This is a genomic window from Rubrilithobacter danxiaensis (assembly GCF_047272945.1).
GTDB classification, from domain to species: domain Bacteria; phylum Bacteroidota; class Bacteroidia; order Sphingobacteriales; family Sphingobacteriaceae; genus Rubrolithibacter; species Rubrolithibacter danxiaensis.
This window is the reverse complement of record NZ_JBKOPS010000007.1, coordinates 172,714-288,056: the sequence shown is the minus strand read 5'-3', so window position 1 is coordinate 288,056 and position 115,343 is coordinate 172,714. Positions and strand designations below refer to the sequence as shown.

109 protein-coding genes and 1 tRNA gene (2 of these 110 only partly in view) are annotated in these 115,343 nt (G+C 40.1%); 62 read left to right on the top strand and 48 right to left on the bottom strand.

Going from position 1 to position 115,343, the window contains the following annotated elements; all coding sequences use genetic code 11:
- Positions 1–1,362 carry the 3' portion of an ammonium transporter gene (locus ACLCDL_RS11565; RefSeq protein ID WP_423148458.1) on the top strand. It extends 48 nt beyond the left edge of the window, so the window shows 1,362 of its 1,410 coding nt (coding positions 49–1,410); its start codon lies off the left edge, out of view; it ends in the stop codon at positions 1,360–1,362.
- A gap of 53 nt (positions 1,363–1,415) precedes the next feature.
- Positions 1,416–2,465, top strand: a complete 1,050-nt coding sequence (locus ACLCDL_RS11560; RefSeq protein ID WP_423148457.1) for a porin — start codon at positions 1,416–1,418, stop codon at positions 2,463–2,465.
- Between the two features lie 67 nt (positions 2,466–2,532).
- Here ACLCDL_RS11560 and ACLCDL_RS11555 read toward each other — a convergent pair whose 3' ends face one another.
- Positions 2,533–3,006 (bottom strand): ribonuclease H-like YkuK family protein, encoded by a 474-nt coding sequence (locus ACLCDL_RS11555; RefSeq protein ID WP_423148456.1) that lies wholly within the window; start codon positions 3,004–3,006, stop codon positions 2,533–2,535.
- 311 nt (positions 3,007–3,317) lie between these two features.
- Positions 3,318–5,000, bottom strand: coding sequence for an energy-dependent translational throttle protein EttA (gene ettA / locus ACLCDL_RS11550; protein WP_423148455.1), 1,683 nt, complete (start codon positions 4,998–5,000; stop codon positions 3,318–3,320).
- Positions 5,001–5,190: 190 nt separating this feature from the next.
- On the opposite strand from ettA, the gene ACLCDL_RS11545 reads away from it, so the two are divergent.
- Entirely contained in the window at positions 5,191–7,743 is a 2,553-nt protein-coding gene (locus ACLCDL_RS11545; protein ID WP_423148454.1) for an ATP-dependent Clp protease ATP-binding subunit, read from the top strand.
- A gap of 86 nt (positions 7,744–7,829) precedes the next feature.
- Positions 7,830–8,222 (top strand): hypothetical protein, encoded by a 393-nt coding sequence (locus ACLCDL_RS11540; RefSeq protein WP_423148453.1) that lies wholly within the window; start codon positions 7,830–7,832, stop codon positions 8,220–8,222.
- Here ACLCDL_RS11540 and ACLCDL_RS11535 read toward each other — a convergent pair.
- From ACLCDL_RS11535 to ACLCDL_RS11505, 7 genes are all read right to left on the bottom strand, one after another.
- Entirely contained in the window at positions 8,219–9,307 is a 1,089-nt protein-coding gene (locus tag ACLCDL_RS11535; RefSeq protein ID WP_423148452.1) for a carboxypeptidase-like regulatory domain-containing protein, read from the bottom strand. The genes ACLCDL_RS11540 and ACLCDL_RS11535 overlap by 4 nt on opposite strands.
- A gap of 78 nt (positions 9,308–9,385) precedes the next feature.
- A complete protein-coding gene (locus ACLCDL_RS11530) occupies positions 9,386–10,204 on the bottom strand; it encodes an enoyl-ACP reductase FabI (RefSeq protein ID WP_423148451.1) in 819 nt (272 codons plus the stop codon).
- Between the two features lie 66 nt (positions 10,205–10,270).
- Entirely contained in the window at positions 10,271–11,932 is a 1,662-nt protein-coding gene (gene recN / locus ACLCDL_RS11525) for a DNA repair protein RecN (RefSeq protein ID WP_423148450.1), read from the bottom strand.
- Between the two features lie 16 nt (positions 11,933–11,948).
- Positions 11,949–12,851, bottom strand: coding sequence for a type IX secretion system protein PorD (gene porD, locus ACLCDL_RS11520; protein ID WP_423148449.1), 903 nt, complete (start codon positions 12,849–12,851; stop codon positions 11,949–11,951).
- Entirely contained in the window at positions 12,848–14,041 is a 1,194-nt protein-coding gene (gene coaBC / locus ACLCDL_RS11515; RefSeq protein WP_423148448.1) for a bifunctional phosphopantothenoylcysteine decarboxylase/phosphopantothenate--cysteine ligase CoaBC, read from the bottom strand. The genes porD and coaBC overlap by 4 nt, the downstream gene beginning before the upstream one ends.
- Positions 14,042–14,067: 26 nt before the next feature.
- Positions 14,068–14,397, bottom strand: coding sequence for a DNA-directed RNA polymerase subunit omega (locus ACLCDL_RS11510; RefSeq protein WP_423148447.1), 330 nt, complete (start codon positions 14,395–14,397; stop codon positions 14,068–14,070).
- Positions 14,387–15,283 carry an outer membrane protein assembly factor BamD gene (locus tag ACLCDL_RS11505; protein WP_423148446.1) on the bottom strand — a complete coding sequence of 299 codons (897 nt, stop codon included), beginning with the start codon at positions 15,281–15,283 and terminating at the stop codon, positions 14,387–14,389. Before ACLCDL_RS11505 ends, ACLCDL_RS11510 begins: the two co-directional genes overlap by 11 nt.
- Before the next feature lie 169 nt (positions 15,284–15,452).
- Here ACLCDL_RS11505 and ACLCDL_RS11500 point away from each other — a divergent pair, with 169 nt between their 5' ends.
- On the top strand, positions 15,453–16,397 hold the full coding sequence (locus ACLCDL_RS11500; RefSeq protein ID WP_423148445.1) for a helix-turn-helix transcriptional regulator: 945 nt from the start codon (positions 15,453–15,455) through the stop codon (positions 16,395–16,397).
- A gap of 11 nt (positions 16,398–16,408) precedes the next feature.
- Here ACLCDL_RS11500 and ACLCDL_RS11495 read toward each other — a convergent pair whose 3' ends face one another.
- Positions 16,409–17,275: an alpha/beta hydrolase gene (locus tag ACLCDL_RS11495; RefSeq protein WP_423148444.1), complete on the bottom strand. Its 867-nt coding sequence runs from the start codon at positions 17,273–17,275 to the stop codon at positions 16,409–16,411.
- A gap of 28 nt (positions 17,276–17,303) precedes the next feature.
- Positions 17,304–19,310 carry a sialate O-acetylesterase gene (locus tag ACLCDL_RS11490; protein ID WP_423148443.1) on the bottom strand — a complete coding sequence of 669 codons (2,007 nt, stop codon included), beginning with the start codon at positions 19,308–19,310 and terminating at the stop codon, positions 17,304–17,306.
- Between the two features lie 166 nt (positions 19,311–19,476).
- On the opposite strand from ACLCDL_RS11490, the gene ACLCDL_RS11485 reads away from it, so the two are divergent.
- Both ACLCDL_RS11485 and ACLCDL_RS11480 read left to right on the top strand, forming a co-directional pair.
- Positions 19,477–20,478, top strand: a complete 1,002-nt coding sequence (locus ACLCDL_RS11485) for an SDR family oxidoreductase (RefSeq protein WP_423148442.1) — start codon at positions 19,477–19,479, stop codon at positions 20,476–20,478.
- Positions 20,479–20,532: 54 nt separating this feature from the next.
- Positions 20,533–21,141, top strand: coding sequence for a hypothetical protein (locus ACLCDL_RS11480; RefSeq protein ID WP_423148441.1), 609 nt, complete (start codon positions 20,533–20,535; stop codon positions 21,139–21,141).
- An 88-nt stretch (positions 21,142–21,229) separates the two neighbouring features.
- On the opposite strand, the gene ACLCDL_RS11475 is transcribed toward ACLCDL_RS11480, so the two are convergent.
- Positions 21,230–21,559 (bottom strand): YgaP family membrane protein, encoded by a 330-nt coding sequence (locus ACLCDL_RS11475; RefSeq protein WP_423148440.1) that lies wholly within the window; start codon positions 21,557–21,559, stop codon positions 21,230–21,232.
- 127 nt (positions 21,560–21,686) lie between these two features.
- Between ACLCDL_RS11475 and ACLCDL_RS11470 the strand changes: the two genes are divergently transcribed.
- Positions 21,687–22,088 carry a hypothetical protein gene (locus tag ACLCDL_RS11470; RefSeq protein ID WP_423148439.1) on the top strand — a complete coding sequence of 134 codons (402 nt, stop codon included), beginning with the start codon at positions 21,687–21,689 and terminating at the stop codon, positions 22,086–22,088.
- Positions 22,089–22,093: 5 nt separating this feature from the next.
- On the opposite strand, the gene ACLCDL_RS11465 is transcribed toward ACLCDL_RS11470, so the two are convergent.
- The gene (locus ACLCDL_RS11465) at positions 22,094–22,306 is read right to left on the bottom strand and encodes a hypothetical protein (protein WP_423148438.1); all 213 of its coding nucleotides are present in this window, start codon (positions 22,304–22,306) and stop codon (positions 22,094–22,096) included.
- A gap of 271 nt (positions 22,307–22,577) precedes the next feature.
- Here ACLCDL_RS11465 and ACLCDL_RS11460 point away from each other — a divergent pair, with 271 nt between their 5' ends.
- The gene (locus ACLCDL_RS11460) at positions 22,578–22,775 is read left to right on the top strand and encodes a hypothetical protein (RefSeq protein ID WP_423148437.1); all 198 of its coding nucleotides are present in this window, start codon (positions 22,578–22,580) and stop codon (positions 22,773–22,775) included.
- Positions 22,776–22,819: 44 nt separating this feature from the next.
- Here the strand turns inward: ACLCDL_RS11460 and ACLCDL_RS11455 are convergent, their stop codons facing one another.
- Together ACLCDL_RS11455 and ACLCDL_RS11450 are read right to left on the bottom strand one after the other, a co-directional pair.
- Positions 22,820–23,968, bottom strand: a complete 1,149-nt coding sequence (locus ACLCDL_RS11455; protein ID WP_423148436.1) for a lytic transglycosylase domain-containing protein — start codon at positions 23,966–23,968, stop codon at positions 22,820–22,822.
- Positions 23,969–24,054: 86 nt separating this feature from the next.
- On the bottom strand, positions 24,055–24,621 hold the full coding sequence (locus tag ACLCDL_RS11450; RefSeq protein ID WP_423148435.1) for a YdbT family protein: 567 nt from the start codon (positions 24,619–24,621) through the stop codon (positions 24,055–24,057).
- Between the two features lie 203 nt (positions 24,622–24,824).
- On the opposite strand from ACLCDL_RS11450, the gene ACLCDL_RS11445 reads away from it, so the two are divergent.
- The gene (locus ACLCDL_RS11445) at positions 24,825–26,351 is read left to right on the top strand and encodes a malate:quinone oxidoreductase (RefSeq protein ID WP_423148434.1); all 1,527 of its coding nucleotides are present in this window, start codon (positions 24,825–24,827) and stop codon (positions 26,349–26,351) included.
- 166 nt (positions 26,352–26,517) lie between these two features.
- On the opposite strand, the gene ACLCDL_RS11440 is transcribed toward ACLCDL_RS11445, so the two are convergent.
- Positions 26,518–27,726, bottom strand: coding sequence for a DEAD/DEAH box helicase (locus ACLCDL_RS11440; RefSeq protein WP_423148433.1), 1,209 nt, complete (start codon positions 27,724–27,726; stop codon positions 26,518–26,520).
- A 154-nt stretch (positions 27,727–27,880) separates the two neighbouring features.
- Between ACLCDL_RS11440 and ACLCDL_RS11435 the strand changes: the two genes are divergently transcribed.
- Entirely contained in the window at positions 27,881–28,093 is a 213-nt protein-coding gene (locus ACLCDL_RS11435; RefSeq protein WP_423148432.1) for a hypothetical protein, read from the top strand.
- A 30-nt stretch (positions 28,094–28,123) separates the two neighbouring features.
- Positions 28,124–29,284 carry a PRC-barrel domain-containing protein gene (locus ACLCDL_RS11430; protein ID WP_423148431.1) on the top strand — a complete coding sequence of 387 codons (1,161 nt, stop codon included), beginning with the start codon at positions 28,124–28,126 and terminating at the stop codon, positions 29,282–29,284.
- Positions 29,285–29,625: 341 nt separating this feature from the next.
- Here the strand turns inward: ACLCDL_RS11430 and ACLCDL_RS11425 are convergent, their stop codons facing one another.
- Positions 29,626–30,192 carry an arylesterase gene (locus ACLCDL_RS11425; RefSeq protein WP_423148430.1) on the bottom strand — a complete coding sequence of 189 codons (567 nt, stop codon included), beginning with the start codon at positions 30,190–30,192 and terminating at the stop codon, positions 29,626–29,628.
- Between the two features lie 213 nt (positions 30,193–30,405).
- Between ACLCDL_RS11425 and ACLCDL_RS11420 the strand changes: the two genes are divergently transcribed.
- From ACLCDL_RS11420 to ACLCDL_RS11395, 6 genes are all read left to right on the top strand, one after another.
- Positions 30,406–31,095 carry an ABC transporter ATP-binding protein gene (locus ACLCDL_RS11420; protein ID WP_479725325.1) on the top strand — a complete coding sequence of 230 codons (690 nt, stop codon included), beginning with the start codon at positions 30,406–30,408 and terminating at the stop codon, positions 31,093–31,095.
- Positions 31,095–33,638: an ABC transporter permease gene (locus ACLCDL_RS11415; protein ID WP_423148429.1), complete on the top strand. Its 2,544-nt coding sequence runs from the start codon at positions 31,095–31,097 to the stop codon at positions 33,636–33,638. Before ACLCDL_RS11420 ends, ACLCDL_RS11415 begins: the two co-directional genes overlap by 1 nt.
- Before the next feature lie 129 nt (positions 33,639–33,767).
- Positions 33,768–36,518 carry a family 78 glycoside hydrolase catalytic domain gene (locus tag ACLCDL_RS11410; protein WP_423148428.1) on the top strand — a complete coding sequence of 917 codons (2,751 nt, stop codon included), beginning with the start codon at positions 33,768–33,770 and terminating at the stop codon, positions 36,516–36,518.
- A gap of 148 nt (positions 36,519–36,666) precedes the next feature.
- On the top strand, positions 36,667–37,233 hold the full coding sequence (locus ACLCDL_RS11405; protein ID WP_423148427.1) for a carboxypeptidase regulatory-like domain-containing protein: 567 nt from the start codon (positions 36,667–36,669) through the stop codon (positions 37,231–37,233).
- A gap of 20 nt (positions 37,234–37,253) precedes the next feature.
- Positions 37,254–38,879 (top strand): outer membrane beta-barrel protein, encoded by a 1,626-nt coding sequence (locus ACLCDL_RS11400; protein WP_423148426.1) that lies wholly within the window; start codon positions 37,254–37,256, stop codon positions 38,877–38,879.
- Positions 38,864–39,475, top strand: a complete 612-nt coding sequence (locus tag ACLCDL_RS11395) for an outer membrane beta-barrel protein (protein WP_423148425.1) — start codon at positions 38,864–38,866, stop codon at positions 39,473–39,475. Before ACLCDL_RS11400 ends, ACLCDL_RS11395 begins: the two co-directional genes overlap by 16 nt.
- Positions 39,476–39,542: 67 nt before the next feature.
- Here ACLCDL_RS11395 and ACLCDL_RS11390 read toward each other — a convergent pair whose 3' ends face one another.
- Together ACLCDL_RS11390 and ACLCDL_RS11385 are read right to left on the bottom strand one after the other, a co-directional pair.
- Positions 39,543–40,010, bottom strand: coding sequence for a hypothetical protein (locus tag ACLCDL_RS11390; protein ID WP_423148424.1), 468 nt, complete (start codon positions 40,008–40,010; stop codon positions 39,543–39,545).
- Between the two features lie 62 nt (positions 40,011–40,072).
- A complete protein-coding gene (locus ACLCDL_RS11385) occupies positions 40,073–40,429 on the bottom strand; it encodes a hypothetical protein (RefSeq protein ID WP_423148423.1) in 357 nt (118 codons plus the stop codon).
- A 276-nt stretch (positions 40,430–40,705) separates the two neighbouring features.
- On the opposite strand from ACLCDL_RS11385, the gene ACLCDL_RS11380 reads away from it, so the two are divergent.
- Positions 40,706–43,147: a glycoside hydrolase family 95 protein gene (locus tag ACLCDL_RS11380; RefSeq protein WP_423148422.1), complete on the top strand. Its 2,442-nt coding sequence runs from the start codon at positions 40,706–40,708 to the stop codon at positions 43,145–43,147.
- 162 nt (positions 43,148–43,309) lie between these two features.
- Here the strand turns inward: ACLCDL_RS11380 and ACLCDL_RS11375 are convergent, their stop codons facing one another.
- The 7 genes from ACLCDL_RS11375 to ACLCDL_RS11345 all read right to left on the bottom strand — a co-directional run bounded on the left by ACLCDL_RS11375 (position 43,310) and on the right by ACLCDL_RS11345 (position 53,166).
- Positions 43,310–44,995 carry a TonB-dependent receptor family protein gene (locus tag ACLCDL_RS11375; RefSeq protein ID WP_423148459.1) on the bottom strand — a complete coding sequence of 562 codons (1,686 nt, stop codon included), beginning with the start codon at positions 44,993–44,995 and terminating at the stop codon, positions 43,310–43,312.
- A gap of 891 nt (positions 44,996–45,886) precedes the next feature.
- Positions 45,887–47,662: a hypothetical protein gene (locus ACLCDL_RS11370; RefSeq protein WP_423148421.1), complete on the bottom strand. Its 1,776-nt coding sequence runs from the start codon at positions 47,660–47,662 to the stop codon at positions 45,887–45,889.
- A 304-nt stretch (positions 47,663–47,966) separates the two neighbouring features.
- Positions 47,967–48,962, bottom strand: coding sequence for a sugar phosphate isomerase/epimerase family protein (locus tag ACLCDL_RS11365; protein WP_423148420.1), 996 nt, complete (start codon positions 48,960–48,962; stop codon positions 47,967–47,969).
- Between the two features lie 90 nt (positions 48,963–49,052).
- Positions 49,053–49,847, bottom strand: coding sequence for a HEAT repeat domain-containing protein (locus ACLCDL_RS11360; RefSeq protein WP_423148419.1), 795 nt, complete (start codon positions 49,845–49,847; stop codon positions 49,053–49,055).
- Between the two features lie 51 nt (positions 49,848–49,898).
- Positions 49,899–51,317 carry a DUF7133 domain-containing protein gene (locus ACLCDL_RS11355; RefSeq protein WP_423148418.1) on the bottom strand — a complete coding sequence of 473 codons (1,419 nt, stop codon included), beginning with the start codon at positions 51,315–51,317 and terminating at the stop codon, positions 49,899–49,901.
- Between the two features lie 291 nt (positions 51,318–51,608).
- Positions 51,609–51,908: a helix-turn-helix domain-containing protein gene (locus ACLCDL_RS11350; protein ID WP_423148417.1), complete on the bottom strand. Its 300-nt coding sequence runs from the start codon at positions 51,906–51,908 to the stop codon at positions 51,609–51,611.
- 898 nt (positions 51,909–52,806) lie between these two features.
- Positions 52,807–53,166 carry a hypothetical protein gene (locus ACLCDL_RS11345; protein WP_423148416.1) on the bottom strand — a complete coding sequence of 120 codons (360 nt, stop codon included), beginning with the start codon at positions 53,164–53,166 and terminating at the stop codon, positions 52,807–52,809.
- A 747-nt stretch (positions 53,167–53,913) separates the two neighbouring features.
- Between ACLCDL_RS11345 and ACLCDL_RS11340 the strand changes: the two genes are divergently transcribed.
- Complete coding sequence (locus tag ACLCDL_RS11340; protein WP_423148415.1) at positions 53,914–56,355, top strand: TonB-dependent receptor; 2,442 nt, start codon at positions 53,914–53,916, stop codon at positions 56,353–56,355.
- Positions 56,356–56,441: 86 nt separating this feature from the next.
- Here the strand turns inward: ACLCDL_RS11340 and ACLCDL_RS11335 are convergent, their stop codons facing one another.
- From ACLCDL_RS11335 to ACLCDL_RS11325, 3 genes are all read right to left on the bottom strand, one after another.
- Positions 56,442–56,888 carry a DUF2214 family protein gene (locus ACLCDL_RS11335; protein ID WP_423148414.1) on the bottom strand — a complete coding sequence of 149 codons (447 nt, stop codon included), beginning with the start codon at positions 56,886–56,888 and terminating at the stop codon, positions 56,442–56,444.
- A 298-nt stretch (positions 56,889–57,186) separates the two neighbouring features.
- The gene (locus ACLCDL_RS11330) at positions 57,187–57,711 is read right to left on the bottom strand and encodes a DinB family protein (RefSeq protein ID WP_423148413.1); all 525 of its coding nucleotides are present in this window, start codon (positions 57,709–57,711) and stop codon (positions 57,187–57,189) included.
- Between the two features lie 21 nt (positions 57,712–57,732).
- Positions 57,733–58,182 (bottom strand): SRPBCC family protein, encoded by a 450-nt coding sequence (locus ACLCDL_RS11325; RefSeq protein WP_423148412.1) that lies wholly within the window; start codon positions 58,180–58,182, stop codon positions 57,733–57,735.
- A gap of 269 nt (positions 58,183–58,451) precedes the next feature.
- Between ACLCDL_RS11325 and ACLCDL_RS11320 the strand changes: the two genes are divergently transcribed.
- The 3 genes from ACLCDL_RS11320 (at position 58,452) to ACLCDL_RS11310 (ending at position 61,188) form a co-directional block, all read left to right on the top strand.
- On the top strand, positions 58,452–59,594 hold the full coding sequence (locus ACLCDL_RS11320; protein WP_423148411.1) for a glycoside hydrolase family 43 protein: 1,143 nt from the start codon (positions 58,452–58,454) through the stop codon (positions 59,592–59,594).
- 125 nt (positions 59,595–59,719) lie between these two features.
- Positions 59,720–60,664, top strand: coding sequence for a homoserine O-acetyltransferase MetA (gene metA / locus ACLCDL_RS11315; RefSeq protein WP_423148410.1), 945 nt, complete (start codon positions 59,720–59,722; stop codon positions 60,662–60,664).
- 272 nt (positions 60,665–60,936) lie between these two features.
- Entirely contained in the window at positions 60,937–61,188 is a 252-nt protein-coding gene (locus ACLCDL_RS11310) for a hypothetical protein (protein ID WP_423148409.1), read from the top strand.
- Between the two features lie 146 nt (positions 61,189–61,334).
- On the opposite strand, the gene ACLCDL_RS11305 is transcribed toward ACLCDL_RS11310, so the two are convergent.
- Positions 61,335–62,357, bottom strand: coding sequence for an LLM class flavin-dependent oxidoreductase (locus ACLCDL_RS11305; RefSeq protein WP_423148408.1), 1,023 nt, complete (start codon positions 62,355–62,357; stop codon positions 61,335–61,337).
- Positions 62,358–62,584: 227 nt separating this feature from the next.
- Here ACLCDL_RS11305 and ACLCDL_RS11300 point away from each other — a divergent pair, with 227 nt between their 5' ends.
- The 3 genes from ACLCDL_RS11300 (at position 62,585) to ACLCDL_RS11290 (ending at position 66,290) form a co-directional block, all read left to right on the top strand.
- Positions 62,585–63,619 (top strand): DUF6340 family protein, encoded by a 1,035-nt coding sequence (locus ACLCDL_RS11300; RefSeq protein WP_423148407.1) that lies wholly within the window; start codon positions 62,585–62,587, stop codon positions 63,617–63,619.
- Positions 63,620–63,727: 108 nt separating this feature from the next.
- On the top strand, positions 63,728–64,321 hold the full coding sequence (locus ACLCDL_RS11295; protein ID WP_423148406.1) for a dihydrofolate reductase family protein: 594 nt from the start codon (positions 63,728–63,730) through the stop codon (positions 64,319–64,321).
- A 178-nt stretch (positions 64,322–64,499) separates the two neighbouring features.
- Positions 64,500–66,290 carry an ATP-binding protein gene (locus tag ACLCDL_RS11290; protein ID WP_423148405.1) on the top strand — a complete coding sequence of 597 codons (1,791 nt, stop codon included), beginning with the start codon at positions 64,500–64,502 and terminating at the stop codon, positions 66,288–66,290.
- 66 nt (positions 66,291–66,356) lie between these two features.
- Here the strand turns inward: ACLCDL_RS11290 and ACLCDL_RS11285 are convergent, their stop codons facing one another.
- On the bottom strand, positions 66,357–67,979 hold the full coding sequence (locus tag ACLCDL_RS11285; protein WP_423148404.1) for an alpha/beta hydrolase-fold protein: 1,623 nt from the start codon (positions 67,977–67,979) through the stop codon (positions 66,357–66,359).
- Positions 67,980–68,106: 127 nt separating this feature from the next.
- On the opposite strand from ACLCDL_RS11285, the gene ACLCDL_RS11280 reads away from it, so the two are divergent.
- Positions 68,107–68,469, top strand: a complete 363-nt coding sequence (locus ACLCDL_RS11280; RefSeq protein WP_423148403.1) for a DUF4180 domain-containing protein — start codon at positions 68,107–68,109, stop codon at positions 68,467–68,469.
- Between the two features lie 143 nt (positions 68,470–68,612).
- Positions 68,613–68,696: transfer RNA gene (locus ACLCDL_RS11275), tRNA-Leu, on the top strand.
- 181 nt (positions 68,697–68,877) lie between these two features.
- On the opposite strand, the gene ACLCDL_RS11270 is transcribed toward ACLCDL_RS11275, so the two are convergent.
- The gene (locus tag ACLCDL_RS11270) at positions 68,878–69,597 is read right to left on the bottom strand and encodes a hypothetical protein (protein ID WP_423148402.1); all 720 of its coding nucleotides are present in this window, start codon (positions 69,595–69,597) and stop codon (positions 68,878–68,880) included.
- Positions 69,598–69,758: 161 nt separating this feature from the next.
- Here ACLCDL_RS11270 and ACLCDL_RS11265 point away from each other — a divergent pair, with 161 nt between their 5' ends.
- The 10 genes from ACLCDL_RS11265 to ACLCDL_RS11220 all read left to right on the top strand — a co-directional run bounded on the left by ACLCDL_RS11265 (position 69,759) and on the right by ACLCDL_RS11220 (position 75,900).
- Entirely contained in the window at positions 69,759–70,097 is a 339-nt protein-coding gene (locus ACLCDL_RS11265; RefSeq protein WP_423148401.1) for an ArsR/SmtB family transcription factor, read from the top strand.
- Positions 70,098–70,100: 3 nt separating this feature from the next.
- Positions 70,101–70,565, top strand: coding sequence for an SRPBCC family protein (locus ACLCDL_RS11260; protein ID WP_423148400.1), 465 nt, complete (start codon positions 70,101–70,103; stop codon positions 70,563–70,565).
- A gap of 6 nt (positions 70,566–70,571) precedes the next feature.
- Positions 70,572–70,955, top strand: a complete 384-nt coding sequence (locus ACLCDL_RS11255) for a DoxX family protein (RefSeq protein WP_423148399.1) — start codon at positions 70,572–70,574, stop codon at positions 70,953–70,955.
- Between the two features lie 42 nt (positions 70,956–70,997).
- The gene (locus ACLCDL_RS11250) at positions 70,998–71,579 is read left to right on the top strand and encodes a YdeI/OmpD-associated family protein (protein ID WP_423148398.1); all 582 of its coding nucleotides are present in this window, start codon (positions 70,998–71,000) and stop codon (positions 71,577–71,579) included.
- Between the two features lie 54 nt (positions 71,580–71,633).
- Positions 71,634–72,101, top strand: a complete 468-nt coding sequence (locus ACLCDL_RS11245) for an SRPBCC domain-containing protein (protein ID WP_423148397.1) — start codon at positions 71,634–71,636, stop codon at positions 72,099–72,101.
- Positions 72,088–72,675, top strand: a complete 588-nt coding sequence (locus ACLCDL_RS11240; protein ID WP_423148396.1) for a DUF4256 domain-containing protein — start codon at positions 72,088–72,090, stop codon at positions 72,673–72,675. Before ACLCDL_RS11245 ends, ACLCDL_RS11240 begins: the two co-directional genes overlap by 14 nt.
- Before the next feature lie 167 nt (positions 72,676–72,842).
- The gene (locus ACLCDL_RS11235) at positions 72,843–73,412 is read left to right on the top strand and encodes a DUF1572 domain-containing protein (protein ID WP_423148395.1); all 570 of its coding nucleotides are present in this window, start codon (positions 72,843–72,845) and stop codon (positions 73,410–73,412) included.
- Between the two features lie 41 nt (positions 73,413–73,453).
- Positions 73,454–73,876, top strand: coding sequence for a VOC family protein (locus ACLCDL_RS11230; protein WP_423148394.1), 423 nt, complete (start codon positions 73,454–73,456; stop codon positions 73,874–73,876).
- Positions 73,877–73,880: 4 nt separating this feature from the next.
- Positions 73,881–74,237, top strand: a complete 357-nt coding sequence (locus ACLCDL_RS11225; RefSeq protein ID WP_423148393.1) for a bleomycin resistance protein — start codon at positions 73,881–73,883, stop codon at positions 74,235–74,237.
- A 142-nt stretch (positions 74,238–74,379) separates the two neighbouring features.
- Positions 74,380–75,900, top strand: coding sequence for a glycosyltransferase family 39 protein (locus ACLCDL_RS11220; protein WP_423148392.1), 1,521 nt, complete (start codon positions 74,380–74,382; stop codon positions 75,898–75,900).
- A 58-nt stretch (positions 75,901–75,958) separates the two neighbouring features.
- On the opposite strand, the gene ACLCDL_RS11215 is transcribed toward ACLCDL_RS11220, so the two are convergent.
- A complete protein-coding gene (locus ACLCDL_RS11215) occupies positions 75,959–76,360 on the bottom strand; it encodes a hypothetical protein (protein WP_423148391.1) in 402 nt (133 codons plus the stop codon).
- A 143-nt stretch (positions 76,361–76,503) separates the two neighbouring features.
- On the opposite strand from ACLCDL_RS11215, the gene ACLCDL_RS11210 reads away from it, so the two are divergent.
- A complete protein-coding gene (locus ACLCDL_RS11210; RefSeq protein WP_423148390.1) occupies positions 76,504–77,226 on the top strand; it encodes an SGNH/GDSL hydrolase family protein in 723 nt (240 codons plus the stop codon).
- A 149-nt stretch (positions 77,227–77,375) separates the two neighbouring features.
- Here ACLCDL_RS11210 and ACLCDL_RS11205 read toward each other — a convergent pair whose 3' ends face one another.
- Positions 77,376–78,287, bottom strand: a complete 912-nt coding sequence (locus tag ACLCDL_RS11205) for a pirin family protein (RefSeq protein ID WP_423148389.1) — start codon at positions 78,285–78,287, stop codon at positions 77,376–77,378.
- Between the two features lie 89 nt (positions 78,288–78,376).
- Positions 78,377–78,883, bottom strand: a complete 507-nt coding sequence (locus ACLCDL_RS11200; protein WP_423148388.1) for a DUF6265 family protein — start codon at positions 78,881–78,883, stop codon at positions 78,377–78,379.
- Between the two features lie 302 nt (positions 78,884–79,185).
- Here ACLCDL_RS11200 and ACLCDL_RS11195 point away from each other — a divergent pair, with 302 nt between their 5' ends.
- Positions 79,186–80,160, top strand: coding sequence for a 3-keto-disaccharide hydrolase (locus tag ACLCDL_RS11195; RefSeq protein ID WP_423148387.1), 975 nt, complete (start codon positions 79,186–79,188; stop codon positions 80,158–80,160).
- 108 nt (positions 80,161–80,268) lie between these two features.
- Here ACLCDL_RS11195 and ACLCDL_RS11190 read toward each other — a convergent pair whose 3' ends face one another.
- Both ACLCDL_RS11190 and ACLCDL_RS11185 read right to left on the bottom strand, forming a co-directional pair.
- Positions 80,269–81,360 carry an acyltransferase family protein gene (locus ACLCDL_RS11190; protein ID WP_423148386.1) on the bottom strand — a complete coding sequence of 364 codons (1,092 nt, stop codon included), beginning with the start codon at positions 81,358–81,360 and terminating at the stop codon, positions 80,269–80,271.
- Positions 81,361–81,695: 335 nt separating this feature from the next.
- On the bottom strand, positions 81,696–82,166 hold the full coding sequence (locus ACLCDL_RS11185) for a hypothetical protein (RefSeq protein ID WP_423148385.1): 471 nt from the start codon (positions 82,164–82,166) through the stop codon (positions 81,696–81,698).
- Positions 82,167–82,411: 245 nt separating this feature from the next.
- Here ACLCDL_RS11185 and ACLCDL_RS11180 point away from each other — a divergent pair, with 245 nt between their 5' ends.
- Positions 82,412–82,774, top strand: a complete 363-nt coding sequence (locus tag ACLCDL_RS11180) for an iron chaperone (protein ID WP_423148384.1) — start codon at positions 82,412–82,414, stop codon at positions 82,772–82,774.
- Positions 82,775–82,800: 26 nt separating this feature from the next.
- On the opposite strand, the gene ACLCDL_RS11175 is transcribed toward ACLCDL_RS11180, so the two are convergent.
- Positions 82,801–83,172 (bottom strand): Fur family transcriptional regulator, encoded by a 372-nt coding sequence (locus ACLCDL_RS11175; protein ID WP_423148383.1) that lies wholly within the window; start codon positions 83,170–83,172, stop codon positions 82,801–82,803.
- 78 nt (positions 83,173–83,250) lie between these two features.
- Between ACLCDL_RS11175 and ACLCDL_RS11170 the strand changes: the two genes are divergently transcribed.
- The gene (locus tag ACLCDL_RS11170) at positions 83,251–84,162 is read left to right on the top strand and encodes an NAD(P)/FAD-dependent oxidoreductase (protein ID WP_423148382.1); all 912 of its coding nucleotides are present in this window, start codon (positions 83,251–83,253) and stop codon (positions 84,160–84,162) included.
- A 28-nt stretch (positions 84,163–84,190) separates the two neighbouring features.
- On the opposite strand, the gene ACLCDL_RS11165 is transcribed toward ACLCDL_RS11170, so the two are convergent.
- Positions 84,191–84,721: a DinB family protein gene (locus tag ACLCDL_RS11165; protein ID WP_423148381.1), complete on the bottom strand. Its 531-nt coding sequence runs from the start codon at positions 84,719–84,721 to the stop codon at positions 84,191–84,193.
- A 134-nt stretch (positions 84,722–84,855) separates the two neighbouring features.
- On the opposite strand from ACLCDL_RS11165, the gene ACLCDL_RS11160 reads away from it, so the two are divergent.
- The 3 genes from ACLCDL_RS11160 to rpiA are packed head-to-tail and all read left to right on the top strand — an operon-like array spanning position 84,856 to position 87,407.
- Positions 84,856–85,650, top strand: coding sequence for a hypothetical protein (locus ACLCDL_RS11160; RefSeq protein WP_423148380.1), 795 nt, complete (start codon positions 84,856–84,858; stop codon positions 85,648–85,650).
- 1 nt (position 85,651) lies between these two features.
- Positions 85,652–86,698 carry a S41 family peptidase gene (locus tag ACLCDL_RS11155; protein ID WP_423148379.1) on the top strand — a complete coding sequence of 349 codons (1,047 nt, stop codon included), beginning with the start codon at positions 85,652–85,654 and terminating at the stop codon, positions 86,696–86,698.
- Positions 86,699–86,714: 16 nt separating this feature from the next.
- On the top strand, positions 86,715–87,407 hold the full coding sequence (gene rpiA / locus ACLCDL_RS11150; protein WP_423148378.1) for a ribose 5-phosphate isomerase A: 693 nt from the start codon (positions 86,715–86,717) through the stop codon (positions 87,405–87,407).
- A gap of 111 nt (positions 87,408–87,518) precedes the next feature.
- On the opposite strand, the gene ACLCDL_RS11145 is transcribed toward rpiA, so the two are convergent.
- Together ACLCDL_RS11145 and ACLCDL_RS11140 are read right to left on the bottom strand one after the other, a co-directional pair.
- A complete protein-coding gene (locus ACLCDL_RS11145) occupies positions 87,519–88,715 on the bottom strand; it encodes a neutral zinc metallopeptidase (RefSeq protein ID WP_423148377.1) in 1,197 nt (398 codons plus the stop codon).
- Between the two features lie 297 nt (positions 88,716–89,012).
- Positions 89,013–89,423, bottom strand: a complete 411-nt coding sequence (locus ACLCDL_RS11140) for a hypothetical protein (protein WP_423148376.1) — start codon at positions 89,421–89,423, stop codon at positions 89,013–89,015.
- A 194-nt stretch (positions 89,424–89,617) separates the two neighbouring features.
- Between ACLCDL_RS11140 and ACLCDL_RS11135 the strand changes: the two genes are divergently transcribed.
- The 4 genes from ACLCDL_RS11135 to ACLCDL_RS11120 all read left to right on the top strand — a co-directional run bounded on the left by ACLCDL_RS11135 (position 89,618) and on the right by ACLCDL_RS11120 (position 96,368).
- Entirely contained in the window at positions 89,618–92,035 is a 2,418-nt protein-coding gene (locus ACLCDL_RS11135; RefSeq protein WP_423148375.1) for an outer membrane beta-barrel protein, read from the top strand.
- An 89-nt stretch (positions 92,036–92,124) separates the two neighbouring features.
- Complete coding sequence (locus tag ACLCDL_RS11130) at positions 92,125–93,657, top strand: sensor histidine kinase (protein WP_423148374.1); 1,533 nt, start codon at positions 92,125–92,127, stop codon at positions 93,655–93,657.
- Positions 93,658–94,338 carry a LytR/AlgR family response regulator transcription factor gene (locus ACLCDL_RS11125; RefSeq protein WP_423148373.1) on the top strand — a complete coding sequence of 227 codons (681 nt, stop codon included), beginning with the start codon at positions 93,658–93,660 and terminating at the stop codon, positions 94,336–94,338.
- A gap of 203 nt (positions 94,339–94,541) precedes the next feature.
- Positions 94,542–96,368, top strand: a complete 1,827-nt coding sequence (locus tag ACLCDL_RS11120; protein ID WP_423148372.1) for an ABC transporter ATP-binding protein — start codon at positions 94,542–94,544, stop codon at positions 96,366–96,368.
- 119 nt (positions 96,369–96,487) lie between these two features.
- Here ACLCDL_RS11120 and ACLCDL_RS11115 read toward each other — a convergent pair whose 3' ends face one another.
- On the bottom strand, positions 96,488–97,825 hold the full coding sequence (locus ACLCDL_RS11115; protein ID WP_423148371.1) for a polysaccharide deacetylase family protein: 1,338 nt from the start codon (positions 97,823–97,825) through the stop codon (positions 96,488–96,490).
- A gap of 262 nt (positions 97,826–98,087) precedes the next feature.
- Between ACLCDL_RS11115 and ACLCDL_RS11110 the strand changes: the two genes are divergently transcribed.
- The 3 genes from ACLCDL_RS11110 to ACLCDL_RS11100 all read left to right on the top strand — a co-directional run bounded on the left by ACLCDL_RS11110 (position 98,088) and on the right by ACLCDL_RS11100 (position 102,770).
- Positions 98,088–99,347: an MFS transporter gene (locus ACLCDL_RS11110; protein WP_423148370.1), complete on the top strand. Its 1,260-nt coding sequence runs from the start codon at positions 98,088–98,090 to the stop codon at positions 99,345–99,347.
- Positions 99,348–99,450: 103 nt separating this feature from the next.
- Positions 99,451–101,880: a TonB-dependent receptor domain-containing protein gene (locus ACLCDL_RS11105; RefSeq protein ID WP_423148369.1), complete on the top strand. Its 2,430-nt coding sequence runs from the start codon at positions 99,451–99,453 to the stop codon at positions 101,878–101,880.
- Between the two features lie 128 nt (positions 101,881–102,008).
- Positions 102,009–102,770: a ThuA domain-containing protein gene (locus ACLCDL_RS11100; RefSeq protein ID WP_423148368.1), complete on the top strand. Its 762-nt coding sequence runs from the start codon at positions 102,009–102,011 to the stop codon at positions 102,768–102,770.
- A 75-nt stretch (positions 102,771–102,845) separates the two neighbouring features.
- Here ACLCDL_RS11100 and ACLCDL_RS11095 read toward each other — a convergent pair whose 3' ends face one another.
- Positions 102,846–103,229, bottom strand: coding sequence for a GreA/GreB family elongation factor (locus ACLCDL_RS11095; RefSeq protein WP_423148367.1), 384 nt, complete (start codon positions 103,227–103,229; stop codon positions 102,846–102,848).
- Between the two features lie 51 nt (positions 103,230–103,280).
- Positions 103,281–103,463 (bottom strand): hypothetical protein, encoded by a 183-nt coding sequence (locus ACLCDL_RS11090; RefSeq protein WP_423148366.1) that lies wholly within the window; start codon positions 103,461–103,463, stop codon positions 103,281–103,283.
- Between the two features lie 1,155 nt (positions 103,464–104,618).
- Here ACLCDL_RS11090 and ACLCDL_RS11085 point away from each other — a divergent pair.
- The 7 genes from ACLCDL_RS11085 (at position 104,619) to ACLCDL_RS11055 (ending at position 108,856) form a co-directional block, all read left to right on the top strand.
- Complete coding sequence (locus ACLCDL_RS11085; RefSeq protein ID WP_423148365.1) at positions 104,619–105,173, top strand: protein NO VEIN domain-containing protein; 555 nt, start codon at positions 104,619–104,621, stop codon at positions 105,171–105,173.
- A 336-nt stretch (positions 105,174–105,509) separates the two neighbouring features.
- Complete coding sequence (locus ACLCDL_RS11080) at positions 105,510–105,704, top strand: hypothetical protein (protein ID WP_423148364.1); 195 nt, start codon at positions 105,510–105,512, stop codon at positions 105,702–105,704.
- A gap of 110 nt (positions 105,705–105,814) precedes the next feature.
- Positions 105,815–106,225: a VOC family protein gene (locus tag ACLCDL_RS11075; protein ID WP_423148363.1), complete on the top strand. Its 411-nt coding sequence runs from the start codon at positions 105,815–105,817 to the stop codon at positions 106,223–106,225.
- A 105-nt stretch (positions 106,226–106,330) separates the two neighbouring features.
- Positions 106,331–106,933 carry a class I SAM-dependent DNA methyltransferase gene (locus ACLCDL_RS11070; RefSeq protein ID WP_423148362.1) on the top strand — a complete coding sequence of 201 codons (603 nt, stop codon included), beginning with the start codon at positions 106,331–106,333 and terminating at the stop codon, positions 106,931–106,933.
- A gap of 126 nt (positions 106,934–107,059) precedes the next feature.
- Complete coding sequence (locus ACLCDL_RS11065; RefSeq protein ID WP_423148361.1) at positions 107,060–107,584, top strand: GNAT family N-acetyltransferase; 525 nt, start codon at positions 107,060–107,062, stop codon at positions 107,582–107,584.
- 186 nt (positions 107,585–107,770) lie between these two features.
- Positions 107,771–108,208 (top strand): VOC family protein, encoded by a 438-nt coding sequence (locus tag ACLCDL_RS11060; RefSeq protein ID WP_423148360.1) that lies wholly within the window; start codon positions 107,771–107,773, stop codon positions 108,206–108,208.
- Positions 108,209–108,409: 201 nt separating this feature from the next.
- Complete coding sequence (locus ACLCDL_RS11055) at positions 108,410–108,856, top strand: VOC family protein (protein ID WP_423148359.1); 447 nt, start codon at positions 108,410–108,412, stop codon at positions 108,854–108,856.
- 903 nt (positions 108,857–109,759) lie between these two features.
- Here the strand turns inward: ACLCDL_RS11055 and ACLCDL_RS11050 are convergent.
- Positions 109,760–110,182, bottom strand: a complete 423-nt coding sequence (locus ACLCDL_RS11050) for a hypothetical protein (RefSeq protein ID WP_423148358.1) — start codon at positions 110,180–110,182, stop codon at positions 109,760–109,762.
- Positions 110,183–111,063: 881 nt separating this feature from the next.
- Between ACLCDL_RS11050 and ACLCDL_RS11045 the strand changes: the two genes are divergently transcribed.
- The 3 genes from ACLCDL_RS11045 (at position 111,064) to ACLCDL_RS11035 (ending at position 112,835) form a co-directional block, all read left to right on the top strand.
- Positions 111,064–111,414 (top strand): DUF2200 domain-containing protein, encoded by a 351-nt coding sequence (locus ACLCDL_RS11045; RefSeq protein ID WP_423148357.1) that lies wholly within the window; start codon positions 111,064–111,066, stop codon positions 111,412–111,414.
- Positions 111,415–111,439: 25 nt separating this feature from the next.
- The gene (locus tag ACLCDL_RS11040) at positions 111,440–111,874 is read left to right on the top strand and encodes a putative quinol monooxygenase (protein ID WP_423148356.1); all 435 of its coding nucleotides are present in this window, start codon (positions 111,440–111,442) and stop codon (positions 111,872–111,874) included.
- Between the two features lie 73 nt (positions 111,875–111,947).
- Positions 111,948–112,835 carry a dienelactone hydrolase family protein gene (locus tag ACLCDL_RS11035; RefSeq protein ID WP_423148355.1) on the top strand — a complete coding sequence of 296 codons (888 nt, stop codon included), beginning with the start codon at positions 111,948–111,950 and terminating at the stop codon, positions 112,833–112,835.
- 88 nt (positions 112,836–112,923) lie between these two features.
- On the opposite strand, the gene ACLCDL_RS11030 is transcribed toward ACLCDL_RS11035, so the two are convergent.
- From ACLCDL_RS11030 to ACLCDL_RS11020, 3 genes are all read right to left on the bottom strand, one after another.
- Positions 112,924–113,541 carry a hypothetical protein gene (locus ACLCDL_RS11030; protein ID WP_423148354.1) on the bottom strand — a complete coding sequence of 206 codons (618 nt, stop codon included), beginning with the start codon at positions 113,539–113,541 and terminating at the stop codon, positions 112,924–112,926.
- A gap of 6 nt (positions 113,542–113,547) precedes the next feature.
- Complete coding sequence (locus tag ACLCDL_RS11025; protein WP_423148353.1) at positions 113,548–114,054, bottom strand: hypothetical protein; 507 nt, start codon at positions 114,052–114,054, stop codon at positions 113,548–113,550.
- Positions 114,055–114,261: 207 nt separating this feature from the next.
- On the bottom strand, positions 114,262–115,343 hold the 3' portion of the coding sequence (locus tag ACLCDL_RS11020; RefSeq protein WP_423148352.1) for a tetratricopeptide repeat-containing sensor histidine kinase. Its footprint extends 877 nt past the window's final position; 1,082 of the gene's 1,959 nt are visible here — the last part of the coding sequence; its start codon lies off the right edge, out of view — the gene reads right to left on this strand; it ends in the stop codon at positions 114,262–114,264.

Here is a 115,343-nt window from a genome sequence, read left to right as displayed (position 1 = left end):
GCTGTGGCTCTTACTGCCATTTTTGTTCCTGCTCTTCCTGATTTTAATGGAGGAGAAAAATACAATCCTTCAGATATCGCCTGGATAATTGTTGCTACAGCACTGGTGTTTTTAATGACTCCGGGTCTGGCATTTTTCTATGGAGGAATGGTTCACCGGAAAAATGTTATTTCAACGATGATTAAAAGTGTTGTGGCCGCAGGTGTAGTAAGCGTATTATGGATAGCGGTAGGTTTTAGTCTTAGTTTCGGCAAGTCTGTTGGCGGATTAGGGCTTATAGGTAATCCGTCCACTTTTGCCTTTTTTCAGGGTGTCAATTCGGGAGAACCGTGGAGTCTTGCGCCTACAATTCCCCTTACGTTGTTCGCACTTTTCCAGCTGATGTTTGCAATAATTACACCCGGTTTAGTTGTAGGAGCTGTTGCTGAACGTATACGTTTTACTTCCTACATTTTATTTATCGTTCTTTTCAGCTTGTTTGTATATGCGCCTCTCGCTCATTGGACCTGGTCGCCGGAAGGTTTTTTGTTTAAAATGGGCGTTCTTGATTTTGCCGGAGGAACAGTAGTGCATATTTCTGCCGGTTGTGCAGCTTTGGCAGGGGCGTTGGTGTTGAAGAGAAGAAAAGTTCATATGGAACATCGTGAAATTCCACCCGCCAATATTCCATATGTTTTAATTGGTACTGGCTTATTGTGGTTTGGATGGTTTGGTTTCAATGCAGGTTCGGCCTTAGGAGCAAATTCATTAGCGGTATCTGCTTTTGCAACTACCAATACTGCCGCCGCCGCCGCCGGATTATCCTGGATGTTTTTTGATGTAATCAGGGGTAAAAAACCATCTGTACTTGGTTTTTGTATCGGAGCAGTTGTTGGGTTAGTTGCGATAACTCCTGCTGCAGGCTTTGTAGCTATTCCGCAAAGTATCTTCATCGGTTTTGTCGCTGCAATAATTTCAAACCTCGCTGTTTATTATAAACAAAAATCTACACTTGATGATACGCTTGACGTATTTCCATGTCATGGATTAGGGGGTATGGTAGGTATGATCCTGACCGGAGTTTTTGCCACAAAAGCAGTAAATTCTGCCGGTAATGATGGATTGTTTTACGGCAATATCGAATTCTTTATTACGCAGTTAAAAGGTCTGGTCATTGTAGTTGCATATAGTTTTACGGCCTCATTCGCCATATTCAAATTAATAAATCTTATACAGCCACTCAGAGTAAGTTCAGAAGAAGAAGAACTTGGATTAGACGCCACACAGCACAACGAAAAATATGTTCAGGGAACTCTTCTTGTTAGCGATAACGGAATTATAGTAGAAAAAGAAGTTAAAGTTTTTGAAAGCAATCATGAATAATTAAGATTTAACCCCAAATCAAACCCCTTATTTAATAACCATAATTTATAGCAATGTTAAAAAAACTAACACTATTCATGCTGACGGCCGGAAGTGTATCTCTTGTAAAAGCGCAAGATTCGACTGCAACAACTTCCCCTTTAATGATTTCAGGCTCTGCAGATGCTTATTATAAGTATGATCTTTCAGGCTATATGCCGGGAAATATCGGAACAAGTTTTGCAAATGAAAATAATTCTGTTTCCCTTGGAATGCTTGACATTGCCTTAAAGAAGAATGTAAAAAAAGCATCCTTCGTGGGCGAAGTATCTTTTGGTCCAAGAGGCCAGTTTCAATCTTTACCTAATGGAAGCGGAAACACTGCAAATGCTGACAACAGTTTTCATATTCAGAATTTATACATGACCTATGCTTTTTCAGAAAAATTCTCTTTAACAGCGGGATACATGGGAACTTTTATTGGATATGAAGTAATTTCTCCGGCTGCAAATTTTAATTACTCTACATCTTACCTTTTTACAAACGGCCCTTTTCAAAACGCTGGTATAAAAGCCAGCTTTACATTTTCTCCAAAAGTGAGTTTAATGGTTGGGCTTTTTGATGACTGGAATACCTACCAGGACTTTAATGGTGTATCTGATTTTGGTGCTCAATTAGCATTAGCTCCGGCAGAAGGATGGAGCGCTTACTTAAATGTAATCACCGGAAAACCTTCGGGAACCGAATTTGATCTTACAACTGCTTATCAGATTTCAGAGAAATTTAAATTAGGATTGAATGCTGCAGACTATACCAGACCTGATGAAAGCGATGGCGGCTTCAGCGGAATTGCTTTGTATCCTCAGTTTTCAATTTCTGATAGCTTTGGAATAGGTTTACGGGGCGAGTATTTCAAAACAAAAGATGTAACAATAGCCGGAGCAACAACCGAGGGGTCTTCTGTCACTGCTCTTACTGTTTCAGCTAATATAAAAGCAGGCGGCCTCACTGTGATACCAGAATTCAGATTGGATTCCGGCTCAGATGAAAATTTCTTCAAGAAAAATCTCACAACGACAAAACAAGCCTCTCAATTTTTAATTGCAGTGGTTTATTCTTTCTGATTAATTTTAAGTTCAATATCCTGCAGGATTGGTTTCGTGACCAATTCTGCAGTTTTTGCTACTTACTTTATTGCACCATTTTATTGGCGCAAGCCGAACTTGCAAAAGCTTCGGGTTTAGCCTTAAATACAAATCCCATACTCAAAATGTATCCCATAGCCTCATGCAAAGCCTGGTTGGATTTAAACATAGGATTTGTGTTAATGTCTGCGTGAACCTCCAGGTCAACATCGTATAAGTCGAGCAGGTCACAAAGTGCATATGCAATTTCGATTGATTTTGAAACTTCTGTAAGCATCCGCTCTTTAATGCTCATTTTCTTTGAAGAACGCTCCTGGTGGATGAACATGAACCCGCCTTTTTTCTCTCTTAAAAAAACAATTACCGTTGCAAAATCAATAATTCCGCCTTTTACCTGCGAATCGGTGCCGATGCATACTTTTAATTTGTTGCCAAGCAAAGATTCCTTTTCTATTGCCTGCTCAACTTCTTCCAGGATGGGTCTGTGAATGGGTTCTCCACTAAATTTTTTCCAGGTCATATTTATAATCGGGTTAATGACCGTATTTTTACCAAATGGCTAAAATCTTTGAGGTCTTATAAAGATATAAGAATTTGAATTATAATAAACTCAAAGTCAGGTTATTTAATTGTTAACATTTCAACATTAACCTGAATTTTATTCTTACAGTTTTTAAATTTTATTCCGGGTTTACTTAAGAGAGGAAGAAAATTTTCCGGAAAAAAGAAGAGAGTGTTTTGCTGATAAATACGAAGCCGAAAGGCTTTTCGGCTTCGTATAAGTATGCATCTTTATTTCAAAGCTTTAGAACTAATGAAAGGTCTAAAAAATTATCCGATGAGTTTTTTGTATTTGATTCTTGTTGGGGCAGTCTGGCCAGTACGCTTTTTACGGTTTTCTTCATATTCAGAATAATTTCCTTCAAAAAAATATACCTGCGAATCACCTTCAAATGCTAAAATATGTGTACAGATGCGATCCAGGAACCAACGGTCGTGAGAGATAATCACCGCACATCCGCCAAAATTTTCCAGCGCTTCTTCTAATGCCCGCAGTGTATTCACATCGATATCGTTAGTAGGCTCATCCAGCAATAAAACATTCGAGCCTTTTTTTAATGTAATTGCCAAGTGAGCACGGTTTCGCTCCCCGCCAGAAAGTACACCTACTTTTTTTTGCTGATCAGCACCATTAAAATTAAATTTTGATACATAAGCCCTTGAATTCACAGGGCGGTTTCCTAAAAGGATGGTTTCCTGTCCATCGGTTATGTTTTCCCATACAGATTTTTCAGGATCCAAATCATTATGCAGCTGATCTACATATCCTAAAACAACGGTTTCACCTACACGAAAAGTCCCGGAATCCGGTTTTTCCTGCCCGGTAATCAGTTTAAAAAGTGTAGTTTTCCCTGCACCGTTGGGTCCGATTATTCCTACAATTCCTGCAGGTGGCAAGGAAAAATTCAAATTTTCAAAGAGGATTTTATCACCGTAAGCTTTAGAAACATTTTGAGCTTCAATTACAATATTCCCTAAACGAGGGCCGGGCGGGATGAATAGTTCCAATCTTTCTTCTTTCTCCTTCGATTCTTCCGTAGCAAGTTTTTCATAATTAGATAAACGTGCTTTTGATTTGGCATGACGTGCTTTTGGAGCCATTCTTGCCCATTCCAACTCCCTTTCAAGTGTTTTTTGTCGTTTGCTTTCTGTTTTTTCTTCCTGAGCTAAACGTTTTGCTTTCTGCTCAAGCCAGGAGGAATAATTGCCTTTCCATGGAATACCTTCGCCACGGTCAAGTTCCAGTATCCATCCGGCAACATTATCAAGGAAATAACGGTCGTGTGTTACTGCTATTACGGTTCCCTCATATTGCTGTAAATGCTGCTCAAGCCAGTCAATTGATTCAGCATCCAGGTGGTTGGTAGGCTCGTCAAGCAATAAAACATCCGGTTCCTGAAGTAATAAACGACATAATGCCACTCTTCTGCGTTCGCCGCCTGACAAGGTGGCGATTTTCGAATCAGGATCAGGAGTCCTTAGGGCATCCATCGCTCTTTCTAATTTTGAATCAAGCTCCCAGGCGCCTGTTGAATCAATCTTATCCTGCAATTCACCCTGTCTTGCCAGCAGTTTATCCATTTCATCCGGATTTTCATAAACTTCAGGCAAACCAAATTTTTCGTTGATCTCTTCGTATTCCTTTAAAATAGCGGTAATTTCAGCAACGCCTTCTTCCACAATTTCCCGAACTGTTTTTTCGGGATCCAATTCAGGTTCCTGTGCCAGGTATCCAACACTAAAACCAGGTGAAAACACAACTTCTCCCTGATAGGATTTGTCTAATCCTGCTATTATTTTTAATAAAGATGATTTTCCTGAACCATTTAAACCTATTACGCCGATTTTTGCACCGTAAAAAAATGATAGGTAAATGTTCTTTAAAACCTGTTTTTGAGGAGGGTAAATCTTATTTACCCCAGCCATTGAAAATATTATTTTTTCGTCTGCCATTTTTTCTTGAAGGGTGAAGGGCAAATATCGTTAAATTGGTAAGATTGGAGTAATTTTTGTTACCTTGTTATTGTTAACAACATTTTCCACCCGAATGGCTCAATTGTTGATAATTTGTTATACACATTGCCCATAAATTGATGAAACAAATTAATAGATTAGGGCGTTCAACACGAAGAAAGGTTTATAAATGGAAGCTAAATTTTCACCACGTGTCAAAGACGTAATTTCTTATAGCAGAGAGGAAGCATTACGGTTAGGGCATGACTATATCGGCACCGAGCATTTATTGCTTGGCCTTATCCGCGAAGGAGACGGCATGGCAATCAAAATATTAAAAGCTTTGGGAGTTGATACTGTACGTTTGCGCCGGTCGGTAGAAGATGCTGTAAAAGGCACGTCAAGCACAACAGTTAATCTGGGAAACATCCCATTAACCAAACAAGCAGAAAAGGTTCTTAAAATTACATATCTGGAAGCTAAAATATTTAAAAGCGATGTAATTGGCACCGAACACTTGTTACTGTCCATCCTGCGGGATGATGATAATATTGCATCGCAGATTTTATTGCAGTTCAATATTAATTACGATGTTTTTAAAGCAGAAGTAGAGCAAAACAAAGAAGGATTCCGCGATGAACTTCCGGGTTCGGCAGCCGGCGATGATGATTTCAGGGAAGAAGAGTCTTTCAGCCAGCCTAAAAAAGTATCCGACATTAAATCTAAAACTCCAGTTTTAGATAATTTTGGTCGCGATTTAACAAAGGCAGCCGAAGAAGGAAAACTGGATCCTATTGTTGGGCGGGATAAAGAAATTGAGCGGGTTTCTCAAATTCTGTCACGCCGAAAAAAGAACAATCCTATATTAATAGGAGAGCCCGGAGTAGGTAAATCTGCTATTGCAGAAGGTTTGGCTCTGCGTATTGTTCAAAGAAAAGTATCCCGCGTACTATTTAACAAAAGGGTAGTAACTCTTGATCTGGCTTCATTGGTTGCCGGAACAAAATACCGGGGACAATTTGAGGAGCGAATGAAAGCCGTTATGAACGAGCTGGAAAAATCTCCTGATGTAATTCTTTTTATTGACGAAATTCATACAATTGTAGGAGCAGGCGGAGCTTCAGGTTCACTGGATGCATCTAATATGTTCAAACCTGCTTTAGCAAGGGGCGAAATTCAATGTATTGGTGCTACAACACTTGATGAGTACCGCCAGTATATAGAAAAGGACGGAGCGTTGGATCGCCGTTTCCAAAAAGTAATGGTAGAGCCTGCTTCTCCTGACGAAACAATAGAAATTCTTAACCGGATTAAAGAGAAATACGAGGAACATCACGGTGTTACTTATACAGAGGAAGCCATTAATGCTTGTGTTACTTTAACATCCCGTTATATTACCGACAGATTTTTACCTGATAAGGCGATTGATGCTTTAGACGAAGCAGGCTCAAGAGTGCACTTAACCAACATTCACGTTCCTCAGAATATCATTGAAATTGAGCAGAAGATTGAGGAAATTAAAGTTGAGAAAAATCGGGTAGTTCGCAGTCAGAAGTATGAAGAAGCTGCAAAGTTGAGAGATACAGAAAAACATTTACTGGAAGAACTGGAAAGGGCTAAAGGCGAATGGGAAGCTGAGACTAAAACCAAACGATACACGGTAACGGAAGATAATGTTGCGGAAGTGGTTTCGATGATGACAGGAATCCCTGTTCAGCGGGTAGGACAAACAGACAGCCAGAAATTACTGGCTATGAACGAAACTATCGGCGAAAAGATCATTGGTCAAAGCGAAGCGATAAAAAAACTTACAAAAGCAATTCAGCGTACCCGTGCAGGATTAAAAGATCCTAAAAAACCAATTGGTTCATTCATTTTCTTAGGCCCTACAGGTGTTGGTAAAACAGAACTCGCCAAGGAACTTGCCCGCTTTATGTTTGACAGCGAAGATGCGCTGATACAAATTGATATGAGCGAATATATGGAAAAATTTGCCGTATCCAGATTGGTTGGTGCTCCTCCGGGATATGTTGGATATGAAGAAGGTGGACAATTGACCGAGAAAGTTCGTCGCAAACCGTATTCTGTAGTATTACTGGATGAAATTGAAAAGGCGCACCCGGATGTTTTCAATATCTTATTACAGGTATTGGATGAAGGACAATTAACAGACAGCCTGGGCCGTAAGGTAGACTTCAGGAATACGATTGTAATCATGACTTCTAATATAGGTGCCCGTCAGTTAAAAGACTTTGGACAGGGAGTTGGATTTACAACTTCTGCTAAAGAACTGCAAGCTGATACGCATTCAAGAAGCGTGATTGAAAATGCGCTGAAAAGAGCTTTTGCGCCGGAGTTTTTGAACCGTATTGATGATGTGATTGTATTTAATTCTCTTAGCAGAGAAGATATCTTCAAAATTATTGATATCGAGTTACAAGCTTTATTTACACGCGTTCACAGTTTGGGTTACGATATTGGTCTTACTGATACAGCAAAAGATTTTATTGCTGATAAAGGCTATGATTCTCAATTTGGTGCACGTCCTTTAAAACGTGCTATTCAGAAATACCTCGAAGATCCGATTGCAGAAGAGATACTGAAAGGCGAGCTTGCCGAAGGTGATACCATGGAAGTTGATTACGATAAGGAAAAAGATGAAATCAAAATTTCAGGTAAAGCCAAAGGAAAAAAGAAAAAAGAGGCCCGCTTGCCTGACGGACAGGAAAATAAAGAAGAGTAATAAAAATAAGTTTGAAAAAAGGCCATGGTGTGCAACCATGGCCTTTTATTTTTCGTCTGTATTATATTAGAACTAATATTTCAATTATGAAAAGAACTCTTTACCTGATAATGCTACCTGTTATTTTGTTGGTTGCTTCCTGTCAGAAAACTGAATATGTCGTTCCGAACAGAACAATTTTAACTACAATTCAACCGGGAAGCTGGATTTCCTCTAATAATGGAAGAACTTCAAAAGCTGCAATTTCTGTTCCTGAAATTAATACTGATTTCAACGAATATGGCGGAGTATTGGTATTTATATCTTTCGGAACTGTTGAATATGAAGCTATTCCCCAGGTTTATAATGGTATTTCCTACAGATACACAACAGCTCCTTTACAAATCGTAATTACAATTGAAAATTCTGACGGTTTAGGAACTGTTTTACCTCCCGGTGATCCTATGGATGTTAAAATTATACTGGTAGATTCAAATTAAGGCTGATAATCTATAGGAAGCAATTCCGGTATTTTTCCACGGTCGGCCCAGGAACCTTCAACCACTATGCTTTTCGGATCTGTTATAATTCCGTTAGGGTCAAAAAAAGCATATTTATTTTGTAATGAAATAATAGAAACAGGGTAGTTCGACATTTCAATAGGTCTGTAAACAGAAAGAGAAACTTCTTTTTCTGTTTTATTTATATAAACTATGTACAATAGATGATCGAATGCCAAGGCGAGCAGAGAAGGATTATCAGTTTTTCTTACGAAATCAGAAAGGGGTAAAGGGTCTTTAACAAGATATTGAGCAGCTTTTCCTGTTTGCGGGTCTTTCGATTTTCGGATTAAGGTACGCGTAATAAAACCTTCTGCTGTAAGCCTGTTTTGCCATATTGAACGAAAAAAGTGCATACTGGAACCGTAATAAGCCTCTTTTCTGTTTTTCATCCAGCGTTTGTGTTGCGCATCTGTTCCTTTGAGTTCTTCAAAAAGTGTTGGCCCCTCGTAATATGTATATCCCGCTTTATAGTCTCGTTGAAAATCGTTCAGCAATATTTTCAATCGATAACCTAAAGCCCTGTTTTCTACAATTAAAAATTCAGATGAAGAGGCTTCCAGTTTATTGCTGATTTCAGAATAAGCAACATCAATAATATCAGGATTTATGATTTTGCATTGGGGTGCGAATTTAGAAGTACCTAAAAATTCCCTTTTAAACATCTCAAGGTTTCTTCCACGATTTTTATCGGGGCGAACGATAACTGCCTCAAGTGCAATAGCTTTTGGACTGATTTCAAGCAGAAGTTCTATTTTTTCTTTTGCAACAGTTACTGTTTTACTTAAGGTTTGATATCCGATACATGAAACGACTAAATTATACTGTCCGGCAGCGATTTTTGATAATTTGAATAGTCCCTGTTCGTCTGTTTTTGTTGATAGCGATGCTCCGTTTAAAAATACAGTAGCATTTGATAACGGTTTTTTTGTTTCAGTGTCTGTTACTTTTCCTGATATCAATCCTTGTGCGTATAAAGTAAATGATACGAAAAAGAGGAGAATGTATGAAACAAGAATCTTCATTATAATCAACTAAATATTTAGTTAAATATAGGAAATAAAAAAGAGGTATAAAACCTCTTTTATTTTATAGCTATTATGTTATTGCTCAATTCCAAACTTCTGCATAACTTCTGTGCTTACTCCGGTTGAAGAATATCCGCCATCGTGAAATAAGTTTTGCATAGTAACCATACGGGTTAAATCAGAAAATAAGGTAATGCAATAATCAGCGCAAGATTCAGCGTCAGCATTTCCAAGAGGGGAGATGGCATTTGCGAAATCATAAAAATCACCAAATCCTTTAATACCAGTCCCTGCTGTAGTTTTTGTTGGAGACTGAGAAACAGTGTTGATACGAACTTTCTTTTCTACACCGTAATGATATCCAAAGCTGCGGGCAATGGATTCAAGCATTGCTTTAATATCTGCCATATCTGTATAAAAAGGGTAAGTACGCTGGGCCGCCATGTAGGTAAGTGCAACAACACTTCCTCCTTCGTTAATAGCATCCAGTTTTTTTGCCACACTAAGCATTTTATGAAGAGATAAAGCAGAAACATCAATTCCTTTCATAAAATACTCATAGTTTGACTCGGTATAGGGAACATTTTTACGAATGTTAACACTCATTCCTATTGAATGCAGAACAAAGTCAATCTTTCCTCCTAAAACTTCCTGCGATTGTGTAAATAAATTAGCAAGATCCTCTACGTTAGTTGCATCGGCAGGAATAATCTCAGAATTTGTTTTTTCTGCAAGTTTTTTTATTTCTCCCATTCGCATTGCAATGGGAGCATTGGTTAAAACGAATGTAGCTCCTTCTTCATGTGCTTTTTCGGCTACTTTCCAGGCTATAGAATTTTCATCTAAAGCGCCGGTTATAATGCCGCGTTTCCCTTTTAATAAGTTGTATGCCATATTTAAAATTTAAAGGTTTTGATATTCAAAGGTTGTAAAAAAATCTTATCCGTTGATAATAATTATTTATGCTGTAAGTAATTCCCTTGCATGCTGTAGCGCAAATTCTCCCGGATTTTCTCCGCTCAGCATTTTTGCAATTTCGGTAACACGTTCATTGGTAGTTAATAATTTTATGTTACTTCGGGTTTTTTCATCCTGTTCGTCCTTATACACCTGGTAGTGCGCTTTACCTTTACTTGCAATTTGAGGTAAATGAGTTATTGCTATCACCTGCATGTTTTCAGTAAGTTTTTGCATGATATTACCCACACGCAAAGCTACTTCACCTGAAATTCCCGTATCAATTTCATCAAATATTATGGTAGGAAGAGCGGTATGTTTTGCTATGAGAGATTTAATACTCAGCATGAGCCGCGAAAGTTCACCACCTGATGCAACTTTATTCATAGGTGCAGGTTCCTGACCCTTATTAGCGCTGAATAAGAACCGAATATGATTTCTTCCATTCTGATTTAACTGATCTTCGGGAAGCAGGACGTTTTCAATTTTCAGAATTGCGTTCGGCATTCCAACTTCTTCTAAAAGCTGTTTTACACGTTCTTCAATACCAGGAATTACTTCGTTCCGGCTTGCAGAAAGGGTTTCAGACTGAACAAGCAATTCTGCCAGTAGCTCTTTTACTTCAGCATCCAGGTTTAATATTTCTTCTTCATTGTTTTGTATCAAACCGAGCTTTTCAGAAAGGTCATTATAAATTGTTATCAGATCTGTAACGGTAGTAACACGATGTTTTTTCTGCAGGTTATAAATTACAGTTAAACGTTCATTGATTTCTGTTAATCTTGCTTCGTTAAAATGTATTTGCTGTTCCAGGAGTTCAATTTCAGAACTGATATCTTTAATTTCAATAACAGCACTCTTTAGTCGTTCCGCCAGTTCATTTATGTTTTTCTGAAATTTTTCTGCCTGCTGCAGCTGGTTGAGAGCTTCTTTTAGTTGTAATAAAGCCGACTGATCCTGCTCATTTAAAATAGCGTTTGACGTTAGGAGGCTGCGTTTAATTTCTTCCGCATGAGTTAATACTTCTAATTCCTGTTCTAAAACATCCTGCTCATCTTGAAACAGATTTGCTTTCTCAAGTTCGTCAAACTGAAACTGGTAATAATCCTGATCCAATTTCGCCTGATCTCTTTTTGCAAGTAATTCCTTAAGCTGGGCAGCTGCTTTTTTATACTTCTTATACGTTTCCTGGTATTGCCTTAGTAGTAAATTATGTCCCGCTAAGGTATCTACAACCAATAACTGAAAGTTTTCATCGTTAATTTCTAAGGTAGCATGCTGCGAGTGAATATCTATCAACTGCTCACCCAGTTGTTTCAACGTGCCTAAATTAACAGGAGTATCGTTAATAAAGGCCCGAGATTTTCCTTCCGATGTTATTTCACGCCTCAGTACCGTTTCCTCTTCATAATCCAGTTCATTGTCTTTAAAAAAGTCATGCAGGTTGTATTCTTTTATTTTGAATACACCTTCAATAATGCATTTCTTTTGCTGGTTGAAAAAATATTTACTTTCAGCCCGCTGGCCAAGAATAAGGGACAAAGCACCCAGAATTATAGATTTACCCGCACCGGTTTCTCCTGTTAAGATGTTCAGCTCGTTAGAGAATTCAATATTAAGATTATCAATTAAGGCGTAATTATTAATAATAAGTCTATTGAGCATTTCTGTATAATTTGTACTACCTGCGTTTTTTAAGCGCTTCGTATTTAGAAATATTCGCAGGATCCAGCGAACTGAGTAAGCTGAGTGTTTTTGCTCTTTCTGAAGATTCTGTCTGTTCCAGGATATTGACTAATTCTTCAGCTTTTGCTGTAAAAAATAACTGGCTAAACATAGAGCCCTGCTTTTGTTTATCCACTTTCTGAAGTTTAGGAAGTGCATCAAAAATTTGTTTCCGTGACTTGTCAATATTTTCAGCCATTAGGTCTAAACCATTCCGATGGTATTCATACAGAACTTCTCTAATTGGGATATACGTTTTATTGGTCAAGTTTTCTGTCAGCCAGTACCTGTTCTTTAACCCTTCAAATGCTTTCCAACCGGAAAAACCGCTGTTTTGCGCATTGTTAACAATGGCTTGCGCTTTCCCATAATAAAAAGTTCCCCCATATTTTGAAAATGTATCGTAATCCAATCCAACAATTACATAAGCATAATAAGCTAAAAGCGAACTTAAATTGCTGATAAAGTTTTGATCGGAGAAATCGAGTGGCTGTCCTTCTGCGTAGTTGAAATTAAAGTTATTATCACTCAAATTTAAAATAGTAGTATTGTAGGTGGTATTGAAAACCGGTCGGCTGGATTGAATTTGAGCTTCGGCCTTAAAGTTTGAAGAGCCGTCCCATTCGGTGATGTTGATGATAAAATTACAATCTATACGCTCTTGCGGCTGGAAATTATCTGTACTCCACTTCCGGTTATTTAAATAATCACGAATAGAATTTTCAAGTACATCCAGTACTCTTTTATTGGTATTCTGAATTTGAGGAGATAAGATTTGCACACGTGCGTTCAGGTCTTGCGCTCTTGAACTAAGCGAAAGAAAAATAAACAGAGTTAAAAAAAACGTGCAAATCTTCATTTTATTAAATCTACTATTTTCCCGCAAATATCAGCTGCTACTGCTGTTTTTAATTTTAAAGGATAGCTTTCTTTTTGGAGATATTTGTCAATAATTGTTACCTTATTGTAATCTCCTTTAAAGCCTGCACCTTCATCTTTTAAAGAGTTAAGTACGATAAAATCAAGGTTCTTTTTCTGCAGTTTTTTAATCGCGTTAGCTTCCTCATTTTGAGTTTCGAGCGCAAAACCGACTAAAATCTGATTGTCTTTTTTTGCCTCGCCCAGCCTGGAAAGAATGTCGGTAGTTTTAACCAGTTCAATGCCAAACTCAAAGGCATCTTTTTTGATTTTTTCTTCAGAAAATACTTTGGGTTTGTAATCGGCTACTGCCGCCGCCATTACAGTAATGTTTGTTTGCGGAAAAAGCTCCATCACCTCGCTGTGCATTTCGTCAGAAGAAGTAATACTTATTCTTCGTATAGCTGAATTAGTTAGATGAGGTGTTCCCGGCCCTGCAATCAGTGTTACTTCAGCACCCATTGATGATAGCTGTTCGGCAATGGCAAAACCCATTTTTCCGGAAGAATGGTTGCCAATAAACCGTACCGGATCAATAGCTTCATAAGTAGGGCCTGCTGTTACAAGGGCTTTCATCCCTTTTAAAACTGCTTTCTTTTCAAATTCGTCTTTCAGGAACTGAACAATCTCTTCCGGTTCAGCAAGTCTTCCTTCACCTGTTAAACCGCTGGCAAGCTCGCCATAAGCAGGTTTTATTACTGTATGATATTTTTGAAGACATTCGATATTTTGGCGGGTAGCAGGATGCTGCCACATATCCAGATCCATCGCAGGAGCCAGATAAACAGGGCATCTTGCTGAAAGATAAACAGCTGTGAGCAGATTGTCACAAATTCCTGCAGCAAATTTAGCAAGTGTATTGGCGCTTGCGGGTGCAACAAGCATAAGATCAGCCCAGATTCCAAGCTCTATATGATTGTTCCAATCACCGGAGTCTGACTTGTAATCTACTAATACAGGATTTTGAGAAAGGGTAGAAAGCGTTAAAGGAGTAATGAAACCGGTTGCCTCCTTTGTCATAATAACTTTGACATTTGCGCCAGCTTTTACCAATAAACGGGTTAGAAATGCTGCCTTATAACTGGCAATACTGCCACAAACGCCAAGTATTATCTTTTTTCCTTTAAGCATAAATTATGCTCAAATATAGGACAAAATTACTGTTGTTCTTTAGCCGGATTACGGTGGTAAACTTTATCGTTTAAAAACTCATCAATTGCAATTAGAGTTGGTTTGGGCATACGTTCGTAATGCTTAGAAATCTCTATTTGTTCGCGATTTTCAAAAACCTCCTCCAGATTGTCATTTGAAGATGCAAATTCTGATAGCTTGTTATGAAGTTCTTCTTTCATATTGGCTGCTATTTGATTTGCACGTTTTGAGATAACTACGATAGATTCGTAAATGTTATCAGTTTTTTGATCCAGCTGACGCACATCGCGGGTAACGGTTGTAGTTGGAATCGTATTTTTATTGTTATTGCTCATTTTGAGTGGTTTTATTTTCTGTTTCTTCTTTATTTTCTTTTTCTTGTTTGGTAGAAGCAGGATTAGCTGCAAGGATTTTTTTTACTTCGGCAAGGTCTTCTTCAGATGTTTTCTTAAGATCAACCACATCTTTAAGATACTTGCTTGTCGGATATTTTTCAGTAAAATCATTCGACATCACAATTACCTCACCATACCGTTCCTCCTGTCTTACTTCTAAACTGTTTTTTGCATACTGGTATTGCGATTGAATGGAAAGATATTCCATTTCTTCCGCATATTTTGTATCGGGATAATCTCTTAAAGCGTTTCTGAAAGCTATAACGGCAGATTTATAATCACCGATATCGAAATAAAGCTTGGCGTTATAAAAAGCCTTTTTTTCTAACTTGTCCCTCAAATCATCAATAAGCTTACTTGCTTCAGCAACCCGTTCGCTTTTAGGATATAAGTTGATAAACAACTGTAACGACTCAATCGCCTTTATAGTGTTTTCCTGATCAAGCGAATATTTTGGAGACTCCAGGTAATAGCAGTAAGCAGCCATATACCGGCACTCTTCTGCTTTTGGGCTGCTGGGATAGGTGTCGGCAAAAACTTTAAACTGGTAACGTGCAGTGGTATAATCTTCTAACTTGTAATTAGTATAAGCAAAGTAGTAGGAGAGGTCTTCTGCTTCTGTACGCCCCCTGTAGCGCTGCATCAGATCATCAAAAAGCAATAAAGCTTTGCTGTAACTTTTCTTGTTATATAACCGCAATGCTTCCTGGTATTTTTTACCGGTATCATTACTTAACCTTATTTTTTCGAATTTACTTTTACAGCCGGCTGATATCAATAGAAGTATGGATAATGCGTATGCTGCCAGTTGTTTATTTTTAAACATTTTGCAAAGATAGTTTAAATAGCGTTAATCGTCAATTAATTAAATTACGACCGAAAATATATAATTTGGGCTGAATAGGAGAGGCTTTAACAATCTTTAACAATTAACTGTATTTTTCTTTAAATACCGGGGATGTGAATATCTTTAAGCCCCAATCTGTATCCCCGAAATGAACAGAATAGACCGATTATCAGCGATATTGATTCAATTACAATCTAAGAGAGTAGTGAAAGCCAGAGATATATCTGAACGTTTTGAAATTAGTTTGCGAACTGTTTATCGTGATATTCGGGCGCTTGAAGAAGCCGGTATCCCGCTTATCGGTGAAGCAGGAACAGGATATTCACTTTCGGATGGGTATCGCCTGCCTCCTGTAATGTTTAACAGGGAAGAGGCCCTTGCTTTTCTGACTGCTGAAAAACTTGTTGAAAAACTAACCGATGATGGTTTAAGTGCCACCTTCAAATCAGCGATGTATAAGATTAAAGCCATACTTCGCACCGGAGAAAAAGATCTTTTGGAACAGATTGATTCTCATATTGAAGTATTAAAAAGCAGGCCTCAGGTGCAGCGCAATTTAGACCTGAACTTATTGCAAACCATTTTACAGAGTATTGCAGAAAAGAAAGTAATGTCACTGGATTACTTTACACACTGGCGTCAGGAGAATACAAAAAGGTTTATTGAGCCTGTAGGAACCTTTTATTTAGACAGGTACTGGCATCTGATTGCTTTTTGCCATCTTCGGAATGACTACCGTGATTTCAGATTGGATCGGGTTTCGCGATTAAACTTAACTTCAGATTCTTTCCGGCAAGATCACCCACCTTTAAAAAAGTATCTTCAGGAATTGTACAGGGAGCGTGATTTGCAGGAAGTAGTAATATCGTGCAACAGGCAGATGCACAAATACCTGGATGAGCAGAAATATTACAATGGCTTTGTATCTGAAATTCAAAATGGTGACAAGGTTGATATGACTTTTTTTACCGCCTCCCTCAGTCATTTCGCCCGCTGGTTTTTAATGTTTGGAGACCAGGCATGTATTATAAAACCAGTGGTCTTAAAAGAAAAAGTAAGAGCATTGATCGATAAAATTTCTTCTGATTTATAATTATTCTTCACTTATTCCTTGTGTTTCAAACCCGGAACCAGAATATTGGTATCAGAAAGCCAGTCGGCCATACGTTGTTTCCATGTACTTATGGAATTTAGTTTAGAACGTTCGCCCATATTGAAGCCATGGCTGCCCTGTGCATAAATATGGGCTTCGACCGGAACTTTTGCCTTGTGAAATTTTTCTAAAAGTGTTATTGATGAAATAGCACAGCACGGATCGTTAACGGCGGCAACTAAAAACGCAGGCGGAGCATCTGATGAAACAGAATCCGGAATGCCTAATGGGCCGGGATAAATAAGCATCTGAAAATTTGGCTTTCCGTTTACCCTGTCAACAGGATCTTTCGCTTTCGGATTGCCGTCTCCCCGAGCGTAAGCTACCATTGCTACCACTTCTCCTCCAGCAGAAAATCCAAGCATTCCAATACGTGACGAATCAATGTTCCATTCTTTAGCCCTGCTTCTTACCAAACGCATAGCCCTGTAAGCATCTTCCATCGGATGCTTGTCTAAGGAGTATGGAGAACCCTCTTCACGACTTAAACGGTATTTCAAAACAAAAGCGGCAACACCCAGGCTGTTTAAGTACTTTGCAGGATTTACGCCCTCTGCATTAAAAACCAGTTCACGATGACCTCCTCCCGGGCATATTATTACAGCAGCACCGGTAGCCTTTTCTTTTGGAGGAAGGTAAACAGTAAGCGATGGATTATTGATGTGCTTAACCCAGTAATCTTTTGCCTGTTCGGGTTCGTTTTTTAGATTTTCAAAACCGGGAGCACCATCTTTCCACAAAGGAATTACTGTTTGTGCAAAATCTGGAACCGTAACAGATACTAATATCAGAAATAAGAAAAGTGCCTTTGACTGCATGGTTTAATAGTTGGATAACAGCTTCTGTTTATTTTTTATTAATTGTTAATCCCGGCCAGTTATCCGTTCTGAAAGGAGAGGCGGGAAGATCTGCTCCGTTATAAAGATTAGCATCCGGGTTATCAGCCCACGCATAACGAACAGCAACGGGGCTTTTAACCTGATCACTTGAAACTATTACTTCATTTCCTTTAATTTTTGCATCTGCCCAATAAAACTTATGATCCGCTCCGGCGACAGCAAACCCTTTTAGTTTACCACCTTCTTTGATTTTTAAACCATTGCCTGTATGCGTAAATGATAACCGAATTTTATCACCCACTACTTTCATCGACTGATACATGGGGCCCGAAAAAGGAATTTTTTCTCCATATATTTCTGCCCTTGCAATAAGTGCAAGCCTTCGGCCAACTTCCTGTTTGTTTTTTGGATGAATATCTTTTGCCTCGCCAATATCAATTGCTACAGCCATTCCCGTATTTGACAAAGAGAGTGTTGCTTTCTGCGCTTCCCGCAATTCAGCCCATTCCGATTCTGCTGGTTGTTCTTTTTTATCCATAAAATTAGCCAACTGAACAAAGTAAAAAGGAAAGTTGCCGCGGTTCCAGTTTTTCCGCCAGTCATTAATCATCAGAGGGAAAAGTTCCTTGTACTGGTATGCACGACTGGCATTACTTTCTCCCTGGTACCAGATCACGCCGCGGAAGGCATATGGAATTAAGGGGTGTATCATCGAGTTGTACAAAACCGTTGGCCTGTTAGGCCCGCCTTCTGGAGAATAAGGCATTGCATCGATCTCACTTGCAGCAATGCTTACCTGGTATTTCCAGTCTCCCGTCAGACTAATTTTCTCACCGCTTGAATTTTTTATAAATAGCTGATCCGGTGATCCGTAAATTCCTCCGCCTCCGCTTCCATCAAATACTTGTACCGCAATTGTATTTTCTCCTGCTTTAACTTCGCCGGCCGGAATCGTATATACGCGGGCTTTATCATAGCCTTGCGTGCGGCCAATTTCTTTTCCATTGAAAAAAGTAACATCGTTATCATCTATCGGCCCTAAACTTAAGGTTAGTTCTTTATCTGACCAGCTTTGTGGAATAGTAACCTTTTTTCTGAACCATACCAACCCGTCAAAATCCGTTAGTCCTTCTTTTTCCCACAATTCAGGAAGGTTCATCGTTTTCCAGGCAGAGGCATCAAGATTGGAAGTCGCCCACAACGCTTTTCCATCTTTATACCCCGGATCTTTTGCTGTTAGTTTTTTATTCCATGCTTCTAATTGTACCTCGAATTTCTTTCGAATATTTTTCTCAAAATCAGGGTCGTTCTGCATTTCTTCAACTGCTTGGGCAAACTCAGGCATTTTCTTAAGTGAAGGACCGCTTGTCCAGGCTTCAGCAATAGTTCCTCCCCACGAAGTATGAATCAGGCCGATAGGAACATGTTTACTTTCATAAATGTTTTTTGCAAAGAAATAGGCAACGGAAGAAAAGCCAGGTATTGTTGCCGGCGAGCAAACCTGCCAGCTATCAGCGTCTACCTTTACATTTTTCAAGGGCTTAATACTGGTAGCTTTTTGTACCTGCAATAAACGTATTTCCGGGTAATTTGCAGCAGCAATCTCCTGCTCGTAATTTTTTATTTTACCCCAGCCCGCCAGAGGCATTTCCATGTTTGATTGCCCTGAACACACCCATACTTCACCGATCAGAATATTGGATAAAGTAAGTGCATCCCCATCATCAAACGTAACTGAATAAGGGCCGCCATAAGCAGGAGTGCTGACGGTAACTTTCCAGTTTCCTTTATTGTCTGCCTTTGCTGTGTATTTTTTATTATTCCAGGAGGTGAAAACATTAACTGTTTTGTCAGGTGCTGCACTTCCCCATAAAGGCACCTGGTCTTTTTGTTGTAATACCATGTTATTGGTAAAAAAAGCGGGTAATATAACTTTAGCTTCAGAAGTATCAGCGATTAATGAAGCGCCGAGAAATAACAGGGCGGAAAAAAATCTGGCTTCTTTTTTTTTCATAAATATTTCCTGTGGTTTTTAACGATAAGTATAGTATGCCAATATAAATAATTTCCTAAAAAAAGGATAAACCAAGTTCGCTTTGTTTGAAAGAGCAACAGAAAGCATTTAAAAACAAATAGCAGGAAACAATACTTAAAGATACAGTAGCTGTAAATTTAGTATTATGGACAAAGCGACAGAAAAAAGACTTGTTAAACGACCGCTCAATAAAAAAACTGTTGTTATTACCGGGGCATCCAGCGGAGTGGGACGAGCTGCGGCATTGGAATTTGCACGTAAGGGCTCAAACTTGGTTTTGGCTGCCCGACGGATGGACGCACTTAATGAACTGGTTGAAGAGTGCATCAGTCTTAATTCAAACGCGATAGCAGTTGAAACAGATGTAACAGAAGCTGCGGCATTGAAGGAGTTAGCAAGAGCAGCGGTTAACTTTGGAGGAAGTATTGATGTCTGGATTAACAATGCAGGAGTACTGGCCACAGGGGGCTTTGAAGATACTCCGGTAGAAGTACATGAGCAGGTTCTCAAGACTAACTTATTGGGATACCTGTACGGCGCACATGCGGTAGTTCCCTATTTTAAAAAACAAGGTTATGGTATCCTTATTAATAATATTTCGGTTGGAGGATGGATTCCTACACCTTATGCTGCCGCCTATACAGCAAGTAAATTTGGTTTAAGAGGTTTTTCTGAAGTGCTGAGAAGCGAGCTTGCTAAATCACCTTTCATTTATGTGTGCGATCTTTTTCCGGCTTTCCTGGATACACCAGGGATACAACATGCAGCAAATTATACAGGAAAAGTTATACAGCCAATGCCACCCGTGTTTGATCCGGAGCGTGTTGCAAAAGCAATGGTTCGTTTAGCTGAACACCCAAAAAATTATACAACAACAGACCTGGCAGCGTCCTTTTTTAAATTAGCATATTCCTTATTTCCCGGATTAACACGTAAAATTGCATCGGGTTTAATGGATGGATATTTTAATAATGCAGATAGAATTGCTTCTACCACCGGAAATCTTTTTTCTCCCGTAAAATACGGTTCCAGCATTTACGGCGGATGGAAGCTGAATTTAAAAAGCAAATCTAAACCAGCTGTTTCAATGGCAGCGGCATTTGCAGGAATTGCTGCCGCTTTATTTTTATACAGCAGGATGAAATAATACCATTTAAAAAGTTTGATTTAGCTTCGGCTTAATTAATACGTTATATCAAATATGAAAAAAGCGTTTTTTGCTTTACTTATTATAAGTATATTGATCAGTTGCGGGGTTAATCAGCAGATAAAGCAGTTAAAGGCCTTGGAAAAATGCAAATATACCATTGCCTCTGCCGATAGCGTATACCTTGGCAATATAGCTGTTTCTTCAATAATCACCCCTCAGGGTGTAAATCTATCAAAATCTCCTGTTCTTGCTTTAGCTCTTTTTAAGCAGCACTTGCCTTTTACAGGACGTTTAAACCTGAAAATAGAAAATCCCGGAAATGCGCTTGCCGGAATAAACAGGTTTGAATATATCGTGCTTATTAAAGATTTTGAATTAACAAAAGGTGTAATTGATCAGCCAATACGAATTGAACCTAATGGAGGGTCAACAATTGTTCCGATAAAAATTAGCACTGATATTTATCCCATAATTGAAAATTCAAAAAACAGGGCGGCACTGATAAATTTCTTCAATCTAAGTACAGAAAAGGAAGCTTTAATTACCTTTAAAATTAAACCCTCATTAACCGATAATGTAGAATACCCCGGTTACATTACTTTCGATAAAGGAATTACCAATAAAAAACTGGTTTCTTCTATCAGAGATGCTGTTAAGTAAACATTGAGTATTGAATTAATCATCCTGAACCGTCGCAGATTCCAAGAATCTCAACCGGTTCAGGACGACAGATATAAGCAGCGCTCTCCTAATAGGCATCTGATGGAACTGACATGCCGCTTGCCAGGCTGGTACTTTCCATATATTGGGAGCTTCCCATAAAAGAATTGGAAGCATCATTATTTTCTAACCGATCTGTTATTGCGCAATAGCCTGTTACTCCGCGATAAAGCAGTGCTCCGCCGATGGCTAATTCTCCAAGCGCCAGAAGCGGACTTGAAAATAAGTTGGTAATTCCTTTTAAAGCGATAAAGGCACCGGTTCCGATGGAAACATAGCGTTCAGACTTGCTTATGTTGGCATTTACATTTGGCTGCAACAAAGAATCTTCTAAAGATTCTCCGATTCTATTGATCATTGAGTTTTGCATGTTTTTATAGATGGATGTATAAAAGAATAACCGCAATATTTTAATAGTGTTTACATGATTTTGAAATGTTAAACGATCTCTAAACAAATACTCACAGCATCTGTAATATCTGTTAATGACATTAGCTGCACAGATAACCTGGTTGTTTCTTTTAGCCATTCCGGTGGCTTGTATTGCATGGACAGTAACTCACGAAGAAGTGTTTCGTGAACCGCGTGAGTTTTGTATAAAGCGTTCTCAGGAATGCCGAACGTTATTGGCGAGAAAATTTTTCTATTTATTTACCTGTGAATATTGCTTTAGCCACTATGTAACCATAGCAATATTAATTATCAGCAAATACCAGTTTTTATTTGATGATTGGCGAGGTTACTTTTTTGCTGGATTCTCGCTTGTTTGGATAGCAAATGTATATATGAGCTTATTTGCTTTAATCAGGGTTGACCTCAAAAAAGAAAGAATAATAACAAAGCTGCAGGAAAATAAAGTAGAAAAGGAAAGTAATGGTAAGGGATAAAGAAATTATATAAGTGTAAGCGATGTGTGTTGTATCATTACCGGAATTCCATCCTGAACAACAACATCTAAAGGATTAACTCTGGAATAAGTATCATCCACATTTTTAATATAAAATTCCCCAAATCTTATTTTATCCCTTTTAACTTCGTTCTGCTCTTTTTCGGATAAATGGGTTAAAGCATTCTCTGCTTCTGTTTCAGATAAAATAGTTTCCATAACGTTGCTTTTACCTTTGATAAAATATTAAGATACTGTTTGTACGCTAGTTAAACGTACAGAGTTTCATACAATTACGGCATGAAATAGCAAATAATGTTCCAACCGTTTCTTATAAAAGAATGTAATTATCAAATGTACATAAAAAGAAAGCGGAAAGAGTTAGAAAATATACATCTTTTTAGGGTTTAATTTAACACCTTGCTGCTGAATTTATTTGTTTAAAGTATTCTGGCAGTATTCTTGATTCTGTTTTCTAAATTCTACTAATATGGCGGAAATTGACTCGTCTCCTAAAAGAAGTATGTGGCCCTTATGGGTACTCATTGCAGTAATTGTACTTGCTTCGCTGTTCTTTCTCCTCAGAGGATATAAAAATCAGAATACTTACCAGCATGAGAACCATACTGATACAATGAATCATTCTTCATCTATTAATACAGTTAACCCAACTGATTCAGTACAATAAGGTAAAACAATTAAATATTCCACATATGGGAATACTGTAGGTTATTAACTTTTATATTGTCTTATTTTTAGTATTACTCCCGGTTTAAGGCTCGAGTCAAGCAGGTTGTTTATACCACGGATTTCTTCTTCACTTGTGTCGCTGAATTTATCAGCTATAGAAGAAATAGAATCTCCTTCCTGAACACGGTACATGATGAAGTAGCTTCTACCTGCGGGTTTTACGGCAGCTAACTGAGTATCGGGATTTCGTGTTCCTTTAACACCAAGCAGTTTACATAAAGAACTGTAAGATTCAAACGGTAAAACGGGAAGCACCAGACTTCTGGGAGTTTGCGGGCTTCCGTTAATTATAAGTTTTGAATAAGCTGGGTTCAGGGTACTTAATTCATCCAGGCTTACTCCGGTTTGCTTTGCAACCATTTCCATCGAAACCGGTTTATCAAGTTGCAGCACATCTGTTTCAATGCTGAAGTATGCTTCCTGAGGACGAATTCCGTACTTTTTGTAATTGTTCATTATGTAAACAGTTGCAATGTAAGCAGGTACATAATTTTGAGTCTCAACGGGAAGATATTGTCTTATTGTCCAGTAATCACTTTCTCCGCCGGCTTTTTCCATGGCCCATTTAATATTATTTCGACCACAATTGTAGGAGGCAATGGCAAGCAGCCAGTCGCCATACATGGAATACGAATCAAGAATGTAACTGGCCGCAGCATGGCAGGCTAAAACCGGGTCTTTTCGCTCGTCAATGCTATCATTAACAGCTAATCCGTAAATTCTGCCAATCTGATGAATGAACTGCCAGGGGCCGGTAGCTCCGGCAGAAGAAACAGCCTGCGGATTTAATGACGATTCTACAACCGAAAGGTATTTGATCTCGTCAGGAACATTACATTCTTTGAAAATTTTCTCGTAGATGGGAAAATAATACCTGGAAAGGCCCAGCATTCTTGAAAACCGGCTTTTCTTGCCAGACAAGTATTTAATATAATTTTTAACATACTTGTTGTACGTTAAGGGAACTGTTTTTTGAAGCGATTCTAACGAACGTTGTATTTCCGGGTCATCGTAAGAAGCTGCTCTGCTTTTTAAATAAACGGAAGATGGATTGTCCTTTGCACTGCTCTTTTCTACAGATAAAATGAATAAGGAGGTCGCAACAAACGACAGGATTAAAATTCTTTTCATGAAATATCTTTCTCAGGTAGTAGGTAAACGGAAAAGATTAGCTGATCGTATAAATTTACACATTAAAGAAGGAGATAAGCAAAAAATCAGGCAAGATATTTATGCGTGATAAAGCCCAGTTTCATGATGTTGTATTCATGTTCAGAAATAGCGCCCCTTTCCTTCAACTCGTAAAGTTTATTCAGGTCGTGTACCGGCAATTTTTGAACTAACATATTTACCTGGTTCGCAAAATCCTGTGGGTTAGCAATGTTAATGTGGCTCACGATATCGGTATGATCTTCTCTATTGCGTGCGCTAACCGTTCCGTTATTTAAAAACCTGCCTATTCGATTGATAGAAGCGCTGGTTTTGTAAACATCAAAAAGCGGTATTTCATAATATTTCTTAAACCAGGGCAAAACGCCTGTTTCGATAAATAAATGATCGTGTGTGAGGTGTAGTTTTACACTTGCTTTTCTAAGAATGTATCTTAAACTGAAAAAAATTATCACTAAACCTGTAACTTTGGCGAAAATACTTCCCTGGCTAAGGAACACAAATCCTGAAAAAGTAAATAGTAAAGGGAGTACATAAACAATCCAGTGCTTTTTAGCTGTAACAAGTGGGGTAGTGCTTGCCTGTCTTTTTGATTTCTTGTTGTAAGTTCTCATGTTATTGTAAAAGTGCTTTTCTTGAGAGTATATTATACGCTCTTCTAATAAATTGGATACATTTTTGTGGAATTAATGCCGATGTATCAGCGACAAAAATACTGTCATATCAGGTTACAATACCACAAAAAATAAAATTTTAAATAAAAACACTACTTGTGAAAATTGGTAATCTATAGTAGGAAACGTGATTAAAAAAGAAGATGGTTAAAAGTAAAAGTAATTCAAAGAAAGATCCCGATGTGATTTTAATAGGAGCGGGAATTATGAGCGCAACGCTGGGAATGTTGCTGAAAGAACTGGAGCCGGATATTAAAATAGAGATTTTTGAGCGGCTTGATGTTGCTGCTGCCGAAAGTTCGGATGCCTGGAATAATGCAGGCACAGGCCACTCAGCCTATTGCGAATTAAATTATACACCCGAACTGGAAGACGGTTCGATACAGACAAAAAAAGCGGTTCAGATTGCTGAATCTTTTGAAGTTTCACGCCAGTTCTGGACTTATCTTATTCAAAAAAACATTATCAAATCGCCTGAAAGTTTCATCCGAAGCATTCCTCACATGAGTTTTGTATGGGGCGGGCAGAATGTGGAGTTTTTAAGAAAAAGATACAAAGCATTACAGAAATGCCACTTGTTTAAGGGGATGGAATACTCTGAAGACACAGAACAGCTTCGCGAATGGATGCCACTTGTAATGGAAGGACGTAATGGGGATGAAAAGCTGGCGGCAACCCGTATGGAAAGCGGAACCGACGTTAATTTTGGGTCGCTTACCCGCTGTATCTTCAATCATTTGAAAAACCTGGATGGAGTGTCGCTGTGGTTTAATCATGAAGTAAAGGATCTGGAGCAGGGCGATGATTCTTTATGGAATATTAAGGTAAAGGACATGTCAACCGGAAAAAGGCGGAAAGTTAAAGCGAAGTTTGTATTTATCGGTGCAGGAGGAGGATCGTTACCTTTACTTGAAAAATCCGGCATCCCGGAAGGAAAAGGGTATGGAGGTTTCCCGGTTAGCGGACAATGGCTTAAATGTACAAACGAAGAGATCATTGAAAGGCATAATGCCAAAGTATATGGAAAAGCCGCTGTAGGATCGCCTCCAATGTCTGTACCGCATCTGGATACACGAATGATTAATGGAAAAAAGGCGCTCCTGTTTGGTCCTTATGCCGGATTTTCCACAAAATTCCTTAAAAACGGATCCTTGCTGGATTTGCCCTTATCAATAAAAGCAAATAACATCCTGCCGATGATGTCTGCAGGTCTTAAAAATATTCCCTTGACCAAGTATCTGATTAACCAGGTAATGCAATCTCCCGAGGATCGTTTGGAAGCTTTGAAAGAATATCTTCCCGAGGCAAGAATGGAAGACTGGGAGCTGGAAATTGCAGGTCAGCGGGTGCAGGTAATTAAAAAAGACCCTAAACATGGCGGAATCCTGGAATTCGGGACGGAAATAGTAAGCAAAGCGGACGGCTCTATTGCTGCATTATTAGGAGCCTCTCCGGGCGCTTCTACCGCTGTCTCTATTATGATTAACCTGCTTCAGCTGTGCTTTAAAGAGAAAGTAAATACGGAAGAATGGAAAAATAAGCTGCAGCAGATGATACCTTCTTATGGTAAAAACCTGGCAAAGGATGCAGCCTTATACCGTGAAGTTAAAGAACATACTACGAATGTATTAGGACTTGAAATTCCGGATAAACATTTCGAACATGCTTAACAATTACAGAGCCTCGTCAAAACGGGGCTTTTTTGTTTAAATTGAAATAGTAGTAAGTAATAAGTAGTAAGTATCAAGTAATAAGTATCAAGTAATAAGTAATGGGTATCAAGTAATAAGATTCCTTATACCTAAAGCCTAATACCTCATACCTAAACCAATCGGCCTAATTCATCTTTTTCTTTGTTTTCCACGGTTTTCTTTTACCGCCGGGCTTGTTTGTTCTGAGGGGTTTAAAAACCGGTTCTTCTCCTATTTCGACAGGGAGGGGCATTTTGGGAATGGGCTTACCGATCAGGTGTTCGATATTTGCGAGTTTGCGTTGGTCTTGTTCATTAACAAAAGTAATGGCAGTGCCGGTAGTTTCAGCCCGGGCTGTACGGCCTACTCGGTGGATGTAATCTTCAGGGTCTGCAGGCGCATCAAAATTTATCACTAAACTTATTCCTTCAACATCAATTCCCCGGGAAAGCACATCGGTTCCGATAATAGTCTGTAATTGCCTGTTTTTGAATTTAAGTAAAATTTCTTCCCTTTCCTGCTGTTCCAGATCCGAATGAAAAGCCCTCACCTCCAGGCCTTTTGAGCTTAACGCTTTATAAACTGCTTTTACTTTTTCCTTTCGGGATGCGAAAATAATAGCACTTTTAAAATCACCATTTTCAAACAGATACGATATGAGAGGGATTTTCTGCTCATCAGATACACGATAAATCTGTTGATCGACTCCTGCTGCAGGCTGCGAAACTTCCAGGTTAATTTGCTCCGGATGTTTTAATACCGAACGGGCCAGTGTTCGTATTTTAGGAGGCATGGTGGCAGATAATAAAATAGTTTGCCTGTTTGTGGGTAAATAGCTGATAATTCGTTTAATATCATCGAGAAAACCCATGTCAAGCATGCGGTCGGCTTCATCCAGTATTAGTTGACGGATGTGGCTGGGTTTTAAAAAGCCAGAGGTTAAATGAGCAAGCAGTCTGCCCGGCGTAGCAATAATGATATCGACTTTTTGTTGTATCGCCCGCCGTTGCTGTTCATAGGCCATTCCGTCGCCGCCACCATAAACTGCCACCGAACTCACCCCGGTAAAATAAGCAAGCCCTTCTACCTGCTGATCAATTTGCTGTGCAAGTTCGCGGGTTGGCACCAGAATTAAGACAGTGGTCTGTTTTTCATTCAATGTCAGAACATGCTGTATTGCAGGTAACAGAAAAGAAGCGGTTTTTCCCGTGCCGGTTTGAGCGCAGGCTATTAAATCCTTACCGTTTAAAATTACCGGTATCGCCTGTTGCTGAATAGTAGTAGGTTTTGTATATCCCATGCTCAAAAGGCTTTCGAGCAGGTGTTCGTTAAAGTTAAAATCCTGAAATGTCAATCTGTTAGTAAAAAATATTTGTGAGCAAGTTAAAGAAAATCTCTTAAAGGATTTCTTAATACTAAAAATCTCCTTAATATGTTTCCATTCATTTCAGTAAATAAGAAACTTATAATCAAAAGCTTTGTTAAAATAATACAAAAATGAATGTATTATGGCTGAATTACATGTACAAAAGAAAAGACGCAGTTCCTGGTGGATCTGGCTGCTGATAGTAATTATTATTGCTGCAATAGCCTATTATTTGTATCAGAACAATTACCTGCATCTAGATCAGACTGCCCGGGCAGAAACAAGTACATTAAAATTACAGACCGCAGAAAATGCAACTCCCGGTTTTGTTTTTCTTACTGTTTGCAGAGGCTAATTCATTATAAACCAATAAAAACCTAAAATCATGACTTCTAAAGAAAACTACGAATCTGATCGTTTAAAGGAATTAAGCGGAAGTAATTTTGAAATTACTGAAGGAGAACCTGATATCCGGGGCTGGACAGCGAAGAACGGTCGTGGTAAAATTATCGGTAAGGTTAAGGATCTTTTGTTTGACACCGAATCGGGTAAAGTGCGATATATTATACTCGATCTGAAAGAGAATGAACTCCACCTCGAAAGCCGGAAGGTCCTGGTTCCGATAGGGATAGCAGAACTGCATGATGCCCATGATAATGTGATCTTTCCGGGAGTTATGGCGAACGAGCTGACCTCTCTGCCTACCTATGAAAAAGGAATGATCAGCAGGCAGGTAGAATCGTCCGTAAGAGATGCTTTTGGAAGCAGGGTGGAAGCCGCATCTGATGACAGTAATTTTTACAATCACCGGCATTTTGACCAACATAATTTATATCATCGCAGGCAAAATAAAGACCATTTCAGGGAAGAAAAACCACAAACAGTCATCGGTATTTTCCGTCACACTGAACATGCTGAAGCTGCGGTTAAAAGCCTGAAATATGCTGACTTTAACACAGAACATATAGACATGTCAGACGATACTGATTCGGATAGCGGCATTTCCGGATTCTTTCATTCCTTGTTTAGCAGTGATGAAGATAAAGTTCGCAATTATACCGAAGCAGCGAGGAATGGAATTGTGGTAACAGTGCATGCGCAATCCGCAGAAGAGGCAGAAAGAGCCGCACAAATACTCGATGAAAATGGAGCAATTAGTGCGGATGGTAATTCCTCAGATCATCCCCACACAATTATACAGGAACCAACCGGAAAAAGCAGCAGCTATCATAGTAAAATCATCGATCACCCTTTAGATCAAAATTATCGCTTACGCTCAAAACTGGCTAAACCCGGTACTTCCAGCCAGCCCACCAATAGTGGGGTTACAGGAACTTTTCAGGAAGGTTCTATCGATATAATTGAGCATAAAGAAGTTCCGGTAGTTGGAAAAGAAGCCCGGATGGTTGAACAGGTTTCTCTGAATAAAGAAATTGAAGAAACAGATGAAACAATTAAGGATAAACTCAGAAGTACAGATGTAAAAGTTGAGCGAATTACTCCACGAACCCAGCGAGGTGATGACGATCAAAACTGGCGATTATAATATTGCCAGTTTATATACGAATAAATAACAAGCTGAGAAATTCAGCAAATTGGAAGCGGGTGGTTTAATTGCAGATAATTGAATGCAATAAAGCTGCCCGTTTTATTTTTATTACATTTTAAAGAAGAGGACAACTAGGAAACAGCTATTTAAGATTTGTCGTCATCGTGTAAGGGTGCCTCGTATCCGTAACAAAGAATAAAAATCACAGAAAGGATAATCAGGATAAAAAGTTCCATAATCTTTCTTTTTTATCCTTATACTGAAAGACTTGCTGTAAAGTTTCTTAAATAGAGGAGCTTATAAAAGTTTGTTTTGGCTTCTTTTACTGCTCTATTAATTTACAATAAAGGCTGCAAAACTTCCCAAACGTTATTAGCAACAATTTTATATCCTTTCCCGGTAGGATGAATGCCATCACGTAAATTAAGATCTACATTTCCCGCAACGCCTTCAAGCAGGAACGGCACAAAAGCCATGTTATTCTTTTCAGCGATCTTTCTGAAGATGACCCGAAACTGTGAAGCATAGGTGCCACCCATGTTTGGAGGCACCTCCATGCCAAGCATAACCAGTTGAGCTTCCGGATATTTCGCTTTTACCTTATCAACAATAGATTGCAGGTTATTAGCCGTTTCAGTAACCGGAATACCACGGAGTCCGTCATTAGCTCCAAGTTCTAACACAAAAACATCTACCTTTTGCTTCAGCAGCCAGTCAATTCTGTTTTTACCTCCGGCCGTAGTCTCACCGCTTAGGCCTGCATTGATCGCTTTGTAGGGAAGGTTCAGAGAATCTATCTTTTGCTGGATTACAGCCGGAAATGCTTCTGAAGGATCATCAAGTCCGTAACCGGCTGTAAGGCTGTTGCCAAAAAAAAGAATGTTTTTTATTTCAGTTTTATTCATCTTTAAAGTATCACTATCTGATTTTTGTTTCCCTTCGGCAGTCTCACCGGAGTTGTTATTACAAGACAACAGGGCCAAACACAAGGGAAAACAGAATATTAAGAACGTACGCATAGTAAATTTTTGAATCAAAGTAACAGTATTTTTAAACATGTGTCTAACATTTAAGTTTAGCTTTATGCTGTTTACATAACAAATTCTAACACTAAAATTGTGCAGAGTATTCTGAATATCCAAAATTTAAACAAAACATACCAAAGTGCCGGCAGGACTTTAACGGTATTGAACGATATCAATTTTACCATTGAACCCGGTTCTGCTGTTTCTATTGTTGGTCCCTCAGGCAGCGGTAAAACTACGTTGCTGGGTTTATGCGCCGGCCTTGACCGTTCTACCAGCGGAACAGTTGAACTGAACAGTATACGGATAGACTCGTTAAGCGAGGATGAAAGAGCACAGGTTAGAAACCAGTATGTCGGTTTTATTTTTCAGAATTTCCAGTTGTTGCCCACGTTAACGGCACTTGAAAATGTAATGGTTCCTCTGGAGTTACGGGGAGAAAAAAATATCAGGCAACGTTCTTTAGACCTTCTTGACAAAGTAGGCCTTGCTGACCGAGGCCATCATTATCCGGCCCAGCTTTCTGGCGGAGAGCAGCAGCGTGTTTCTCTGGCAAGGGCTTTTTCCAATAATCCAAGAATTTTATTTGCCGATGAACCAACAGGAAATCTCGATGCAGAAACAAGTGAGAAAGTGGTTAAACTGATTTTTGATCTCAACCGTGAGGCCGGTACTACCTTAGTTCTGGTTACCCACGATATGGACCTTGCCTCTAAAACACAGCGGATTATCCGGATAAAAGGCGGTAAACTGGTTGCTGATGATACTTTGATTAAGGCCTGATGGAGAATAGCAACCCTTTAAACTTTCCCTGGCTGTTACAGATGGCATGGCGGGACAGCCGTCGCAACCGATCCCGTTTATTGCTGTTTATTTCCTCTATTATCATCGGTATTTCAGCATTGGTCGCTATTTATTCTTTTGGCGACAATCTTCGTAAAGATATCGATGAGCAGGCTGCTACCCTTATTGGTGCTGATCTTGTTATTTCAACAAATAAGATTCCCGCCGCTAAAACTGTTCAATTTCTTTATTCTTTAGGTAAAGAGCGGTCTGAGGAACGAAGTTTTGCTTCGATGATCTACTTTCCTAAAAGTAAAGGCACTCGTTTGGTAAATATCCGTGCGCTGCAAGGTAATTTTCCCTACTATGGGAAATTAGAAACAACACCCAAAGAAGCAGGAGCAAATTTCAGGCATGAAAAAGAAGCATTGGTGGAAAAAACCCTCATGCTTCAGTTTAACGCACAGGTTGGCGATTCCATTAAAGTAGGCGAAGTAACCTTTCGTATCGCCGGGATATTAGATAAAGCACCGGGGCAAACAGGATTGTCTACCAGTATTGCTCCGGTTGTTTACATTCCCTTGAAGTATTTGAACCAAACAGGATTGGCCCAGAAGGGAAGCAGGATCAATTATAAATTTTACTATCAGTATAATCAGTCGGTTAATGTAGAGAAGCTGGTTAAACGAATTGAAAAAAGACTGGAAAAGGAAGGTCTGGATCACGACACCATTGAATCTCAGAAAGAGCAGACAGGCCGTTCTTTTGCCGATTTAACCCGCTTTTTATCTTTAGTAAGCTTTATTGCTCTTTTACTGGGGTGTATCGGAGTGGCAAGCGCTATTCATATTTACATGCGTGAAAAGATTGCCACTATTGCAATACTACGTTGCCTGGGTGTAAAGGGAAAGCAGGCTTTTCTCATTTATTTAATACAGATTGCCGGAATTGGGTTGATCGGTTCTCTTCTCGGAGCGATAATAGGAACGATTGTTCAACAAGTATTGCCGCTGGTATTAAAAGACCTGTTACCTGTTGAAATTTCGAATGATATTTCCTGGGTAGCTATTTTACAGGGAGTAGGACTGGGCCTTATTATCTCCATTCTTTTTGCTTTACTCTCGCTGATTTCTATACGAAATATATCACCCCTGAATACGCTGCGTTTATCTTATGAACATCTCAGCTTATTCAAAGATCGTTTAAAAGGGCTCGTTTATCTTCTTATCCTTCTGTTTATTTTTATCTTTAGTTACTTTCAGTTAACAAGCTGGATAAAAGCTGCTTATTTTACTTTAGGAGTAGTCTTTTCATTTGCAGTATTATCCGCATTGGCATGGCTTGTGATCAACCTGGTTAAACGGTTTTTCCCATCTTCGTTCAGCTATGTATGGCGGCAGGGACTTGCAAATTTATTCCGGCCGAATAATCAGACACTGATACTGATTGTCTCTATCGGTCTCGGAACAACCTTTATCTGTACCCTGTTTTTTATCCAGGATATCCTTCTGAAACGAGTTACGCTTTCTGCAAGCGGTAATCAGCCTAACATGGTTCTGTTTGATATTCAACCAAATCAGAAAAAGGATATTGCCAATTTAACGCGGGAGAAGCAGCTGCCTATTATCCAGGAGGTTCCTATCGTTACCATGAGGGTAGAAGAAATCAACGGTTTAACTGCGGCTGATGTAAGAAAGGATTCCACTCTTCAAATTTCTCCAAGAGCTTTTAATTCTGAGCTACGAGTTACTTTTCGCGATTCGCTGACCAGTTCTGAAAAGATCACCGAAGGAAAGTGGAGCGGAAATATTGCGAAGGACGGAACTGTTTACATTTCACTGGAAGAAGGGTACGCAGAACGCACGCATATAAAAATTGGCGATAAGATGGTTTTTAACGTACAGGGAGCACTCATCCCAGCGGTAGTAGGCAGCTTCAGGGAAGTAGACTGGAATCGCATTCAGACCAATTTTCGTGTAGTATTCCCCAAGGGAGTGCTTGAGGATGCACCTCAGTTTCATGTATTGATTACAAGGGTACCTTCTACAGAAGCATCGGTTGCTTTTCAACAGGCTGTTGTTCAGAGATTCCCTAATGTCTCCATTATCGATCTGGATCTGGTATTAAGTGTTTTAGATGAAATTCTTAATAAAATCGGATTTGTTATTCGTTTTATGGCCGCGTTCAGCATTCTTACCGGACTGATAGTACTTGTTGCATCAGTGCTAATCAGCAAATACCAGCGTATACAGGAAAGTGTACTTCTCAGAACCCTGGGTGCAAGTCGAAAGCAGATTCTTTTTATAACCGCGCTCGAGTACTTTTTTTTAGGTGCTTTGGCATCTCTTACTGGTATTTTTCTTTCATTCATAAGCAGCTGGGCGCTTGCTAAATACAGCTTTGAAACTGAATTTCATCCGGAGTTATTGCCGGCTTTCATTATATTCCTGTTGGTGTCTGCATTAACCGTTGCGATCGGTTTAATAAACAGCAGGGGGATTTTGAATAAGCCGCCTTTGGAAGTATTAAGGAGAGATGTGTAGAGTGGCTATCTAAAGTAAATACAGGCTCAGTTTACAAAATTGTGCTAATTCAGGACAGTACAGGATGCGCATAATAAACCTGTTATATATAGTTGTAAATACCAGTAACTAATTATAAACCTTCTGTAAATGAGACAATTTAAAATTTATTGCACTGCATTTTATCTTTTTCTGCTTAGTTGTTCGTTTGTTTTACCTGCCTTTTCTCAAAAACTAAAAGTATATGATTTAACCTGCGAGTATCAGAATAATCCTTTAGGTATTGATGTAGTGAACCCGCGTTTATCATGGAAACTGCAATCCTCAGATAAAAATATACTTCAAAAGGCTTATGAAATACGGGTTGCTAATACTGCGGAAGCAACTGAGAAGGGAGAAGCGCTTTTGTGGAAAACAGGAAAAGTTAATTCAGATAAATCAATACATATACAATACGAAGGGCCGGCTTTGCAGTCGAGGCAAAAATGTTTCTGGCAGGTTCGGGTTTGGGATAATCAGGGAAATGTGTCACCCTGGAGTGAAATCAAATCCTGGGAAATGGGATTATTATCTGCAGATGCATGGTCGGCCAAATGGATTCGGGGAGAAAGAAAAATTGCTGAAGATGGAAAACGCCCGGCATCTTTATTAAGAAAAGGCTTTCGCCTTAAAAGCCCGGTAAAAGCTGCCCGTTTATACATTACTGCACACGGAATATACGAAGCTGAATTTAATGGAAAGAGAGTGGGAGACAGCTACCTTTCACCCGGTTGGACCAGCTACCGCAAGCGTTTGCAATACCAGGTTTATGACGTAACGGATTTAGTAAAGCAAGGAGAAAACGCTGCAGGAGTTTCAATCGGTTCGGGTTGGTATGCAAGTTATATGCCTTTCAGCGACCGTAAAACTAATTTATATGGAGATGATTTATCCCTGCTTTTTCAGCTGGAGGTGCAATATGAAGATGGAACGAAAGACCTGGTAACATCGGACAGCAGCTGGAAAACAACATCCGATGGGCCTGTTCGTGCTTCAGAGATTTACGATGGCGAAATTTACGATGCACGCATGGAAAAAAGTGGCTGGAGTTCTGCGGGTTTTAGTGACAGCAGCTGGAAAATGGTAACGGTAACTGATTTTGATAAAAACAATCTGGTAGCCATGTCCGGTCCTCCGGTAAGAAAACAGGAAACCTTTAAAGCGTTGAAGATATTTAAAACACCCAAAGGGGAAACAGTTGTCGATTTTGGACAAAACCTGGTGGGCTGGGTTCAGTTAAAGGTGTCAGGAAAACCCGGCGAAACCATTACTATTCATCATGCAGAAGTTTTAGATAAAGCCGGAAATTTTTACACAGATAATTTAAGGTCTGCAAAACAGGAAATAAAATATACGCTTAAAGGGGGCAAACCAGAAGTTTATGAGCCTCATTTTACCTTCCAGGGATTCCGTTATATAAAAATTGATGGATTTCCCGGGGAGCCAAAACCTGAAAATTTTACCGCTATTGCCGTTTATTCAGATATGAAGCCTGCAGGTACTTTCAGCAGTTCTAATGCGCTTCTTAATCAGTTGCAGCACAATATACAGTGGGGGCAGAACGGAAATTTTGTTGATGTGCCCACAGATTGTCCTCAGCGGGACGAACGCCTGGGATGGACAGGAGATGCACAGGCGTTCTTCCGTACTGCAACCTTTAATCGCAATGTTGCAGGTTTTTTCAGTAAATGGTTGCAGGATGTAAAGGCGGATCAGCATGAGAACGGAAGCATACCCTGGGTTATTCCGCAGGCTTTTGACGGCGATGGTTCTGCCGGCTGGGCGGATGCAGCTACAATAATTCCCTGGCAGTATTATAAAGCCTATGGTGATAAACGTGTGCTTGAACAGCAGTATGAAAGCATGAAGAACTGGGTGAATTATATCCGGCAGAAAAGTCCCGAAGATTTATGGAATACCGGCTTCCACTTTGGCGACTGGCTATTCTACCGCCCGGATGATGATAACGACGGCCGTGCTGCTTTAACCGACAAATACCTGATTGCACAATGTTTTTATGCCCATTCAACACAGCTTTTAATAAATGCTGCAAAGGTGCTTGATAAAAAGGAAGATGTGCAAACGTACAACGGTTTACTGAACAGGATAAAAAAGGCATTTGTAAATGAATATCTGACTCCAAACGGCCGTTTGGTTTCCGGATCGCAGACAGCTTACGTTTTAGCATTAAACTTTGATATGCTACCGGAGGGATTACGGGCACAGGCAGCAGAAAGATTAGTAAAAAATGTAAAAGATTATAACCATTTAACAACAGGATTTTTAGGAACGCCATACTTATGCCAGGTATTAAGCAGGTTTGGTTACCGGGACGTTGCTTATTCTTTGCTGCTGCGGGAAAGCTATCCTTCCTGGCTGTACCCGGTTAAAATGGGGGCTACTACCATTTGGGAACGCTGGGACGGACAAAAGCCTGACGGAACATTTCAAACTCCAAATATGAACTCGTTTAACCATTACGCATACGGAGCGATAGGCGACTGGATGTATCGGGAAATTGCAGGAATCAGAGAAGACGAGGAAGTTCCGGGGTATAAAAAGATAATTATTGCACCTCATCCCGGTGGAAGTCTCAGCAATGCTTCTGCTGAATACGAAACTTTATATGGAACTGTTAAATCAGCATGGGATATAAAGGACGGTAAATTTATTTTGAATATTACTGTTCCAGCAAATACTACGGCAGGCGTTCATTTACCCGGTGCGTCTTCTGCAAAAGTTGCAATTGATGGTAAAGATATCAGCACAGCGAAAACGATAAATAACGTTTCCAAAAACGCTGATGAGCTGCAGTTTACTGTAGGTTCCGGCTCTTATCAGATTGAGTATAACCGGAAGTAATTTGAAGGTGTTCGATCATTAGGAGAGCTGGCTAGATGAGAGTTTAGCTTACGGTCATTGAAGAGATTCAGGGTGATAATAATTTTACTTTCGTTTTAATCTTTTCTACCAAGATTAAACTCCTTGTGCTTTCTGCCGTCATACCGCCATGAAATCTCTTTTTGCGGCGTTTATTTTTTTATTCGCCTTTGCAAAATTTACCGACGCACAAACAGTAGTAGTAAAAGGGCTTGTAGCAGACAGCAGTAGTCGTGAACCATTGGTTGGAGCCAGGGTGAGTCTTACCGATGTAGCGAAAAGTACTGTATCGAAATCAACTTCTGCAGATGCAAACGGAGGTTTTGTGTTTGCCGATGTTACTCCGGGTTCCTATCAGTTAGAGATAACCTATATCGGGTATGGAAGGTATCAGCGAAATATCACCATAAAAAACGCTGCACTTGATTTAGGCGCTATCTTACTTACGGTAGAATCGTGGCAGCTGCAGCAGGTAACAGTAGTAGGGCAAACACCGCCGGCAACGGTAAATGGTGATACTGTTAGCTATAATGCCCGTTCCTATAAAACCAATCCGAATGCAAATACGGAGGAGCTGGTCAGAAAAATGCCGGGAGTAACGGTAGAAAACGGAACTGTTACATCACAGGGTGAAGATGTTCAACAGGTATTGGTAGACGGAAGGAATTCTTCGGACAGGACGCTACTGCTGCACTAAGAAATCTTCCCGTCGAAGTTGTGGATAGAATTGAAGTCTATAACAGGCAAAGTGATCAGGATCGGTTTTCAGGCTTTAACAGCGGCGAAACCACCAAGACAATCAATATTGTCACCCGTGCTGATCGTAGAAACGGACAGTTCGGTAAAGTGTTGGGCGGGTACGGAAATGATGAACGGTATATTGCAGGAGGTAACATAAACCTTTTTAACCAGGATCAGCGAATCTCCGTTATCGGTTTATCAAACAATATTAATCAGCAGAATTTTTCTATGCAGGATATTGCCGGAGCACTCGGTTCTAATGGTGGACGAAGAGGCGGCGGAAGGGCAGGAGGAAACATGCGAAGGGGCGGTTCGGGAGGAAACAGAATGGGTGGAGGCGGAGCAGCATCCAATTTTCTGGTGGGTCAGCAAAGTGGTATAACCCGTACTAATTCCATAGGAATTAATTACAGTGACTCGTACGGTAAGAATTCAAGTATCATCGGAAGTTATTTCTTCAATAACAGTAATAATACGAATGACCAACTGCTTGAGAGAAGTTATTTTACAAGTGAAGAACAGTTATATAATGAGAGTAATTATTCAGCAAATAACAATTTCAACCATCGTTTCAATTTACGTTTAGAACATAATTTTGATGATAAAAACCAACTGGTTTTTACACCGCGAATAAATTTACAAACAAATCGTTCGGAAAATAATAGTAACGGGAGTACAATGCTTCAAAATACACTTCTCAACCAATCAGGTAATAATTCGAACAATAAAGTTTCAGCTTATACCGTTTCCGGCGAAGCACTTTTCCGGCATGCCTTTGAAAAAAGAGGAAGAACGTTTACCATCAGCCTCAGCACTGATCTTAATTCCAGGGAGGGAAAGAATAATTTAACAGCTTTAAATCAGTTTTATCAAAACGATGCGCCTGCCACAGAACAGATCAATCAATTAACAGATAATAATAGCAATACCAATACTATCACCGGAAAGATCAGTTATACCGAACCGGTAAGCACAACAGGTGTTCTGCGTTTTAGTTACAATGCTTCAACCCGTAATGGTAACTCCGAACGTACCAGCTATACCTATGATCCCGTTACAAATAGTTACTCAGAATATATAGACTCTTTATCAAACGGTTTTAATAACGATTATTTTACCAATCGTTTCAGCACCGAATACCAATTCAGAAAAAACAAGATCCAGTTCAGCGCTGGTATAAATTATCAGAATGCCAACCTTCGCAGCACACAGATTTTTCCTGAAACTGCTCGTTTTAACCGCAGTTTTGATAATATACTTCCATCCCTTCAGTTTAGTTACCGGCCCGGGAGAGGTAAAAATCTACAGATAAACTACAGGACGAATGTTTCTGCACCTTCTATACAGGATCTGCAGAATGTAATTGATAATACCAATCCCTTATTTCTCGATGCAGGAAATCCTGATCTGAAACAGCAGTATAATCATAACATAATTGCCCGGTATAACAGCGTGAACCAGCAAAACAATCAAAACTTTTTTGTTTTTCTCAATGCCCGCTTTACACAGCAGTATATTACCAATGCGACTTTTCTGGCTGCGGCCGATACCACCCTTAATGGAATTTTTTACGGCAGGGCGTACAGTTGTCACAGCCGGTAAACGTAAGCGGTTTCGAATCATACCGCGGAGTAATGGCTTATGGTTTACCCCTTACTTTTATGAAGTCAAACCTTAACCTGAATGCTGACATTGGATATACTATTAATCCCGGAATAATAAATAATAGCGAAAATAAGTCGAGAACCTATTCCGGAGGTGCCGGCTTTGTGCTGTCAAGCAATATTAGCGAAAGAATCGATTTCACCCTTTCTAACAATATTAATATTAACAAGGTGACCAATAGTTTGCAACGCCAGTTGAACGATACCTACCAGATCTACCGCGGATCATTCCGGTTTACATGGACAACAAAAAAAGGATTTATTCTGGATAATGATCTGAATTACCAGCAATATAACGGCTTAGGTAGCGAATTTGATCAGCGGTTTACTTTATGGAATGCCGCCGTCGGCCATACGTTCTTTAAAGATCGAACAGAGATTAAGCTGAATGTGTTCGATATTCTGAATCAGAATAACAGCATCAGCAGGTCGGTAGAAACAAATTATATTCAGGATATGAGAAACACCTCTTTAGGCCGGTACTTTTTATTGTCGTTTACATACTATTTGAAAAACTTCAAAAGCAAATCCTGATGTTATTATTATGGGTTTATTAGTTAAAAAGCGGTATCCGGTGCGAATGCACCAGATACCGTAATAATTAAACAGGCTTAATCAAAGAAGCTATTTCTCTTTGCCAGTTATCTGTTTTATCTGAAATCTGTTTCAGGTGCATTTCGTTGTCGACCCTGCTTTCATAAAAAGGAACGTTTATTTGTTTGTTTTTATCTGTGAGCACCAAACATATTGATTGTACCATTCCTTCATGTTCTTTACGTACGATTTTCACCTCTTTATATGAATCCAGATCTACAACAAGTTCAGGTTCACCTGCGAGTGTGTCTGCAAAGATTAATGTTCTTTTTACTGAATCAAGTGCAATGATCTTATGCCCTAAAAACTCTTCTTTGTAAATGGTTAAATGATATTTGGAAGCAATATGTCCGAGCTTCTGTTTCATTTTCTCTTGTTTTCTCCGTTTAGTCTGACGGTTTATAATTACTATCGGAAGCATAATTACAGCCAAAAAAATAACAAGAGTGAGTATGTTTTTTACTATTTCACTCATTTTATGTGTTTTTTAATATGAAAAATCTGATGTTTAAATAATGTTAAAAGAAATCAGAATTCTCACCAGAACACATGAAAGGGAAATAAGATAAGACGATAAAATTCAGCGCATATGGATTCAGCCAGAAAGACTGAGATCCATAAAACTACAAAGCCAGTTGCGAGCTCGGGTAAGATAGAGGCAACCCTGGTAAAACCGTAATACGCTTTTACTACCCGTTCAGCAATTGAATGCGCATACGCTGCATTACTAAGGAAAAAAGCATAAGGATAGTTAGGTGATGTCTTTACCGTCTCGGCAGCTTCAGTTTTTGCCGCATTCGGCTGCTTATAGCTTGTGTTTTTTAAATTGCTTTCAACAGGTTTGTTTAAGGCAATAAAAAGCAGAAAGAGCTGAAGTAAATTTATAAGCACCATCAAAGATAAGGCTTATTTCAATATGGCCTTGAATGTATTAATGAAAGAAGAGCATACCAGTATTCAATAAACAGTGTTATCTTTTGTAGTTTTCTATTTCTTGAAAAAAAACTTTATGTTCTAAGTCCTGTTTCCTTTAAATTTTCAAACAATACTAAGGTGCATTTGAAAAAAATATTTTCTGTTATCATTCGGTAACTATTTCAATATATGCCTATGTTTAGTAGCAATTTTACCATTTTAGCAAAATAAACTATTTAGTTAAACAGGATAGGTATGACAGATTTTTTGTTATTATTCCAATTTAAAAAGTGCCTTTTTTTTCTTCTGACACTCATAACCGTTTCTGCGTTTGCACAAAACGATCTAAAACTCTGGTACAAAGAACCGGCTAAGGTCTGGACAGACGCGATGCCATTGGGAAATGGCCGCTTGGGTGCCATGGTTTACGGAGGAGTAAATGAGGAACTCATTCATTTAAATGAAGAAACGCTGTGGTCCGGAGGGCCTGCCAACCTCAACCCAAACCCCGAAGCGCCAAAATATTTAGCACAAATCCGGGAAGCATTATTCCGGGGAGATTATGCTAAAGGTGAAGAACTGTGCAAAAAGATGCAGGGCCTGTATACTGAGTCGTACATGCCTTTGGGAAATCTGATCATCAAACAGCACGTTGCCGGTAAGCCTGTATCGTATTACCGGGATCTTGATATTTCCACTGCTGTCAGTTCAACAAGGTTTAAAATAGGAGATACGGAATATACACGGGAAGTTTTGGTATCCGCTCCAGATCAGGTGATCGTGATACGGATAACAGCTGACAAGAAAGCGAAACTGAATTTTGACGTAGTCACCAACAGCCTTTTAAGGTTTACCCACCAGGTGACAGGTAAAGATGAACTGGTAATGAAAGGCAAGGCGCCTTCGCATGCCGATCCAAATTATGTAAACGACAAACCTGAACCGGTTCAATACGAAGAGGCAGGAAGCTGTCGCGGTATGCGTTATGAGCTTCGGGTAAAAGCAAAAAACAAGGGAGGGGAGGTAACAACAGATACTGACAGACTGCATGTTAGAAATGCGACTGAAGTAGTGCTGTATGTTTCGGCGGCTACCAGCTACAACGGCTTCAACAAATGCCCTGATAAAGAAGGGAAGGATGAATCTGCTATAGCTGCATCTTATTTAAATAAAGCATTCAGGAAAAGTTTTGAAGATATTAAAAAAGAACACATTAAAGATTATCAGAAGTATTTTAACCGGGTCACTTTCTCCCTGAATAACAATGCCGGGTCATCGCTTTCTACGCTGGAACGTTTAATGCGCTATGCCGATGGTGCTTCTGATCCCTCTCTTGAATCTTTGTACTTCCAGTACGGCCGTTACCTGCTTATATCCTGTTCCAGGCCGGGAGGAATTCCAGCAAATCTTCAGGGCATCTGGAACCCTATCTTAAGAGCCCCATGGAGCAGTAATTTTACAACAAATATCAATCTGCAGATGAATTACTGGCCTGCAGAGATGCTGAATCTGTCGGAGATGCACCTCCCCTTAATGGAATTTATTAAAGAAACTGCGATAACCGGAAAAGAAACTGCCCAAAACTTTTATAAGGCACGGGGATGGGCCGTTCACCACAATTCAGATATCTGGGCCACCTCAAATCCGGTAGGCGATTTGGGTAAAGGCAGCCCTACCTGGGCTAACTGGACAATGGGAAGCCCCTGGCTCAGTCAGCATTTATGGGAACATTACAGTTTCAGCGGGGATAAAACGTTTCTTAAACAGACAGCGTATCCGCTGATGAAAGAAGCCGCTTTGTTTTGCCTCGACTGGCTAGTAGAAGATGAGAACGGTTACCTTGTTACCGCTCCTGCTTCTTCTCCGGAAAATGTTTTTATTACAGAAAATGGCGAAAAAGGAAGTATATCGGTTGCTACTACAATGGATATGTCGATCATCTGGGATCTGTTTACCAACCTGATAGAAGCCTCGGAACAATTGGGAACAGATGCTGAATTCAGGAAACTGCTGATAGAAAAGCGGAGTAAATTATACCCCTTACAGGTGGGGCGTAAAGGTAACCTGCAGGAATGGTATAAAGACTGGGAAGAGGCCGAACCACACCACCGTCATGTTTCACACCTGTTCGGTTTGCATCCCGGAAGGCAGATATCTCCGCTTACTACTCCGCAATTTGCTGCAGCTGCAAGAAAAACCCTTGAACTGCGTGGGGATGAAGGAACAGGCTGGAGTATTGCCTGGAAAATTAATTTTTGGGCACGGCTTCACGATGGTAATCATGCATACAAACTGTTGAGGAATTTATTACATCTCACAGGCGTTGAGGGGACGAATTATTCCGGTGGCGGTGGTTCTTATACCAATCTTTTTTGTGCTCATCCACCTTTCCAGATCGACGGCAATTTTGGTGGAATTTCCGGAATGGGAGAGATGATGCTGCAAAGCCAGGAAGGGTTTATTCATTTGCTTCCTGCAATTCCTGACAGCTGGAAAGATGGCAAAGTTACAGGTATGCGGGCAAGGGGAGGTTTTGAAGTAGATATGGAATGGAAAGATAATAAACTTCTGGCCGCCACTATTTACAGTATTAACGGAGGAGCATGCAAAGTATACTATGGTGATAAGCTGATCGGGCTTCAGTTAAAACCCGGCCAGTCTCAGAAGTTCGATGCTAACATGGAGTTGATAAAGTAAGGGAAAATATTATAGTTCTTTTATTCTAAACATAAAGCCGTCATTCCCACGACAGGAGGAATCTTTGTGATAGGAGCATGGCTCTTATGGTCTTCCCTGAGGAATAATGCTTTGACTCCACTTAGCAAGACGTATAGTTTTTGTTTGTAAGGGAACTTTATATTACAGTTTAATTCCCAAACCAACATTAAATGTTCTGCCTTCTGCCGGTAAAATACCGGGCCCGGGATACATGTTTATCCGCCTTGTAAAGTATTTGGCATCTGCAATGTTGTTTACATTCGCGGTAATGTGATAGTTTTTCAAAAAACTCCAGGTAAATGCCCAGTCTAATACAGAATAAGCCGGAACGATACCTACAGAACCGATAGCATTCTGAATTGTATTTCCGGCATCGCTATAACTTTTGCTTACATAACTTAATTGCAGCGTAGTGGAAATGTGTTTATTTAAAAACGATACGCCTGTGCGGTTAATCCAGTCAGGAGTTCCTTCCACACGATTCCCTGCAAGGGATTTATTACTGCCAGACTGATTCAGCATACCGGAAGTATAACGGGCGTGTGTGTAAGATAATGAATTAAATACCTTCATGTCGACCATCTGTGTATTCTTAAATAACAGGTTTTTAAGAGACAGCTCTGCATATGCTTCAACTCCTTTAGCAACCGCATTACCAATGTTGGTAGTAAAAAGATGCGCAAGACCATCGCTTCCTGTCTGGGTCAGTAAGCCCACACGATTTCCGTAGTACAGGTAAAAACCGTTAACATCAAACCGGAAGAAGGGAGACAAATGTCCACGATAGCCTAAATCGATATCGTAACCTTTACTATCTTTTAAGTTCGGATCGATCACATCTAACCGGTCGGCAGGGGTTACATTTGCATATATATAAGGCCGGTAAGCCTGAGAAATATTACCGTATAGCTGAGTTTCATTACTTACCTGGTATTGCAGGCCCGTACCAAATAAAGGAAAGTTTCGGTCGCCGGTATAATTAACGGGAACAGATGCATTATTTATTACTCCTTTTAATGAAGTTTTTATTATCTCGTATCTAAAACCGGGAGTTATTGAAAAACGGGAACTGAGCTGGAATATATTCTCAGCAAAAATAGCGTAATTATCGGTGTGGAGGCGAAGGTCAATGCCATAAGCTCCATTCAGACTCAGATCAAAGTCAGTGCCGGCAGTTCCTTGTCCTTTCTGGCGTCTCTTGGTTAGTTCGGTAAAATACCGTATTCCACCGCTTAAGATGCTTGTTAAATTTCCTATCCGGTATTGCTGCAAAATACGAGCTTCGGTAGTAAACCCATTGTAGTAATCCCGATCTACCTGGCGGGGATTGTATGAATTAAGGGTTAAATTGATGGTATCCGCTACATTGGGAGCCGCAATAAACTGAACGCTGCTTCTTTCGCCAAAAAGGCTGTGAGCACTTATCTGCAGTTTGGTTGACTTACTAAGATCGTAATTAAAAATTAAAGCGGGAATATTGATTATTGGCCTGAAATAATTTCTGAAACGGGTGCTTTGTCTTGAATCCTGATTAAATTGTTCGTCCGTTAATCCGCCTGCAATTTGCTGCCGGTAGTTCATTCTTGAAAACTGAAAGCTTAAACTACCTTTCTGATTGAACTGATAGGTTAGATTTGAATAATATGCCTGGTAATTAAAAGCGGCGTTGTCTCGCCAGCCGTCACCATTCCGCTGATCAAAATAGGCGTAATAGATCCAATTTCCGCTTTTACCACCAATAGCATTGAATGAGTTAAAGAATTTGTCAGAACCTGCTGTCTGCTCACTTTCTATGCTGAATTGTCGGGTTGTATCCGCTTCTTTCATCACGTAATTGAACATTCCGCCAAACTGGCTTCCAAATTGCAGTGCTGCTGAACCTCTTACCAGTTGCATCTCGCCAACGCCCTGCATCGGAGGAGTATAATGAGCTTCAGGATAACCAAAAACATCCGAATTGATATTGTAGCCGTTCTGACGCATGTTCATTTCTATGGAGCGATGGGCGTCAGTTCCGCGGGTTCCTATGTTTATCTGTGTTCCCGCTCCATCCATTTCCCATACATTTATTCCCGGAATTTCTGAGACAGTCATCCTGGTATTGTTTACAGCCAGATTTGACTTTCCGGATTCGAGGTAAACAACATTTGTTTTTTTACCCGAGTAAACAGATACTCCTTTTATGTCTGAAAGATGATGCGGACCGGTTCCGCGAACTGTAATACTATCCAGGGTTGTTGTATCCCTGTTTTGTGCTAAACAGAATTGAGCAGATAACATAACAGATACAAATGAAAGAGCGAATACAGGTGAAATTTTCATGAGGTTTATTTTATTCTCAATACCGGCAAAAATAAAAAATACCTGCATTTATTCCTGTATGAATCTGATTCAAGTCTGTCTCATCCTGATGTATCTGCAAGAAATTGTGTTATCAGACTTACAGATTTGCCTTAAGAAAGTTTGAACGAACATAAGCCTCATTCCGGCGATAGGAGGAATCTCAGGGATAGTAGCAGTGCACATATGGTTTTCCGTGAGGAACAATGCTTCGACTCCGCTCAACATGACGTAAGTTTATCAGCAATTAAGCCTGATCTTTTATTCTTTTGTATCAAGACAAAAGGAAAATAGTTATAAATCACTACTCTTACAAACAAGTCCTAAAAACAGAAAAGCCCCGGTTATTACGGGGCTTTTAAGGATGAGTAAGTACCTTTATTTTATTTTTCCTTTATAGGTTCCTGTAATATTTCCGCCGGCACCGTAAACTTTTCCTTTGATCTGCACAGAGCAGTCATCGCCTATAAATTCAATAGTACCGCCGTTGAACGTAAAATCCCTGTCAATTTCAAGATTTCCTCTTACTTTAAGTACTGAACCGGAATTCAAGGTCATGTTTCCTTTAACAACCAGGTCAGCTGAGGTAAGCATCTCTACATTTCCGTTACTGTTAAGCGTTAAAGTTCCCGCTGTTAAATCACCTCCAACTTTTAATGTTTTATTCACATTCAAAGTACCGTTTACCGCAAGTGAGCCATTCACATTTAACTGTCCGTTTGAATTGATATTGGTGGTACTCAAAACAAGCAGCGATCCGCAATAATCAAACACATCGTTTACATTCAATCCTCCCAGCATAGCTGATCCGCGGTAATATTCTTTTGAACCCGAATTGTTATTATACCAGCCTAAAGGATTGGATGCAAGTACAAGGCGGCTTTCACATGAAGGAGTAGTAGCAACCGGAGGCGCAACCGCCTTACTTTCCAATTTGTAAATCTGTAAGCCTCCTTTTCCTGATGCAACAAAAATTAATCCATTGGCAGCTTTTACATAATTGGCCGAACCAGTAACATCCGCAATACCCATGATTTCAAGCCCTGTCTTCTGGCTGTTAACTCTCGACACTACCAGTCCGGCAGCTCCGTTAGCGCCGTACACATAGTTGTCGGCAACAGAAACTGAATTGGTATAAATGTCTTCCTGTGCAATGTTTTCAATAACAGAGGGCAGGTTAATAGCATCCAGCTTTGTACCGGAAGTTGAACTCCACATGGTAATACCGGCAGTTCCGTTAGAAAGCAGAATAGCATTAGCCGTTGCCGCGATGTTTGATTTGGCATCTGAATTAATTCCGGCAGGAACATCCGAAGAACGTTTCAACTGGTAAGTAGTTCTGTCGTAAACTCCCAGGGTTTGTTTCGCAGCACCTGCATAGGCACCCGAAAGAACGGTAAACTCAGAAGAATTAACAGCAATATCCTTTGCTCCGTCAAGAGCAATAGTTTTCTTCACTGTCAGACTGTTTTTGTCAATGACAGAAACACCTCCGTTTGTATTTCCACTGGTAACAAAAACGTCATTATCGCTTATACTTACACTGTTAGCTACATAGCCGCCTAATTTTACATTCGTAATTTGATCGGTTAACAAGCCATTGCTTATGCTGATGCGGCTTACTACTGCGGGAGAAGTAAAATCAGGATTTTGATCAATATTAACAGCACCTGCAATATATAGATTAGTATTGTCTGATGTTACAGAGCTGATATCAATGCCCGGAGTAACTGCGCTTTGCAACAGTTTGGGTGTGGCATTGGTAATGTCAAGTACATCCACAGCGCCTAAATACGTTTCACCCTGGGTATTGTAGGATACGTAGGCACGGTTGCCTGCTATAGCTACTTCGGTAGCCTGTAATGTCTTTCCCTCGTATTTAGGGGCTTCTACTTCCGCAACCAGCTTCAGATTATACCCTGATGAAATATCTGTAGAAGCAATCCTACCCGGATTCTTCAGAGACATTAATCGCTGATCGCCGTAATTAACCACCGGCACAATTTCACCATCAGGATACGTTTTTAACCGGTTATCCGTTTCGGTATTCAGAATTACCTTCCCCGGATTTAACTTAGTCTCTTTTTTACACGACACAATCATTCCCATGGCTGTTACACCAAGGACTGCTGCATAATAGTACACTTTCTTCATCTATTCTTCTTATTAATTGGATTTACTCATCAAAATCCGTTTTCACATACGGTAAATGGGGCGAAAGGTTATAAGATTTGGTGGTTTTTAATTTAAATTTTTATTTGAGGATGGAAGGATCGGGATGTGTTTGGATGGATGTCTGGACAGGACGTTTTTTGTTGGAAATGAACATGCAGCGTCATTCCGACGATAGGGAGGAATCTCAGGGATAGTAATAGTAGCAGTGTCTGGTTATCCTGGTGAATAATGCTCCAACAAGCGCAGGATGGGCAATGACACTCATCGCCCATTCCTACACATTCTAAGCATTTAAGGCTTTTCTTGCATACTCCACACACTTGATGGTTTCTTTAACCGCGTCAGAACCTTCCGGGATCTTGTATTCCAGTTCGATAGTGGCCGGAAAAGTGTATTTATTTTTCTGCATGAGCTGAAGAGCCTGGATGATAGGCGTATCGCCTTCGCCCCAGGGAAGATTTGCACCACCATGCGCTTTGTTCTGCCGGTCCTTTACGTGCATGCTTTTAATATGCTGATGGTATTTTTTAATTTCTGCCAAAGCATCGTAGCCGGCAGCGGTATAATGACCCATGTCCAGGTTCATAGCGTTGTAGTCTGACTGCTGCATTGACTGATCCCAGAACGTAGGAGTCTGCTGTTCGTGCCCGTGATAGGCAACATACACACCGTGTTTTGCAGCCATTTTACCCAGGCGTTGCGTTTGAGCCGGATCTTCCGGCATTTCTACCGTAACATGGCTGGCTCCCAGCGCTTTTGCTGCTCTTAATGCATAATCAATTTCGGCATCCGTGTTATTTACACTCAGGGCATTGGGTTTATAAGCATAAATCATAACCCCCGCATCCTTATACATTTTCCGCAGGGTTTCAAACTTATCCATGGATACGGATGCTCTCCAGTCTGCCGCTTTTTTAGCAGCTTCCGCAAATGCCGCTTTTTGTTCCGGGGTCCGGTCAGCTGGTTTTACCCAGGGGCCATTGGTGCGTGGACTTGCAGGAAGGCCGGCAAAGGATTCGGCAGTGTTGCCCATCAGTTCGATGGCGCTGATATTACAGTTAACCGCATACTTCAGTACACTTTCGGCATCGTCCGGAAGGCTTCTCCAGGAGTATGTTATGGCACCAACTTGTACACCGTTAAACATGGAATTTGGCTTGCCCAGATTTTTAATGTAGGCAGGCATACCGAAGCCGGATTTGGAAGTTAATGCAATACCGGCAGCTGCCAGTACTGCAGTACCCAGAAACTTACGTCTGGATAGGTGCTGATCTTTCATGGTTTTATTGGTTATGGTTTATCCAAGTTAAAAATAATACCCCAAAAGGTTCGGCAGCTATTCGAATTGTTACGCTTGCTGCTTAGCGTTTTAATTTGTTGAAGAAGAAGTAAGCGCTTCTAATTCTGACACTTTCCACGGACTTGTTTTTGATGGAAACTGCTCCCTTACTTTTTTTATGTCTGCCGCCTGTATTATTACGGAAGACGGGTTTCTTCTGCCACGCGTATTTTCAGTAAATTCATGGCGGGCATAGCTTAATACCGAGGCAATCCATTCATCCGTATTATCTTTCAGTGCAGGCATGTCTGCCGAATAAGTTTTACCTTCAACAGGCCCAGTTAAGCCGTGTAAAAGAATACGGATAGCAATCTCTTTATCGCCGGTAAGGTGTTTAGACCCAATCAGGGGAGGCGCCGCCGCACTGGCAAGGCCTTTTCCATCGGCGCCGTGACAGGCAGAGCAGAAACCTTTAAAGATAACGGCACCATCCATCACCAGCTTCCTGTCTGCAGCAGAAAGATTGGCGAGCTTTCTGCCGTATTTTTTAATATCTTCATTTTTATCTACGCTCGCCTTGGCAGCCGCAAGCATTTGGTTATTGGGGTTTTGCGCAAGGATCTCCTGAACGATCTGTATTGCCTTTTCATTTTTACTTGCTGCTAAGGAGAGTACCAGTTGTGTTTTAACGTCAAAGTTTTCGTCAGATACCATACCCGCCAGCAGGCTGATCATTTCCTCATCCTGCTGTTTTATATACGGTTCGCTGATCCAGATCGCTGCTCTTCGTACCTGCGGGTCCGTATCTTTCATCGCCGTATGAAGTATCTCTTTGTCGATGGCATTCAAACCCTCCAGTGTCCACAGGGCGTGAAGCCGGCCCAAGGCTGAAGGTTTTTGTTTGAGCGAGCCCGGAAGGCCCGAAGCAATCTGTTTTTATGCCGGAACAACCGAGCGGTCGCCGAGGATAACAAGCTGCTTCTGCGCATTGTCTCTCCACCAGCCATTGGGATGATCGAGGTAGTTTACCAGCGTACCGGCAGGAACATCCAGCAGGTGGGGCTTCACTGTTTTTTTCTTATACCCTTCATGAACCAGGCGCCAGATGCGCCCCCGCTGGTTAATTTTATCCAGTCCGTACTGCTCAATTTTTCCCCGCAGGTAGCTTCCTTTCGGAGTCCATTGCGATTCCTGTATAATGCCCCTGTTCATGTCCACTACATAAAAGTTGCCGTCAGGCCCTGTATAGGTGTTAACCGGCCTGAAATAAAAGTCGGTGCTGGATATAAACTCTTTGTTGCCGTACATTTTCTCGAGGTAGGTTTTCCCTTCCCGGTTTACAACTTTGGCACGGCGTATAATACGGGCAACAGGCTCAGCAATCAAATAATCTCCCACCAGATCTGCCGGAAGGTTATTCCCACGGAAAATAGACTGGCCGTTAGCGGAAGTAACATGGTTCAGAGTGCTGTCTGCCCGCAGCCTTTTAAGTCCGCCCTGCGCATCCTGGTTCGAAATAGCCGACCAAACCGCTCCAAAACTTTCCTCATTGTACGCATCCGCAAATTCCAAAGCCCCGTAAGCGGGGTTGATCTGGAAGCCCGACCCCGCATTCTCACCACCTGCCCGGCTAAAGAACAGGCGGCCGTAATTATCATGCGTTAATCCCCACTGCCCATTTGATCCGCTGGGGAGAGAATCGGGCTGCAGTATCCCGCCCACGTACCGGAAACGTACCGGGTCAACCGTCTGGTAAATATAGTTATCCAGGTTCCAGTCCAGACCGCTTCGCTGATGTTCAAGGTTTCCCGGAGCCACTTTTCCCGGCGTATATACCGGCTTTACCTGATCGGCAACGCCATCACCATTGGTATCCTTGTAACTGAAAATATCGTAGGTGTCGGTCTCGTTCACCAGCAGCTCGTGGTTTACGCATAAAAGCATCCTCGGCAACAGCAGCTTATCAATAAAGACAGAACTTTTATCCATTTTGCCGTCGTTGTCGGTATCCTCGAGCAACATCACACGGCTTATTTTATTTTTAGTGCCGCTGCCGTCGGCATCCTGGGTATAGGTCTCCATTTGTGCCACATACATTTTCGCATCGCCGTCCCACGCTATAGCTACCGGCTCGTGTATCATCGGCTCGCTGGCCACCAGCTCCATGTGATAGCCTGCGGGAACCCGGAAAGCTTTCTGGCTTTGTTCAGGCGTAAGCGGAACGGTGGAAGGATCTGTTTGTACCGGTTTATTTAAACTTGCCTGCTCATCGGCAAGGGTAGGCATTTTTACCTTGCAGGTATATGCCAGGATCGATACACCCATCAGGCAGTATACCAGGTTCTTACTTTTCATGTTGGTTTATTGGCTGGTTAATCAAGGTTTAATATAAGATAAAAAATTGGATCGGGGAGATTGATAGCAGATGAAAAAGGAAAAGCCTTGACTATACCTTAAAATAGCATATCCTGCAATATCAGTTTTTATAAAGTTAGAAAACGCTGCAATACTGCTTTCTACTTTCCGCAGTCCCGTTTTACGCTCATACGCCACCAGCATTCGGCACGGGCCGGTATCCGCTTCAACCGGGTTTAGTTTCAACTTTGCAGTGCTGTTCTTGTAGCAGTTAAATTCAGCTCGCTCATTTTAAAGCCCTTCGGTTTTGCCATAATTTCTTTTAAGCAAGTCTTTTAAGTCCTTCGACTTGTAGTACGACTTCCCCTTTATCTGTGAATAAACCAGGATCTTTTCCGAACGCCATTTGGTAAGCGTCCGTTCGCTGATATCCAGCAGGAACATTACTTCCTGCGAAGTAAGCCAGGCCTTTTTAAAGAGGTTCCGTTTTTTGTCTTTCGCTTTTTTTTCTTTCTCATTTACTTTCTGAAGCAACTCCATCAACATACGTTCAACGTTGTGAAGCCTGTTTTGCTCTGCAAACTGGTCCATACAAACTACGATTAAGAAGACAGGAATCTAGCGGTTCGGAAAGTAAGCGAGAGCGAATCGACTGTGTCCGGCCTTGAGTTATACTTGGTTAATTAGATTTAAGTTAATGGCAATTTTTTTAATATCCAAATTTTTAATTTTTTAACTACCTAAATGGGCTGTAAAGACATGGCTTCCTGTTCGGGAAAAGGTGTTAAAAAAAGGCCTTTTGTTCGGGGCTTCTTCGGGAACTGTTCGTACCATGTTCGCAAACTCCCGAAGATGGTACGAACAAAGTACGGTTTTGGTAGGGTAATGAGGGCTTTTTTTAGTTTAGAGAAAGGGAACTTGTGAAGGGAGGAATAATACTTCGAAAGGATCAGCTTTCAGTTAAACTTTTAGCTAAAACTGTTAAGCCTTGACTTTTTGGTTCTTTTGTGTAAGACAAACCTGAGCGAAGCGAAAGCATGAACGCCTTCAAAAATTAAATCATATGTGAATAACAACTAGCTTTCGCGGCAATGAGCGAGAAAGTTTACAAACCTATATTCCTGATGTTTTCACCTATATAAGCGCATAATGTGAATAGGTGATTACTTTGTTTATTTGCCCTCATAGCCGGGCAGGCCTAGGAACTTTTTCTTGACAAAAAGTTCCGCAAAAGTCAAGAGACAAACGAAGCTTCAGCCCGCAAGGCTCCACTGGCCCGCCGTTTGTCTCAGGCCGGCGCTCTTCGTACTATGTGAGAGATGTGATTTTTTGTTCGTTTGTCTTTCACAGGCTCCGCACAAGTGTGCACGTTATGCAACGGGAATTCGGCATTACAGTCTTTAGCTAAAACTGTTAAGCCTTGACTTTTTGGTTCTTTTGTGTTAAGACAAAAGAACAAAGGTTTTATTGCCCTCATAGCCGGGCGGGCCTAGATACTTTTACCTTGATACAAAAGTATCCAAACCTGCGAAGCAAGCATGAGCTCCATTGAAAGAAAAACTAAATCTGCGAATAAATCAAGAGACAAACGAAGCTTCAGCCCGCAAGGCTCCACTGGCCCGCGTTTGTCTCCGGCCGGCGCTCTTCGTACTATGTGAAAGATGTGATTTTTTGTTTGTTTGTCTTTCACAGGCTCCGCCTGAGGGTATGTACGTTGTTGCAACGGGAATCCGGCATTACAGTCTTTAGCGTTAAGAAAGTTTGAATGAAGGCTTGCAGAAACATTTGATTTGCAGGAAGGGAAGCAAGACGGAGAAGTGGAGTAGTGGCTTGCATAATGCTCTTCCATTCCACGGCTTGGCTTGCAGATAAGCCTTCAGTTAAACTTTTAGCTAAAACTGTTAAGCCTTGACTTTTTGGTTCTTTTGTGTAAAGACAAAAGAACAAGAATACCTTTATTGCCCTCATAGCCGGGCGGGCTTAGTCCTTTTCTCTTGAAAGAAAAGGACCAAAAGTTCAAGAGACAAACGAAGCTTCAGCCCGCAGGGCTCCACTGGCCCGCCGTTTGTCTCGGGCTGACGCTCTTCGCACTATGAGAGAGATGTGGTTTTTTGTTCGTTTGTCTTTCACAGGCTCCGCACAAGTGTGTACGATGTTGCAACGTATATCCGGCATTACAGTCTTTAGCGTTAAGAAAGTTTAAATGAAAGGCTTGCAGAAACATTCATTCAGCAGGAAGGGAAGCAAGACGGAGAAGTGGTGTAACGGCTTACACTTTGCTCAAACCATTCCCAGGGCTCGGCTTGCAGATAAGCCTTCAGTTAAACTTTTAGCTAAAACTGTTAAGCCTTGACTTTTTGGTTCTTTTGTGTTAAGACAAAAGAACAAGAATAAAGGAAAAGAGATAATTGAAGATTTTAAATCTGCTTTATTAAGTTGTACAGGATGCGCTAAAACTAACATCCCGTACAGCATGACATGAACATCAGTTTATTTACTTGCATTAGATGCCCTTCAGGAATCAATGGCTGCTTTTTGAATATAAAATTTTATTTTCTCTTCAGGAGTGCTTGTTTTGCAATCATAAAATAACGGCATGAAGAAGGTTGCTAAGCTCGTATTTTTTTGTATCTGTTTCCTGTTTTGGATGCTCACTACACTCGCACAACGAAACGGAAATTTAATTGGAACGGTAGAAGACAAAAATACTACGCAAGCGTTGCCGGGTGTGACGATAGCTGTAAATGGGACCTCTTTAAGCACTATAACAGACAGTGCAGGAGCTTTTAAAATTTCACTGCCTGTGGGAAGCTATTCGGTTACGGCCAGTTCTCTGGGCTATGAGTCCAACACTTTGTTTAATATTGAAGTAGGAGCCGGTAATGACCGCATTATCCGGTTCCAAATGATTGCAGAGGCAAAGTCGCTGGAAGGTGTTGTTGTTACTTTTAACAAAAATGTCACGGCCATTGCCACAGATATGATTACACCCCTTTCCGTACAGCAGCTTACTTCACAGGAAATTCAGTCGAACCCGGGTGGAAATTTCGATGTTTCAAAAGTGGTGCAAACATTGCCGGGAGTGGGCTTGAGTAATGGTGTGGGCGAACGAAACGACATTATTATACGGGGTGGTGCGCCGAATGAAAATGTTTACTATCTGGATGGAATTGAAATACCGGTGTTGAATCATTTTCAAACGCAGGGAAGTTCGGGGGGAGCACAAGGTATTTTAAACGTTTCGTTTATTGAAAGCCTGAAGCTGACAACTTCAGCATTTGACGCGAAATATAACGATGCACTGTCGTCAACATTCGTAATCAACCAAAGAAACGGAAATCCTGAACGTATTTCGGGAAATGTGCGGACGAGTCTGACGGAAAGTGCCCTTACCCTGGAAGGCCCGCTTTCGTCAAAGACCACTTTCTTAAGTTCTGCCCGGGCATCTTACCTGGCACTTTTGTTTAAATTAATTGATTTGCCTATCCGCCCAAATTTTTCTGATTTCCAATACAAGGTCAATCACAAATTCAATAACAAGACTACTCTGACCGCCATCGGCCTGGGCGCAATCGATAGATTTCATTTTGCGCCTACAAGAAAATCGTCACCTGAAAATATTTATGTGCTGCGATCCACGCCTTATATCAACCAGTGGACTTATACGGCGGGGTTCAATCTGAACAGAAAAATCAGCAATGGGTTTATTAATTTTACCCTGAGCAGGAATGTGTTCAATACCAAACTTGATAAATTTGAAGATGAAAAGAAGGTTGAACAAAACCGCACCTTATTAGTTAATTCGCGTGAATGGGAAAATAAATTCCGGTTTAATTACAATAAATACCTCAACGGATGGCGATATTCTGCGGGTATGGATGCTCAGTATGCAGGATATTCAGGAGATGTGTATAATAAACTGCTGAATGAAGTAAAAGATGCAGCCGGCAATATCTTTTCACCCGAAAAAGTAATTGAATTCAACAGCGAAGTCAGGTTTTGGAGGTACGGACTGTTTGCACAGGCAGCCAAACGTTTTTTTGACGATAATCTGCTTGTTTCCGGTGGGCTCCGCATGGACATGAACAGCTTTACAAACACAGGCGGCAACCCTTTCAAAACATTTTCTCCACGTCTTTCAGTATCCTATCGTATAAATAATCAGTGGAACCTGAATGCATCTTCAGGCATTTACTTCAAGACACCGGTGTACACCGCACTCGGATACCGGGAGAATGGCGAATTTGTGAATAAAGACATGGACTATACCCGTTCTACACATTTCGTACTCGGAACCGAATATCTGCCAAAAAATTCACTCCGGTTTACACTGGAGGGATTTTATAAAAAATATTCTGACTACCCTGTATCTGCATCAACCGGAGTTTCTATGGTTAACCAGGGAACTCAGTATGGATCTGTTGGAAGTGAGCGGCTGATTACGAATGGTAGGGGTGAAGCTTATGGCATTGAGTTTTTTGTGCAGCAGAAAATGACCCGAAATATATTCTACGTGATCAGCTACTCCTACGTGGTCAGTCGCTTTTCAGGCTTGGACGGTATGCTGAAACCTTCTTCCTGGGATAACAGACACCTGTTGACCGGAACACTGGGGTACAAGTTTAAGAACAACTGGGAGATAGGTGTAAAATATCGGTATGCCGGTGGAAATCCGTATACGTCTTTTGATATAACAGCATCGCAGGCTAACTATATGCTGCTGGGGCAAGGTATACCGGATATGCAGTTGCTCAATGAAAGCAGGCTTTCAGCATATAATCAGCTTGACTTTCGGGTAGATAAGAAATTTAATTTTCGCAAAACTTCACTAACCGCCTATCTGGATATTCAAAATCTGCTCATGCAGGAAAACGAAAGCAACCCGAACTTTACATTTAAACGTAATGCGGATAATACAGGCTTTGAAACTACAAACGATTTACCTGTGGAAATGGATGGAAGTAATGCAATACCGGTTATACTTACAAACAAATCTGGTCGCCCGCTGCCCTCTCTCGGTTTTATACTGGAGTTTTAACAGTGCAAGGAGTTAAAAGAGGCAGGACACAAACAAATTGTCCTGCCAAGCCCGGACATTTTAGTGCGAGGAAAAAATTAAACTTGTTATCCGAAATATCCCACCCCTTTAGCCATTAGCGCTGCCAGTAGGGGAATAATAACAAGCAAAAGTAATTCGATCCGGAGGCATAGAAATACTGTTTTGGGTATTTCAACTGCTTCGTCCTGACTGCCTTTCCGTTGCCGGATGAAGAATACAGTAGGGTAGATAGAAAGCAATCCGACAAGAACAAACAAGGTAATCTTGGTGTGGAAAATCCAGTTAGCGCTATAGAATGCTGCCGGTTTACCTACATCTCCAAACCATAAAGTTAGTCCGGCAACCAAAATGCTTAAAGCTGCAATGCCGTAAATAGCGTCAATTCCTGCAATACGACCTATTTCTTTCCGGGTTAGCGTTTTCTTTAGTAAAATATGCTCGGCAACTAAAGAACTGAATACGGTAAAAATGCTGATGAAGTGCAGGTAACGTAAAAAAATCTCAAGAGTCATTCAAACAGGTTTTGTATTTAAAATTAGTTAATCCTGTAATTTGACGATTTGATATGAAATTTGTTACTCGTTAGATTCGAAGTCTCCACTGAACAAAGGCATGTTGTTAAGACAAAAGGAATTTTTGCTTTTTGGAATGTTCTTAAAAGTATTCCAAATTTTAGATAACGCAGATTCTAAATCTGCATCATTTTTTGTTACCGGATTTAGTGTTAAGAAATTTTGAAGAAAGTGCAAGTACACAGCGGACAAATCCAGCTGCGTACCACACCAACATTTGGATGTAATTTATGAGCAGTTAATAGCCTAAGTTATCATCCACATCGTATCTGACACCGGGGTAATTTAAAATCTTTCGCATCAGGCCTAATTGTCCTAAAAGGTAGCTTTCGCGGTCTATGCACATACCCACCATGTTGAGTTTGTTCTCTTCCACGTACGAAATATTCATCCCGAATTCGTAGGGCTTCAGAAGTTCTGCCTCTTCAATATGTAAGAGCTTTTGATATAAAAGAGGGGATATCTTATGCCACTCCTTCTTTAGCTCTTCAAGCGAGGGGTATATGGCATTTATATCCAGTGCTTTTGCATCCTTAAACAAGTCTTCATGAGGGTCCTTTTCCGGCATACCTAATATGCCTGCCAGCCAGTACCGGGTGTTAACCAGGTTGCCAACCATCCAGGTGAAATGGTTCGTTTTATTTTCGACACGGATTTGCGCATCCGCTTCCTGAATACCGGCGAGCATGTTGTTGAAGGTTTGGCTGCGCATGCGATAGCCGGGGATGATGACTGCCAGAGATCTGGCTGCGGGAGTTTCCATAATCTGATTTTTTAAAGGTGTTTACTGTTCAGAGATTTTCTTTACTATTTCCAGGCCCTTAGTAAAGCCGTTGTTCATCATGTCTGCCCATTCCTCGCCTGTTTGTACGGAAGCTTTAAGAGTGGTAACCCCATTGTTTTCGGACAGGTTATATGCTTCCAGAGACCCTGCCCAACTCTTTACTTTTTCACTCGTTGTATCTTCTTTTCCGTCGATAACTTCGCCTAAATGCTCAAATACAATTTCATACGGCTGATTCATTGTTTTTATGGTACTAACCATCCCGTTGCCCTTCGTATCCATGAAGAATGTTTTTCCGCCTGTTTTCCAATCACTTTGCATAACAGAACCGCCGTTGGGGTCGGGATTAAAAGGGGCTGTCCATTGGGGATATGTGGCTTCGTTCCAGAGTATATCCCAGACTTTTTGAGCAGGTGCATTAATTTCCTGTGTAAATTGCAGTGTTTTCATAAGTACGCTTTTTTAGGTGAATTTGATAGTATAAATTTAAGATATTATATAAGAAGGATGTGAGGCATAGGAAGACAATTTAGGGGGTCGATTGCGGCATTATAGTTCCTTACTATTGGTTAAAGTATTTTACCCTATCGCTCTCCGGAATTACAAATTCGGAAGAGCAGAAATTAACCCAATATTAAGCCGGCATGAATAGTTGGTTTTGCAGATTGCATTGATATTTATTAATTTTTTAGTTTTGCTACCACTGAAATTGGTTCTATATGAGAAAAATAGTATTGCTTTTTATTCTTTTTACTGAAGTGCTGGCGAAGCCTGTAATAGCTCAGACAAATTCAAGCAGTCAGGAGGCCGTTTATACAAATCCGCTAAAAGTTGAGTTAGGTGATCCCTTTGTATTATTTAGTAAAGGCATGTATTACATGTACGGAACAGGGGGAGGAGCAGACCGGGGCTTTTCGGCATATTCATCTAAAGATCTAGTCAATTGGAAGCCGGAAGGACAGGTGTATTTTCATGACAATAAAAATGGCTGGAGCGATCCGAACGCCGGTTGGGGCGGAGCGTATTGGGCTCCTGAAGTTTATGAAGTAAAAGGTAAGTTTTACCTCTTTTACAGTGCACAGTGGAAGGTTAACCCTGCAAAAGAAGCAGAAAATTTCAGGATTGGTGTTGCTGTTTCCGATAAACCTACAGGGCCCTTTGTTGACCTGGCACCGAAACCTCTCTTCGATCCTGGGTATCCCATTATTGATGCAAATGTGTTTTTTGATACAGACGGCAGGTCGTATTTATATTATTCGCGGGCTGCTTATAAACATCCTGTAAAGAGCGAAATAGCAGAGCAGGCAAGGAAAAGCGGTAAGTATAACGAAATTGAAGAAAGCTGGGTTTACGGTGTAGAACTGAAACCCGACTTTTCGGGTGTGATAGGACAACCGGTATTATTGCTTCGGCCTCCTGTAAAGTTAAACGACAAGCAAGCCGAGTGGGAAAGCCTTTCTGTAACTACCGGTGAAGTTAACCGGCGCTGGACAGAAGGTTCGGTGACGTTTAAAAAGGACGGCATTTATTACATTATGTATTCTGCTAATCATTTTGGCGGAGAGCATTACGCAGTGGGTTACGGCACTTCTTCTTCACCTTTAGGCCCTTTTAAAAAGGCAGACAATAATCCGGTGTTGCGTAAGAATACAGATAAAGGTGGCATTGTTTCCGGTACCGGGCATAATAGCATCGCTTACTCTCCGGACGGTAAGGAGATGTTTTGCGTTTATCACGGACGAACAACCAGGACAGGTCCGGAACGAGTAGTGTTTATTGATAGAATGGATGTAAAAAACGGTAAAATTATTGTACATGGCCCTACTACCGAACCTCAAAAAATGCCTTCAGGTTCCAGGTAATAAGGTTAGCGTAATAACTTATTAATGTTTCAGAATTGCCATGAGACAGTCACAGAGCTTCTCTTAGTTTAGAGTTCAGCGTTATTATTCTTATTTTCGCGTTAAATAAGAACAAGGGAGAAGTAATGCCAGTTAAAATTCCGAATAATTTACCTGCTATAGAGCTGTTAAAGAAGGAAAACATATTTGTAATGAGTGATCTGCGGGCAAATACGCAGGATATTCGCCCGATGAAGGTACTCATACTTAACCTGATGCCTCTTAAAATAACAGCCGAGACGGATTTTGTTCGTTTGTTATCCAATAATCCTCTGCAGGTTGAAGTAGAATTTTTAAGGCTTGATTCACACACTTCTAAAAATACATCGGAAGAGCATCTGGAAATGTTCTATAAAAGCTTTCATGAAGTAAAGGAGAACTTCTATGATGGTTTGATCATTACCGGTGCTCCTGTAGAAATGCTGGAGTTTGAGCAGGTAACCTACTGGCAGGAGATCACCGAGATCTTTGATTGGGCCAGAAAACACGTAACCTCAACACTCTATATCTGCTGGGCCTCGCAAGCTGCACTTTATCATTTTTATGGGGTAGAAAAAAAGCCATTGGATGAAAAACTATCCGGGGTGTTTAAACATACTGCAACTGAAAAGGGCCACTCCTTGTTAAGGGGCTTTGACGATGAGTTCTTTATTCCTCATAGCAGGCATACCACCATACTAAAATCGGATTTAGCAGATAAAGAAGATCTTCGAATCCTGTCAGAATCTCCGGATGCAGGAGCCGCCATTATATCTTCCAGGGGCGGGCGTGAATTTTATCTTACCGGTCACTCAGAATACGCTCCGCTAACCCTGCACGAGGAGTATGTCAGGGATGTAAAGAAAGGCCTTGGTGTGCCTGTACCGAAAAACTATTACCGGGATGATAATCCGGAGAATGCTCCATTGGTTTGCTGGACAAGTCATGCGAATTTACTTTTCAATAACTGGCTCAATTACTTCGTTTACCAGGAAACGCCATATAATTTACAGGACGTGGCTAAGTTGGGAGAGATAGTTCAAAACGGCTGATTTTTATATGTAAAGTGAATGCTCTATTACTTGTGTGCTTCAGCGGACATAATCCAAAGGGAGCGCTGAGCAGCGTTAAGAAGGCTTGAATGAGGTGTGCAGAACATTCAAGTTTGCAAACAACGGGTATAAGATTCCGGGCATTCGTCTCCTATATTTATTAGACAATTTAGTCAATACATTTGAACAGGCAAATGGGAAAACAAAAACAAAAATTGGAAATTTAATACCCGTACGATTGCTCTTAATCGTTCACAATAAGCTTAACACTGATGAAAGAACCTTTCGACATAGAAATAGGAGATATAGCATATTCAGTCTTCCCTGAAGAGGATGAAACTTATACGATTTTCAAAGAGGGTATTGAATATTTAAAAATACAAAAAGACGTAGAAGGGGTTTGGCTAAAGCTAGATCCCGATACCGACATTACTGTTTTTACAGAGGATGCGGAAGTCAATCTGATAGGGGCGGAAATAGACAAATTCACTCCGGAGGAAGAGGACGAAGATAGCTTAGAATAAAGGGATTTATAATCCCTAAAGAAATTGTGTTAAGAGATTATAAATCTGCTCCAGTCTATCGTTAAATCTGCTTCAATCTATCGTTTTGACTTTTGGTCAGACAAAAAGGGCTTGATAATTTCAGCCCCTCTGTCTTTTCCCTTATTCTAACGCCAGCCCAGCCCGGGAGCTACATATTCCAAAATGGAGGACAATAGATGCACATTGTAATCTACACCCAAAGTATTGGGTATGGTCAAAAGTATAGTATCTGCTTCCTGTATGGCTTCGTCCTCAGCTAATTCGCTGATGAGTCGATCCGGCTCTGCTGCATAACTCTTTCCGAAAACAGCCCGTTGGCCACGCTCTATATAGCCGAAACTATCGGACGCTTTACCTTGCTGCCCGAAGTAATACCTGTCCTCGTCGGATACCAATGCAAAAATAGAACGGCTAACAGATACCCTTGGCTCACGTTGGTGTCCCGCCTTTTTCCAGGCTTCCTTATACATCCTGATCTGTTCTGCCTGCTGCACATGGAAAGGTTTGCCACTTTCATCGTACTTGAGGGTAGAGCTTTGCAGGTGCATCCCGTTTTCGGCGGCCCAAACAGCTGTCGCGTTTGATGCAGCGCCCCACCAGATACGGTCCCGCAATCCTTCAGAATGGGGCTCCAGGCGTAGCAGGCCCGGGGGATTGGGAAACATGGGGTAGGGATTAGGCTCGGCAAAGCCGATACCTTTGAGTTTATCCAGAAACTCCAGCGCTTTTTTGCGTCCCATATCTGCATCGGTTTCCCCCTCCGCAGGTTGGTATCCGAAATGACGCCAGCCGTCGATCACTTGTTCCGGCGAACCCCTGCTGATCCCTAATTGTAAGCGGCCTCCTGAGATCAGATCGGCGGCACCGGCATCTTCCACCATATACATGGGGTTTTCATAGCGCATGTCAATTACACCGGTTCCGATCTCTATTTTACTTGTTTTAGCCCCGATGGCTGATAGCAGGGGAAACGGCGAGGCTAACTGGGCTGCAAAATGGTGTACGCGAAAATAGGCACCATCTAAACCGAGCTGCTCCGCTGCAACAGCCAGGTCTATGGATTGAAGCAAGGTATCGGCTGCCGTACGGGTTTTATAGGCAGGATGACCGGACCAATGTCCAAACGATAGAAATCCAATTTTTTTCATATAACACAAAGTTAAGGATTGAGGCGGCTAGTTACTCCCTCAAATAATATTTGATATTAGGATGGAAAAGAGGTTGTCTAATAGCCGACACGTTTGATTAGTATTGGTTCGACAAGTGCTTCAGAATTGCAAATTCCGGAATTTCGTTGAAATAAAAAAAATTTCTACTACTTTAGTTCGGTAGTCTTAAGAACTAATTGAACCAAATTAACGCATTCTTAATTTTTATGAGAAATCTGATCTTAGTACTCCTGGTACCTTTTCTTTCAAATTGCCGCTCTACCAATTATGTGACATTGACAGTTACAGAGCCTGCACCCGTAACACTTCCTATGTCTATGAAAAGAATAGGAATTATTAACAGAAGCCTGCCTGGCAGCAAAAAGCCTATTTTGGAGAAAGTCGACGAGGTTTTAACTGCTGAAGGGAAAAACCTGGATAAGGATGGGTCGGTAAAGGCTATGATAGGACTTAACGAAGAACTGGGAAAGAACGAACGCCTTACAGATGTACAGTATCTCGCCGGTGAAAAATGTGAAGCTTCTAATTTCGGGGTATTTCCGGAGCCGCTTTCGTGGGATCGGATTGCAGAAATATGTACTAAATACCAGCTCGACGGACTGTTTTCACTGGAATCCTACGATACGGATTCGAAGATCAACTATAGCACGGCGAATGTACTTCTTAAAAATCCCATAGGATTGAAGGTTCCCACAATCGAGCATCAGGCAGCTGCAAAAACAATCATAAAAACCGGATGGCGCATCTACGACAATAACAGCAGAACCATTATCGACGAGTTCAATATGACGGGAAATGTAAGCATGACAGGCAAGGGCATTAATCCTGTCGCTGCTGCCTCGGCAATTACCGGTAGAAAGGAAGCGGTCAATCAGGAAAGTTATAAACTTGGACAGTCATACGCCTGGAGTATAGAGCCGTATAAAACCAGGGTGAGCAGGATCTATTATGTTAGAGGAAATGATAAATTTAAAACAGCAAAGCGCAGGGCACAAACAGGAAACTGGGACGGAGCAGCGGAAATGTGGACCCGGGAGACAAAGAATCCAAATGCGAAAATAGCGGGAAGGGCACTTTATAACATGGCCATTATACAGGAGATCAGGGGAAATATGGAGGGAGCACAGGACTATGCAAAGCAGGCATATGAAAACTTTGATAATAATCGGGCCTTACAGTATCTGAATGTATTAAAGAATCGGAGCAAAAGGCTGGAGCGATTGGCATATCAGAGGCAGTGAGAATTCTACTTGGGAATTTGTAACTCGTGCTGCGGAATTTGTATCGTAGCAAGGCTGCTATCTGTGAAAGATTTTTACAAAATAAATTATACCAGGAGGTGAAATCGTATGAGAAAATTAATTGTAATATCAATGATTACATTGGATGGGGTAATGCAGGCGCCTGGAGGACCTGAGGAAGATACCTCAGGCGGTTTCGAATATGGCGGCTGGCTTGCACCTTATGATGACGAAGTCTCTGGTAAATTTATGGAAAAACTGATGCAACCAGCAGACGTTCTTCTGGGCAGAAAAACATTTGAAATTTGGGAAAACTATTGGCCACATCATGAAAAAGCATGGCCGGGCATAAATAATGCATCGAAATATGTTTTGTCCACTACAAGGAAAAATTCCGATTGGAAAAATTCAGTTTTCCTTAACAGCCTGTCAGATATCAAAAAGCTTAAGAATTCAGAAGGTTCTGATATTCAAGTCTGGGGCAGTAGTAAGCTTATTCAGCTGCTGCTTAAGAATGACCTGGCAGATGAACTCTGGCTCCTCATTCACCCCTTGACCCTTGGTAAAGGAAAAAAGTTGTTTGACGATGGCCCGATTCCCGCGGCATTTACATTAACAGAAAGTACAGTTACTCCGGGTGGAATTATTATTGCAAATTATAAGCGAGCCGGAAAAGTGGAGACAGGAACTGTTGGAGAATAAGAAGAAATAAATCTGATAATTACAGCATTTTAATTTCTAATAAAAAAATAGGATAGTTTTGGCGTGGTTAATTTATATTATATTAGGTAAATTTTTTCTCTTTTAAGAGAAGATTTACCAGAACCGCTGTCTGTAAATGTAGATACAGATAGAATAACCGATTTAAGACTATTTCCGAATGAATCCGCATCTTTCTGTTTTTAACTGGTCTTTGAAAAAGTTGCTTAGTAGCGAACCGGACACCTTCATACAAGCTAAAATAAAAATTCTGTACACCATCCTGTTGTTCTCGTTACTTAAGGTTATCATCGTACTAACGGTAACGTGGCAGGGAGGGCAGATATATCAACTGGCAAGAGCAGTACTGATGCTCTTTGTATTTACCAGCTTTCTGAAAGTGCTGTTAGCAAACCGAAAATTTGTGCAGCCTCTTACCCATGCAATGGTTTGTACCGGTTTAATGCTTATCTGGTCAAATGCTTTTCTGTATGCACAAATTATTAATGTAATTTCTATACAATTTATCTTTATGCTGGTTGTAAGTGCATTTTATCTCTTACAGCTTCGTTTTGCCTTTCTGTATTCTTTTTTAGCAACTCTTCCTGCAGTAATTCATACAGTTTTTCCGCAGGGATTTTCATTAAACCTGATGCCTTCGGCAGAACTTGTATCCCCGGGGTTTGAGATTCTTGTAGTACTTAATTTTATAACCATACTTATAAGTCACTATTTGTTCAGGCAGGCTTTTTATACGAATCTCGCTGAAAAAGAAGCCTTAAATATACAGCTTCGGCAAGCAGTAAAAGAGGCTAACCTGGCTGTAGAATCAAAATCCGACTTTCTCTCCACCATGTCCCATGAATTGCGTACACCACTCAATTCAGTAATCGGGATTAGTGAATTACTACTGGACAATGCACATAGCAAAGAACAGGAGGAAAATCTTACTATCTTAAAGACTTCTGCACACAGTCTGCATACGCTTATTAATGATATTCTTGATTTTAATAAGTTAGGATCAGGAAAGCTGGAGCTGGAGAAGATACCGGTAGAAATTGAAAGGTTCTTTAACGAGATGAGTATGGGGTTGCGTTTTCAGGCAATACAAAAACAGATTGATTTTGTGCTGGATCTGGATGAAAGAGCAGTGGGATTAAGTGTTATCAGCGACCCCACACGCCTTACTCAGATTATTTATAATCTGGGAGGAAATGCCATCAAATTTACCCAGGCGGGCAGTGTGACTGTTAGTGTTCATTTAGTATCAGCTGATGAGGAGAATATATGTATAAGAGTTTCGGTTAAAGATACAGGAATTGGAATAAGTGCAGAGAAACTGGAAACTATTTTTGAACCTTTTACCCAAGCGAATTCCAGTACTACGCGAAACTTTGGTGGCACAGGATTAGGGCTTGCAATTGTTAAACGCCTTTTGTTGTTATTTAACAGTGCTATCACTGTTGAAAGCAATCCCGGTGTTGGCTCTATATTTTCTTTCGACTTGTCACTTAAAAGGGCTGAGCCAGGAGAAAGAAGTGCTTTTTATGATACAGATAAGGATTATAACCTTTCAGGTCTGCGGATTCTGGTAGCAGAAGATAATCTCATGAACAGAGTATTGCTGGCAAAACTATTTTCTAAATGGAATATTGATCCGGTATTTGCTTTCAATGGAAGTGAGGCGGTAGATAAAGTAATGACAGATAATTACGATTTGGTACTAATGGATCTGCATATGCCGGTTATGGATGGCTACGAGGCTGCAAAAACGATTCGTGCACTGGCGGATCCTCAAAAGTCAACGATTCGGATAATTGCCCTGACAGCTTCTGTTTCCGGAAACCTGAGCGAAAAGATCAGGGCTGTTGGAATAGATGATTATATTCTCAAACCATTTAAGTTAAATGAACTATACGGAAGGCTTAAAGAAGAATCGCTGCGACTATCCATCTATCCTGGAAATAGCTAATCTTAAATTATAATCTAAAAAGGATAACTATAATTATCCTTTGATCCATTTAAACATTCAGTTGGTTTATTTACTCAAAATAAATTCAATTCCATCTTCAAAAGATGGCAGAGCAGTTCCCATATGCTCCATATTTTTATAAACTTTTGGCTGCACGCGGATCAATTGCTTTGCAGTTAGCAGTTGAGAGAACGTACTGATACTGTTCGCTTCGCTATCCTTGATTTCCAGTTCTCCCACCGATAAGTACAGTTTTGTATTCTTTTGATTATTACCTGGGTCAGGCAGTTCTTCGAATTGCTTCATCTGGTAACTGTCGTGATACCATAGGGAAGGACTCGCCGCGATATAATTAGTAAAAATAGCCTCCTCCATTCTGTCGCGTAATAGGCTGTATAATACGAAATATCCGCCAAGTGAATGACCCATGAGGATTCGGCCGGTTTTTTCCGTTCTATAAGAGGAGTCAACCCGTGGTATAACTTTTGTCTTTATAAACTTATAAAAATTGGCGCCTTCGCCACTCACTCCGAAACTATCGGCAGGCAACGCAGTCGGAAAGGTATAATCACGAGCTCTTAAGGAATCCATTACATACGCGTTCTCATAACCTATACCCACAAGTATCGGCTCCCGTTGTATCTTCTTCTTTTTGACCAGCTGCTCTATTGAACTGCTTACAGGATCAAAAAAGGCATTGCCGTCCACCTGGTAAATAACGGGATATGTTTTCCGGCTGTTTTTTGAATAATCTTTAGGTAACCTTACGAAAATACTGAACGGCTCCTTTGAAAAATCGGACTTTAAAATCATTGAAGGAGTAGTTTCAGCATCATCTGGCTCCTCGGGTTTGCTTTTATCGGTTAAAGCCGTGGCATACAAACAGTAGTGATGAGGCGGCCTTACCCATTGCCCTAAACTGCTTCTTCTAAAGAAGCTTTTTGAGCTGCCGCCTATCTTCACTTCATAAAAAATCTTTTCAACATCTTTATTTTCAGGTATAAACTCGATAGCGGCAAATACCTTTCCTTTCAACCAGATATTGGAAGCGGACAAATTAAATTTTAACCACCCTTCCTTGATAGGATGGCGTTGAATAATGCTCTTGTTAACTAATCTTTCCGCAGGTTGATTTTCATCTTCATCGTATCTGTAAAAGTTTATTCTGAAGCTTGCGCTATCACGTCTTGATGAATTAATATGTAGATTCAGCGAAGTGATCTTTGCTATTTTGTTGCCCAGGTTAATAACCTGTCCAATTTCAAAACTATCATCCTTTTTAAAAATACCATCCGTAAAATGAATGATTCCTGTTCTTTTGATTCCGTATTTTTTCTCTGTTAACTTTTCTCCTGTCACCACAACTTCATTCAATAGCGTTATTTTCCTATTGAGGTTTATATCGAGTTCGGTTTCAGGGTTTAATTGGAGTAGTGGCAGCATAAGTTCGTCATACCCGACAAGCGAAAAGGTTAACGTATCCCTGATATGATCTTGCGGGAACTGGATTAAAAAGGAGCCGTCTTCTCTGGAAATAGTTCCTATATTTTTCCCTTTTATCCCAATATTTACATAGCTGAGCGCTTTTCTGCTTTTGGTGTCTGTAATTCTTCCCCTGATATTCATCTGGCAGAAAGCAGGAAAATTAAATCCGATGATCAGGATCAAAGCTATCGTTTTTACTGGCATGCTTAAAAATATAGGAATTGGTGAATTGGGATTAAAAGTTTAACATGCTTTAACATTTTAAGAGATATTTGTCCGGCTGCTGCTTCACATTGTTGCTTTTGTTAACTTTATCTTTAATTTATACGTGATGGAAATAACTGTTTCTGATTTTAATAAAGTAAAGATTGCAGAGCTTGTATCTGATAAGATTGAGATAAATACCGTTGATGATGCGCTGGATTTAATAGGAAACTCTGGTTATCTCGGTGCTGCAAAAGTGATTATTTATGAAAAAAATCTCAATCCCGACTTCTTTGATCTTAAAACGAGGCTTGCCGGCGAAATTCTTCAGAAATTTTCTAATTACAACCTTTCTCTTGCTATCGTTGGTGATTTTAGCAAGTTTAATAGTAAAAGTTTGAAAGACTTTATTTATGAGAGTAACAAAAGGGGTAGGATAGTCTTTGCTAAAGATGTTAATAAGGCGAAGGAACAGTTAGCAAGGGATTAATTCAGATATCTCTTTCCTCCTCTGGCATTGTTATCAAAATGACGAAGAGATAGTTTATTGTCACTTTTAATTTAGTTGAAGAAAGCTTCCTGATTTTTTTATATTTGCAGCCTGTTGGAAAGCAAAAATACTATTTTCTAACTGCCCGGATGGCGAAATTGGTAAACGTTGCGGTCTCAGAAGCCGTTGAGAATTGTCTCTTGAGAGTTCGAGTCTCTCTCCGGGCACATCCCATAAACCGAGTCTTAAATTAATTGTATCTAAAACCAAGGTTTAACCTGAGTTAAGACTGTATTACTGCCTTATAAAGTTTTTTTGCAGATACTTTTTCTTAAGAAATAAGCCCAATCCTGAATAATAGTAGCAATCCGTTTTTTTAAAGAAAATCCTCAATTACTGTCAATTTCTTTAATCCACAATATTCGCAAAGAGTACGAGCACGATGTTTCCGATTATGTAATAATAAAGGATCATGACAAGAATGTAAACTGATAATAAACACAGGTTGGTTTTTAAGCGGCTGTAATGCAACGAGTACGTCAGTATGCTGAAGTTGGTTAGATAAGTTGAAATCAAGACATAACCGAATAAAATAATCGCGAACAGCAGGATGAAGATATCGTAGTCGTTTAAAAGGAAGAAGCTGGTGAACAGAAAGAAACCGGATGCATACGAAATACAAAAAGTATACAAAAAATGGTAAATGTATTTTTTTAAGGAATCGGTAGTTACGGCTTCCTTTTTTAGTATCAGTATTAGCAATGAAAATAAAATGGGGTATATACTGAAGATAACGGAGATAATAAGGAATTTATCTATAAACGGAATTGTAGGATTGGTGGCTACGCTGGAAAAAAAATCGGTTCGGTTAGTGTTTAAAGGGCCTAGATAGGTGCCGTAGTTTAAGGAATAATATATAGGTAGTGTAACGAATAAAATAAACAGCAGTACTGGAGATGTGAAATCTTTAAAACGATCTTCTGTAGGAAGTTCAAACTGGCTCTCTACATAAGCAAATGACCATCTGGGAACAAGCAGCTGAAACAATGTTTTTGGAATTAATACAATAAGCGTTAAAAAGCTGTAGAACAGTTTTTCAATGTCTTCCAGTAGTTTGGATATTTCCATAGTAGAATAGTGTAATTTTCTGAAGACAATAAATTTAAACTATTTATTCGGGGCTTTAAATAATTGAATTAATTCCTGTGAACAGCAACTTCTAAAAAATTAAAGAAAAATTTGTGTAGTTATATAGCTACGTTTATATTTGTAGTCAAATAGCTACAAGAATGAATTTAAGACGAGATGTATTTCAGGCCCTGGCAGACCCCACAAGAAGGGCTATACTGTTGTTATTAGCATCCCAATCGATGACAGCAGGTGCAATAGCTTCAAATTTTGATACAGCAAGGCCTACTGTTTCAAAACATCTGCAAATACTTACGGAGTGCGAATTGCTTGAGCAAGAGCAGAACGGTCGCGAAATTCATTATCACATCAATGCAAAAAAGATGAAAGAAGTAGCCGATTTTATTGAACCGTTCCGCAATATGTGGGACGACCGGTTTAATAAACTGGAAAGTATCATGAAAAATTATAAGTCTAATAATTATCCGGAAAAAGAATAAAGTATGGAACGAAAAACAAAAGTGAATGCCGAAGATGGCAAACAGGAAATAATGATAACAAGGGAGTTTGATTTGCCCCTGGAACTTCTTTTTAAAGCCTATGTAGAGCCGGACCTTGTTGAACAATGGATGGGAACCAGGGTGCTGAAGCTGGAAAATAAAAAACACGGCAGCTGGCAATTTGAAACAACCGACCCGAAAGGGAACAAGTACGGCTTCAATGGAGTGATCCATGAATTTATTCCGAATCAGAAAATCACCCGGACATTTGAAATGGAGAATACGCCCTTTGGTGCCCAGTTGGAGTTCCTGGAATTTGAAAAATGCACTGAAGACACCAGTAAACTTACCATGCATGTAGTTTACAGGTCTGTAAATCTCAGAGACCAGATACTTGCTTTGCCTTTTGCTCAAGGTATAAACATGGCGCATAATCGCTTGCAAAACATCGTAAGCAACTTAAAATAATACATTATGAAAAAAAGAAATAAAATTATTTATTGGATTGCTACGCTCTGGCTGGCATTAGGAATGCTTTCAACCGGAATTGTACAGTTATTAAAATTGAAAGAAGAAACAGCAATGATGTCACATCTGGGCTACCCGCTGTATTTTCTGACAATACTGGGTATCTGGAAAATTCTGGGAGTTGTTGCCATACTTATTCCTAAATTTCCTTTGCTGAAGGAATGGACGTACGCTGGTTTCTTTTTTGCCATGTCTGGTGCTGTCTTTTCTCATTTAGCCCTGGGAGATGGCGCTAAGGAATTTTTCGGTCCGGTATTATTGCTGGTACTTACAATGCTGTCCTGGTATTTCAGGCCTGCAGATAGGAAAATTATCTTAAATAACAATTGAATAGCCCTAAACAGTATATTACCAAACTTTACAAATTAATATATGAATCCAAAAATTGACTGGTACTTCAGTAAAACCGCAAAGTGGCAGAAAGAATTGGAGAAACTAAGAACGATCGTTCTTGAAACCGGACTAAACGAAGAATTGAAGTGGGGATGCCCTTGTTACACGTTTCAGAAAAATAACATCGTTTTAATACATGAGTTTAAAGAATACTGTGCACTTTTATTTTTTAAGGGAGCCTTGTTAAATAATGCCCATGGTATTTTAATCCAGCAGACGGAAAATGTACAGGCGGCCCGGCAGGTGCGGTTTACAAATATTCAGGAAATAATGGAGGTAGAACCTGTTCTGAAAGCTTATATTTATGAAGCCATAGAAGTGGAAAAGGCAGGGTTGAAAGTTAATTTAAAAAAGACTACAGAGTTCACTGTTACTGCCGAATTTCAAAAGAAATTATATGAGATGCCCACATTGAAAACTGCTTTTGACGCACTAACACCTGGCCGGCAAAGAGCGTACCTGCTGCATTTCTCTCAAGCCAAACAATCTAAAACCCGGGAGGCAAGGATTGAGAAATGTATACAGCAAATTCTTAGTGGAAAGGGGTTAAATGATTCGTAAATTCGATAATAAAATAAATTTTATTCATTTTACCACGCTGGCCAACAGATATAAATGAAAAAAGCAACTAACGATACAGCCGACAGAGAACTCAGTATTACAAGAATATTGAAAGCTCCGGTAAATTTAGTTTGGGAAGCATGGACAACTCCAGAACATATTGCGAACTGGTGGGGTCCTAGTGGATTTAGCAACACCATTCATAAAATGGACGTAACAGCTGGTGGTGAGTGGCGGTTGACTATGCATGCCCCTGACGGAAAAAATTATCCTAATAAAAGTGAGTTCGTCGAAATTGTGCCGTTTAAAAAAATTGTGTTCAAACACTTTAACCCTAATTACCTTGCCAACATAGTTTTTGTTCCAAAGGAAAAGGAAACCATGCTGGAATGGACAATGCAGTTTGAAACAGCTGAATTGTTTGAAACAGTAGTTAAAGTTTTTAAAGCCGATGAAGGCTTGAACCAGAACGTAGAAAAACTTGAAAATTACCTGATCCAAAAAATATATGAAGAGCAGTAAAAATTTACTACCGCAACAACGGGAAGAATTATTCGATACTTTAAAACTCCGTTTTGAGAAAAATATGCACCGACATAGAAGTCTGAAATGGGCTGAAATACAGGAAAGGCTCAACTCTGAACATTCTACGGAAAAACTGTGGTCTATCCATGAAATGGAAAGAACCGGAGGAGAACCGGATGTGGTTGTTTTCCCAACAACTATGGGGAATGATAAAAACACAGAAGAGTACATTTTTTGTGATTGTTCCGCAGAAAGTCCTAAAGGTCGGAGAAGTGTTTGTTACGATGAAGAAGCCCGGGAAGCAAGGAAAGAACATAAACCGGCAGACAGCGCCATTGAGATGATGATAGCAATGGGTATTGAGATTTTAACCGAAGAACAATACCGTCGTCTGCAGCAACTCGAAAATTTTGATACAAAAACGTCCAGCTGGGTGAAAACACCGACAAATATCAGGGAACTGGGCGGCGCTCTTTTTTGCGATCGCCGCTATGGCCAGGTGTTTCTGTATCACAACGGCGCGGAATCGTACTATGCGGCCAGAGGATTTCGTGGTTTGTTGAGAATCTGATTTTTGCTGCAGTTGCTCTCGGTAAAAAATCATTCAATGGAAATTGTTGCATAATCAAGATTAAGATGTTTTACTAATTTTAGTTTTAGTAATCCTTACCCTAACTAACACTAGCTGTAAAATCTTAAAGTTTACGGCAATTATAAACCTGAAAAACCAGAAAACCCATGGCCAATGACTATTTAGAAAGTGTGAGAAAGCAGTTTGAGTATTACAAAATGCTCGGCGATAAAACATTTTCCCAACTGCAGGACGAACAATTATTCTGGCAGTATAATGAAGACAGCAATAGTATTGCAACAATAGTAAAACACCTTTGGGGAAACATGCTTTCCCGCTGGACTGATTTTCTAACTTCGGACGGCGAAAAAGAATGGCGTGACAGGGATGCAGAGTTTGAGAATGATATAAAGACCAGACAAGAGCTTTTAGACAAATGGAATGCCGGTTGGGCCTGTTTACTAAATGCGATTGGTTCATTGACAACCAGTGATCTTGAAAAAATTATTTATATAAGGAATCAGGGTCATACAGTAACAGAGGCAATTAACAGGCAACTGGCGCACTATCCGTATCATATTGGACAAATTGTATTTCTGGGGAAAATGCTGGCAGTAAATGGTTGGACTTCGTTATCAATTCCCAAAGGAAACTCACAAACATATAATTCAGAAAAATTCTCTAAGCCTAAACAAAAAGGCCACTTTACTGATGAATTTTTAAACGACAAAAAATAAAGAGGTCTGGAAAATTATATATTTACCTAAAAGAAATATCAATGAATAAACCGATTTATCCTTGCTTATGGTTTGACGGGAAAGCCAAAGCGGCGGCAGATTTTTACTGCTCTGTTTTTAAGGACTCCAGGATAGTTTCAGAAAATCCAATGGTGGTAATTTTTGAACTGAACAATACGAAATTTATGGGTTTAAATGGCGGGCCTCAGTATACTTTTACACCTGCTACTTCTTTTGTTATTGAATGCGAAACGCAGCAGGAGATAGACTATTATTGGGAGGCATTGGGTAAAGAGGGAAACTACAGTAAATGTGGATGGCTTGACGATAAATTCGGTGTTTCCTGGCAAATTGTACCCACTATTTTAGGACAATTAATGGCTGACCAGGAGAAGACACCCCGGGTTATCCAGGCATTTATGCAAATGACAAAATTTGATATTGAAACGTTGAAAAACGCTTAGTAATATGCTTACAACTATTCATCCTAAATTGCCGATGAGAGACAAGCTCAGGACAAAGGAATTTTACCTGGATAAGTTAGGTTTTAAGGAATTTGGAAGCGCAGACTATGATGGATATTTAATGATTGAGATGGACAATATACAAATCCATTTCTTTGAATTTAAGGAACTTAATCCTAAAGAGAACTATGGACAGGTTTATATTCGTACAGACGAAATTGATAAGCTCTATCAGTCCATGCTGGATAAAGGAATAGCCATTCATCCCGCAGGACATTTGCAACTAAAGCATTGGGGGCAAAAAGAATTTTCCTTACTTGATCCGGATAATAGTTTGCTCACTTTCGGGCAAAGTAGTTAAGTTAGAATTAGTATATACCAGTAGAAGCATGTTATTTGAACTTCATCGCGATCTGTTTACTTTTAGTGCAAAAACGAGTGGTAAAGTAAAGCGCTGCTGCTCGAAACCTGTACATGAACTGTAATTTAAAGTAAAGACTTTAATGACAAAAAGAAACAGCATTTTACTCGGCTTTATCGTTCTGAAATTTGCATTGCAGTATATTTTAATAAGTCCTGAATACGATTTGCAAAGGGATGAATATCTTCATCTGGATCAGGCAAATCATTTAGCATGGGGGTATTTGTCAGTTCCTCCGGTTACTTCATGGGTTTCTTTCATTATAAAATTATTGGGGAACTCGGTATTCTGGATTAAATTTTTTCCCGCACTTTTCGGCGCATTGACACTTGTTGTTGTCTGGAAAGTGATCGAAGAACTTAAGGGAAACTTCTTCGCCCTGATTTTGGGTGCTACCTGCGTTTTGTTTTCTGTTCTTTTAAGATTAAATACTCTCTATCAGCCAAATTCCCTGGATGTACTCAGCTGGACCACATTTTATTTTGTACTTATTAAATACTTCAACTCTCAAAACCCAAAATGGCTTTTTATCGGGGCAATCGTCCTTGCCTTTGGATTTCTGAATAAATACAACGTGGTGTTTTTACTTTTAGGTTTTCTACCTGCTGTTTTAATCACCCAACAACGTAACGTATTAACCAGAACTTCATTCTACCTGGCGGTTTTATTGGCGTTATTGTTAGTTCTGCCCAATCTGATCTGGCAGTATCAAAACAGTTTTCCTGTTGTCCACCATCTTAAAGAACTATCTGAAACGCAATTGGTAAATGTTGACCGATGGGAATTCTTAAAATCTCAGTTGCTTTTCTTCATCGGTTCGCTTCCCGTAATCTTGTCGGGATTAGTTGCGTTACTGCTTTATAAACCATTCAAAATATACGAATCGTTCTTTTGGGCATTCTTTTTTACGCTCATTGTATTCATGTATTTTAAGGCGAAGGACTATTATGCTATTGGACTTTATCCTGTTTATATCGCTTTCGGCTCTGTTTTTCTGGAAAATGTTTTGCAAAACGGTTGGAAAAAGTATTTGCGGACTGTTGCTATTGCACTTCCCGTATTGCTTTTTATTCCAATGTATAATTTTGCCTTTCCTAATAAAAGTCCTGAATATATATTAAAAAACCAGAGGAAGTATAAAGATTTGGGCATGCTTCGTTGGGAAGACGGAAAAGACCACGAATTACCCCAGGACTATGCAGATATGCTTGGATGGAAAGAACTGGCCCGCAAAGTAGATCAGGTTTATTCAGATTTGCCCGACCCAGTGCATACACTTGTTCTCTGTGACAATTACGGGCAGGCGGGCGCAATTAATTATTATTCTGAAAAAGGAATTAAAGCCGTTTCCTTCAATGCAGATTATGTTAATTGGTTTGATTTGAATCAACAATATACAAGTGTGCTAAGGGTAATAAGTTATTCTGAAGTAAAGAATGAACTGGAAGAAACGAAACCCTACTTTAAAAGTGTTTTAGTAGCCGATTCCATTACTAATACCTTTGCAAGGGAATACGGCACAACATTAATTTTATTTAAAGAAGCTACGGTTGACATAAATAAAAGAATTAAAAGAGAGATAGAAGAAGTGAAAAATTACTGAAGACAACTATTTTAATGATTCTTGAGCCGGAGCGTTCAAAACCGTTCTCCTAAGCTCTTTATTCAAATGGCCTTTTATTGAGCACAACCTGTCCCATAGATGCTTTTTTATACCTGGCAATACAATGCTTTTGATATTCCTTGCTGATGTGTTCGCCTTCCAGACTTACTTGCGATGGAACAGATGTTCCTTCGAGGAAATAGTAAACCATGGTTGTTCCGTATTTAGTGTGGGGTTTATAATTTCCATATGTTTCCATTTCCTGCCATAAAGTGTCTTTTACTGTAACTACGTAAATGCGTATTATTGGCCCTGTATTTTGTTCGTTTCTCAAAAATACCTTTTCCTTAAATCCTCCGCGTAAATTTTCCGCACTGGGTTGATTGAAAGAATCGATAATCATCCAGGCAAGACCAAGAACTACAACAACGAGCAAAGCAGTTTTTTTATTCAGTTTCACGGGGGCAAAGGTCGAAAAAAAACTTAAAGCCTGTTATAACAATCGCTTAAAGAAATTAGACCGGGTAGCAGAAATGACCGTTTATTGTAAAATCACTTTTATAAACCACCCAATGTTTTAAATTTGCTGCTTAAACTTCAACTATGAAACACCTGTTACTTGCATTTTTGTTTGTTTTGAGTTGCTTTTATGTTAACGCTCAGAACACTGCTTCAGCTGATACTAATAAGGAAGATTATAAGGACGACTGGGCAGATCTGCGTCATTACCGGGAAAAAAACAAGACACTGCCGCTCCCGGCAAAAGGAGAGGAACGGGTAGTTTTTCTGGGCAGTTCGATATTTGAGCGATGGACAGATCTCATGCCGGAGTTTTTTGCAAATAAGAATTACATTAACAGAGGTATCAGCGGACAAATATCGCCGCAGTTATTGATAAGGTTCAGGCAGGACGTTATAGACCTGAAGCCAAAAGCGGTAATTATTCTTGCCGGCAGCAATGACATTGCAGGCAGTACAGGCCATATAACTACAAAAGTTATCATGGATAATATACGGTCGATGACGGAGTTGGCTAAATTTAACGGTATAAAAGTAATTATTTGCGCCTACCTTCCTGTGTACGACTATCCGTGGAGGAAAGGGTTGGAGCCAGCCAATAAGATCATTGCTTTAAATAAGGCAATTAAAGAATATGCTGCTAAAAATGATCTCACCCTGCTTGATTACTTTAGTCCATTTGCTGATGAAAAGAACGGACAAAAGGCAGAATTAACATTAGACGGAGTCCATCCTAATGCTGCTGGTTATCGCATAATGGCTAAAGTAACCGAAGAAGCAATTGCCAGGGCTTTACATAAGAAGTAATTCTGGCGTTTAACGTCAGTTTCATTTTATCTGTATATTAAATGAGGGCAATAAGTTATGGAATATTCAGGATCGGTCCGTAAGCAGGGGCGATCTTGTTTTTAAGGTGCTCCCATTTCTCGTATTTTAAATGATATACAGTTAGCAGTTCAGGAAAGAGCTTCAGGTGGCGGACTGCCTGAAGGCCGTGATTTGTCTTCGGGCAATGGTATAAATTCTTTGTTATCTGTTGGTGGCAATAATATCTTTCCTTCTTTCCAATCGGATTTCGCCTGGTCAATACGTTCTTTTCTTGAAGAAACGAAATTCCACCAGATGTATCTTTCCCCTAGTGGTTCTCCTCCTAAAAGCATGATTGTAGCCGGTTCTTTAGCTATAATTACAGGATCGGCACTTTTTGTAAACACAAGCATCTGACCTTCCTGGTAAGTTCTGCCGGCTATTTCTATACTTCCTTTGGCTATATAAATACCCCGTTCTGCGTGTTCTTTTGGTAGCCCGAAATGAGCTCCGGTGTCTAAGACCACATGAATATAAAATAGGGGAGAATGTGTTTTCACATCATTTGTTACACCGTAAGCATTTCCGGCTATTAATCTCATCCATACTCCAGTATCTGTAAATATGGGCAATTGTTCGGGTTGATAATTGTTGAAGGAAGGAGCTCCTTCTTCATCTTTTTCGGGTAGCGCTACCCATGTTTGTATCATTTCCAGCTTTCCGCCAGCCAGTGCAGAAGGATCTTCAAAACGCTCGGAATGAGCAATGCCTTTTCCCGCAGTCATCCAATTGACTTCTCCCGGACGAATTACCTGCTCAATACCCAGACTATCCCGATGCGTTACCTGTCCGCCAAATAAATAGCTAACAGTTGATAAGCCAATATGTGGATGAGGAAGTACATCCATTGAAGTTGCTAACGGAGGTATGTCAACCGGTCCGGCATGATCCATGAAAATAAAAGGCCCTACCATCCTTCGAAGGCGAAAAGGTAAGATCCGTTTAACCTCCATACCGGGGCCAATAGCTGCTTTTCTGGATTCGATAACGATATCAAGCATAGTAGATAGAGTTTAAACAATAATGATAAATTTTGTGACAGGTACGTTTATATAATGCACCTGATAATAGTTTGTTTACCCAAGTGATTTTATTTAATGCGGTTAAATACAAACAGGTCTTTATATACCCACTTTCCATCCTGCTGGTTACCCCGGGCAATAACAAACTGATCAGGAGAACGTTTTTCATACAAGATACGCAGTGGTTCTCCCTCTTTTTCAAAGATGGCTTTGCCAGTGCTGCTTTCTATAAAGTTATACCTGTCTTGTTTTTCTTTATCCTCCAGGCCTAATAAGCCCGGTTTAAAATGCTTAACCAAAGAAATAAGGCCTTTTTCGGTTTGTTCATAAGCTAAAATTTCATACATCTCGGCATTATCGTCTTTCATCATCCGCATAAATCCCAGAATATTTTCACCCCTTGGTGTCAGCCAAACTCCCTCAACCGTTTTTCCATTGGGCTTTGCAATCCATTCACCTTCAATAAAACGCAGATCGGCTACTGTTCCTTTGTTCGAAGAGCTTTGAGCATAAGCAGTTAATGATCCTACAAATAAGAAGATAAGGAAGTTAAACGTTTTGAGACAATGATTCATGATGTAAATTTTATTGGTTACAGTTACTGTACTAAGTTAAGTAATAGGCAGACTTTATCAATGTTTAAAGTTTTAAATAGTGAATCGTTACATTCTAACAGAAGTCATTATTAAAAGGTGATCGACTAGCAAAAAACAAATTTGCTTTGTTAATACTTTAATGGGTACCATGAATACAAGGGGATAATACTCTTGTTACAACAAATCCAGATAAAGAAATAAACAGTATATTACTCACTGTATTTATCTTCGTATTATCGATATAAAAGTTGACTAATCATTTATAATCTAAATTCACGTATATGAATAAGAAGTGTTTCGTATTAATTTTAAGTGGCCTGCTGACAATTTCAACAGCCGGCAGCCTTTTCGCAGCAACGCATAATGCTACTTTGAAATCTACAGCAGCGGTAGCTGCAAAAGATCTGATAGGACGATGGGATATCACAATGGACGAGAATGGTAAGCCAAAGCCTTCCTGGTTAGAGGTTAAACTTTCAGGTACACGTACCCTGGTGGGTAGTTTTGTAGGTACGGCGGGAAGTGCCCGTCCCGTATCAGAAATCAAATTTGATAATGGTAAATTCAGTTTTACAATACCTCCCCAATGGGAATCCGGAGACCAGGACTTTGTTATTGAAGGCGAATTGAACGGGAATGAAATCAGCGGTACAATAGTTACCAGCGAAGGTAAAAAGTATAACTGGAAGGGGGTAAAAGCACTTTATCTAAAAAGAAATTCTGCTCCCGTTTGGGGCAAGCCGGTTAAATTATTTAATGGAAAAGATCTTACGGGTTGGAAAGCTTTGGGTGAAAACCAGTGGGTGGTTAAAAACGGTGTGCTTACAAGTCCAAAATCAGGTTCTAACTTAATTTCTGAACAAAAATTCAACGATTTTAAGTTGCATGTAGAATTTAAATATCAGAAAGGCAGCAACAGCGGAGTTTACTTAAGGGGCCGATATGAGGTGCAGATCGAAGATAGTCAAAAAGGGGAGCACCCAGCAAGCGGATTATTTAGCGGTGTTTATGGATTTTTAGTGCCAAGTGAAATTGCTGCTTTAGGCCCTGACCAGTGGCAAACTTATGATATTACCCTGATTGGCCGTATGGTTACAGTTGTGGCAAATGGTAAAACAGTAATCTGCAATCAGGAGATTCCCGGCATTACAGGCGGAGCACTTGACAGCAACGAAGGCGAACCCGGCCCTATCTATTTTCAGGGTGATCACGGGCCCATAGAGTTCAGGAACATTGTTATTACCCCGGCTAAGTAGAACGATAATTAAACGAATGAAAACGCCTCATAAGTTATTATGAGGCGTTTTTTATTTTTACCAGCTCTTATAAAATCAGCTAGCTATTTAATTTACCAATTTCAATTGCTAAGATCTTGCACTTTGTTTCCTTTTATTATTTAGATATTTCCGAAGCGGCAGGTCATAAATTACCATGACTAAATAGGCTATAGCAAGCAAAAGTAAGGTGGCTATAACAACGATAAAAGTAAGCTGGAGTGTTCCGGGTTTATTATTGGTGTAATAGTTTCCGAACATCCATATAACTGCATAATGGGTCATGTAAAGCGGATAAGATATTTTACCGGAAAGTATACATAGTTTCTCAAGTCGTGTGGAGAGGGCAGCTCCTGCACCCAGTGAAACAAGTAAAGGAAAATAGAATAGTACGATGACCAGTTCTGCCAGCCAGTTCAATTTAACATGCGGCATTAAAAAGGCAAGTGATAGTAATATCGCCAAACCAATAAAACCAAACTTGTTTTTTATAATCCAATTGAATCTATATAGCAGCAGTCCAACTAAAAAGGAATAAGAAATACGGGCACCGCCATCCCAAAAGTTTTCTCCTGCCCATCCACCAAGCAAATTTCCGGATCGATAGCCGACAAAACAAAGTGATGCCGCAGCAAGCACTGTTAATATAATTAAATAGCGCCGGTTAATTTTAACCAGGATAAAGGCATAAAAAACATTGGCAACATATTCCCAAAACAACGACCATGAAGGGGCGTTGAGGCTAAAGAGATTAAAAGCACGTTCTTCCATTACCGGGAATGGGATAAGAAAAACGGAGCAGATAAATATTAGAATAAGTTTACCCGTATCAAATACCACATTACCTGCAAAAGGATCAAACAGAAAAGCTAACAGGCCCAATACTGATCCCAAAATAACCAAAGGATGTAATCGGATCAGCCTTGATTTAAAAAACTCAATAACTCCCATCTTTCCAATACGGTCATCATAAGCATACCCAATAACAAATCCCGATAAACAGAAGAAAAAGTCAACAGCTAAAAAACCATGTCCGATGAAATTTTTGCTGGAATCGGGATACACCCATTCCATAAAATGAAAGATTACAATAGCTAAAGCAGCTACTCCTCGTAATCCATCCAATATTTCAAAGTGTTTTTTAGTCTCCAGAATCTCCGGGCTTAATGTTTTCGTATTCATTGCTGCTGTTATTACCTATATTGTTAGCATACGATTATGAGATTCCAAGATTAAAGAATAATAACGATTTTTTCTGTAATTTTTTAAAAGGTTAAGTGCCCCACTCGGGGTACTTGTTAAGCATGTTCTGAAGTTAAAATTTGATCAACCTCCATTTGGAAAGTACAGAGGAATTTGTGAACATCTATATTGCAGAATAACACAGATGCTAAACTAATTTTACAATGGAAAAGTGTGGAGGGTAGTTATGAATTGTTAACAGAAGATGGAAGAAATAGTAATAGTTTGATAGCCATTCAAGGCGGCTATCAAACTACAACAGTCTTACAGGAAGTTTATTTTACTTTAACATATTTTTCAATATTTAACCTGTTAATTCCTTTACTTTCAATCTTTTCTACTCCCTGCTGAATCAGGGTATCACCGCTGAAGCTGATTGTAAACGAAAAATCGTTTCCTTCCCATTCCCTGGCGCTGCAATATTCCAGATGTTCTTTATACAATGTGTCTGTAAGAGAATAAGTACCTCCGCCTGCCGAGAAAGCAGCTGATGAATCTTTGCCTTTATTTAAATCATGCTGCAGAAAGGCGAAGTGGGTATCATTAATGATTTTTATAAAAGATACATTCTTTGTGTAATCAGTAACCGTAGTGTCGCCATTTTCTATCAGTGTTCCCTGAAGGAGTTTCCAGGTTCCGGTTAAAGGGTTTGTGCTTGCAGTTCCATTTGCTGAACTCTTTTCAGTATTGGCCCCGCACGACATAAGCAGCGTGCTGATCAGGATAGATCCAATTAGGATTTTCATTTTTATAAAATTTAGGTTTATGCAATAAACATAGAAAATTTTTAACTAATAAAGCACACATTTGTTTAAAGAGTAAAATAGAATGAATATTTAAAATAAACCGCTACACTAACGCAGTAATTAGACGAATAGATTCCCCAACTAAAATAGCCGCATTTACCCCCTGAAAAAGTCTTTTTTGACATCTTTGGTTTAAGTAGGATCGGTTAAATTTGTAGTAACAACAGCTATCTAACCAATAAGTTATGATGAACAAACCTTTGAGCATTGACGAATATATTGCCTCCTTTCCTGAAGACACTCAGCAAGTGCTTGAACAGGTCAGGTCACTGATTAAAAAAGCAGCTCCGGAAGCAGAAGAAACAATCAGTTATGCAATGCCCGCTTTTAAACTTGGCAAGGTAACCTTAGTGTACTTCGCTGCTTTTAAAAACCACATTGGCTTTTATGCTCTGCCTTCGGCAAATGAGACGCTGAAGCAGGAGTTAAGCGCTTACAAAACCGGAAAGGGATCCATTCAGTTTCCCCTGGATAAACCCATGCCCGGCGATCTGATAAGCAAAATTGTAAAACTTCGCGTTCAGGAAAATCTAAGCAAGAAAAAATGACGGTAACTGCTTCTGTCTATACTGATCTATCGGCAGTTTAAACATAAACCTGAAACAATGGCATTGAAAGATTCGGCAAGGTAACCTTCAGGTACTTTAACCTGAATTTCGTTTGCAAGACATTCAACTTTATTGCAACTTCTGCAGCGAAAGTGGAAATGATTGTGTTGGTGTTTGTTTTCTGTGCAATTTGTGCATACAGCAAAATAAAGTTTGCCATCATCTCCAATTATTTTATGTAGTATCCCATCCTCGCTGAACCTGTTAAGCGCCCGGTAAATTGTTGCTCTGTCAACCTCAGCCAATTCCGCCTGTAACATGTCGTGGCTTAAAGCCTTTTTGGACTTTTTAAGTGAATCAAGTATGGCTGATTGTGTATCCGTTTTTCTTCTTTTCATTATTGCGACTTTGTTGCAATAATAATAAAATATTCTACCTTTGTCAAATCAAAATATAAATACCAGGAGAACAAAAAAATGGAATATAAAAAGAAATTTGATGTAATTATTATTGGTGGTAGTTATGCAGGCCTTTCTGCCGCCATGGCTTTAGGCCGTTCTTTACGAACAGTCCTTATTATTGATAGTGGTAAACCTTGCAACAGGCAAACGCCTCACTCACATAATTTTATTACTCAGGACGGCAAAACACCAAAACAGATAACAGAAGCAGCTAAAGAACAGGTTCTTTCTTATCCGACTATTCAGTTGGAAAATGCTCTTGCCGAAAAAGCGGAAAAAACCGATTATGGATTCAAAATAACTACAGATAAAGGATTAACAGTTGAGTCTAAAAAGCTTCTTTTTTCAACAGGAGTTACTGATGAGATGCCTCCGCTTGCCGGTTTTGCTGAGTGCTGGGGGATTTCGGTTTTACATTGTCCTTACTGCCACGGATATGAAGTGAGGGGAGAAACTATCGGCGTATTGGCAAATGGGGATATAGCCTTTGAAATGTGCAAACATATTGGGAACTGGAGCAAGAATATTATTTTGTTTACAAATGGAAAATTGGCATTAACGCAAGATCAAACAGCGAAGTTGTTAAGTAAAGGATTTACGATTGTTGAAAAAACTCTTGCAAAATTAGCCCATGAAAACGGAAATATTCATACACTTTATTTTCAGGATGGTAGCAGTGAGCAGCTAACAGCGCTATTTGCCAGGCCATCTTTTAAGCAACATTGCACTATTCCATTACAGCTTGGATGTACATTGAACGACCAGGGTTATATACAGGTTGATGAACTCCAAAGAACCTCTATTCCGGGGGTTTTTGCAGCGGGAGATAATACAACTCAAGCCCGATCGGTTGCATTTGCTGTAGCTGCCGGAACAAAGGCAGGAATTTCTGTCAACAAAGAACTGATCGACGAAGATTTTGGATAATAAAACATTTATGGACGAACTATTCGGCTTATTCCACAGCTATTTTGATATGAGCCAGGTGATGCTGAAGATGCCATGCCGACATCGCTATAGCCTGCGCCTGGTTTATCATATATTTTCTTACGGGGTGGTAATAAGCAACTTCTAAATCTTTATCAGTTAAGGAGCGGATAAGATAAACATACCTCCTGGTAATTCCCTCGAGCATAATTAATGAATCTGCTACAGGCGCCTGATAACCATCTGCAGTGCTTACCCAGGCATCCATGTTAATCAGGGTTACTTCTGTATAATCGGCTTCCGTCAGCGCTTTCTTCATGCGAAGAAAATGAAGCAACTGGATATCCGCCACATGATGGATCAATTGCTGTACATTCCAGCTTTCAGGGCGGTAAGTTTTCTTAAGGTCTTCCTCAGTTAAATTTTTGGCAATATCCTTATAGCGTTCTGGCGCTCTTTCTATAATTTCAAGAAATGAATCTATTTCATCCCGTAAATACTGGTCTTTCTTTACAAAAGGACCTATTGGGTATTGAAGGCTATAAGTAGTATTTTCCATTGGATAAAGGTAATTGAATTTATTTTTCTAACATATCTGAGCGTTAGTTAAAGTATAAAATTACAGCCTGTAATTGATAAAAGATTTATTTATATACCTTTAATAACGATAAACCTAACCTGACAATACCTTTGATGAAACAAAAGATATCCTACCTTTTATTTCTCGTTCTTATATGCACGAACATACTGGCTCAGGATGATGAATCTCCGGGTTTTATTAAAAATAAAATTGGTATTGAAGCAGGAATAAATGTTGGCTATTTAAAAGACCGGAACTTTTCCCCCTTAAACTATAACGAAACAGGGGCGATATTTTCCCTGAATTATATACATGTAAAACCTGCGATGAAATCTATTTTAACAGCAGATTTGGATTTTACGAATGGCAAATTAAAAGCAGATCCTACCGATTTTTTTAATGCCATCTCACTGTCTGGAAATTTAGAAGTATCTCTTTTATGGAAGGTATCGCAGTCTAAAAATAATAGATTGCTTTTTTTTCTGGGCCCTCAGTATAATTCGTATTTACAGTATATTGACTGGAATGAAAGGGAAACCTGGAGTTACTTAACCACACATGGAATTGATTTAAAGGGTTCTGTACTTTATAAATTATCCGATAAGAAAACTTTTCAATCCTCCTTATCCATTCCAATAGTGCAACTGCTTGTCCGTCCTCCATACAATGGTTTCGATCAGTATATTGTACAGAACCAGGAGAAAGTTTTAAAAATCTTGCTAAGAGGAGAGTTGGCATCTTTCGATAAGTACTACGGTTTTGACTGGAAAACTTTGTATAAATATGCAGCTTCAAATCATTTGGATTTTAATTTAAGCTACATGTTACGATTTCAGCAGGTTAACGGATTTAATAAAATGGTACACTTTCAAAATCAGCTAACCGCCGGGTTTTCAATAAAATTTTAATATGCGTAAAGTAATCTTATGCTTCCTTTTCGTGCTCATACTGTCTTCCTGCAGGAAGCTGTTTTTAGGGGAAGATCAGCCGAATAACCCTGAACAGAATTTTGATTTGTTTTGGAATGATTTCGACAAGCATTATGCTCTTTTTGCAATCAAAGGAACTAACTGGGACTCTCTTTATCAGGTTTACCGCCCACAGGTAAACAGCACTACTACCGACCAGCAGTTATGGAACATCTTATCGCAATTAATAGAACATTTAAATGATAGCCATACAGCTATTTATACTGAAAATTATGGCAGGTATTACGAATCGGGTTTTGAATTAGGGCGTAAAGCGATTGATGAAGAGTTCAGCTTAAATCTAATCCGGTCGAAATTTGTAGAAAACTTTACCAAAACTCCGGGTGAAGCCGATTTAAGCTACGGCAAGCTGCGAAACAGGAACATCGGATACATCTTCTTGAGGGAAGAAGAGGGAGAAAATCCCGAACGTGCAATAGGTGAAATTATCGGCAAGCTGAAAAATATGGATGCCATTATTTTTGATATCCGTACCAATAGCGGCGGCGATGCACGCTATTCAAAAATCATTGCAGGGAGTTTTTCAGATGGCGAGCATCTTATAGCAACAGTTCAGACAAGAAATGGGCCTAACCACACTGACTTTAATCAAAAAGTTAATGAAGTTACACAAAAAACAGGCGCAGTTCAATATGTAAAGCCGGTTGTACTCCTTACAGACCGGGCCACCATGAGCGGGGGAGAGTACCTGACCCTGCACCTGAAGTCGTTTAAGCATGTTACCCATATCGGAGATACGACAGCCGGAGATTTTTCAGCGACAAGCATGAGACGATTTTTACCGAATGGGTGGGTTTACCGCTTTTCCATCCAGCTATTTTTATTACCCGATGGTATCAGTCTGGATGGCAAAGGTATTGCTCCGGATATCTATATTAAAAATAGAAAGGATGATATTGCTGAAGGAAATGACAGGGTTTTGGAAAGAGCTATTCAATATTTAGCAGAAGAAAAAGGAATAAAATAAATTAACTTAGCCGACTATGAATAATTATAAAGCCGAAGCTGCCAAAGCTGCATTGGAATTTATTAAAGCCGGACAAGTTATAGGTTTAGGGGCAGGAGCAACTATTTTTCATCTTGCAGATGGAATTACACAAAAAACAAACTTGTCTTCCTCTGTTGTTTTCACGTCCTCATCATTTAAAACAATACAGTATTTACAAAGCCGTGGACTAAACATACAAGCTCCGGCATTAATAAAAGAACTGGATATTTATTTTGACGGATGTGACCAATTTGATGAAGAATTGAATGCACTAAAAAGTGGTGGCGGAATTCATACTACAGAAAAGATACTGGCATCTGCAGCTAAAGAATTTATTTTAATTGGAGACGAAGGTAAGTTTACATCTCAATTAAATACTACTTATCCGGTTGTAGTTGAAATTCTTCCGCAAGCATTGCAAATTGTGCTTGCAACACTTACATCCTTTTTTCCGGATGCCAAAATAACCCTGCGTATGAGTAATCAGAAGGACGGTGCTGTTATTTCTGACAATGGTAACCTGCTGGCGGATGTTTATTTTTCACATCTTACTGATCTTGAAAAATTAAACAGGCAACTAAAAATGATACCGGGAGTAGTCGAGCATTCGCTGTTTTACAGAATGGCAACCAAAGCTGTTGTTTGCGGGGAGCAGGGCGTTCGAATTATAAACCCGAAAAAGTTATAAAGTATATCTTTTACAAGTACCTGGAGATAAGAACAGCGCTTATGAAAATTTTCATAAGCGCTGTTTGTAATAATGAATGCGACTAAAATTTATAATCACATAACGTATAAATTAAAGCTGCACAATCTGTGGCAACTGCGCTTCAAACAGTTGCGTAAATTCCTGACTGCTTAAAATGTGTCCCTGTTTTTGCGCATTATTAGCAAGATTATAACCCCACTCAGCTGCGGCCATCCGTTGTGCAGGTGTTCCGTGATGCTGGTTACTGGTAAATGAACAATCGCCGATATTAAAAAATACCTGGAGAAATTGTTTTACTCTTTTCCATTGCATAGAAGCGCCTCTTGCATGAGAAAGGTAATATGCCGAATAAGCATCAGCCATCAACTCAGTTCTGCGGGAAGCCTCCGGGCTGTCTTCATCTTCAAAAAGATCCAGCTGATATTGAATGTGATGCCCAAATTCATGGGCGAGGATTGCCTGTGGCGCTACATCACCATAACCAATAGCAGTAAAAGCTTCCATAATTCCATCACCCATTATAATTTTATCAGGTATAACTCCATACGGCGGAAAGTTAAAGGACTGAAGAGCAAAAGCGTTAAAGGTAAAGATAGGATGATCTCCATTTCTTAATTGAGGGAAAGCGTCCAGTATAGCCAAAACAAAATCGGCATAAAATTCAGCATCTGCCGGGGGTAAGCCATATGCTGCTTCGTATGTTCTTATAAGCCTGTCTCTGTCCGCTAGCATGCTTCCGTGCATAGCAGCAAGTACGATTCCATCTGACTCTATATTCCAGAAGCGTTTCAAATCTTTGAAAGTTTTGGTAAGCTGATGTGTGTATTCACCATTTGTTCCAAAATACTGGTTAGCCGAGCTATTCTCAAATAGGAGTGCATCATAGGTAGGTAAATCCAGCATGGCAGTTTCAAGAACGTAATTGATAATCTCACTGTTCCAGTCTGCAAGCTGCTGATCCAGCCATTGGTTTGTAAGGGTATTATCATCGCAGGTACTTTCTTCAATGTTTAAAGCCTTACGTACCTTATCACGGTACTCAGGATGAATTTTTAGTAAAAGAGCCAAATTTTGTTTGAGTTTTTGTTTCGAGTTAGTCGATAAGGAAGACTGAAACTGATTAAGCTTTTTCTTCAGTTCAGCGGAGGTTTGTTTCGCAGCGGTTTTGCTCTTCATTTGCAGCTCCTGATTGCGGAGTTTACTTTCAGTAACAGTGTCTTTTTTACAGCCATTAAACAGGATAACACAGGCCACAATAAGGGCCATCAATTGCCGGATGTTTTTCATAAAAAGATGTTAATAAATTGGTAAATATTAGTTGGATATAAGTAATAAATCAGATTAATAACAGGTTTGTTTTATGATTTTTTGGAAAGATTTTCATCTATAAATGCTCTTAATCGTGCTACTGATAATATAGTTTATAAAAATAAGATAGTGCTAAGTCAGGTAGGAGCGGTCGGAAATCATTAGTAGTATCACTAAACTTAAAGCTGGTAAAAAAAGAAAGGCCGAAGCTTTCCGCTTCGACCTTAACCAGGAATCTTTCCGTCCGTAAGAAATTCCTTTATTCGATTAAAAGGATCAGAAGAGTCCCCCTAAACCACCGCTTAACGATCCCAAAACACTTTCTTTATTTACGCTGGCATCGTTAGGATCATTCGCCTTATGCGCAAATTTTTGTAAAATTCCGGGTAAGGCAGCAGCAATGGCACCGGTTGCTGCAGGAGGTAAACCAAATTTACTGCCTAAAGTTCCCAGTAAGCCCTCTTCAATAGCACTTGTAACGGGGCTGCCGGAAGAAATGCCTCCTGCAAGTTTCGATAACAGGTTTCCTGCCCCTTCCTCTGAGTTCGCCTGACTCTTTAAGCCCTGGGTAATATGCTCGGCGATTTCATGATTAACAGCTTCATGTTGTCCGTTTGGTATGGTGTTAGCAATTTGTGGGTTTCCACCAATATGGTCTTTAACCAATCCTAATATCTGATCAAACATAATGTAAAGATTTTAAAGGTAAATGATGCCTACATGATGCAATCATTATACCATAAATAATCCCTTTTTATAATAAAAGTTAATTGTAATTAATTCATATCTGCAACTCTTCACATTTTTCAGGTGTTTCGTCACATTTATTATACCCGCACAGGAGTACAAGCTATCATTGCTCGTCATTAAATAAAAATTTTATGAGAGTAATCCTATCCATCTTAATTTGTTTGTCAATAACAGCTAAAGCACAGCAGCTCCAAATTAAGGGTAAAATTGCAGATTCAGTTTCTCAACAGGGGCTGGAATATATTACTGTAAGCTTAAAAACAGAAAAAAACGAAGTTGTTAAAACTGTCCTGACCAGGGATAAAGGAACCTTTGCTTTTTCAGGTTTAAAACCCTCTGTTTATCTGGTAAGTACTGCGGCCGTGGGCTATACACCCGCCAATATCAGGGTTAATTTAGGAGATAGTTCAATTACAGTCAAGGATTTAGGAACAGTTTACCTGAATACAGCTTCCACCAGATTAAACGAGGTGGTGGTAACCGCAGAAAAGCCTTTGGTAAAGCAGGAAATTGATCGTCTGAGTTACGACCTGCAGGCTGACCCGGAAAGCAAAGTGAAAAATGTACTCGAAATGATGCGTAAAGTACCGCTGCTATCGGTAGACGCACAGGATAATGTTCAACTGCAGGGGAACTCAAATTATAAGATCCTCGTTAACGGGAAGCCTTCGAGTATGATGGAGAAGAACGCGAAAGATGTTTTAAAAAGTATGCCTGCTTCCAGCATTCAAAAAATCGAAGTAATAACTACTCCGCCTGCAAAATACGATGGCGAAGGTTTGACAGGAATAATTAATATTATCACAAATAAAAAGGCAGATAACGGCTATAACGGTTCAATTAACCTGAATGGAAGAGCACCCGTTTGGGGGCCGGGAATAGGTGGATCTCTTACCGCAAAAGCGGGCAGGTTTGGTATCTCTGCCTATGGCGGTGCAAGCAGTAATAATTCTCCGGAAACGGAGAGCTTTAATCAGCGGTTAGGTTTGGGAGAGAATAGTACCAATTTAATTCAGAACGGATTAAGAGAGTCGTCTGGTAAAAGCGGATACTTTGGTTCGGATTTCAGTTTTGAAATTGATAGTTTGAATCTCATTTCTGCCGAAATTAATATTAACGGAAATAAACAAAACGGGTTAAACAATCAGTATTCTGTTTTAAACGGCGGGGAAACTGAAATACTGCAACAGTACAATCTGATGAATGAAAGCGATGGAAGCGGCGTAGGGGCGGATGCTTCTCTTAACTATCAGTTAGGCTTTAAAGCCGACAAAAACCGGCTTCTTACTCTTTCTTACAGGTATTCCCGCTATTTAAGTGATGATTCTTACTATTCAACCTTAAGTAATCCTGTGAATTTCACCATCCCTGATTACCGTCAGAATAATACCGAAAAACCCTCTGAGCAAACCTTTCAGCTCGACTATGTTCATCCGGTAAAAAAAATAACAGTAGAAGCTGGGGTAAAAGCAATTTTGAGAAGCAACGAAAGCGAGTTTAATTATCTTTCGCTCAATACTGCAAACAACCAGTTTGAAACCGACCCCTCACGGACAAATAATTTCAACAATACGCAAAACGTATTTGCCGTCTATAATGCTTATCAGTTTGGATTTAAAGACTGGGGATTTAAGGCAGGTTTACGCCTGGAACAGACAATTGTTAAGGCAGATTTTATTTCAGCGGCAACCAACATTAACCAGAATTATCTGAATTTTATTCCCTCTGTTTCTATCAATAAAAAATTAAAAGATGGTAACAGTTTGAATTTCGGCTTCACTTCCCGTCTGCAACGCCCAGGCATTTATCACCTTAATCCTTTTGTCGACAGGTCTAATCCGGATTTTGAAAGAAGCGGTAATCCTGAATTGCAGCCTATGACCAGCAAGGGCTTTGAATTAAGGTACAACAGGTTTAAAAAAGGGAATATAAATATCGGCGCTAATTATATTCTTTTCAAAAAACTGATTATGCCGGTAACAATGTTTAATCCCGTTACAAACATTATACGGTCTTCATTTGCAAATACGGGCAAAGCAAGGTTATTGGGTGCTAATTTTCATATTAATTACCCTGTAACTAAAAAATGGAGCACTTCTGCATCGGCAAGGTTTAATTACGGTTGGGTAGAAGGCATGATTAACGGGATTTACCTGAAGAATGAGGGCCTTATGCCCGGGGTTGCTATTTCAAGCAATTACAGGTTCAACAAAGGCTGGAATGCAAGCGCCGAAGTAAGTTATAACGGGAAAAATATTTCAATACAGGGAAAATCCGATTCATTTACAAGTTCTTCTTTTAGTTTAAATAAAGATGTCGTGAAGGATAAGCTTTCATTTTCTATAGCAACAAGTAACCCGTTCAGTAAATATCGGTATTCTGAAAACAGGGCATGGGGCAATAATTTTAGTCAATACAGCTCTAATCAGGATTACTGGCGATCTTACACATTCAGTATTAATTATAAGTTTGGGAAGCTTAAAGGGGAAATAAAAAAGAATCAGAGAGGTATCAGGAATGATGATTTAACAGGCGGAAGCAAAAATTAAACGATCAATCTATTTCCGGTTTTAATAACTATCGCTATTTATTATCTTGAACAACTCCATCAAAAATTAGGCTTTTAATTATTTTAAGAATGAAAGAATATATTAATAAACCTGCAAATTTAAACAGGATAGAATTCTGGGCAGTAACTACCATATATGTGTTTTCGGTATTTTTTATGATCACGGCTGCAGTAAGAAATAATGTATCCGATATATGGACACCGAACCGTTTTGCTTTTGAAGAAGCAAAAATAACGTTCAACTATTACCGTGATTATTTTTTTCCCAATCTTGTCCGGTACACGGTTCTTTACCTTTCGTTTCTTTTATTTAATTACCAGGTAGTGCCGGGCATTATAAATAAAAGATCGATAGCGGGAAATATTGCTGCTTCGATACTGGTCTTTCTATTAATTGGTGTAGTGTGCGGCATCACCGATACCTATCTGAGAGGTGACATCTTATATAAATATCCTACCTATGAGGCAGCCTACAGCTTTCTTTTCCAAAATAGTTTTGTATATGCATCCTGGCTCATGCTCATGTTCGCATTTTACTCGGTAATAAAATATGGCGGACAATATCTCCTGTTAAATTCCGAAAGCATAGAAGCAAAATACAAAATCATTACCCGGGATGGTATAACCGCTTTTGTTTTATGGATGATAAGTGTTTTTGTATTATTAATAATAAACGTACCGAAGGAGATAGTTGCTGTGTGGTTTGTTATTATTCCCATAGGTATCCTCTTTTACTGGTATTCGTTTTACAGGTTTATTCCTGATTCCTTACGCTTAAAAAAACCTTTTTTAAACTACCTGGGAAGAATCACGCTTGTATTACTTGTTTCGGTTTTACCTTTGGTTCTACTGGGATATATACTCGGCTTCGATGGACCTTTGGTAACTGTAACAATTCTTTTTAATTCTGCTTTTCAATTGCTTATTACGGCTCCGCTAACCTGGGTTATTTATAAACGGCAGCAGCAGGGCAAGGAGGAAATGTACATCTTGAAAACGCAGTTGGGGCGGTCTAACGCAAATTTTGACTTCTTACGTTCGCAAATAAACCCACATTTTCTTTTTAACGCATTAAATACGATTTACGGCACCGCCTTGCAGGAAAATGCAGAGCGAACAAGCGAGGGAATAGAGAAACTGGGAGACATGATGCGTTTTATGTTGCAGGAAAATATGCAGGAAAAAATTTCGCTGGCACGTGAGGTGGATTATCTGAATAATTATATCAGCCTGCAAAAACTTCGCACAGATACCAGCCCGGAAGTTACCATCCAGGCAGAGATCGAACAACAGGTCAACACGCTGCAAATTTCTCCCATGCTGCTTATTCCTTTTGTTGAAAATGCATTCAAGCACGGCATTAGTCTCAGAGAGCCCTCCCATATTAAAGTTATGTTGCAAACAAAAGCTGATACCTTGTATTTTGATGTCTATAATAGTATTCATCTCCGGTCAGAGAATGACCCGGAAAAGAATAAAAGCGGTATCGGATTACAAAATGTGAAGCAGCGCTTAAACCATCTATATCCGCTTAAACACGAGTTGATAATTCGGGATACAGGTAAAGAATTTTTTGTACATCTTACATTACAGTTAGCATAAATGAAAGCCATTGCCATAGACGATGAACCGATAGCATTAGAAATTGTACGAACGCATGCTTCTAAAGTCCCTTTTCTTGAATTGAAGGCAGAGTTTACAGATGCTTTTAAAGCAATTGAATATTTACAGAAAGAACCTGTCGACCTTATTTTTCTGGATATTAAAATGCCTGATATCTCCGGAATTGATTTTATCAGCAGCTTAAATAAAAGGCCGCTGGTGATTTTTACTACAGCTTACTCTGAACATGCCGTTACAAGTTTTGAATTAGATGCAGTCGACTATTTGCTGAAACCCTTTTCGTTAACACGCTTTTTAAAAGGCTGCAACAAGGCGCTTGAATTATATAACTACAGAAATGCAGCCGAAACACCCGATCATATATTCGTTAAAACGGGATATGAAACACAGAAGGTGCTGTTCGAGGAGATAATGTACCTGGAAGCGGGTGGCAATTATGTAACATTTGCATTTAAGGATAAAAACATCCTCTCGCGAATGACCTTTAGTGAGGCTGTTAATTTATTACCGGAAGAGAAGTTTTTGCGAGTTCATCGCTCATTTATTGTTGCAATTAATAAAATAGATAAAATTGAAAGGCATCAGCTTACAGTTAATGATGTAAAAGTCCCTGTAAGTGAAGCCTATGCAGATAACCTTTCCCGCTTAATCAGTAAGTGAGCATAAAACGGCAGCGATCGCTTTATTTGTAGAAAGGAAGCTTCGTTAAACAGCCGGAGACCTTAGTAGTGCTACTGCTTTTCTGAGGCTTTTTTACAATGAACACCTATATGACTTTAAACATACAAACTGCCTTATAAATTTTAGAAAAACGGATAACCTTTCTGGATTGGTGCACGTAATAAGCGCATCTATTTATTAAAATGAAGAATCCGTATTTATCTCTATTATCAACTGCCTGGCGTTACGCTAAAGAAGACAAAAAACTATACATAGGCATTTACTTATTATTTATCGGTGCAAACTTAACCGCCGCAATTAACCCGTTCTTTTACGGCTGGTTTGTAGACTCTGTACAGGAGAACGGGGCCGATGTAATCTCACAAGTCTGGATTTACGGACTTGGATTCCTGTTCCTGAAATTACTTGAATGGGCTTTTCATGGCCCTGCCAGGGTTATGGAGCGTAAACTGGCTTTTAAGGTGTCGCAGAATTTCCTGGACGAGCAATACAATAAACTCGTTCATTTGCCTGTAAGCTGGCACAAGGAAAACCATAGCGGTTCTACAATTAACCGCTTACGTAAAGCATATACCGCTTTAAAGGATTTCTTTCAGAATGGATTTATTTACCTGGCTTCCATGCTCAAATTCATAACTGCCTTTATTGCAATGTTCTACTTTTCTCCGCTTTTTGGTTGTGTAGCGGCAGTTCTTGGAATACTTACCATCGGCGTTATCATGAAATTCGATAAACCTTTTGTTAAGTCATTAAAGGAAGTTAATGAAGCCGATCATGCCATGTCATCTAATTTATTTGACAGTTTATCAAATATAATGACCGTAATTACGCTCCGTCTTGAACAGCGTGTACATGTAGGACTTATGGAAAAGGTACGTGCTGTTTTTCCTCCCTTCAAAAAGAATGCAAAGATCAACGAATGGAAATGGTTTGCAGCTCAAATGCTGGTAGCTCTTATTTATGTAGTGATGGTGGTGGGTTACGTGTATCAGAATTATACTCCCGGGATTGCTTTCAAGCTTGGCGGACTGGTGACTCTTCTGGGCTTTGTAAACCAGTTTACCAGCGTTTTTAATGATTTTGCAAGCCAGTACACGCAGATTGTACAGTACAACACAGATGTAGAAACAGCAAAAGTTTTTGAAACAGCATTCGAAGAGAATCGCCGTACAGAAAAAACAACCGCTTTACCTGAAGACTGGAATAATCTTGCCATCCGTAATTTAAGCTACAAGCATCCTCAAAAAGGCAATGCAGCATCTGTTGTCAATTCGCAGGGTGTACTTGATCCCTCGCATTTATTAAAGAAACCTGCAGGGCTTAAGAAGTTAAACCTTGATATTAAACGGGGTCAGCGGATCGCTTTAATAGGGGAGAGCGGATGCGGTAAAAGTACCCTGCTTACTTTACTAAGAGGATTAAATCAGCCTTCGGCAGGTACTATGATGGAAGTAGACGGCCGTCCGGGTATGGGCTTTGATAATATTTCTGACTCCGTTACTTTACTGCCCCAGGAGCCGGAGATTTTTGAAGCCAGCTTCGAGTACAACGTAACCATGGGATTGCCTTTTGAAAAAGAAGAAGTAGAACGCGTTTGTGAACTTACCCGTCTTTCTGTAGTACTGAATGATATGGAAGAAGGTATTCAAACCCGGATCATAGAAAAAGGGCAGAACCTTTCAGGAGGACAAAAACAGCGCCTGGCGCTTGCCCGTGGTGTGCTCGCTTCTAAATCCAGCAGTATTGTTCTGATGGATGAGCCTACCAGCAGCATGGACCCTAAAACAGAACAGGAAATATACCTGAATATGTTCAGGGAATTCGAGGGCAAAACAGTTATCTCCACGTTGCACCGCCTGCATCTGCTTAAGCATTTCGATTACATTTATGTAATGAATAAAGGTAAAATAGTAGAAGAAGGAACCTTGCAGTCTCTTTTTGAAAATGGTGAAATGTTTAACAAACTCTGGAATCACCAGAAAAATGATCTGAAGGAATCTATATCCTGAGTATCGCTCGATCTCAGGGTCGAATGGTAATGTAACTTATATTTAAGAGGTTGGTGTCTTCACCAACCTCTTTGTGTTTTGCAGATGTGTCAAAGAAATTGTTAATCTCCTTTTTTCCATTATAGTTTCGATAGCTCTACCGGAGAGCTGTTCGGGTTCGCACGATACAACAGATAACTGCCGTCAGCATCCGCCATTGGCTTCAATTTTTGCGTTTTGTTTCCCTGTTTTACCTGTACGTTCTTCCAGGATGCGGGTACATACGTTTTTAGTGTTAAAGGGATATGATACATTGTCTTGTTAAGGGAATGAGTAACATTTACAGTTATTTGGTCTCCCTTAACTGAAGAGCGAATTTTAGCATTTTTCCGCTCGCGGATATATTTGGTTACCTCTCCGAAAGTGGCTACCCATAACTTATTCTCGCGATCTTTAATGTATTGAAAATATTCTTCCAGTTGTTGGTGCGTCATCGGTTCCCAGCCTACGCTGTCAACTCCGTGAATTACCAGTACAAGCCAGTTGTTATCGTGCGTTAAAACCGTATCCACCCATGATTTCATAAGCGGCATGGATGTTTTTGTTGTAGCTCCTCTTTGCCATTGTACATATTCTTTGTCTGAATTTCCCGGAAGCTTTTTGCTGCCCCGGTTCAGTTCTGCAAGGTATGGAGCCGGCATCCGGTTTCTCAGGGCTGGATAGATTTTCAAAGCGTACTGCATTACCCTGGGATTTTCTACTCCGTATGAACATTCAGCAGAGAAGGTATGTTCCGGCCCCAGCTGGTTTAAAATATCTTCCTTACTTTTTTCCAGTTCGTACAAAAGATTGGGTTCATCCAAAACGGGTGTCATATGATGCGTAATGGTATGGCTTCCAAACTCATGTCCTTGTTTTGCGTAGCTGCGAATATCATCCCAGGTGATGCCTTTTGCCTGTTCTACTTCAAGGCCGGGTTCCAAGCCCTTCTTAAATTCTCCGTTTCGTACCTTTTTGTAAACCTCGTCCAATAATTTAAAAGCTTCCTCTGTTTTTCCCGCTTCGTGTAAGGATCCGGCTTTTACATGATATTCAAGCGGCCCGATATAACCTAAATACGGCAGGGCGGAAGCCCTTTCCAGAAAGTTATCCTCACTGGAAGGGACAGTAGCTGTCTCCTTTATAATTTCTTCTACCGGCCGCCCAATAAATTTACCCTGGTATTTCGAACCGGGATACTGGCCCGTCATGATAAAGAAAGTAGCAGGTAAATGAAGGCGGTTCATAATGGGGAGCGCCACCCTGAACTGGTTTACATTGCCGTCGTCATACGTTAAAGAAACAGCGGCATCTTTTCCATCCTGCCATTTACAGATACTGGATTCACCGACGGGTTTTACCTGCGCTGCAGAAGGCATTGTCTGAGCGCTTACAGCAACAAAAGCTCCCAGTACTTTTATGAGACTTAATATTCGCATGGTGTTTATTATGGTTAGTTATTTTTTTTCAGAAGCTTTACCGATTCTGCTTTGCAACAGATCCGCTATACAATATTAAACTACTTGTTATCTAAATCATTGCACAGAATATAACAATATCGTTATGTAGGGCTGTTGGCGTCTTGTCATTGGAAAAAACTTTATTTTCATGCGGCTGACCAGCTTAGTTGTATCATTATTTTAATATACTGTTCAACTGTTGCAGCACACATTTTAATACCGGAACAGTTAATAAATTAAGATGAACTTACCCTCGTCATTAAAGGCATTACAGTATTACAACTTTCGTCTATATTTCAGCGGGCAGGCGATCTCGCTTATTGGCACCTGGATGCAGCGGATAGCAGTAAGCTGGCTGGTTTACAATATCACCCATTCTGCCTTTATGCTGGGCCTTGTGGCTTTTGCCGGGTCAATTCCGGTTCTGCTCCTCTCTCCGTATGCCGGTGCTTTTGTCGACAGGCATAGCCGTTACCGTACCTTGCTGGTAACACAGATAGCGTCTATGATCCAGGCGGGCCTGTTTACACTCGTTGTATTTACGGGTTATTACAATATCACCGTCATTATTTCATTGAGCGTTATGCTGGGTATCATCAATGCCTTTGATACACCCTCACGCCAATCCTTTATGATCGTCCTGGTTAAGGATAAAGCCGTTCTGCCCAATGCAATTGCCCTCAACTCTTCGATGGTTACACTCGCCCGTTTATTAGGCCCTGCGGCAGCCGGAATCATCTTAACCGCATACGGGCAGGATATCTGTTTCCTGGTAAACTTTATAAGCTTCTTCGCCGTAATTGCCTCGCTGTTGGCAATGAAGATAAAAGTGCCGGTAAGAAAGAAAAATGAAGAACCGATCTGGAAAGGGCTTCAGGAAGGATATAGGTACCTGCATAATCATTCCGGCTTGCGTGCTGCAATATTGCTGATGGCTATCACAAGCCTGGTTGTAATACCTTATTCAAATTTGTTTCCGGTTTATGCTCAGGATATTCTTAAAGGTGACGTCAGCACGTTCAGCTGGCTTAACAGTATTTCAGGTTTGGGAGCGCTGATGGGTGCCATTTATATGGCCAACAGGCCGCTGGGTACCAATTTATTAAAGCTTATTGCTTTTTCCGGATTGTTATTTACAATAAGCCTTACGGCATTTTCATATACCACAAAACTTCCGCTGTCGCTGGCTTTTATAATGACGGGAGAAGCCGGAATGCTTACCCAGATTGCTGCTACCAATACCTACGTGCAGACTAATGTAGATGAACACATGCGTGGAAGGGTGGTAAGTTATTACGTAATGGCTTTCCAGGGGATGCAGCCCATAGGAAGCCTGATTATTGGAGGTCTTGCTCATATCACAAGTGCTCCGTTCACGGTGCTGGCAGAGGGCCTTGCGGGCATTGCCGCCATACTGTTCTTCATTCCGGTTTTAAAGAAAGCCCGTAAGGAGGCAGATGCGAAACGGGAACACGATATGAAGATGTTACAGGAGAGATAAGATGCCATATTCCAAATAAAATTATTTTTACTTCCTCTTAAGTCTTTTTTATTAACCGTTAACTTATTATTAACCGTCTTATTTTTGCTGATATTGATTTAACATGCACCTGCTACTAAATAAAACCCTGATTCTTTTTTCCATTTCTTTTTTTCTTTTAACAAATGCCTTTTCCCAGTCTTCCGGAAACAATACAGTAAAAGGCAAAGTTGTTGATTCCTTGTCTGCTTCTCCTTTAGGTTACGCAAGTATCCGGGTTTTTAACAGCAGCGATAAGAAACTGGTAAGTGGCAATGTAACGGCCGAATCAGGTGAGTTTTCTGTTAGTCTGCCTTCGGGAAGTTATTATGCTGAGGTGGAATTTATGGGATACAGGCCACACAGATCGGCCTTATTTACACTTTCCGAAACGAAACCCATTCATAATCTGGGAACCATTAAATTAAGCCTTTCTGCAAATACATTAAATGAAGTGCTGGTACAGGCAGAGAAAAGTTCCATGCAGTTATCCCTGGATAAGAAAATATTTAATGTGGGAAAAGATCTCGCAAATGCAGGAGGTTCTGCTTCCGATATCTTAACCAATATTCCCTCTGTATCTGTTGATCCGGAAGGGAATGTAAAATTAAGAGGAAACGACAATGTGCGCATCCTGATTGACGGCAAACCGTCGGGCCTGGTAAGCATTAAAGGAGGAAGCGGTTTACAGCAATTGCAGGCGAATATGGTGGAGCGGGTGGAAATCATTACAAATCCTTCGGCGAGGTATGAAGCAGAAGGTATGGCGGGAATCATCAACATCGTATTGAAAAAAGATAATAAACAGGGTTTTAATGGTTCTGTCGAAGTAGTTGCAGGCGATCCTACCAACTTAGGAGCAGCGGCCAACTTTAACTACCGGCATAAAAAAATCAACTTTTTTATTAATTACGGAATCGCGTATCGCAAGCAACCGGGTAAAGGTTCTTTATACCAGGAGGTGTATGCGCCCGATACTACCTTCATCCTGAAACAGGATAATAAAAGCCATTTCACAGGATTTAATAATAACATCCGCGGCGGCCTGGATTATTATTTTACAGAAAAGAGCATCCTGACGGCTTCCTATTTATACCGCCGCAGCCAGGGAAACCGGATTACTGATATTACCTACCGGGATTACCTTTTTAACCTTTCCAATCAAACGGATATGATCAAACGGCGGCAGGATGAAGATGAAACTGAACCCAATTCGGAAGTTTCGGTAAACTATAAGAAATCTTTCGCTGAGAAGGGTCATGAATTAACTGCCGAAGTAAAATACCTGGATTACTGGGAAAATTCAGATCAGCTGTTTACCCAGAATTACTACAGTCCGATGGGAGCAGAAGATGCCTCACAAAGGCTGGTTCAGAAATCATTGAACGACGAATTTGAAAAGCAATGGCTGTTTCAGCTGGATTATGTAAAGCCGATTGGTAAAGAAGGGAAATTTGAAACCGGTTTAAGGAGCAGTTTCAGAAACATGGTGAACGATTATGTGGTAACCGAACAGGATGATGCGGGAGCCTTTTTTCCGCTTCCCGGGCTTGATAACATATTTGTGTACGATGAAAATATTCACGGCGCTTACGGCATATTAGGGAACAAGGGCAAAAAGGTAGCCTATCAGGCAGGCTTACGGGCAGAGTGGACCGATGTGAAAACAACCCTGAAAGAAACAAACCAGGAAAATCCCCGAAACTATGTAAACCTGTTTCCAAGTGCGCATGTAACTTTTAACCTGCCAAAAGAAAACGCGATACAGCTTAGTTACAGCCGGCGGGTGAGAAGGCCATTCTACAACGATTTAAGTCCCTTTGTTACTTTTTCTGACAGCCGTAACTTTTTCAGCGGAAACCCTGACCTTGAACCCGAGTTCAGTAACGTGGTGGAGATCGGGCACATCAAATCTTTTGACAAAGGCTCTTTTACCTCTTCTGTTTATTACCGGCATACCAAAGGAAAGATTGACCGGATACGGACGGTTAATGAGGAAGGTAATTCGGTAACTCTTCCGCAAAATCTCTCATCCGAGCAGGCCCTGGGTACGGAGTTTACCAGCGGCTATTCTCCCTATAACTGGTGGAAGATCGATTTTAATTTTAATTTCTTTTATGCCGATATCGATGGCAGCAATATCAGGCCCGATTATAAAACCACTACGTATAGCTGGTTTGCCCGTCAGACTTCCCGGTTCTCGCTTCCGCAGAATTTTGACATCCAGTTAAGGGCCAATTACGAAGCGCCGCAAAAAACAGCACAGGGTAAGCGTAAGTCTTTATACTATGCCGATCTTTCCATGAGTAAGGATATTTTTAAAGGCAAGGGTACGCTGAACCTGAATGTGCTTGATTTGTTTAATACCCGCAGGATGCGGACGATCTCGCAGGGTGCTAATTTTTATACCGAGAGCGATTTCCTGTTCCGGCAGCGCCAGGTAAACCTAACCCTGAATTACCGTATCCGGCAAGGGAAAGCAGCTAATCCCAAAACAGATAGTTCCCAGGAATGAAAATCAGCAGCAACATTTACTATATTCGTCATCCCGGGCAAAGCATGTATGGTTTAATATACCTGCCGACTAACAAGTTCTATCTGTGTTTATACTAATTTTACTTAATCAATTTTAATCCAAAACACATGAATCGTTTTAAATTCTTTCTCATTCTTTTAGCACTGCAATTTTCGTTTGCTTTCAGCACAATGGCTCAAAAGCAATTTAAAGTATTGCTGGTTACCACCACAAAAGGCTGGCACCATGAATCTGTACACGCCGGAGTGCTGGCCCTTCAGCAGTTGGGTGCCCGTAATTTTTTCGACGTTGTTTTGTGGGAAGATCCCAATGGATTTACCGATAAATACCTGGAGCAGTTTCAGGCTGTTATTTTCTTAAATACTACCGGCGATATCTTCGATGCCAACCAGCAAAAAGTAATGGAGCGCTTTATCCAGTCGGGCAAAGGCTACGTGGGCATTCACAGTGCCTCCGATACCGAGTACGATTGGGAATGGTACACCAAACTCGTTGGGCGAATGTTCCATATCCATCCCGCTGTGCAAACCGCGAAGGTGAAGATCGTGGATAGCAAGTTTCCCGGACTTCAGGGCTTTGCTGATGATAAATTATGGACAGAAGAATGGTATGAGTTTGGCCCTGAAAAAGTCTCCGGCCTTAATTACATCATGGCAGTAGATGAAACTACCTATAATCCAAAAGCAGACTGGGGAAGGGTAAAAGGAGAGGGAATGGGTAAAATGCATCCTATTGCCTGGTACCACGAGTACGATGGCGGCCGTGCTTTCTATACCGAGTTAGGACATTTACCTACTAACTTCAGCGAACCTGCCTTTTTAAATCATTTATTTGCCGGAATCCGCTGGGCGGCTACAGGGAAAAAATAAGAAGATTATTCAATTTAAAAGGGCTGTCCGGAAAGCAGTAATCCTTGCTTCCCCGACAGCCCTTATCATCTTATTTTATTCCATTGCGCTTACTTTTTCTATCAGGTATTTTTTTAATCCGTCGGCCATTTCCCAATCCACCAGTTCGCCTGAATTATATCCTAATAAAGCCAGTCCGATGGGCGAAAGTACGGAGAGCTTATTATTCTTACTTCTTGCTTCCGTAGGCGAAACCAGGTTAAAAACAAATTCCTCTTCAGTTTCAATATCCTTTATTTTAACATTCGTATTGATTGAAACTACATTGTCTGGAATTTTTTTCGACGGCAGTATCTTTGCCGACTTCATTTCCTGTAATAGTTTATTTTTATTAAAGTCTGATAGTTCTTTTTCTTTTCTTAAGTGGGTCATCACCAGCTGGTAAACTCCCCTTGATAAAATTATTTCATTAGTTTCCATATAAAGAAATGCTTTTTGATTTAATAAAGTGTAGTGAAGGAAAACCCGGCCTTAGTTGTCGCCTGCAGGAGTGCCAAAACCTTCAGGGTCGAAATTAAAGACCCCGTCAATCAGCACTTCCTCGTCGCAAACAGGACATTCTATCACTACATTACTTATTGCGATATTCATTGTATTGAAATAATTCTCATTCAATCGAATAAAACCCTCGTGTTCCGGACAAATTATTTTCATACATAAAACGATTAAGAAAAACGTTAAACAGTTACACGGACAGCATAAATAATACTGCCGCATGATTTTTATGCAGTTATTTTTTGATTTCCCAGCCTGAGATACAAGCCGGGCTTAGATAATGAAGGCTTTGTTGCTGTTAAGAAAGAAGTAGTTTAACTGAAGAAGGAATGTGAGGGGCATGCGAAGAGCCGCAAGCGCTTTGCCCGCAACTTCAGAATAATAAATTAATGCTCCGTGTACCATTACTTACAAATCTCTGCTTTTAGTTGGAATAAGCAAATTATTCTCCGGTTTGTTTCTTTTAAGACATTAAAATGACGGGGGGGGGTATTTGCCCTCATAGCCGGGCGGGCCTAATAGCTTTTGTCTTGATACAAAAGCTATCAAAAAATCAAGAGACAAACGAAGCTTCAGCCCGCAAGGCTCCACTGGCCCGCCGTTTGTCTCGGGCTGACGCTCTTCGTACTATGAGAAAGATGTGATTTTTTGTTCGTTTGTCTTCCACAGGCTCCGCACAAGTGTGCACGTTGTTGCAACGGCAATCCGGCATTACAGTCTTTAGCGTTAAGAAAGTTTGAATGAAGGCATGCAGAAACATTCAATCAGCAGGAAGGGAAGCAAGGCGGAGAAGTGGTGCAGCTTACATTATGCTCAAACCATTCCCACGGCTTGGCTTGCAGATCAGCCTTCAGTTAAACTTTTAGCTAAAACTGTTAAGCCTTGACTTTTTGGTTCTTTTGTGTTAAGACAAAAGAACAAAGGTTTTATTGCCCTCATAGCCGGGCGGGCCTAGATACTTTTACCTTGATGCAAAAGTATCCCAAACATCAAGAGACAAACGAAGCTTCAGCCCGCAAGGCTCCACTGGCCCGCCGTTTGTCTCGGGCTAGCGCTCTTCGTACTATGAGAGAGCAGAATAAATTGTTAGCGTGGTGCCAGGAACAAAAAGAACGACCGCGGTTAAAACGGGTATGCGGCATTACAGTCTTTAGCGTTAAGAAAGTTTAAATGAAGGCTTGCAGAAACATTCATTCAGCAGGAAGGGAAGCAAGGCGGAGAAGTGGTGCAACAGCTTACACTTTGCTCTTCCTTTCCCACGGCTTGGCTTGCAGATAAGCCTTCAGTTAAACTTTTAGCTAAAACTGTTAAGCCTTGACTTTTTGGTTCTTTTGTGTTAAGACAAAAGAACAAGAGTTTTATTGCCCTCATACACAATCTATAACAGAAGCTATTGAAAGTTTACAAAAAAGAGATAACGATGATGACAACGATGAAAATGTTGTCATTACTGAAAACCAAGAATTAAATGAACGAATTAGGATAGCCAGCGAAGGCTACTTAAATGAAAAACTTATAGAAAAATTTGGAGGCAAGGTTAAATGGATGAATAAAGAGAAAGAGAGTGGCTCAAGTTATGACTTTGAAGTCTCTGACATTTTTGATAACGACCCTGAATTTTACATTGAGTGTAAAGCGTCAATGCACTCTGAAAAAGTATTCTATATGACAAAAAACGAATGGATATTTTTTCTTCAAAACACAAATAAGTATCAGCTATTTTTTATTTCAAGTGCTTTGACAAGTCCTAAATTGATAAAGGTTGGTAATTTATTAGACAGTATTTTGACAGGACGAGTAATGCCATTCTCAAACAAGAATGTGAAATTAAAAGCAGACAGAATAATATTTACAATCACTGAACAATGACAAGAATGCCTACCGCTAACACGGGTTTTGCGTCAGGCGGGCTGACGTGCAAACTTTGAGCTTTGTGCTTCTAATGAACTTTATTAATAAATTGAAACTTTGTGCTCCGAAACCCGCCCGAACGCAAAGCCCCAAACCGTTAACAACTCCCTTTCTGTCTTCAACGTTTCTGCAGATTCATCAATATGTAGAGCCTTCGACTCTCTTAACTACAAATTCTTATATTTAATGAATTAAATTAATGCAAATGGTTGAAGCACAGGCGGGTCTTTCAAAGCTACCGACAATAATGCAAGCCTTGCGCCCTGCCTCTTAAATAACAGAAACTTTAAACAAATGAAACCACTTAACAAAACAAGCCTGACACTTCTGATCCTGGGGACATCCGTATTGGCTTCAAGTTTCGTAATTAAACACTACCTCGTATTATCAGACGGTACTGACGGTTTTATAAAAGGTATATCAATCGGGCTTCTGATTGTAAGTTTAATACGATTATCAAAACAAAGAAGGCAGCAAGCTCAGTTATAGTTTATAAAATTAGTTTTTCTTAAGCTGAAGCAAGCCATACAACACTTGTACAGGTGCTGATTGCCTGAATGTAAATTATTATCTGCTATACATCAACCTGAAAACATCAAATGGCCTTACTTAAAAAAATCGACGAGACCACCAATGTGGTAACCTGGTTTGAGATTCCTGTAACAGATCTCAACAGGGCAAAGGTATTCTACGAAACCATCCTGGATATTAAAATGATCATAAGGGCAGATGGAGGCGACGAAGCCGTCTTCTTTCCATACAACCCGAATGTAATACAGGCTACATCAGGACGGGTAACAGGGGTACTGTCAAAGTCTGACCGAAACACGCCTTCAAGCAATGGAACAGTCGTGTATATCAATGCAAGTCCGAATCTGCAAACGGTCCTCGACAAAGTGGAACCGGCAGGCGGAAAAGTCTTAACTTCTGTAATACCTATACCGGCAGGATATATAGCAATAATTATAGATTCAGAAGGAAACAAAGTAGGGCTGCACGCGGAAGAATAAAAATCGACACAACCATGTATTTGTGTTAACGGAACTAATTCTTGTGCTATTCTGATGAATTTATATATTTAGGAATAATACAAAGCAAACAACACTTAGCCCGTTATGCAAAATACCTTAAACAGGATCTCTTATAATAAAATAGTCGAGGAATGGGCGAAAGCCAGAAATAGTTCATTTGTCAGCAAACTTGTTGTAGATTTTGCTGAAAAAGTAAATCCTGAAGGAGACATATTAGATATTGGCTGTGGTACCGGTTATCCGCTTACACATTATCTGTGTGGGAAAAAGTTTCAGGTAGCCGGCATAGACGCTTCGGAAAAAATGATTGAAATAGCACAATCATACCAATTGCCGAACGCTGAATTTGTATGTTGTGATTTTTTTGATTTCGTCTCAAATAAAAAATTTGATGGGATTCTGGCATGGGATTCTTTTTTCCATTTTCCTAAAGAAAAACAAAAGGATATTTATTCAAAGGTAGCAGGTCTTTTAAATCCGGGAGGCTATTTGCTGTTCACACATGGTAATAGTGATGACGAACATGCAGATACCATGATGGGAGAAACCTTTTATTACAGTTGTTTGCCAAAAGAGGAGGTTTGCAAGCTTCTTATAACGAATGGATTTGAGATAGAATATACTTACGATGATTTTGTAGAGAAGGATACTCACCGGGTTCTTGTTGTATTGGCTAAAAGAAACTAAGTTTTTTGAATTGAAATATAAGGGTTTATAGTTTAGTTTTTTAACGGCAGCCGTAAAGACTTGTCAGGAGCAGGAGTACGGTTATATTTATCCTAACAGGATTTTTTTTAATGAGAAAGGATAGAAGTGAACAACATTGAAATAAAAAAAGCAACGGTAACCCACCTTGATGAATTACAGAATATCGGCAGGCACACATTCTATGAAACCTTTTCCGCAGCAAACACGGAAGAGAATATGAAAAAATATCTGGACGAAGGCTTTTCTGATGCTAAACTGACTGCGGAACTCACCGACACCAACTCTGCATTCTATTTTGCAATGCTTGCAAATAAGGTAATCGGGTATTTAAAATTAAACTTCGGACTATCGCAGACAGAGTTACAGGATGATAATGCCGTTGAAATAGAGAGAATTTATGTACTGAAAGAATTTCATGGAAAAAAAGTCGGACAACTGCTTTACGAAAAAGCAATAGATATAGCCAGACAAAAAAATGCAGACTATGTTTGGTTGGGAGTTTGGGAAGAAAATGTAAGAGCGATAAAGTTTTACCGGAAAAACGGTTTTGTTGCTTTTGACAAACACATATTCCTGTTGGGAAACGAAGAGCAGACCGATATTATGATGAAGCTTAATTTAACCTCTTAGCGGGGGTAGCAGTAATTGTAATGGCACTTTTCATCAATTACGGATTGAAACAGCTATATAGTTCTTGCCGCAAACAACCTCTTTTTTTGACGCTTTTACACCTCGCATATTTAAGGGTGAAGTGGTATGTTTGGATATCAGCAGCTGACTGGTATATCATTTAAAAAACAAACTTAAATATAGACTATGGCACTTATCAATCCCCACATCAACTTCAACGGAAATGCCGAAGAAGCATTTAATTTTTACAAATCGGTATTTGGCGGCGAGTTCGCACAAATTATTCGCTTCAAGGATATAACAAGCACTGAACATCCGATAGCGGAAAATGAGGCAAATAAGATAATGCACATTGCATTGCCAATCGGAAAAAATGTTTTAATGGGTAACGATGTTCCGGAAAGTATGGGACGCGTAAATGAAAATGAAAACAGGTCTAAGATATCTGTAAGCGCAGAAAGCCGTGAAGAAGCAGACAAAATATATAACGGGCTTTCAGCCGGTGGAGATATAGAGGTACCTATGGATGCTAGTCCCTGGGGTTCTTATTTTGCAATGTTCAGAGACAAGTACGGTATTGAATGGATGGTGGATTTTGACCCAAAATATAACGGACAAGTATAAGCAGAAAAGAGGAATGCCTAACGTGCCTGCAAAAAAGCAGCGTTAACGAAAGTAGTTTGAACAGGGTACTTCTATCAGTTCTGATGTTTTGGTTTATCGAGGAAGTAACTGCATGAAAACCGTATTCCTTATCGACAACTTTATGGCAAGGAAGCCTGGAAAGCTTTATATAGAAGTTATAACCTTTAATTCATAAGAGCCATGATCGAAAATAAGTTACTACGCATGGACAATGTCGGGATCGTGGTAGAATCACTGGATGAGGCGATCTCTTTTTTCAATGAACTTGGACTGAAGCTCGAAGGACGAGCCATGATAGGAGGAGAATGGGCGGGACGGGTCACCGGGCTAAGCTCGCAACAAGTTGAGATTGCTATGATGGTTACTCCTGATGGCCACAGTCGCCTTGAGCTCTCCCGATTTATCAGCCCGTCTGTTGTCGCCGATCATCGCAATGCCCCTGTGAATGCTCTCGGCTACCTACGCGTCATGTTTGCAGTGAAGGACATTGACGAGATACTCTCCAGGCTTTTTAAACATGGAACTCAGCTTGTTGGCGAAGTGGTTCAGTACGAGGACTCGTATCGGCTCTGCTACATCCGCGGACCTGAAGGACTTCTCATTGGCCTGGCAGAACCATTGAGTTAAAATTGGGGTTAAGCCTTGACTTTTTGGTTCTTTTGTGTTAAGACAAAAGAACAAGAATAGCTTTATTGCCCTCATAGCCGGGCGGGCATAGGAGTTATTCACAGTTTTATTTCTTTTTAGCGGTTTTCATGCTTTCGCTACGCTCAGGTTTACCTTAATGCAAAAGTATCCAAACCTGCGAAGCAAGCATGAGCTCCATTGAAAGAAAAATTAAACCTGTGAATAACTCAAGAGACAAACGAAGCTTCAGCCCGCAAAGATCCACGGGCCCGCCGTTTGTCTCGGGCTGACGCTCTTCGTACTATGGGAGAGGTGTGGTTTTTTGTTCGTTTGTCTTTCACAGGCTCCGCATGACGGTATGTACGTTGTTGCAACGGATATCCGGCCTTACAGTCTTTAGCGTTAAGAAAGTTTGAATGAAGGCATGCAGAAACATTTATTCAGCAGGAAGGGAAGCAAGGCGGAGAAGTGGTGTAACGGCTTACATTTTGCTCTGCCGTTCCCACGGCTTGGCTTGCAGATCAGCCTTTATTCAAACTTTTAGCTAAAACTGTTAAGCCTTGACTTTTTGGTTCTTTTGTGTTAAGACAAAAGAAGTAGCCTTCGCGGCAATGAGCGAGAAAGTTTCAAATTTATCTTGTGGAATGTTTCAGCTATGGAAAGGCAAGGCATTGGTATGATGTGGATTAGTGATTCCTTTGTTTTATTTTATTTGCCCTCATAGCCGGGCATGCCTAGGAACTTTTTCTTGACAAAAAGTTCCGCAAAAGTCAAGAGACAAACGAAGCTTCAGCCCGCATACCGCCACTGGCTCGCCGTTTGCCTCGGGCCGGCGCTCTTCGTACTATGAGAGAGCAGAATAAATTGTTAGCGTGGTGCCAGGAACAAAAAGAACAACCGCGGTTAAAACGGGTATCCGGCATTACAGTCTTTAGCGTTAAGAAAGTTTGAATGAAGGCGTGCAGAAACATTTGATTTGCAGGAAGGGAAGCAAGGCGGAGAAGTGGAGTAGTGACTGACATTACGCTTTGCCATTCCCACGGCTTGGCTTGCAGATAAGCCTTTATTCAAACTTTTAGCTAAAACTGTTAAGCCTTGATTTTTTGCTCCTTTTGTATCAAGACAAAAGGGAAAGAGTAACAAAAATGCTTTGAAAGGCTTGGTATGTGGAGGTAGGTATGTTAGTGAAACTATACTAATTTCCAATGATATTTTGACTGTAGTATTTTTTATGCCCTCATCGCCGGGCAGGCTACCTCTTTTTTCTTGATAAAAAAGAGGGAAAAAATCAAGAGACAAACGAAGCTTCAGCCCGCAAAGCTCCACTGGCCCGCCGTTTGTCTCGGGCCGACGCTCTTCGTACTATGAGAGAGATGTGATTTTTTGTTCGTTTGTCTTCCACAGGCTCGGCATAAGTGTGCACGTTGTTGCAACGGCAATCCGGCCTTACAGTCTTTAGCGTTAAGAAAGTTTGAATGAAGGCATGCAGAAACATTCATTCAGCAGGAAGGGAAGCAAGGCGGAGAAGTGGAGTAGTGACTGACATTAAGGTTTTCCATTCCCACGGCTTGGCTTGCAGATCAGCCTTCAGTTAAACTTTTAGCTAAAACTGTTAAGCCTTGACTTTTTGGTTCTTTTGTGTTAAGACAAAAGAACGTCATTCTTCAATTGCCCTCATTGCCGGGCAGGCTTAGTCCTTTTCTCTTGAAAGAAAAGGACCAAACCTGCGAAGCAAGCATGAGCTCCATTGAAAGAAAAATTAAACCTGCGAATAACTCAAGAGACAAACGAAGCTTCAGCCCGCAAAGCTCCACTGACCCGCCGTTTGTCTCGGGCTGACGCTCTTCGTACTATGGGAGAGGTATGAGTCTTTGTTTGTTTGGTTCTTTTAACAAACATGAAGCCGTCATTCCGGCGAAAGGAGGAATCTCAGTTATAGGAGCAGTTGACCTATTGCCTTATGCTCCGAAAGGCTCGGCATGGCAGAGTGTGTACAGTTGCCATAATCGGTTTCTTCGACAGGTTAAGCATGATGAGTAATGACTGTTATCCCTTATGTTATCCAATAAAATCTTATATTTATGAAGAAGTATAAGTACTGCTTAGGCACAGCCTTTTATGCTGAAAGCAACAGCACAAACGCTTGTACCGGTGATGCTAATTTCAACTGAAGTAAGCGTTTACCTTTGACAAATAATAGTTGCTAAATGGATAAAACAAGAATATTTAAAATGTCTTTTGCGAGTGTTTACCCGCTGTACATACAAAAAGCAGAGAGAAAGGGACGCACAAAAGCAGAGGTAGATACCATTATTTTCTGGCTGACAGGATATGATAACCAAACCTTGCAACAACAAATCGATAGGAAGACCGATTTTGAAGCTTTTTTCGCCCAGGCACCACAAATTAACCCCAATGTTTCAAAAATTAGGGGCGTAATTTGCGGATATCGTGTAGAAGAGATTGAAGACAAATTGATGCAGCAGATCCGGTATTTAGATAAACTGATTGACGAACTGGCAAAAGGAAAGGCAATGGAGAAGATATTAAGGCAATAAGGGTGATATTTTATAATCGATTAATATGGATGTTTTAAAAATAACTACTGAGATAAAATTAATCGGCCAAAAACGGCTAACGGTAATTGCGGTGTTGTTTATATTGATATTTTCTGTGAACTTGAAGACTATGGCGCAACAAAACAATCAAATGGTAAGGTTAGCAAAGATTAAAGTGGACCCTTCACAACTGGAAGCGTACAATATTGCATTGAAAGAACAAATGACTACTGCTATTCGTGTTGAACCCGGTGTATTAACCTACTACGCTGTTGCAGACAAAACCGACCCGACAAACATTACAATCCTTGAAATATACGCGGACAGCATCGCGTACAAATCGCACATAGAGACATCGCACTTTAAAAAATATAAAGAAACCGTAAAGGATATGGTTAAGTCTTTGGAATTGGTTGATGTTTCCTTAATTGGGTCAGCAAAAAAGCCGGACAGCATGTAAAGGAAGAGTATTAAATAAGCGAGTATAATCTTAAAGCAGAATAGTTAAATTTAAATAACCTAAACAGGCTAACATGAACGAAATCAAAAAAGAAGACATCAAACAGGAAGTGTTTGACCTTTACGATGACTATGCACACAACCGGGTAAACAGACGTGAGTTTGTACAAAAGCTTTCTGCTTATGCAGTGGGAGGTCTTACGGTAGCTTCGCTTATGAGTTTTCTTATGCCGGATTACAAAGGAGGCATCCAGATTAAGGCAGATGATCCGCGTTTAAAATCAGAATATATTAATTATCCTTCTGAAAAAGGCGGCGGAACGATCAAAGCTTTGTTATCGATGCCTGCAGATACGAAAAAGAAACTGGGCGGTATTGTTGTCGTTCATGAAAACCGCGGACTGAATCCTCATATTGAAGATGTTGCAAGAAGAGCTGCCCTGGCAGGATTCATTTCGATTGCTCCCGATGCACTGACACCTTTAGGCGGCTATCCCGGTAATGACGATGCAGGCCGCGAACTGCAAAGTAAACTGGATAGAAATGAAATGCTGGAAGATTTTATAGCAGCGTATGACTACCTGAAAAACCATAAAGACTGCAATGGTAAGGTGGGGGTTGTAGGTTTTTGCTTTGGTGGGTGGATTGCAAACATGATGGCGGTACGGATTCCTGATTTATCGGCAGCTGTTCCGTTTTACGGCGGGCAGCCTGCAGCCGAAGACGTTTCAAAAATAAAGGCGCCGCTGCTATTGCATTACGCAGCACTGGACACACGAGTGAATGAAGGCTGGCCGGCATATGAAAAGGCCTTAAAAGAAAACGGGAAAGAATACACCGCATACATGTACGCCAATGCAAATCATGGCTTTCATAACGATACCACACCCCGCTATGATAAAGCGGCTGCAGAACTTGCCTGGAAGCGTACCATTGATTTTTTTAATGATAAACTGAAGTAGCGAAAAATTGAAAATTTAATCGGTGCAAGCTTTGTGTGCTGACAGAAGGCATATTACTTGCACCCTTACAGGTAAAACAAGGATCTACTTATTTTACCCTTAGATTTTTAAGTATTTCAATCACATCATCTATCGGATTTTTATCATCATCGTTCAGCTGTGTTTTCAGCATAAATGTTTCTATTGCATCCTTAAAATTTAAAATGACATTTTCCTGTATAAAAAATGCATCAAACAAACCTGTATAGAAAGATGAGAAATGCAGGCAGTAACGGTAAAGTTTTAGCAACACCCTGCATATAAAGAAAACAACTACGGCAATACCAACCCGAATAGAGATAATTGAAAATAATATCTGTTCGGAATTTAAGCGAATATTAGTATCGTCAATAAGTACAAAGCGATTCGCAAAAAGAAACAGAACGATGCAACCAATTAAGAAAAACACACAAATAATCAGAATTGCGTATGCCGAAAATTCATATGTTACTTGCCTGTAAAAAAACAATTTAAGTAAGGAGTTTAGAGTAGGATCTTTTTTTATTACTCCATCTTTAACTCCCATCCGGATTGAAACCTTGCGGTAATGATTTTCAGAGTTCTTAGTATGAAGAAAGAGAAACAATATCCATAAGGCTATAATTGCCCCGCACACAAGGAAAATAGTACAAATTATCATGGTAGGATTGATTGCGGTATTATTCATTGTAAATCAACTGATCATTTTCCGGTTACTTATGAACGATGCTATAAGGATAAGTACAGAAAGAAATATGAAACCAAATTTAAGCCGGGTAAGGCCGCGAAAATCTGTAAACTTATTCCTTGTTAAATGCTGATATATCGCATTGTCTTGTATTGCATCCAATAAAACACCGCTTACGATAAGAATCATTCCTATAAAACACGTAATTTTCCAGTTAGCTGAAGCTTTAGTATAGACACTTCTCAGTCCGTAAAATAGGATGGTGCCATAAACCAGCATTAAAATATAATCAAGATAAATAATCGTCTTTATTGCCTTGCTGTAAGCAGCATTATTTTTCCAGATACTGATTAATTCGGCCGGCGGTTTTATGCGAGTGTTGTATGCCGTGAATACGATACTTTTATCATCCCGGCGCAAAATATTGTCCTGCCTTATGATAAATGAGAATACGATTAGAAGCAGGATAAATCCTCCAATAAGAACAGACAAAGGTGAGAGTAGCAGTTTCATATATTTTGAACAGAAGCAGGTTAAATACAGTGTGTGCCTGATTCAAGCCGGATCACTTCAAAAATGCTTTCTACCTACCGGGATTGTTTAAATTGGTACTTTATATATTGTTTCTAACAGGCATATCTAATATAGGTATAATTGCTCAATTTAAAATTCATTAATAAGGAATGCAGAGTAATCTTTTTTACAATACGTTTTATTCTTTTAATATCCTGCTTTCTCGTATTTCTGCCCCAGCGGTAAATTAATTACGAGCAAGGTACCTCTGTCAATACCAGATTCAATATCTATTGTTCCTCTTAAAAATTCAACTCTCGACCGGATATTCTTTAAACCCATACCACTTTGGAAAGCTGAACCGGCAGTGTCAAAACCTTTACCGTTATCTTCAATAGTTAAGCTGATTCCCTCGTTATCCTTAATTAACTGAATGTACAGTTTTGAAGCTGCGGCATGTTTCAGAACATTGTTAACAGCTTCCTGTATAATACGATAAAGGGCTGTTTCAATTTTTACATCCAGTACCTTCTCTACGCCGGATGCGTCAAAACTGGTTTTCAGTAAGCTTCTATCTATTTTTCTCAACATATCGCTAATGGCAGACTGCAGTCCTTTTTTTACCAACGAATTCGGAACCATCTGGTGCGAAATGGCCCTAAGCTCGTCATAACCTTCTGAAAGCAACGTCAACGAACTGGAAGCAAGAGCTTCTTCCTGTTCTGTTAAAGCTATTTTTTGAAACAGCATATTCAGGTTCATTATAGAAGCCGACATGACCTGTCCGACACCATCGTGAAGTTCGGTTGCAATCCGCTGCCTTTCCTGTTCTTCTGCATCCAGCACTGCCTGAGCTTTGATATGCTGCTGCCGGTTTATTTCTTCTTGCAACAGCGCTTTTTCTTTTAATTTGCGTCGGGTATAAACTAACCACGCTATGCTGATTACGGCCACTAACAACCCAATTACACTCATCAGCCAGACAGTACGCTGTTTCAATTGTAATTGCTGAATCGTCGATTGCTGGCTTAAATTCCTGATCTTTTGCTCCCGCTGTTCTGTTTCGTATTGCACATTCAGCATAGCAATGTGCTTTTCATTATCCTCGTTGCTGATCTGGTTGCTGACCTTGGTATAGGCCAGATAATTTAAGTAAGCGTGCTGATAATCTCCTGTTTCTTTATAAGCGTCGCTTAATGATAAATAGGCATCTTTTAAACCATATTTATACTCCGTTTTTTTGAATAGGGCAATTGCTTTCTGCAGCAGTAACTTTGCCCGGACAAAGT

What these genes read in the sequence shown, in the direction of transcription:
- ACLCDL_RS11560 (WP_423148457.1), top strand. Translation starts at nt 1,416, where the DNA reads ATGTTAAAAAAACTAACACTATTCATGCTGACGGCCGGAAGTGTATCT.
- ACLCDL_RS11555 (WP_423148456.1), bottom strand. Translation starts at nt 3,006, where the DNA reads ATGACCTGGAAAAAATTTAGTGGAGAACCCATTCACAGACCCATCCTG.
- ettA (WP_423148455.1), bottom strand. Translation starts at nt 5,000, where the DNA reads ATGGCAGACGAAAAAATAATATTTTCAATGGCTGGGGTAAATAAGATT.
- ACLCDL_RS11545 (WP_423148454.1), top strand. Translation starts at nt 5,191, where the DNA reads ATGGAAGCTAAATTTTCACCACGTGTCAAAGACGTAATTTCTTATAGC.
- ACLCDL_RS11540 (WP_423148453.1), top strand. Translation starts at nt 7,830, where the DNA reads ATGAAAAGAACTCTTTACCTGATAATGCTACCTGTTATTTTGTTGGTT.
- ACLCDL_RS11535 (WP_423148452.1), bottom strand. Translation starts at nt 9,307, where the DNA reads ATGAAGATTCTTGTTTCATACATTCTCCTCTTTTTCGTATCATTTACT.
- ACLCDL_RS11530 (WP_423148451.1), bottom strand. Translation starts at nt 10,204, where the DNA reads ATGGCATACAACTTATTAAAAGGGAAACGCGGCATTATAACCGGCGCT.
- recN (WP_423148450.1), bottom strand. Translation starts at nt 11,932, where the DNA reads ATGCTCAATAGACTTATTATTAATAATTACGCCTTAATTGATAATCTT.
- porD (WP_423148449.1), bottom strand. Translation starts at nt 12,851, where the DNA reads ATGAAGATTTGCACGTTTTTTTTAACTCTGTTTATTTTTCTTTCGCTT.
- coaBC (WP_423148448.1), bottom strand. Translation starts at nt 14,041, where the DNA reads ATGCTTAAAGGAAAAAAGATAATACTTGGCGTTTGTGGCAGTATTGCC.
- ACLCDL_RS11510 (WP_423148447.1), bottom strand. Translation starts at nt 14,397, where the DNA reads ATGAGCAATAACAATAAAAATACGATTCCAACTACAACCGTTACCCGC.
- ACLCDL_RS11505 (WP_423148446.1), bottom strand. Translation starts at nt 15,283, where the DNA reads ATGTTTAAAAATAAACAACTGGCAGCATACGCATTATCCATACTTCTA.
- ACLCDL_RS11500 (WP_423148445.1), top strand. Translation starts at nt 15,453, where the DNA reads ATGAACAGAATAGACCGATTATCAGCGATATTGATTCAATTACAATCT.
- ACLCDL_RS11495 (WP_423148444.1), bottom strand. Translation starts at nt 17,275, where the DNA reads ATGCAGTCAAAGGCACTTTTCTTATTTCTGATATTAGTATCTGTTACG.
- ACLCDL_RS11490 (WP_423148443.1), bottom strand. Translation starts at nt 19,310, where the DNA reads ATGAAAAAAAAAGAAGCCAGATTTTTTTCCGCCCTGTTATTTCTCGGC.
- ACLCDL_RS11485 (WP_423148442.1), top strand. Translation starts at nt 19,477, where the DNA reads ATGGACAAAGCGACAGAAAAAAGACTTGTTAAACGACCGCTCAATAAA.
- ACLCDL_RS11480 (WP_423148441.1), top strand. Translation starts at nt 20,533, where the DNA reads ATGAAAAAAGCGTTTTTTGCTTTACTTATTATAAGTATATTGATCAGT.
- ACLCDL_RS11475 (WP_423148440.1), bottom strand. Translation starts at nt 21,559, where the DNA reads ATGATCAATAGAATCGGAGAATCTTTAGAAGATTCTTTGTTGCAGCCA.
- ACLCDL_RS11470 (WP_423148439.1), top strand. Translation starts at nt 21,687, where the DNA reads ATGACATTAGCTGCACAGATAACCTGGTTGTTTCTTTTAGCCATTCCG.
- ACLCDL_RS11465 (WP_423148438.1), bottom strand. Translation starts at nt 22,306, where the DNA reads ATGGAAACTATTTTATCTGAAACAGAAGCAGAGAATGCTTTAACCCAT.
- ACLCDL_RS11460 (WP_423148437.1), top strand. Translation starts at nt 22,578, where the DNA reads ATGGCGGAAATTGACTCGTCTCCTAAAAGAAGTATGTGGCCCTTATGG.
- ACLCDL_RS11455 (WP_423148436.1), bottom strand. Translation starts at nt 23,968, where the DNA reads ATGAAAAGAATTTTAATCCTGTCGTTTGTTGCGACCTCCTTATTCATT.
- ACLCDL_RS11450 (WP_423148435.1), bottom strand. Translation starts at nt 24,621, where the DNA reads ATGAGAACTTACAACAAGAAATCAAAAAGACAGGCAAGCACTACCCCA.
- ACLCDL_RS11445 (WP_423148434.1), top strand. Translation starts at nt 24,825, where the DNA reads ATGGTTAAAAGTAAAAGTAATTCAAAGAAAGATCCCGATGTGATTTTA.
- ACLCDL_RS11435 (WP_423148432.1), top strand. Translation starts at nt 27,881, where the DNA reads ATGGCTGAATTACATGTACAAAAGAAAAGACGCAGTTCCTGGTGGATC.
- ACLCDL_RS11430 (WP_423148431.1), top strand. Translation starts at nt 28,124, where the DNA reads ATGACTTCTAAAGAAAACTACGAATCTGATCGTTTAAAGGAATTAAGC.
- ACLCDL_RS11425 (WP_423148430.1), bottom strand. Translation starts at nt 30,192, where the DNA reads ATGAATAAAACTGAAATAAAAAACATTCTTTTTTTTGGCAACAGCCTT.
- ACLCDL_RS11415 (WP_423148429.1), top strand. Translation starts at nt 31,095, where the DNA reads ATGGAGAATAGCAACCCTTTAAACTTTCCCTGGCTGTTACAGATGGCA.
- ACLCDL_RS11410 (WP_423148428.1), top strand. Translation starts at nt 33,768, where the DNA reads ATGAGACAATTTAAAATTTATTGCACTGCATTTTATCTTTTTCTGCTT.
- ACLCDL_RS11405 (WP_423148427.1), top strand. Translation starts at nt 36,667, where the DNA reads ATGAAATCTCTTTTTGCGGCGTTTATTTTTTTATTCGCCTTTGCAAAA.
- ACLCDL_RS11390 (WP_423148424.1), bottom strand. Translation starts at nt 40,010, where the DNA reads ATGAGTGAAATAGTAAAAAACATACTCACTCTTGTTATTTTTTTGGCT.
- ACLCDL_RS11385 (WP_423148423.1), bottom strand. Translation starts at nt 40,429, where the DNA reads ATGGTGCTTATAAATTTACTTCAGCTCTTTCTGCTTTTTATTGCCTTA.
- ACLCDL_RS11380 (WP_423148422.1), top strand. Translation starts at nt 40,706, where the DNA reads ATGACAGATTTTTTGTTATTATTCCAATTTAAAAAGTGCCTTTTTTTT.
- ACLCDL_RS11375 (WP_423148459.1), bottom strand. Translation starts at nt 44,995, where the DNA reads ATGAAAGAAGCGGATACAACCCGACAATTCAGCATAGAAAGTGAGCAG.
- ACLCDL_RS11370 (WP_423148421.1), bottom strand. Translation starts at nt 47,662, where the DNA reads ATGAAGAAAGTGTACTATTATGCAGCAGTCCTTGGTGTAACAGCCATG.
- ACLCDL_RS11365 (WP_423148420.1), bottom strand. Translation starts at nt 48,962, where the DNA reads ATGAAAGATCAGCACCTATCCAGACGTAAGTTTCTGGGTACTGCAGTA.
- ACLCDL_RS11355 (WP_423148418.1), bottom strand. Translation starts at nt 51,317, where the DNA reads ATGAAAAGTAAGAACCTGGTATACTGCCTGATGGGTGTATCGATCCTG.
- ACLCDL_RS11350 (WP_423148417.1), bottom strand. Translation starts at nt 51,908, where the DNA reads ATGGACCAGTTTGCAGAGCAAAACAGGCTTCACAACGTTGAACGTATG.
- ACLCDL_RS11345 (WP_423148416.1), bottom strand. Translation starts at nt 53,166, where the DNA reads ATGGAAGAGCATTATGCAAGCCACTACTCCACTTCTCCGTCTTGCTTC.
- ACLCDL_RS11340 (WP_423148415.1), top strand. Translation starts at nt 53,914, where the DNA reads ATGAAGAAGGTTGCTAAGCTCGTATTTTTTTGTATCTGTTTCCTGTTT.
- ACLCDL_RS11335 (WP_423148414.1), bottom strand. Translation starts at nt 56,888, where the DNA reads ATGACTCTTGAGATTTTTTTACGTTACCTGCACTTCATCAGCATTTTT.
- ACLCDL_RS11330 (WP_423148413.1), bottom strand. Translation starts at nt 57,711, where the DNA reads ATGGAAACTCCCGCAGCCAGATCTCTGGCAGTCATCATCCCCGGCTAT.
- ACLCDL_RS11325 (WP_423148412.1), bottom strand. Translation starts at nt 58,182, where the DNA reads ATGAAAACACTGCAATTTACACAGGAAATTAATGCACCTGCTCAAAAA.
- ACLCDL_RS11320 (WP_423148411.1), top strand. Translation starts at nt 58,452, where the DNA reads ATGAGAAAAATAGTATTGCTTTTTATTCTTTTTACTGAAGTGCTGGCG.
- metA (WP_423148410.1), top strand. Translation starts at nt 59,720, where the DNA reads ATGCCAGTTAAAATTCCGAATAATTTACCTGCTATAGAGCTGTTAAAG.
- ACLCDL_RS11310 (WP_423148409.1), top strand. Translation starts at nt 60,937, where the DNA reads ATGAAAGAACCTTTCGACATAGAAATAGGAGATATAGCATATTCAGTC.
- ACLCDL_RS11305 (WP_423148408.1), bottom strand. Translation starts at nt 62,357, where the DNA reads ATGAAAAAAATTGGATTTCTATCGTTTGGACATTGGTCCGGTCATCCT.
- ACLCDL_RS11300 (WP_423148407.1), top strand. Translation starts at nt 62,585, where the DNA reads ATGAGAAATCTGATCTTAGTACTCCTGGTACCTTTTCTTTCAAATTGC.
- ACLCDL_RS11295 (WP_423148406.1), top strand. Translation starts at nt 63,728, where the DNA reads ATGAGAAAATTAATTGTAATATCAATGATTACATTGGATGGGGTAATG.
- ACLCDL_RS11290 (WP_423148405.1), top strand. Translation starts at nt 64,500, where the DNA reads ATGAATCCGCATCTTTCTGTTTTTAACTGGTCTTTGAAAAAGTTGCTT.
- ACLCDL_RS11285 (WP_423148404.1), bottom strand. Translation starts at nt 67,979, where the DNA reads ATGCCAGTAAAAACGATAGCTTTGATCCTGATCATCGGATTTAATTTT.
- ACLCDL_RS11280 (WP_423148403.1), top strand. Translation starts at nt 68,107, where the DNA reads ATGGAAATAACTGTTTCTGATTTTAATAAAGTAAAGATTGCAGAGCTT.
- ACLCDL_RS11270 (WP_423148402.1), bottom strand. Translation starts at nt 69,597, where the DNA reads ATGGAAATATCCAAACTACTGGAAGACATTGAAAAACTGTTCTACAGC.
- ACLCDL_RS11265 (WP_423148401.1), top strand. Translation starts at nt 69,759, where the DNA reads ATGAATTTAAGACGAGATGTATTTCAGGCCCTGGCAGACCCCACAAGA.
- ACLCDL_RS11260 (WP_423148400.1), top strand. Translation starts at nt 70,101, where the DNA reads ATGGAACGAAAAACAAAAGTGAATGCCGAAGATGGCAAACAGGAAATA.
- ACLCDL_RS11255 (WP_423148399.1), top strand. Translation starts at nt 70,572, where the DNA reads ATGAAAAAAAGAAATAAAATTATTTATTGGATTGCTACGCTCTGGCTG.
- ACLCDL_RS11250 (WP_423148398.1), top strand. Translation starts at nt 70,998, where the DNA reads ATGAATCCAAAAATTGACTGGTACTTCAGTAAAACCGCAAAGTGGCAG.
- ACLCDL_RS11245 (WP_423148397.1), top strand. Translation starts at nt 71,634, where the DNA reads ATGAAAAAAGCAACTAACGATACAGCCGACAGAGAACTCAGTATTACA.
- ACLCDL_RS11240 (WP_423148396.1), top strand. Translation starts at nt 72,088, where the DNA reads ATGAAGAGCAGTAAAAATTTACTACCGCAACAACGGGAAGAATTATTC.
- ACLCDL_RS11235 (WP_423148395.1), top strand. Translation starts at nt 72,843, where the DNA reads ATGGCCAATGACTATTTAGAAAGTGTGAGAAAGCAGTTTGAGTATTAC.
- ACLCDL_RS11230 (WP_423148394.1), top strand. Translation starts at nt 73,454, where the DNA reads ATGAATAAACCGATTTATCCTTGCTTATGGTTTGACGGGAAAGCCAAA.
- ACLCDL_RS11225 (WP_423148393.1), top strand. Translation starts at nt 73,881, where the DNA reads ATGCTTACAACTATTCATCCTAAATTGCCGATGAGAGACAAGCTCAGG.
- ACLCDL_RS11220 (WP_423148392.1), top strand. Translation starts at nt 74,380, where the DNA reads ATGACAAAAAGAAACAGCATTTTACTCGGCTTTATCGTTCTGAAATTT.
- ACLCDL_RS11210 (WP_423148390.1), top strand. Translation starts at nt 76,504, where the DNA reads ATGAAACACCTGTTACTTGCATTTTTGTTTGTTTTGAGTTGCTTTTAT.
- ACLCDL_RS11205 (WP_423148389.1), bottom strand. Translation starts at nt 78,287, where the DNA reads ATGCTTGATATCGTTATCGAATCCAGAAAAGCAGCTATTGGCCCCGGT.
- ACLCDL_RS11200 (WP_423148388.1), bottom strand. Translation starts at nt 78,883, where the DNA reads ATGAATCATTGTCTCAAAACGTTTAACTTCCTTATCTTCTTATTTGTA.
- ACLCDL_RS11195 (WP_423148387.1), top strand. Translation starts at nt 79,186, where the DNA reads ATGAATAAGAAGTGTTTCGTATTAATTTTAAGTGGCCTGCTGACAATT.
- ACLCDL_RS11190 (WP_423148386.1), bottom strand. Translation starts at nt 81,360, where the DNA reads ATGAATACGAAAACATTAAGCCCGGAGATTCTGGAGACTAAAAAACAC.
- ACLCDL_RS11185 (WP_423148385.1), bottom strand. Translation starts at nt 82,166, where the DNA reads ATGAAAATCCTAATTGGATCTATCCTGATCAGCACGCTGCTTATGTCG.
- ACLCDL_RS11180 (WP_423148384.1), top strand. Translation starts at nt 82,412, where the DNA reads ATGATGAACAAACCTTTGAGCATTGACGAATATATTGCCTCCTTTCCT.
- ACLCDL_RS11175 (WP_423148383.1), bottom strand. Translation starts at nt 83,172, where the DNA reads ATGAAAAGAAGAAAAACGGATACACAATCAGCCATACTTGATTCACTT.
- ACLCDL_RS11170 (WP_423148382.1), top strand. Translation starts at nt 83,251, where the DNA reads ATGGAATATAAAAAGAAATTTGATGTAATTATTATTGGTGGTAGTTAT.
- ACLCDL_RS11165 (WP_423148381.1), bottom strand. Translation starts at nt 84,721, where the DNA reads ATGGAAAATACTACTTATAGCCTTCAATACCCAATAGGTCCTTTTGTA.
- ACLCDL_RS11160 (WP_423148380.1), top strand. Translation starts at nt 84,856, where the DNA reads ATGAAACAAAAGATATCCTACCTTTTATTTCTCGTTCTTATATGCACG.
- ACLCDL_RS11155 (WP_423148379.1), top strand. Translation starts at nt 85,652, where the DNA reads ATGCGTAAAGTAATCTTATGCTTCCTTTTCGTGCTCATACTGTCTTCC.
- rpiA (WP_423148378.1), top strand. Translation starts at nt 86,715, where the DNA reads ATGAATAATTATAAAGCCGAAGCTGCCAAAGCTGCATTGGAATTTATT.
- ACLCDL_RS11145 (WP_423148377.1), bottom strand. Translation starts at nt 88,715, where the DNA reads ATGAAAAACATCCGGCAATTGATGGCCCTTATTGTGGCCTGTGTTATC.
- ACLCDL_RS11140 (WP_423148376.1), bottom strand. Translation starts at nt 89,423, where the DNA reads ATGTTTGATCAGATATTAGGATTGGTTAAAGACCATATTGGTGGAAAC.
- ACLCDL_RS11135 (WP_423148375.1), top strand. Translation starts at nt 89,618, where the DNA reads ATGAGAGTAATCCTATCCATCTTAATTTGTTTGTCAATAACAGCTAAA.
- ACLCDL_RS11130 (WP_423148374.1), top strand. Translation starts at nt 92,125, where the DNA reads ATGAAAGAATATATTAATAAACCTGCAAATTTAAACAGGATAGAATTC.
- ACLCDL_RS11125 (WP_423148373.1), top strand. Translation starts at nt 93,658, where the DNA reads ATGAAAGCCATTGCCATAGACGATGAACCGATAGCATTAGAAATTGTA.
- ACLCDL_RS11120 (WP_423148372.1), top strand. Translation starts at nt 94,542, where the DNA reads ATGAAGAATCCGTATTTATCTCTATTATCAACTGCCTGGCGTTACGCT.
- ACLCDL_RS11115 (WP_423148371.1), bottom strand. Translation starts at nt 97,825, where the DNA reads ATGCGAATATTAAGTCTCATAAAAGTACTGGGAGCTTTTGTTGCTGTA.
- ACLCDL_RS11110 (WP_423148370.1), top strand. Translation starts at nt 98,088, where the DNA reads ATGAACTTACCCTCGTCATTAAAGGCATTACAGTATTACAACTTTCGT.
- ACLCDL_RS11105 (WP_423148369.1), top strand. Translation starts at nt 99,451, where the DNA reads ATGCACCTGCTACTAAATAAAACCCTGATTCTTTTTTCCATTTCTTTT.
- ACLCDL_RS11100 (WP_423148368.1), top strand. Translation starts at nt 102,009, where the DNA reads ATGAATCGTTTTAAATTCTTTCTCATTCTTTTAGCACTGCAATTTTCG.
- ACLCDL_RS11095 (WP_423148367.1), bottom strand. Translation starts at nt 103,229, where the DNA reads ATGGAAACTAATGAAATAATTTTATCAAGGGGAGTTTACCAGCTGGTG.
- ACLCDL_RS11090 (WP_423148366.1), bottom strand. Translation starts at nt 103,463, where the DNA reads ATGAAAATAATTTGTCCGGAACACGAGGGTTTTATTCGATTGAATGAG.
- ACLCDL_RS11080 (WP_423148364.1), top strand. Translation starts at nt 105,510, where the DNA reads ATGAAACCACTTAACAAAACAAGCCTGACACTTCTGATCCTGGGGACA.
- ACLCDL_RS11075 (WP_423148363.1), top strand. Translation starts at nt 105,815, where the DNA reads ATGGCCTTACTTAAAAAAATCGACGAGACCACCAATGTGGTAACCTGG.
- ACLCDL_RS11070 (WP_423148362.1), top strand. Translation starts at nt 106,331, where the DNA reads ATGCAAAATACCTTAAACAGGATCTCTTATAATAAAATAGTCGAGGAA.
- ACLCDL_RS11060 (WP_423148360.1), top strand. Translation starts at nt 107,771, where the DNA reads ATGGCACTTATCAATCCCCACATCAACTTCAACGGAAATGCCGAAGAA.
- ACLCDL_RS11055 (WP_423148359.1), top strand. Translation starts at nt 108,410, where the DNA reads ATGATCGAAAATAAGTTACTACGCATGGACAATGTCGGGATCGTGGTA.
- ACLCDL_RS11045 (WP_423148357.1), top strand. Translation starts at nt 111,064, where the DNA reads ATGGATAAAACAAGAATATTTAAAATGTCTTTTGCGAGTGTTTACCCG.
- ACLCDL_RS11040 (WP_423148356.1), top strand. Translation starts at nt 111,440, where the DNA reads ATGGATGTTTTAAAAATAACTACTGAGATAAAATTAATCGGCCAAAAA.
- ACLCDL_RS11035 (WP_423148355.1), top strand. Translation starts at nt 111,948, where the DNA reads ATGAACGAAATCAAAAAAGAAGACATCAAACAGGAAGTGTTTGACCTT.
- ACLCDL_RS11030 (WP_423148354.1), bottom strand. Translation starts at nt 113,541, where the DNA reads ATGAATAATACCGCAATCAATCCTACCATGATAATTTGTACTATTTTC.
- ACLCDL_RS11025 (WP_423148353.1), bottom strand. Translation starts at nt 114,054, where the DNA reads ATGAAACTGCTACTCTCACCTTTGTCTGTTCTTATTGGAGGATTTATC.